Source organism: Flavobacterium quisquiliarum (assembly GCF_019308285.1).
In the GTDB taxonomy this organism is placed as follows: domain Bacteria; phylum Bacteroidota; class Bacteroidia; order Flavobacteriales; family Flavobacteriaceae; genus Flavobacterium; species Flavobacterium quisquiliarum.
Map to the genome: position 1 here is coordinate 426,835 of NZ_WWEM01000020.1, position 90,372 is coordinate 517,206.

Here is a 90,372-nt window from a genome sequence, read left to right on the forward strand (position 1 = left end):
CTAATTCCAAAGGAATGAAATTAAAAAGAATAGAAGATCGTGAACGCATAACTCAGGTTGATAATCCGTCGATATATGCTTTTTTTACTTCGAAAGAAGAAAACACCGGAGCAGCAGTTTTAATTTTTCCTCCCGGTGGTTATAAAAAACTTACTTACAATATTGCGGGATTTCAATTGGCTAAATGGTTCAACACTTTTGGCGTAAATGCCTTTGTAGTCATGTATCGGCTTCCAACTTCGCCTGATTTGGTAAATCCTGCTTTTGGGCCAATTATAGATGGTCAGAGAGCTATTAAAATGATCCGAAGCCGAGCTTCTCAATGGGGAATAGATCCTTCTAGAATTGGAGTGATGGGAGCTTCTGCAGGTGGAGGTTTAACATCCAATCTTGCCACCATTACTACTGATTATGCTCAGATTAAAGACGATTTGGATTCGGTGAGCATACAGCCGAATTTTCAAATTCTTATTTCTGGAGCTATCAGCATGAAGCAGAATGCACATAAAGGAAGTTATGAAGCTTTATTGGGAACAAATCCAGATCCCAAAAACGAACAGCTTTTTTCGGGTGAATTAAATGTTACTACCGCTACACCACCTGCATTTGTTATTTGTGCAGCGGACGATCACGTGGTAAATCCACTCAATAGCATCCAATATTATCAAGCGCTTTTAAAAGCTAATGCAAAAGCGGCGTTACATATTTTTCCGCAGGGAGATCATAACATCGCGCTTCGCAATAATCCAGGTTCTACACAATTATGGCCAGCTTTATGTGAAACTTGGTTAAACGAAATGGGCTTTCTTGCGAAACCTCAGAAATAAAACTAACTATCCGTAAGCATTTGGCTTACAAAACCAAATTAATAACTTTCCAAGACTTAAATTATGAAAAATTCCTTTTACAAATGGGCTGTTTTTATAGCCTGTATGATAATTGTACCCAACTATTTAGCAGCCCAGACTAAAGATAAAATCACAGTAGCCCTAGATGGAAGCGGTGATTATGTTAAAATTCAGGATGCTGTTAATGCAGTACCATCTGATAAAGCAACACGCACCATCATTTTTATAAAAAACGGATTATACAATACTGAAAAAATCATTGTTCCTGCTGATAAAAAGAGAATCACTTTTAAAGGAGAAAACCGTGAAAAAACAATACTGAGTTATCATATTTTTGACTGCACTGGCGGTTTAAACAATAAATGTCCAGCCGAAGATGCAGCGAAATGGGAAGGTCAGAATATTAGAACTTCAGCTTCGGTAACGATTCAGGGAGATGAGTTTAGAGCAGAGAATATAACTTTTCAAAATACCGCTGGCCCTGTTGGACAGGCTTTAGCTGTTTTTATAACCTCAGATAAAAATACTTTTATCAATTGTAATTTTTTAGGCTATCAGGATACCATGCTTCTTGGGAAGGATGGTACTCGAAGCTACTTTAAAAACTGTATGGTTTTAGGAAGAACAGACTATATCTACGGTGGTGGAATAGGTTATTTTGACAGTTGTGAAATCAGAAGTTACGGTGGTGGCTGGATTACGGCTCCAAGTACGCCAAAAGATCAAAAATATGGTTTCGTGTTCAACAAATGCAAACTGACTTTTATTGGTAACAGCCCTCGTATTAATGATGATAAACAGCCTTTTAGTCTTGGTCGACCTTGGCATAATTATCCAAAGGTAGCATGGCTGAATTGTGAAATGTCCAAAGAATTGAATCCGCTGGGATGGCCTACAACCTGGCGTATGGATTATGCTTCCACCAGTGCCGATTTGCATCTGTATGAATACAACAATAAAGGAGAAGGCGCGAATATGACTGGTCGTGCAAAATGGGAAGGTTTAAAAGTAATTTCTGCTGCTGAAGCCAAATTGTATTCGATGGAAAATGTATTAAATGGATCTGATAAATGGATGCCTTCCGTAAAATAATAGTGTATGAAAATTCTTTTAAATAAATCGGTTTTATCGTTTTTCGTCTTTTTATCTTTTCTGTTCCATTCTTATGCCCAGAAAAAATTAGTCTTATGGTATGATAAACCTTCCAAAGCATGGACAGACGCTGTTCCTCTTGGCAATGGAAGGTTAGGAGCCATGGTTTACGGTGTGCCTCAATCGGATACGATACAGATTAACGAAGATACTTTCTGGTCGGGAAGTCCTTATCAGAACATCAATTCAAATGCTAAAAAAAGCCTGAAGCAGATTCAGAATTATCTTCAGGATGAAAATTTTATCGAAGCGCAGAAACTGGCTTTGTCCGATATTATTGCAGATCGCAAAACAACTTCGCATGGACAAGTGTATCAATCCATTGGGAATTTGGTTTTATCTGTTCCAAACCACGAAAAGTATACTAATTTTTACAGAGATCTGGATTTAAAAACGGCTATTGCAACGACTAAATATACTGTAGAAGGTTTAAACTTTCAGCGCGAAGTTTTTACTTCTTTTACAGATCAGCTTATTATTATTCGACTTTCTGCAGATAAAAAAGGCGCTGTTGATTTTAATGCTTCGTTTGCAGGCCCTCTTAAAACCAATATGGTAAAAGTGACAGCTTCAGTACCTGCCAATCAGAATCAATTGCTTGTGGTCAATGGTCAATGTGCTCGTGAGAAGGAAGAAAATATAACCAACTTACTGCATTTTAATACACAGATAAAAGTTGAAGCAAAAGGTGGAACTCAATCAAAAGAAGGAGAATCCATCAATGTAAAAAATGCAGATGAAGCTTTTATTTATATATCAGTAGCTACCAATTTTAAAAACTATAAAGATATTACTGCCGATGCTGAGAAACGAGCGAAAGAGTATCTGAAAGCTTTTTCTAAATCGTATCAAAAAGCGAAAGAAGATCATATTGCCTTTTATCAAAAACAATTCAATAGAGTTCAGTTGGATTTAGGCAGTTCTCCACAGATAAATAAACCTACAGACCAACGTATTGCTGCATTTTCAAAAACAGATGATCCCGATTTGGTCTCTACTTATTTTCAGTTTGGACGTTATTTGCTTATTGCTTCTTCTCAGCCTGGAACTCAGCCAGCTAATTTACAAGGAATTTGGAATCCAAATGCCGGACAGTATCCAGCGTGGGACAGCAAATATACAACCAACATTAATGTTGAAATGAATTATTGGCCAGCCGAAGTAACCAATCTTTCAGAATGCCATGAACCTTTTATCCAATTAATTAAAGAAGTTAGTGAAACAGGAAAACAATCGGCTTCGGAAATGTATGGAGCTCGAGGCTGGACGCTGCATCATAATACCGATTTATGGCGTTCTACTGGTGCTGTTGATGCGACGGCAGGAATCTGGCCTACTTGTAATGCATGGTTTGCTTCACATTTATGGGAAAAATTTCTTTTTTCTGGAGACCAATCTTATTTAAAAGAAGTGTATCCAATACTTAAAAGTGCATCCGAATTTTATCAGGATTTCTTAATTAAAGATAAGAAAACAGGATATCTGGTAGTTTCGTCTTCTATTTCTCCTGAACATACTCCTGGTTTGCAATCCTATGAATATACAAAACAAGATGGAAGTATAGGTACAGAACGTTGTATTGTTTTTGCCGGTGTGACAATGGACAATCAAATGGTGTTTGATTTACTTTCGAATACTATTGATGCAGCTGAAATTTTGAAAGTAGACCAGCAATTTATAACAGAATTGAAAAAAATCCGTCAGCAACTACCGCCAATGCATATCGGGAAATACACACAATTGCAGGAATGGCTGGAAGATTGGGATCGTAAAAATGATGCACATCGACATGTGTCTCATTTATGGGGAGTGTTTCCGGGACGAGAAGTTTCACCTTTTAAAACTCCCGAACTTTTTGAAGCTTCCAGAAACTCGCTTATTGGAAAAGGAGATGCAAGCCGTGGCTGGTCAATGGGATGGAAAGTGTGTTTGTGGGCCAGATATTTAGATGGAAATCATGCTTATAAACTGATTACGAATCAGCTCAATTTGAAACCTGCCAACGCCACTATTAAAGATCCTGATGGTGGTACCTATACCAATATGTTTGATGCGCATCCTCCATTTCAAATAGACGGAAATTTTGGCTGTACGGCTGGTATAGCCGAAATGTTGCTGCAAAGCCACGATGGCGCTCTGAGTTTATTACCGGCTTTACCAGATGTTTGGCAGAATGGTTCAATTAAAGGATTAAAAGCTCGAGGTGGTTTTGAAATCGAAAATATGCAATGGAAAAACGGCAAATTAGTTTCTGTAACAATTAAATCGAATCTGGGCGGAAATCTTCGTATGAGAAGCTATGTTCCATTAAAAGGTTCAGGATTAAGTACAGCCAAAGGAATTAATCCGAACACTTTTTATAAATACCAGCCGGTCGAAAAACCAGTGGTTTCTTCCAGTGCCGAATTTAAAGGAACAGCAGTAGCAAAAACATTCGAATTTGATGTTAAAACAGAAAAAGGAAAAAGTTATACTTTTCAGTATGCCAATTAATTTTTGATTGTTTTCTAAAGATAAAAAGCAGCTGTGATATTCTTAAAATCACAGCTCTTTTTTTATACGGTAGCATTGGATGTTTTTTTAGGAATTGTAATGATCAAAAACAGATGTTTTTTCTGATGTAATTTCTGAAAGTGTTGAAAATAAAGGGATTCTGTGAAATGCCCCCTATCATATTGTGTTTAGACCTCCTTCAAATTAGGATTAAAATCTAGTTTTGTTTTAACAATAAATCATAAAAACAAATCCGTTTTTTCGGAATGTGTTTTTTTAATGCTGCTTATTTAAGCATTGTTTAATCATGATCTTATTTCGGCTTCAAAACTAGGCCTAAGACGAGATCATTTTTAAAATTAATATTCACTATTAACTATACTAACTAACCAATTTAAACCATTATTGTATGAAAAAGAATTTGTCAAAGAATCACTTTGGCATGGTAAAGAAAGTTAGGAATAAAGCCGCTTTGCTTTCAGCAGTAGTTTTACTCTTTGATTTTTCTGCCAATGCCAATACGAACTCAAATTCAAGCACACTAACCCGTTTCGATTTTTCCCGAAACAGTAAGAACCATAACCATTTCTCTTTTGATTTATTGCCATCTTTTCAAAATGAAATAACGGTAAAAGGGAAAGTGGTAGATGAAAAAGGACTGGGAATTCCAGGTGTGTCAATTGTATTAAAAGGCACTAAAAAAGCAACAATGACCGATATTGACGGAAGTTTTGTTTTTGAAAAAGTTCCTTCAGAGGGTACACTGACTTTCTCTTTTATTGGTATGGAAACCCAGCATATTGCTGTTGGAGGAAGAAGCAGTTTTAATGTTACAATGAAAGATTCCTCGACCAACCTTGATGAAGTAGTCGTAATTGGATATGGAACTGCGAAACGTAAAGATTTAACAGGTTCTGTTGCTTCTGTAAACATGAAGGATTTGAAAGATATTCCTGCAACTTCGGCTTTACAGGCTATCGCTGGACGTTTGGCAGGGGTAAATGTAACTATTACAGAAGGCTCTCCAGATGCACAGATTAACGTAAGAGTACGTGGAGGAAGTTCTATTACTCAGGACAATTCACCACTTTATATTGTAGACGGTTTTCAGGTCAATTCTATTAATGATATTCCGCCTGGCGATATTGAAACTATTGATGTATTAAAAGATGCTTCATCGACTGCAATCTACGGTTCTCAAGGAGCAAATGGAGTAGTATTGATTACGACAAAATCAGGAAAAAAAGGAAAGACCGAAATTACGGTAAATGCCTATACTGGCTTAAAAAAGACCTACAATCTTACCGATGTTTTATCTCCTTATGAGTATGTATACTTTCAGAAAGAACTTGATCCGGGATCTAATGTAGCGGGTACTAGTTTTTATTCTGCCTATGGTTTATGGGAAGACAGGGATATTTACAAATCTAAAAAAGGTTTTGACTGGCAGGAACAGCTTTACGGAAATACAGGCGTGCAGACGCATACTGATATGGGGTTAACAGGTGGAGATGCAAAACTGCAGTACAAAGTAAATTACACCCATGATCAGGAAGATTTTATCATGGTTAATTCTGCTTATAAAAGAGATTATGTAAGTTTTAAACTGAATAAAGAATTGAGTTCTAAATTCCGTTTTGATTTCAACTCTCGTTTTTCTAATACAATAATTACAGGGCCAAGTGTTTCCAACGGAGGAAAACTGAAAGATGGTATTAAATATGCTCCTGTAAGAAGTTTAACTTATCTGGATCCTGCATTAGCTTTAGGAGGTACGGACAATATAAGTTCAGCCGAAGCCTTGAGTAGTTTAAATGATCCTATTTACAACATTACCAACGAATACAAAGAGCAGAACAATCTTAATCTGACGATGAATGGAGGTTTGACTTGGAAACCCATAAAAGGACTTTCGATAGTTACTCAGGGGAGTTATGCAGTAAATAGAAATTATACAGATAATATCTGGCTTCGAAATACAGGAGAAGCGAGTGCAAACGGTGGACAGCCGGTAGCAAAACGTCAGGATGTGAAAGGAGCAGATTGGTCTATTCAAAATACGTTAAGTTATGATAGATCATTTAACAAAACGGTACACAAGTTTAATGTTTTGTTAGGACAGGAAGCAAGAAGCTCTCAGGTTAATGAAACATTGATACAATCTAAATTTTTCCCTTCAGATTTTGGTGCCAATGATGTTTTGGCAATGTGGAATTATGGGACGCCTCTGCCTACTTATACTACAATTGGAGAGCCAACCAGAACGTCTTCTTATTTCGGTCGTATTAATTATACGCTTCATGATAAATACATCTTCAGTTTTACTTCTCGTTTTGATGGTAAAAACGTTTTTGCTCCAGACAACCGCTGGGGATATTTCCCAGGAGCAGCATTCGCTTGGCGTATGTCTGATGAGAAATTTATGGAAAAGACCAAGAGTTGGTTATCTGATGCTAAATTTCGTTTAAGCTACGGAGAAGTAGGAAATGCTCGTGTAGGTTCCTACTGGCGTCAGGATTATAGTTTTGAAACAGCGGCTAATCGTCTTATTTATGTAAGTGAAGTGGGGCAGAGTTCTTTAAAACCTTCGAACACTTTAAAGAACGAAAATCTTACTTGGGAAACTACGGTTTCTACCAATTTAGGATTGGATCTAGGATTCTTTAATCAAAGACTGACCATTAATATTGATGCTTATAAAATTGATACTAATGACTTGATATTAGCGGTAGCATTGCCTTCCAACTCAGGTTATGTTTCACAATACCAAAATATCGGAAGTACCTCTAATAAAGGAATCGAATTTACAGTAAACGGAAATATTGTTGAAACTTCTCAATTTAGATTATCCGCTAACTTTAATATTGCCTTTAACAAAAATGTTGTAAAAAGTTTAGACGGTTCTAACGAAATGATTGCAGCATCGAACTGGGCGCCTAATGTTGGACGTGACGATTATAGAGTTCGTGTAGGACAGCCAGTTGGTTTGATGTATGGTTATGTATCTGACGGAATGTATACATTCGATGATTTTAATTTCGATACTGTACAGAAAAAATGGATTCTAAAAGATGGTGTTGCCGATGCATCAAAAGTAATTACGACTTCTGGTAATTATTTTGGGCCAGGACATATGAAACTAAAAAAACTAAGCGGTACAGGCAACGTAATTAATCCTGATGAAGACCGAAAAGTTATTGGACGTGCACAGCCTAAACATACGGGAGGTTTTGCTCTTAGCGGTGGTTTTAAAGGTTTAGATTTTTCAGCACTTTTCAACTGGTCTTATGGAAATGATATTTATAATGCCAATAAAATAGATAACTCAACTTTCAGCGGTTCTAAACGTTACAATAACGCTAATGCATTGATGAGTCTGGATAATCGTTTTACAACCATTGATCCAGTTACTGGAAATAATATCATGTTTGGTAATGATGCCAATCCGCAATTATTGCAGGAAATAAACCAAGGTGCAAGCATCTGGCATCCATTGTCTAACTCTACTATTATTACAGATTGGGCTATTGAGGACGGTTCATTTCTGCGTTTAGGAAATCTTACTATTGGTTATACACTTCCTGAAACTATTGCCAAAGGAAAATTTATTCAAAAAGTAAGATGTTATGTGTCGGGTAATAACCTAAAAGTTTGGACTCGTTACTCAGGACAAGATCCAGAAGTAAGTACAAATAGTTCTCCTTTAACACCTGGACTTGACTGGTCGGCTTATCCAAAAGCCAGAACCCTATTATTTGGTGCCAACATAACTTTTTAATTGTCTATTATCATGAAAAAATATATTTATACTGCATTTGTCCTTCTTGTCTTAGGAACCGTTTCCTGCAATGAGGACTTTTTGGAAACCACTTCGCCTTCAAAATTAAGTTCACAAACGGTTTTCAATACTACTTCAATGGCTAAAGCTGCCGTGATGGGAGTGTATGGAAAAATGACAGATACCTACATTTATGGACAGAAATTGTCTGTAAACTGGCAGGGTGTCAGTGATATTGAAACCAATTCAGGATTTACAACAACAGGATACAACTCGACAAGTTCTGATTCTGGAGCGGGTAATTTTTATGATGATCCTTATAACACTACGACCAAATGGGAGAGTTTGTTTCAGTTTGCCGAATTGGCTTCCACTGCTGTAGACGGCATTCGCAATTCTCCTATTTACGAATCCAAAGCAAACGAAATGAAACCGCTTTTAGGTGAAGCCTTAACCCTTAAAGCTCTTGCTTATTTTGAATTGGTTAGATTTTGGGGTGATATTCCTTATAAAGGCGAACCATCAAAATCGGATCTTTCTAATGTCTATATCGGAAAAACAGATAGAGATGCCGTTTATGCAGAACTGGTAAAAGATTTGACTGAAGCTGTAGGATATCTGCCATATCTTAAAACGGCACCAGAATATACTACAGCAGAACGTATTTCTAAGGCTTTCGCCAAAGGATTGTTAGCGAGAGTAGCATTATTTGCAGGAGGATGGTCGTTACACGATGGTAACCTTTTTTCAGATGAAAATGTGGAACATCATCCAACAATGCAGGCTGAAAATGGATATTATGTGGGACGTGTTAAAAACTGGCGTGATTACTATCAGATTGTAGCGCAGCAAACCGCAGAAATTTTAGGAAGTTCAGAACATCAGCATTCTTTAGATCCAAATTATGAAAATATCTGGAAAACAGTTTGTAATCTAGGACAGAATGCTTCAAATGAAAACTTATTCGAAGTGGCTTTTGGTCTAGGGAATAATGGAGACATTGGTTCATTAATGGGGTATGAAGTAGCTTCTAATACCAAATATGGTTCAAGAGGTTTTGGAGGAAGTTATGTGAGTTCACAGGCCTATTATTTTTATTCTTTTGACCCGGACGATTTACGCAGGGATACTACTTTGTCTTGGACTAGTTATGGAAGCGAAAACAAAGAGACAATGAAAACAGATGCTCTTAATGTCAGTTTTGCAAAATGGCGTCTTGACTGGATGAATCCTTCTTATTTGACTTTGCATAAAACAGCGAATTCCCGTATTGCCACTGGAGTAAACTGGATTTTAATGCGCTATTCTGATATTTATTTGATGTTTGCCGAAGCAGAAAGTCAGTTGTCAAATCCAGATAATGTTAATGCTGTGGCAAAAATGTCACCGCGTCAGGCATTAGAAACCGTAAGAGCCCGCGCTTTTGGAAGCAATTCATCAAAAGTAAAACAATATGATGCTGATTTCTTCAATGCCATTGTGAATGAGCGTGCATGGGAATTTGGCTGTGAAGCTATCCGTAAACATGATTTGGTAAGATGGGGACTTTTATACGATAAAATTGAAACCATGAAAAAAACATTGTGTTTAATGTTGGACAATAAACAAGCGGTTACCATTTTTGACAAAACGTATCAAGCATCTGACTTTCCGCAGACAATTTATTACAAGTTCAAGAATGCAGAATATATCGATAAGAGTTCAATTAATTACTATAGAAATTTAGGAGCCAGCCCTGGACCGGAATATTTATCTGCGTCTTGGTTTACAAAAAATGCACAGAAACCAACCAGCGGAACCAATAAAAATTATATCGATTGGCCGGTACGTATTTTATTGGCGGCGACAGGTATTAATAAATCGTATGATTATTCTAGCTTCTTAAGTTCCATGACTAATGGAGGAGAAATTCAATCCAATTTGGTGCAATACACTATGGGAAATAAAAGCTGTAATTACAGACATTATTTCTGTATTTATTATGAAGATTTATTTGAGTCTAAAGGTAATTTAACAAACTCCTTCGGATATTAAGTCTTAACCTCTAAAATTGGAAAAAATGAAAAAAAATATAATATTCGGATTATTTTCTATGCTTGCTTTAGTATTTGTAAGCTGTGAAAAAGATTATAACGATTGGGATGTAGAAGAAGGACACGAACGCCTTTTTAAATCTTTGATTTTTGAAGTCTCTAAAGTTGAATCTACTCAGGTAGAATTAAAATTTACAAAATCCATTGACGCTACTAAATATATATTTGAGTTTAGTAAAGACAGTTTGCAATTCAATCAAATTGTAAAAACGGTTGAATTATCAAGTGCTAGTTTGATTCCTTTTGCAACTTCTACCAATCAGACCAAAGTAGAATACCGTGAACTATTTAGTGAGCTGGATGGTGATTCTGGTTATTCGGTTCGTATGAAAAGTGTAAGTGAAGCTACCGGACTTGAATCTAAACTAAGCCAGATCTTTTTTAGAACACCTGCGGAGCAGTTATTTAAAAGTTATACTCCAGCGGCAAATAGTTTAACTGTTGACTGGATTATTTCTCCAAGGGTTACTAAAGTTGTTTTATATGACCAAGCTGGAGTAAGTATTAGAGAAATTTCTTTAACCGAACAGCAGAAAACAACGGGTTCTTTGGTTATAGATAATTTGGCTATTGGAACTAGTTATACAGTAAAAATTCTTAATGATTCAAATGTAAGAGGTTCGTTGAATGTGAGAACTACAGGTATATTCGACAGTACGATTTACAATGTACTTCCTACTGATAATGCAACTACAATTGCAACCGCTATTAGCGACCTAGTAGCTGCAGGTTCTAAAAACTTTACCATTGTTTTCGATAAAAATACAACTTATAACATTGGTGGAGATATCACTATTCCGACAGGAGTTAATGATATTGCTTTTGTGGGTGTTGCCGATTCTAATGGTGTACTGCCTAAATTACTAAATGCACGTTTTAGAGTACAAACACAGATTAATGATTTAATTATTCAATATCTAAACACCACTTCTGCTGCCGCATTTTTTATTGATTTAGGAACCAAAAATGTACACAACATTAATATTGACGGCTGCGAAATAGATAATATTAACTCTATAGTACGTTTAAGCGGTACTTCTGTAGTAAATGATGTGAATGTTGTAAATAGCAAGATTTCCAGAACAGGAGGTTATGGTGTCTTTAACGTAGCAGCTGGACAGGTTATCAATTCGATTACGGCTCAAAATTGTACTTTAACAGAAATCAGTACTCGTTTTGCGGATGTTCGTGTGGCAACAAAAATTAATTTTTCAAACATTACCTGCGTAAATATTACGACTGCAATGGGACATTTATGGCTTTTTGATAATGCAAAACCAGTACAGCTTACGCTTCAGAATATGATTATTGGAGGGCCAAACGGAGGAGCTAAAATCAATAGCACCAATGGTACTTATGCAAGTATTCAAATTTCATACACAGGTAGTTATATGACCAAAGATTTAATTGTTGATGCCAGACCATTTACAGGAATTACAGCAGTTCCGTTAGATATTTATGGTTTATTTGTAAATCCTGCTGTTGGCGATTTTCATATAAAAGAAGGTACAGGTTTCGCTGGTACAGGCGTAGCAGGAGATAAAAGATGGTTTTAATTTTTAACTGATTTGAAACAAAGGGAGTTATGACAATCATATTCCCTTTGTTGTCATTGAAATTATCAATTAGTTACAAAGTTACAAAGATGCAAAGTTTTTTAAACTGGAGACTAAAACTGAAAACTGAGACTGCAAACTGAGACCGAGACTGCAAACAGAGACTAAATAACTATACTTATCATGCATAAAAAACTAACTGGTACTGTATTAGGAATATTTTGTACTTACAGTATATTATCTTTTATACCCGCTGAAAAATGGAGTCATACTTCAGATGCTTTAAAAGATAAAATCATAAATAAAGAGCCTATAATAGAGGAAGCTTTTGCTTTTCCAGGTGCAGAAGGCGGAGGTGCTAAAGCCACAGGCGGAAGAGGGGGAAAAGTAATTAAAGTGTCTTCTTTAGAAGACACTGATACAGCGGGTACTTTACGATATGCCATCAACCAAAAAGGGCCAAGGATTGTTGTTTTTGATATCAGCGGGACGATTTATTTAAAGTCACCGCTGCATATTAGAAACAAGGATATTACAATTGCAGGTCAGACCGCGCCGGGTGACGGTATTTGTGTGGCGCACTACGATGTAAGTGTGAGCGCTGATAATGTTATCATGCGATACCTTCGTTTCCGAATGGGAGATGTAAATAAAATTGAAGCGGATGCACTTGGCGGACGTTTTCAGAAAAATGTAATTATCGATCATTGTTCTGTAAGCTGGTCCACAGATGAATGTGTTTCTTTTTATCAGAACGAAAACTTTACGCTACAGTGGTGCATTATTTCAGAAGCTTTAAAAAACTCTTTTCATGCTAAAGGATCTCATGGATATGGAGGAATTTGGGGCGGTAAAAATGCCACTTTCCATCATAATTTAGTAGCCAGTAATGACAGTCGTAATCCTCGTTTGGGCGAATATGCCAATCATGCTTTTGCACTTACCGATTTAGTTGATTTACGTAATAATGTAATTTACAATTGGGGAGGAAATAGCTGTTATGGTGGCGAAGCTATGAATGTCAATATTGTAAACTGTTATTACAAACCAGGGCCAGCAACTGTAAAAAAGGATCGTATTATTTCTATTGATAAAAATACGAAAGGGATTATTTCTCCCAATCCTGTATATAATATTTGGGGAAAATATTATATCGATGGAAATGTAATCGAAGGGTCTCCAAAAACGACAAAGGACAATTGGACCTATGGTGTTTTCAATCAATTTTCCCTAGGTTATGGTGTAGTTTCGGATGCAGATAAAAATGCAATTAAACAAAATAAACCTCATAATGCTTTGCCTGTTACGACTCATACAGCTCAAAAAGCGTATGATTTGGTATTAAAATATGCTGGAGCTTCTTTGGTTCGTGATGTAATTGATATTCGTATCATCAATGATGTGAAAAGCGGTAAAGTAACAATTACTGATGGCGGAAATGGCAGTAAAAATGGAATCATAGACAGTCAGAATGCTGTAGGCGGATGGCCAAATTTAGCCTCAGCTATTCCTTTAAAGGATACTGATAATGACGGAATGCCGGATGAATGGGAAAAAAAGAATGGTCTTGATCCTTCAAAAAATGATGCAAATGAACATCATCTTAGCAAAACCTATGATAATATCGAGGTCTACATGAATAGCATAGTAGTTAAACAGACCGAAGAGCAGTTAAAATTATAATCCTTTTTAGAATTATTCAATTCGTTTTTGTTTTTTAGTCAGTCCCGCCTGCAGAAAATAGTTTTGTTTTTTGCAGGTAAGCCGACTATTGGAAACGTGTTTTATCTTTAGTACAAAATGAAAATAGTAAAATATCAAAGAATAACTGGATTCCTTTGTTTCATAATGGCAACTGTCCAGTTAAATGCTCAGAAACTAGTGTTGCAATACGACAAACCAGCATCCAATTGGAACGAAGCGCTTCCTATTGGAAACGGGCGTTTAGGTGCCATGGTTTTTGGAAATCCTAAAAAAGAAGAATTACAGCTGAATGAAGAAACCATTTGGGCAGGGGAACCAGGAAATAATGTGCCTAAAAATACCTTTGGTAATATTGAAACTATTCGAAAACTGATTTTCGATAAAAAATATAAGGAAGCTCAAGACCTTTCTAATGAAACTTTCCTAAGACAGGCTCCAAAAGATTTAAATTATGGAATGCCCTATCAAACCGCAGGAAGTTTATGGTTTGATTTTCCTGAACACGAAAAGTTTTCTAATTATAAATGGGATTTGGATATTGAAAAAGCGGTCACTTCCGTTAGTTATAAAGTAAACGGCATATCATACAAAAGAGAAATTTTAGCTTCTTTTCCTGATGATGTCGTTATTGTAAAATTAACCGCAGACAAGAAAAAGAGTATTAGTTTTTCCATAACTTCTACAAGCCCGCAAGTATTGAATTCCGTTAGAACGGCAGAAAATAGACTAATTTTCGAAGGTACTTCTGGTAGTGTTGATAATAAAGTTGGAAAAATAAATTACGTTGGTCAGGTCGGATGTACTTTAAAAGGAGGAACATTAACCGCAAAAGAAGAGAAGCTTTTCATTGATAAAGCAGATGAGGTTGTAATCCGAATTTCATTGGCTACTAATTTTAAAAATTATAAAGAGCTTTCAGAAAATCCGTTTCAGAAATCTAAAACTATTTTAGAAAAAGCTTCTCAGAAAAGCTATGAGACAGCTTATCAAAATCATATTTCGGCTTATCAGAAATATTTTAATAGAGTTTCGTTGAATCTTGGCGATTCTCCTCAGTCAAAGAAAACAACCGATATAAGAATTAAAGAATTCAATACAAATTATGATCCACAGTTAGTGGCGCTTTATTTTCAGTTCGGAAGATATCTGCTAATTTCCAGTTCACAACCGGGGAATCAGCCAGCGAATCTGCAGGGAATTTGGAATCATAAATTAAGTCCGCCTTGGGATAGCAAATACACCGTAAATATTAATACCGAAATGAATTACTGGCCTGCTGAAACAACCAATCTGAGTGAGATGCATCAGCCTCTTTTCAGCATGTTGAAAGACTTAGCTGTTACAGGACAAGAAAGCGCAAAAGAAATGTATCATGCCAGAGGCTGGAACCTGCATCATAATACCGATTTATGGCGTATAACAGGCATAGTAGATGGCGGATTTTACGGAATGTGGCCTATGGGTGGCGCGTGGTTAACCCAGCATTTATGGCAACATTATCTTTATACAGGCGATACAGCATTTTTAAAAGAGTATTACCCAGTTATGAAAGGAGCGGCGCAGTTTTATCTTGATGTATTGCAGGAAGAACCAGAGAAAAAATGGTTAGTAGTATCTCCATCCATTTCTCCTGAAAATACGTATCAAGGCGGTGTTGGGGTTTCAGCAGGAACTACAATGGACAATCAATTGGTTTTTGATCTTTTTAATAATATTATCAATGCTTCTAAAGTGCTGGAAACGGATAAGAATTTTGCTGATTCCGTTGCTGTAGCTTTAAAACGATTACCGCCTATGCAGATAGGACAGTATTCGCAATTACAGGAATGGCTGCACGATTGGGATAAGCCAAATGATAAACACCGACATATTTCGCATTTGTACGGATTGTTTCCTTCAGGTCAGTTATCTCCTTTAAGAACGCCCGAACTGGTTGAAGCAGCAAAGAATACATTAATATCCAGAGGAGATGTTTCTACCGGCTGGTCAATGGGTTGGAAAGTAAATTGGTGGGCTCGATTGTTAGACGGTAATAAAGCTTTTAAATTGATTAAAGATCAGCTTCGTCCTGCGCCAATGGAAAGTAAAGGAGAATCAGGCGGTACGTATCCGAATCTTTTTGATGCACATCCGCCATTTCAAATCGATGGTAATTTTGGCTGTACCGCTGGCATATCTGAAATGTTACTGCAAAGTTATGATGGCGTAGTTCATTTATTACCAGCTTTGCCAGATGAATGGGAAAAAGGAAATGTTGCAGGATTGAAAGCTCAGGGTGGTTTTGAAATTGGAGAAATGAAATGGGATAAAGGAAAAATTACATCAGTAACCATAAAATCAAATCTTGGAGGAAATCTTCGCTTAAGAAGCCACTCAAAACTAAAAGGGAAAGTTTTGACAATTGCTAGAGGTGAAAATCCTAATTTCTTTTTCAAAATTCCGGACATACAAAATCCAATTATTTCAGCGGAAGCGAAACTAATTGGTATAAAAAGTCCGAAAGTTTTTGAATATGATATCAAAACAGAAAAAGGAGGTATTTATACTTTTTATGCCGAAGAATAAGTTGAAAAGGGGATATCTTTTTATAATGATTTCCGTCGTCTTTTAACTTGATATTGCTGAGAAGGCAATTTTTTGTCAAATGCCCCCTTACATTTTGCATATTGACCTCTCTTTGTTCCTTGTCAGCAAGTAGTTTTGTGATTATAAATTTTTAAATCATTCTTTCCAGAATATCGGTCATGAATGAATACTATTCGATTAATTTAAGATTGTTATGTTTAAGTTTAAAAAAGAAAAATTAAAAAGACAGATTTTGGGGCGATTGACTATTTTGGCTCTTTTATGCTGCTCAGTAATCGTATTTGGGCAGAATCAAAAAAAGCCGTTTTCAGTACAGCTAGCCGAATCTGTACTATATAATAATCCAGATGCATGGATGACCGATTTTCAGCAAAAGCCTTCATGGGGTTATGTACAAGGTTTGGTTAGTCTTTCATTACAAGAAGTCAGTAAAGAGAAAAACAATCCAAAATATTTCGATTATGTCAAAAACACTTATGCTGATGTATTGATTAACAAGCAAGGAATTATTGACGGCTATCGTTTAGAGTCTTTTAAACTCGACGATGTTAATTCGGGTAAAATATTATTTTTTTTATATGAAAAAACAAAAGACGAACGCTACCGCATAGCGATTGAAACACTTCATGAACAATTAAAAAAACAGCCCAGAATTGATCAGGGAGTATTCTGGCATAAGAAAATTTATACCAATCAGGTTTGGTTAGATGGTTTGTATATGGGACTTCCGTTTTATGCACAATATGCTGCTACATTTAATGATCCGCAGGCTTTTGATGATATTACTAGTCAATTGCTGACGGTACAGAAATATCTAAAAGATTCCAAAACAGGATTATATTATCACGGATGGGATGCCAGTAAAACAGTTTACTGGGCTGATCCTAAAACCGGACTATCCCAAAACTTTTGGGGACGTGGCGTAGGATGGCTATATATGGCATTGATAGATGTTTTAGAATATCTTCCTGCCAATCACAAAGATCGTAAAGCTTTAGAAGTAATGTTTCAAGATCTGACCAATGCGCTTATAAAAGCTCAGGATCCATCTACAGGCGTATGGTTTCAGGTGCTTAATTATCCAAACCGAGAAGGAAATTATCGTGAAGCCACTGCTTCAGCTATGTTTGTTTATGGCTTGGCCAAAGGAATTCAATTAGAAGTCTTAAATAAAAAATACCTGAAAAACCTGAAAAAAGCCTATTCAGGTTTTAGGAAAGAGTTTATAAAAACAGACGCCAATAATCAAATAGAGATTACATCTTGCTGTGCAGGTGCTGGTTTAGGTCCAGCAGACAATCTGGTTCGAAACGGCACTTATGATTATTATATTCATGAAGCGGTTAGATCTAATGATGGAAAGGCGATTGGTCCATTTATAATGGCTTGTTTAATGCTGGAAAAGCATCCTCAATGGGCGGTTCTTTAATCTTAAATCGAAATTAAATATATTCAGATGAAAATAAAATATGTAGCACTTGCTTGTTTAGTGCTGACAAAAATGGGTTGTGTTTATGCACAAAAAAATACAGAAACGCTTTCTAAGGTTTGGGTATCCGACTTAGGAAACGGAAATTATAAAAATCCAATTATCTACGCCGATTATTCCGATCCCGATGTTTGCCGTGTGGGGAAAGATTATTTTATGACTGCTTCGTCTTTTAATTGTATTCCAGGACTTCCAATTCTGCATTCCAATGATTTAGTCAATTGGAAGTTAGTGAATTATGCGTTGCCAAAACAGCCTCCTGTAGAAACCTATGATAAAATACAGCATGGAAATGGGGTCTGGGCGCCTTGCATTCGTTTTCATAACGAGGAATATTATATTTTTTATCCAGATCCCGATTTCGGAATCTATATGACCAAAACTAAAAATCCTTATGGTAAATGGTCAGAACCTGTTTTGATTAAAGCTGCCAAAGGAATTATAGATCCTGCACCATTTTGGGATGAAGATGGGAAGGCTTATCTAGGATATGCGTTGGCGGGAAGCCGTGCTGGAACTAAAAGTGTTTTAATGCTTTGTACCATAGATCCTTTAAGCTGTATGGCTAATGATGATGAGGTGCTTTTGTTTGATGGTCATAAAAATCATACGACTGTTGAAGGACCTAAGTTTTATAAACGCAATGGTTATTATTATGTTTTTGCTCCGGCAGGTGGTGTGGCAACAGGCTGGCAGTTAATCCTAAGATCAAAATCTATATATGGACCTTATGAAGAAAAGGTTGTTTTGGAGCAAGGAAAAACAGTTGTAAATGGTCCGCATCAGGGAGCCTGGGTTGATACAATAACAGGAGAAGACTGGTTTATACATTTCCAGGATCAGGGAGCTTATGGCCGTGTGGTGCATTTAAATCCGATGAGTTGGAAAAATGACTGGCCGGTTATGGGAGTAGATAATGATAAAAATGGTATTGGAGAACCTGTATTGACTTTTAAAAAACCTAACGTAAATGGACAATATCCTTTAGCAACACCTCCAGATTCAGATGAATTTAATGAACCTGTGCAAGGATTTCAGTGGCAGTGGCATGCAAATAAACAGTTGGTTTGGGGTTATCCTTCAGCTGGTATGGGCTATTTCCGTTTGAATTGTATTCCAAAGCCAGCGGATTTTAAAAGTTTATGGCAGGTGCCTAATATTCTGGCGCAAAAATTTCCTGCTGAAGAGTTTATGGCAACTTCTAAAATAACATTTACGCCCAATTTTGATAATGAACAATTTGGATTGGTTGTGATGGGAAGAAGCTATAGCAGTTTAACGGTTAAACAAATTAATGGTCAATTAAAATTAATGCAGTTATCAGCCTCTAAGGCCGATAAAGGAGCTGTAGAAACTGCAACTGAAATTGCAGCACTTTCTAATAATACTTTTTATTTCAGAGTAACGGTTCAAAAAGGAGGGAAGTGCCAGTTTTATTACAGTTTAGATGATAAAAAGTATATAAAAGCCGGTTCTGAATTTATTGCTTCTGAGGGAACCTGGATAGGTTCAAAAGTTGGTTTTGTAGCTCTAAGAGAAGGAACGATAAATAATGCCGGTTATGCCGATGTGGACTGGTTTAGAGTCTCTAAAATTGAAAAATAAGGTTTTAAGTTTAAGTTTAATTTTTTTTCGATCTGGTGGTTATGGTTTAAGTCATTAAGTATTTTTGTGGTTAATTGTAATTAGTTACTTTCATTGGCACTAGGATAAAAGAAGTCTTCGGACTTCTTTTTTTATGCGTAAAGGATTCTGTTTTTTTTTTTTATATAACCACAAATTGCACAAATTTTCGCAAATTAATTTGTGTGAATTTGTGCAATTTGTGGTTGAATTAAAATTTAGAATCCTATTTTTAGATTTTTACTGATTACGTAATCTTTTTAACTTTTACGCTTTATGCTTCTGTCGGTATTCTGTTGGAGTATCTCCGTATTTGTTTTTAAAGGATTTGGTAAAATATTTCATATCTGAAAAACCAGTCATATCGGCTATTTCTTTAATCAGTAACTGGCTGTCCGATAATAGTTGTGCAGCACGTTTTATTCTGATATCACGAATAAATTCAACAGGGGAATAGCCCGTTAAGCTTTTGATTTTATAGTATAAAGTCGTTCGATTCAAACCTACAGTACTTCCGAGAATTTCAACAGAAAATTCATTATTGTCGATATTTTCTTCGATGCAATCCATGATTTTACGCATTATTTCTTCGTCTTTATCACTTACTAAATGTGGTTTAGGTTCGTAATCTTCTTTAGGACTAGGTTCGTTTTTTAAGGTATTCTTGTCATAGTTTTCAAAAATGCTTTGTAAGCGTTTGCGCTGTTCTAGTAAATTGACAATACGGGCTCGTAAATAACTTACGCTGAAAGGTTTGGTAATATAATCATCGGCGCCATAATTCATTCCCTCCAACTGACTTTCTATTGTTGTTTTTGCGGTTAATAATACAACAGGAACGTGGCTGGTTTCTATGTTGTTTCGAATTTTCTTCAGCAAATCTACTCCGTTAAGTTTTGGCATCATAATATCGCTAATTACAAAATCGGGAGTGTTTTCGACTATTTTTTGGTATCCATCTTCGCCATCTTCGGCTTCGATTACTTCATAATCTTCTTCCAATACATTTTTTATAAAAGTGCGTAAATTCAAATCATCTTCAACAACTAATACTTTGACTTTTTCATTTGTTTTTTGTATCGTATTTTCTTCTTTTGCAATCTCAATTATTGCTGTAGGTTCTTCATTAAGAATTTCTACATCATCATTAAAATGATTATGGCCAATTTTAAAGCGTAAAGTAAAAGTGCTTCCTTCATTGGCTTTACTGCTAAAAGTAATTTCAGCATGATGCTGTTCCACCAATTCCTTAACCATAGAAAGTCCGATTCCAGTACTCGGATTATTGGCATTGGTGTTATAAGATGAAAATCGATTAAAAATACGGTTCTGAAAATCTTCTTGAATACCTAAACCAGAATCGATAACCTGCAATTGCAATTGGTTTGACGTTTTTGTAATTTTTAATGTAATCGATTTTCCGTCTGGAGTATACTTAAAAGCATTGGATAGCAAATTCATTAAAATCTTTTCTAAGGCGCTTTTATCAGCCCATAAACGAAAATCTTCTCCTTCAACTTCAAACAGATAGGTTATATTTCGTTCTTGTGCAGTCTCTAGAAAGTTGTTGAATATATCATTGGCAAATACAGTAAGATTGATTTCTGAGATTTGCAGTTTTTGATCCTGTATCTTTCTAAAATCTAGTATCTGATTAACCAATCGTTGCAGTCGGTTGGTGTTTTGAGACACATAAGTTAATTGTTTTTTTACTACTTCAGAAGTTCCGGAATCATTAATAAGATAATCAACAGGCCCCGTAATCAAAGTAAGAGGAGTTCGGAGTTCGTGTGAAATATCAATGAAAAATTTATGTTTCATTTCAAACATATCTTTCTCCATTTGCGTATTGGTTTTGAGTCTGTACATGGTCAAAACTACATGATTAATCCCCCAAATAATACCGAGTACAAGCATACTGTAAATAATATAGGCAATCCAGGTATTCCAAATCGCTGGCTGTACAGTAATATTGATCTGTCTTTCATTGGCTACCCAGTTTCCTTGACTGTTGGTCGATTTTACCTTGAAAATGTAATTTCCTTTTGGAACATTGGTATAAAAGGCAGCATGCTGATCGTTGGTATAATTCCAATTTTCATCAAAACCTTCCAATTTATAAGCATATTTGATATTTTCAGGATTGATATAATCCAATGCTGCAAATTCGATATTAAAAAAGTTCTGATTGTGTTTTAATTCTATTACAGGATTACTGTCTATCGAGTATGATAAATTAAAAGGAGCATTATTACTATTTTGATTGTAAACCTGAAAATCTGTTAAGGCTAATGTTGGAATAGTATTATTTGATTTTATCTGGTTTGGGAAAAAATGCAGTAATCCTTCGGCATAACCAAACAATAATTCGCCGCTTTGTAATTTAATCCTTGTCGCTTCGGTAAAATTATTAAAGGTCATAATTGGTTTTACTTCCGAATATACTTCGAAAAGTTCTGCTCTAGGATTAAAGCGCGTCAAGATATAATCAGTTGTGATCCATAAATTTTGATCATTGTCCTCCAATAATGATAAAATATTATTGGATGGAAGTCCCTCTTTTTGCGTATAATGTTTGAATTCTTTTGGATATCCCGATGCATCTCTGGTTGTGACTTTACTAATGCCGCCATCAGCAGTTGCGATAAATGCCTGACCACTTTTAGTCATACAGAAATCAATAATATCATTACTCTTTGGACAAGCTGTTTCCTGCTGTGTTTTTTCATAAACTTTAATAGAAGAAACTAGTTCTGGAAACCTTTTTTTACCATCTACTACTAATAGTCCAGTGGTAGAACCTATATATAGTATGCCTTGTTTGTCCTGTTTGATACAGCGAATATGCAAATGCTTCTCAAGCAGCGTGTTCTTTAATCGGCCATTTTGATTGATGAAATCTAAAGTATTTCCTCGTTTTCGAATTAAGTTTAATCCAGTTAAAGTGCCAACCCATAAACGTTTAGACTGATCTTCAAAAATGGTATAAATATTATCATTGCTTAAACTGTTCGGATTATTTTCTATATTCTTAAAGCGTTGAACTTGATAGCTATAGTGTTGATCTTTTTGAGTAAATTTAAAGAGTCCGTCTCCACGTGTACCAATCCATATTACAGATTCTTTGTCTTGAATAATGCTGTAAATTGGTTTTTTCCAAACAGCCTGAGGAACTAATTGACCATCAGGTGAAATACATCCGAGTTTTTTAAAGTTTTTGTCAAAAAGAATGAGCTGGTTTTGCTTGTTGGCTACCCAAATATTTTCGTTTTTGTCTTGAAACATGGCACGTACATCTTTAATGCCTAATTTTATTTGAGGATTTTCAATTTTTAAAGCTTTAAAATTATTTTGACTGAAAGTAACTTTTATAATTCCTGCTGTTTGTGTATTGTACCATAAATTACCTTGTCGGTCAAAGTAGGCAATATGAAATTTATTACTGAAGTTTCCTTTGGGAAAATAAGCTGTAGTTTCAAAAGGAATTAAACGATTTGTAGCAACATCATATTTTGAAAAACTGCCATTATTGGGTTGCACCCAGATTTCTCCTTTTGTATTGGTTAATACTGTCGCTTTTACTGAAAACTGAGTTAGTCCAGTTTCATCAGCGCCTGCGGGAAAATAACTTACTTTTTTAGTTTTTATATTCACAGCGTAAATTCCGGCTTCATCATTATTGGTAAACCATAATAAATCTTGTGTTAGCCTTATAACGTTTATTTTCTTTTGTTCGAGATTTGTTATATCAGAAGTTTTAAACTTACTTGTTTGTCCAGTATAAATGTTCAGTAGACAAAAATCAGCCTGCTCAGTTATGGCGATAACTGTGGAAGGGTCTACTTTTTTTAGAATAATAATCTCGCCCTTTAAACCTAATTGATGTGTTCTATAGTTTTGTGTTCCTTTTGTATATTGAAGCAAATTGCTGTCAGCGCCTCCAAACCAGATTTCGTCTTCCAGTTCCAGTGCGCAGTAAAATGTTTTAGATTGTTCATTTGCTCCTAAAAGCGATTTTGGATTGGTCTGAAGTTGATTTGCTTTTAGCTGCATAATACCACGCTCCGTTAGAATCCAGCTGTTTTTGGAATGATCTTCAAAAACAGTTATGACTTTATTGCTATTTAATCGTCTATTGTCTTTGCTGAAAATTTGATAGGAATAACTATTGTTTGTAATGGCGATACAACCATTGTTTTTTGTGATAAGCCATACCAAACCTGACTTTTGAGGAAGTATCTGAGTAATTTCTATATTGTTTTTTACTACTTCTGGTATTAGTTCGGCTCCCCAAAATTCGTTTAGAGCAGGATCAAAGCAGTAAGCTTTGTTTTTGTTGGACAAAGTGCGCATCCAAATTTTTCCATAAGCATCTTCGGTAATCCAATCGATACGGTTGTTTTTCATCAAAACTTTATCCGTAGCTTCTGTTTTGTAGTTTTTGAATCGATATCCATTATACTTGCTCAAACCATTAGTGGTAGCAAACCACATAAATCCTTTTTTATCCTGAATAATGTGATTGATAATATTGTGTGGTAGTCCATCTTCCACCAGATAATGGTTAAAACTATAGTTCTGTTGGCTGTAACTGGTTAGGTTACTAAATAGGAAAAACAGTAAGGCGTAATAATAATTTTTCTTAGAAAATTTCATCGAAGTTGTAGTCTTGGTAAGGTTTAAGTAAGTGCCACTAAAATAGGAAATTGTTTAATACGGTTTGGATTATTTGAACCTTAATTGTAATAAAGTTTACTGCTCCTTTATTTAGTTGATTGTTATCTGAATTATTCTGTAAAACTGTTAAAATGTTTAATTTAAGATAATATAGTATTGGCTTAGGATAAAATATGGTTGGATTATTTTGCTAATTGCTTCTAATTTTACAATTGTTAAAACATTCAATAAGCTAAGAATTATTGGCTATTTTTGATAAATGTGTATTTTACACGATTAAATATGTTTTGAACTCTTCTGGTTAAGTTAAAACTGAAATATTAAACTTTTTTTTTATATGAAATTATCTAGACTATTACTATTTGCAATGTTGAGTTTGGGCTCCTTTAATAAAACGACTTTATGGGCACAAGGCGGAGATCAAATTCTGGACGGTATTGGCGAAACAGAATTGATTGCTCGTTATGTGTTTGATGGCGATGCAAAGGATTGGTCTCGAAATAATCTGCATGGTATTATGTCAGAGTCCAAAATGAAATTTGAAAATGATGCTCAATTTGGAAAAGTACTTTCTTTGACAGCAGGCAGCAATGCTTATGTTACGATTCCAGGAAGTGTATTTGCAAATGAAGAATCGTTAAGTATTTCAGGATGGATTTATTTACTTTCTGATCAGCGAAATCAGCATTTTTTTGATTTCGGAAAAAACAGCAAAACTCATTTTTTTGTTGCTCCGACTGGAAATAAAGAAAAGAATAACCTGCAAACGGAAATTACTACAGTAGGAGAAAAGTATAAGACTGATGGCCCTGTTTTAGAAACTAATAAATGGGTTCATTTAGTAGTTGTAATTGATATTCCATCAAAGTCTTTAAATACTTATGTTAATGGCATTTTAACAGGAACAACTAAAATTGCAAAATTAAAACTAGATCAATTGTTTGATTCTAATACAGCTAAAAATAATGTTTTGAATATTGGGAAATCAATTTCGCCCGAAGATCCTTATTTAAAAGCCAAATTACATGATTTTAGAATCTACAGAGTTCCTTTAACAGAAAAACAGATCGGAAAAATTTACCATAATTCTTTAAAAAGTGAAGCTGAAGAAGAGGAACCAGAACAGCCGACAGGCGATCTGCCAAAATATCCTGTGAAAACTCCTCAATTGTATAATCAATATCTAACGGGCGTTTCAGATATCAAAGTACAGACTGTAGTGGGAGATCTTCCTAGATTACCCGGAACTTTAAAAGGAATATATGCTAACGGAATTGAAGGTCCCGAAGTTAAAGTAATTTGGCCTGCACCGACGGATAATAGTTCTGTGCTAAAAGCAGGACAATATACTGTGACCGGAATAGTTTCAGGTACAGAATTAAAACCTAAAGCAGTTGTTACCGTTCAATCGGCAAAAGAAGCTGCGACTCCAGAACTTAAACTAAAAGTGTTTAATTTAGATGAAGTAACATTAAGCTCAGATTCTCATGGACATGACACAAAATTTATTGAAAATAGAGAGAAGTTCATTAAAACACTTGCAGCAACAAATCCGGATTCGTTCTTATATATGTTTCGCAACGCTTTTGGACAAAAACAACCCGAAAATGCAGAAGCTTTAGGGGTTTGGGATACACAGGATACCAAACTGCGAGGTCATGCAACAGGTCATTATTTAACAGCAATCGCTCAGGCGTATGCAAGTACAGGATATGACAGTGCGTTGCACGAAGATTTCGCAAAAAAAATGAATTATCTGGTCGATACGCTTTATGATTTGGCTCAACTATCTGGAAAACCTCAAACAGCTGGAGGACTTTCAGTATCAGATCCAACAGCGGTTCCTTTCGGCCCAGGTAAAACAGCCTATGATTCTGATTTAAGTACAGAAGGAATTCGTACCGATTATTGGAATTGGGGAAAAGGTTTTATCAGCGCTTATCCACCAGATCAATTTATAATGTTGGAAAAAGGCGCTAATTACGGAGGACAGAAAACACAAATTTGGGCACCCTATTATACTTTACATAAAATTTTGGCTGGTTTATTAGATGTTTACGAAGTAAGCGGTAATGAGAAAGCGCTCGAAATATCCAAAGGAATGGGAGATTGGGTGTATGCTAGAATGAAAAAATTGCCTAATGAAACGCTAATCAGCATGTGGAACAGATATATTGCTGGAGAATTTGGAGGAATGAATGAAGTGATGGCACGCCTTTACCGAATCACCAATGAAAAACAATATCTGGAAGTTGCTCAGTTATTCGATAACATCAAAGTATTTTATGGTGATGCTAAACATTCCAACGGATTAGCAAAAAATGTAGATACTTTTCGTGGTTTACATGCCAATCAGCATATTCCACAGATTGTGGGTGCGCTTGAAATGTATCACGATTCCAAAACACCTGATTATTATCGTATTGCTGATAATTTCTGGTATAAAACCACAAATGATTATATGTACAGCATTGGAGGTGTTGCTGGGGCAAGTAATCCTGCCAATGCGGAATGTTTTATCAGTCAGCCATCAACAATTTATGAGAACGGATTTTCTGCAGGCGGACAAAACGAAACTTGTGCGACTTACAATATGCTGAAATTAACCAGCGGTTTATTCCTTTACGATCAGCGTGCGGAGTATATGGATTATTATGAAAGAGGCTTATACAATCATATTTTGGCTTCGGTAGCAGAGAATACACCAGCCAATACCTACCATGTTCCTTTGAGACCAGGTTCAATAAAACAATTTGGTAATCCAAAAATGGATGGTTTTACGTGTTGTAACGGAACAGCTTTGGAAAGCAGCACCAAATTGCAGAATTCAATTTATTTTAAAAGCATTGACAATCAGGCTTTATATGTTAATTTATATGTTCCATCAACAGTAAAATGGAAAGAAAAAAATGTAACGATAGAACAGACGACTTCTTTTCCAAATGAAGATCATACACAATTAACGATCAAAGGAGAAGGAAAATTTGATTTAAATGTACGTGTACCACATTGGGCAACGAAAGGATTTTTTGTAAAAATAAATGGAAAAGAGGTCAAAGTAAAAGCGGTTCCTGGAAGCTATCTTACTTTAAACCGTAAGTGGAAAGACGGAGATAAAATTGAATTACGTATGCCTTTTCAATTTCATTTAGATCCTGTAATGGATCAGCAGAATATTGCCAGTTTATTTTATGGGCCGGTTTTATTGGCGGCTCAGGAAACAGAACCGCTTAAAGAATGGCGAAAAATAACTTTAGATGCTAAAGATTTAAGCAAATCAATAAAAGGGGATCCGGAGAAATTAGAATTTGTTGTTGACGGAATTCAATTTAAACCATTTTACAATACATACGGACGTCATTCGGTTTATCTGGATGTTACTTTGAAATAGATTGAAATAAAAAACAAGACCAAAACCAAACAAAAAACAAACTAAACAAGCATAAACAAAGATGGGAAACAAAAAATACAGACTTGGTTTATTATTATTTTTGGGCTGTACACTAAGTATTCAGGCTCAGGATTATTGGAGTAGAATTGAACAAAAAACACCTTCTTTGGGTATTGCAGAAGTTTATCAAAAAATAAATACACCTGCTTTTCAATTAAAACTGGTAAAAGCATCGCAGACAGTTGCAGGTTTAAGACCCATTAAAAACTTAAACTTTGATTTTACGCCTAGTGATCGACTTGAAATTAGAGATAAAGACGGATTGTATCATCTTGGAGATATCAATTTAAGAATTAAAGAAGGCAATGGCGATTGGCAGAGTTATTCTACAGCCGCAAAACGCGCAGCTATTACTCCTTTGGAAACTTCATCAAAAATCTTAGCGGCAGCGGATTTAGCGAATACTTTACCAAGTAATATTCCAGTTACTGTTAAACGCTTTTACGAACTTGATGGTAATCAATTGGTAATGCGATTTGAAATTACGAATAAATCGGATAATCCTATTGAGATTGGCGCATTAGGTATTCCAATGGTTTTCAATAATATTTTAGAAGGAAAATCACTGAATGAAACCCACGCTCAAAATGTATTTTTTGATCCATATATAGGAAGGGATGCTGGTTATCTGGAAGTAAAAAGATTAAGCGGAGAAGGGCCTGCATTAGTAGTGCTTCCAAAAGAGAATATGCCTTTTGAAGCGTATCGTCCGTTATTGGATGATCCGACGCCGAGAAGTATTGTTTTTGAAGGTTTTCACGAATGGATGGTCTACAGTAAAGCTTACGCAGAAAATGAGTGGAAAAATGCACAGCAATGGAATACACCGACTTCATTAGTATTGAAACCAAAAGAGTCTAAAAACTTCTCTCTAAAGCTCGTACTTTCTGAAGGAATTGAAGATATCCAAAATACACTTGTAAAAGAAGAACTTCCTGTTGCAACCAGTATTCCGGGATATGTATTGCCTCAGGATATTAAATCGCAATTGTTTTTGAATTATAAAAGCGAGGTAAGCTCATTTGAAATTGAACCTAAAGGAGCATTGCAAATCAAAGAAGAAGGAAAAACGCCAAAAGGATTAAAAAAATATAGCGTTCATGGTGTAAAATGGGGACGTGCTGTATTGACAATCAATTATAAAAATGGTATAAAACAAACCATCAATTATAAAATTATCAAACCTGAAAATGAAGTGATTAAAGATTTTGGTCATTTCTTAACGACAGCACAATGGTTCGATCAGCCGGATCCTATTTTCAAAAGAAACCCTTCGGTAATTAGTTATGATTACGAAACTAAAAAGCAACTGACTCAGGACAGCAGGGCTTGGGTGGCTGGTTTAAGTGACGAAGGTGGAGCAGGAGGATGGTTGGCCGCAATTATGAAACAGCATATTCAGCCAGATAAAGAAGAAATCAAAAAATTAGAGCAATTTGTAGATAAAACGCTTTGGGGAAATATCCAGTACAGTGAAGGCAAGAATAAATACGGAGTTAAAAAAAGTGTTTTTTATTACGAACCAGATTCTCTGCCAAAAGGAACTTACAGTTCAGATGTAGATTATAAAACTTGGGCGGCCTGGAAACATAAAGAGGCAAACGATCCGGGAAGATCTTATAACTATCCTCATGTCGCGGCTGCTTATTGGACATTGTATCGATTAGCGAGATACAATAAAGATTTGGTGGAAACCAGAACTTGGGATTGGTATTTAAAACAAGCTTACCATACTTCAATTGCAATGACACAACTGGCACCTTATTATGCTCAGTTTGGTCAAATGGAAGGTTCTGTATTCCTGTTGATTTTGGAAGACTTGAAAAATGAAAATATGACCGAAATGGCCACTGATTTGGAAGCAAAAATGAAAGAAAGAGCCAATCATTGGAAAGCATTGGATTATCCTTTTGGAAGCGAAATGCCTTGGGATTCTACTGGTCAGGAAGAAGTATATATGTGGTCGGATTATTTTGGTTATGATGAAAAAGCTGATGTAACTTTAAACGCAATTTTAGCTTATATGCCAACAATGCCGCATTGGGCTTATAACGGTAATGCACGAAGATATTGGGATTTTTTATACGGAGGAAAATTGTCAAGAGTAGAACGCCAGATTCATCATTATGGCTCTTCTTTGAATGCGATTCCGGTATTGAGACAATACAGAAAAAAATCGGATGATTTGTATTTATTGAAAGTAGGTTATGGCGGTCTTTTAGGCGGAATTTCAAACATTACCGAAGACGGATTTGGTTCTGCCGCTTTTCACTCTTATCCAACAGAGCTAAGAATTGATTATTTGTCTGGAGATTATGGTTCTGGTTTTTATGGCTATGCGGTAAATACAGCAACTTACATTACAAAAGATGCTGATTTAGGTTGGCTGGCTTTTGGTGGTAATGTTACTGTAAAAGGCGATTTGGTAAACGTAAAATTAACTACTGCAGCAAAATCTAAAGTTTTCATTGCACCAAAACAATTGTGGTTGACATTAGACGCAGGAACTTTTGATACCATTACTTATAATACAAAAACAGAAGAAGTGGAAATTACTTTGAGCAGTCAAAACCAATTTACTCCAAACGCTTATTTAAGAAGTGATAAAGACATAAAACTTTCTTACCCAAAGGTAAGAGGAGCGTATGAAATACCGTTGACTAATAAAGCGACTAAAATTAAATTATAATATAAATGCATCTAAAATCAAAAAAACACTTTTTCAGAGGATTTTTACTGGGACTATTTGGAATAGGGATCAGTTTAAATGTTGCAGCTCAGAAATTTGACAAATTTTTCCCAAAGAAAGATTTAACCACTGTTGGAGTCTATTATTATCCAGAACATTGGGATCAAAGCCAATGGGATAGGGATTTGAAAAAGATTTCAGAAATGGGTTTTGAATTTACTCATTTTGGAGAATTTGCCTGGGCGCAGTTAGAACCTCAGGAAGGAGTTTATGATTTTAAATGGCTGGATAAAGCGGTAGAAATTGCCGCTAAGTATAAACTGAAAATTGTAATGTGTACTTCGACGGCTACACCGCCTGTGTGGCTGGTTCGAAAGCATCCAGATATATTGGCAACTTATGAAGATGGCACTAAAACAGATCATGGTTCGAGACAACATGCTTCATTTTCAAGTAATTATTACAGAAGCTATTCTTTAAAAATGATTGAAGAATTAGCGAAAAGATATGGCAATAATAAAAGCATTATAGGTTGGCAGGTAGACAATGAACCTGCACGTTTTCTGGATTATGGAGCCGATGCACAACAGCGTTATCGAAATTGGCTGAAAAACAAATACAAATCGATTGACGCCTTAAATGTGGCTTGGGGAAATAATTTTTGGAGTGGCACTTATACTGATTTTGAACAAATTAATATTCCGCTTCATAAAGAATGGGGAATGAATTTACATTCGCAATTGGATCATTATCGATTTGCTGATGAAGAAACAGCCACTTTTCTGGATTCACAGGCTATTACAATTCGAAAATATGTAAGCAAAGACCAATGGATTACTTCTAACTATAGATCCAATTACAATGAAAGTTTTGTGGGCATGAGTAAAGAGCTGGATTTTGATTGTTACACGCGTTATTTGGTTTACGGGGGAAGTTTAGGAATCGGTTCGCAAGGATATCGTTTGGGAGATTATTCCAGTATCGGAATGTCAAATGACTTTTTTCGTCCTTTAAAAGGAATGTACGGTTGTATGGAATTACAGCCGGGACAAGTCAACTGGGGAAGCATAAATCCGCAGCCAATGCCGGGAACTGTGCGTATGTGGCTGTGGCATGTTTTTGCAGGTGGCAGTAAATTTGCGTGTACGTATCGTTTTCGTGCGCCATTGTACGGTTATGAGCAATATCATTACGGGATTGTTGGCACAGACGGAGTAACACCAACTCCCGGTGGTTTAGAGTTTAATCAGTTTATTAAAGAGATAAATACGCTGCGTAAAATGTATGATGCTAAAGCAGCATTGCCAGATTACTATTTAAAACGCAAAACCGGAATTTTGTTTAATGGGGATAATGTGATGGGAATCGATTTAAACAAACAAACAAAGGAATGGAACACCATTGGACATTTTTTGAAATATTATAAAGCCACAAAATCTTTTGGAGCACCAGTTGATTTTGTGCGGGATTCGACGGATTTTTCTAAGTATCCTTTCTTGATTGTTCCTGCTTATCAGATGATTGACCAAAAAATGATTGACAAATTGACTTTGTACGCTAAAAATGGCGGAAACTTGGTATTGAGCTGCCGATCCGGAATACAAAATCGTTTGGGACATCTTTGGGAAGCTAAGTTTTATGAACCGATGTGGAGCTTAATAGGTTCTGAAATAGAATCGTATGATTTATTAATGCCACAATCTCCGGGAGTAATAAAGTTCAATAATCAGGAGTTTGCATGGACAAGCTGGGGCGATTTATTAAAACCAAATAAAGAAACGGAGGTTTGGGCAACTTATGGAAGTGAGTTTTATGCTGGAAAACCAGCTGTTATTTCTAGAAGTTTAGGTAAAGGAACGGTAACTTACATTGGCGTAGATTCTAAAAATGGAGAACTAGAAAGACAAGTATTGCGAAAACTATATCAAAAGCAGAATGTAGCAATAGAAGATTATCCTGAAGGTGTAATGGTAGAATATCGTGACGGTTTTGGCATTGCAGTCAATTATTCTGATAAAATCTACGAAATCAATTTACCAAAAAATGCCAAGACAATTTTCGGAAATAACGCTGTAAAAACTTCTGATGTATTAGTTTGGAAATATTAATATCATTTAAAAACGCTTCAACTTAATTTTATTAGCAATGTCAAACAAAAATATATTTTACAACCTTATACTCCTAGTTTTTACCTTACAAGTCATTGCTCAAAAAAAAGTTGAAGCGAGTAATTTATCAACTGGAAATCCAATATTACCTGGATATTACGCAGATCCAACTATTAAAAAATTTGGAGACATTTATTATATCTATGTCACGACCGATAATGAAATGCTGGCTTCTGGAGCTCCAACGGTTTGGTACAGTAAAGATTTAAAAAACTGGTACAATTATACTATGGAAATTCCGTCTTTTACGGCAAAACCCATTACCAATTTTTGGGCGCCGGATATTGTGGTTGGAAATGATGGTAAGTATTATTTGTATTTTGGAAACTGTGAAATTGGCTGTAATATTTACGGTTATGTTTCGGATACGCCAGTCGGGCCTTGGAAAAAACTCAATGAAAATGACGTGCCCGTTATTTCAAATGGATATCCAAGAGAAGGTTTTCCATCTTTAGATGCACAATTTTTCAGAGATACCGACGGTAAAATATACAGTTATTGGGGAACTTGGGTGCATTATAATGGCGGATATGCCGTTGGAGAATTGAACAGTGCTACGATGAAGGATATGATGAATTCTAAAAATATTCCTTTAAGTCAGACTCCTGAACCTTTTGAAGCGGCCTACATGATGAAAAAAGGAAACAAATACATTTTGATGTATTCCGGAGCTTCTTGTCATGATGAAACTTATAATGTACGTTATTCTTACTCAGATTCTCCTTACGGGCCTTTTAAGGAAGGACTTAACAATCCGATTTTGAGTACGAACGAAGATAAAACGACTCATGGCCCAGGACATCATTCTGTGTTAGAAGACGGAAATGATTATTACATTGTGTATCATAAACATGATTATCCAATGACACGCGGTGGTTTGGCAAGACAAGTCTGTATCGATAAAATGATTTTCGAAAATGATTCTACAATCAAAAAAGTAATTCCGACTTCAAATGGTATTAGAGAAATTGTGAAATCAAATGTACCTGAAAATATAGCTTTAAATGCTCGCACTACCGCATCATCTTATTATCATTTACAATCGTTAGAACACAATTACGAATATAAGCCTGATTTTGCTACAGATGATAATAATGCGACTATGTGGAAAGCTGGAAGTAATGCACTTCCACAGGATTTAACTGTAGATTTAGGAAGTGTAAAACCAATAAAAAGGGTCATGACCCAATTTGAATTTGCCAGTTATTATTATCAATACACTTTAGAATATTCGACAGATGGAAAAAATTGGCAGTTGTATGCTGATAAATCAAAAAATCGTACTTCGGGAAGCCCAATGATTGATGATAAAAATGTTACAGCACGTTTCTTGAAACTAAAAGTTTTAGGGACAGAAAAAACGGGGCTTTGTGCGGCAGTCTGGAACATAAAAGTATACAGCGAATTATTTGAACTTCCTTTACCATTAGAAAATAAAAAATCAAATACAGAACCAGCAGCTGTAAGTTCACATAAAATGTTGATCGATATTGATGTAACTAATGAAAAATACGGAAATTCATTTAAAAGTCTGCCTAATAAAGGTTCTTTAGGAGGTGTGTTTACAAAAACTGGAGATGTAAAGATTTCTTGGGATAAAGAGGATAAAATTAAGGCACTTGAGTTTGTAAATGGCGCTTTAATATTAGACAAACCCGTTCCTAAAACTCTGGCTTGGAATGGTTCGTATTCTGTGGCAGTCTGGGTAAAAAATCCAGAAGTAGCCAAAGAAGGAGAGTTTCTGGCCTCATGGTGCGATCGTTCTGAATATAATTTAGCCAATTCGTTTAATGCATTGGCTTACAATAGCGGACATTATGGTGCGGCGCCACATTTGGACGGTCATTTTGATATGAAATACAACAAAGTCCCAGAACAAAATAAATGGCATCATATTGTTTTGACTTTTGATGGAGTGGTAGAGAAAATTTATGTTGACGGAGTACTTGATAACTCTCAAAATATGATGTTGTCATCGGCTATAAAAAAGGCAAAAATTATAATTGGCGCTTCAGATATTGGGGAGAATTACTCTGGTTTTATGGCATCTTTAAAAATGTATGATTATGGTTTGACTAAAGATGAAATACTAAATCTAATGAAACAAACTGCTCCTAAAGCAACAAAAGGACCTTCAAATAAATAGTTAAAAAATACCACTCAAAATGAAAAATGGATTACTGATTTTATGCGGTTTGTTACTATCCGCTTACCAAGTTTCTGCTCAAACTTATGAGGTTAAATCTCCTGATGGGCGTATTCAGATAAAAGTGAATAATTCTAATAAAATTTCCTGGTCGGCATCATTAAATGGCAATTTGATTATTGAGAATGCAGAAGCAGGAATGGATTTTTCGTCTAAAACTAATTTTGGATTAAATCCGAAGGTTAAAAAACAAACGGTTAAAAGTGTATCTCAAAATATACATGCCATAGTACCAATTAAAGAAAGCGAAATAAAAGATGAATACACAGAACTTTCGATTACTTATCAGGGAAATTATAGACTTAATTTCCGTGCCTATAATGACGGAGTGGCTTATCAGTTTGTAGATGAGGCCAAAGAAAAACGAAATGTAGTTTCAGAGAAAGTTTCGTTATCATTTCCTAACGGTTCACGTTCTTTATTTCCGCAAGAAGAATCGATGTATTCTCATAACGAACGTTTGTATTTGGATAAATCTTTAAATGAGATTGCGTCAAAGGATTTTTGCAGTCTTCCTGTTTTGTTTACGACTCCAAAAGCCAAGGTTTTGTTTACAGAAACTGCTCTTCATGATTATCCTGGATTGTTTTTGAAAGGTAACGGAAATGCCACTTTAAATGCTATATTTCCAAAATACGTTTTAGAAGCAGTGGATAAGGATGGAAAATCAGATCGTGTACAAACCATTACAAAAGAAGCTGATTATATTGCCAAAACAAGCGGAAACAGAGCTTTTCCTTGGCGTGTATTTATTATCGGTGATGACGATCGTACTTTGGTATCAAGCAATTTGTCTTACCAGCTTGCAGCACCAAATGCACTTAAAAATACCGATTGGATCAAACCGGGAAAAGTAGCTTGGGATTGGTACAACGATAATAATATTTACGGTGTTGATTTCAAAGCAGGGTTAAATACCGAAACGTATAAATATTTTATAGATTTCGCTGCAGCGAATAAAGTAGAATATGTAATTCTTGACGAAGGCTGGACAAAATCGACTACCAACATTCTTGATTTTAATCCCGCAATGGATGTTAAAGAATTGATTCGATACGGAAAAGAAAAAGGAGTCGGGATCATTCTTTGGGTACTTTGGAAACCATTAGACCAAAATTTATTGCAAATTCTGGAAACTTACAAAAGTTGGGGTGCAAAAGGAATTAAAATTGATTATATGCAGCGTAACGACCAATATATGGTCAATTCGTATGAGCAGATTGCCAGAGAATGTGCCAAACTAGAATTGTTAGTAGATTTTCACGGAGCATTTAAACCCGCAGGTTTACACCGAATGTATCCAAATGTTTTAAATTATGAAGGAGTAAGAGGGAACGAAAACAATAAATGGAGCGAAGATATTACACCAGAACATACAGTAACGATTCCGTTTATTAGAATGGCAGCAGGCCCAATGGATTTTACACCGGGTTCAATGATTAACAAACAGCCTAAAAACTTTGCCATTAGTTTTAATAATCCAATGACAATGGGAACTCGAGGGCATCAGGTGGCGATGTATGTGGTTTATGAAGCGCCTTTGCAGATGATGTGTGAATCGCCATCAACATATTACAAAGAACAAGAAACAGTTGATTTTATCACTCAAATTCCAACAGTTTGGGATAAAACAGTTGTACTTCATGGTTCTGTTGGGAATTATATTGTGGTGGCAAGAAAAAAAGGCGATAAATGGTTTATCGGTGGAATGACAGATGCAGATGCCAGAGCATTGCCAATAGATCTTTCTTTCCTGGGAGAAGGAAATTTTTCGATGGAAGTATTTGCCGATGGAATCAATGCGGAAGCATTCGCTCAAGATTATAAAAAAGAAACTATAGCGGTTAATAAGAATACTAAAGTAACAGCTAAAATGGCTTCCGGAGGAGGCTGGTCGGCAATTATTACAAAAAAGTAATGACCAATGAATAAGGCAATCAAAATTCCTGCTTTTCTCTTTTTATCATTTGTTGGTATAATGAATGCGCAAGAAAAAGTTTTGGCTAAGGAAAGATATATTCCTGCGAAAATTTGGATGGTTCCAGAACATAATAATTATGATTTTCTTGATAGTGATTACAGTTACAGCCGAATGATAGAATCGGATAATATTGTGATGTTCTGGCATAAAGAATATGGAAATGATCCAACATTAAATGCAGATCTTAAAAAACGTTTCGATCCCAAAAAAGCAATCGAAGAATGTGAACGATTTTATCAGTTTTATGTAAATGATTTGAAATTGGTGCAAAAGGGACATTCCGTAAGTGATCAATACAAATTACTAATATTTGTTTTTGGAGGAAGTGAAAACACAGCTTTTGGAGGTGGAGAAGAGGATAAAGTGGGCATTTTATGGACTCCAGCTGTCCGAATAAATGCAGTTCCTTACGGAGCATTGGCGCACGAAATTGGGCATTCATTCCAATACATGAGTCATGCCGACAGCAAGACTGGACCATCTGGGCCTGTAATGGAAATGTCTGCTCAATATATGCTCTGGCAGGTTTATCCGGAATGGATGACTTTTGAAAACTATCATCTTAAAGATTTTTTAAAAGGAACGCATTACGCTTTTCTTCATCCTGCCAATATGTATCATTCTCCTTATGTCTTGGAATATTGGTCTGAGAAACATGGTATTGATTTTTGGGGAAGACTCAGCAGATCAACTAAAGAAGGAGAAGATGTTGTATTGACTTATAAAAGAATTAATACTATTTCTCAAGAACAGTTTAATGACGAAATATTTGATGCAAGCCGAAAGTTTATAACCTGGGATTTAAAAAGGGTTGAAGAAGCAGCAAAACCTTATCGAAATTTACATTTTTCAAAATTGAATGCAATTGAAGAAGGCTGGTATCAAATAGATTCAACAAATTGCCCTCAGGATTATGGTTATAACGGAATTAAATTAAACGTTCCGTCTGCTGGAACAAAAGTTAAATTAAAATTTAAAGGTTTAGCCGATTCTAAAGAAAATGCAGGCTGGCGTTACGGATTTGTTGCATCGTTAAAAGATGGTAAAAGAGTGTATAGCAATGCTTTTAAAGACAATGAAAAAGAAATCGAATTTAAAGTTCCCACTAACACGGAGTATTTATGGTTGGTTGTAAGCGCTGCTCCAAAAGTGCATGAAAAGCATTCTTGGGAAAATGAGAAAGAAACTTACAGAAGTTTTCCATATAAAGTACAATTCAAAAACACAAAACCACTTTAATTATATTTTTTACTCATAATCTTTTATTAGAGTAAATGCCTTTTTTGTTGCCACGAATCACACCAATTTTCACAAATCATTGAGCTTTAAAAAAACAATTTGTGGAAATTCGTGGAATTTGTGGCAAACCTTAGTGGCAACGAATTATTTTTTCCGCCACGAATTCACGAATAAATACAAATCGTTGCATTTAAAAAATTAAAAATTCGTGTAATTGGTGACAGACCTTAGCGTCAATGGTTTATTTTTTTTCCGCCACGAATTACACCAATTTTCACAAATCATTGAGTTTAAAAAAAGCAATTTGTGAAAATTTGTGAAATTTGTGGTAAAATTTATAAACAAAGTATTTAATCTTTTTTAATCTGTGCAATCAGTGGCAAAAAAAACTACATCTTCCAAACGAAAGATGTAGTCTGTAATGAGTAATGAAATGGTATTATTTTATAATAATCTTTTTAGTCTGTTTGAAATTCTGTGATTGAATCGTTACAAAATAAATTCCTTTTGATAGGTTACCTGTATAATATTGTTCTTCCAGATTGTAGTTTTTATTTTCAAAAACTAATTGTCCAGTGCTGTTGGTTATTTTTAAATTATAAGTTCCAGTATTTTCATTTGAAACTTTAATGTTAACCATAGAGGCATTATCGGTAGGATTTGGATAAATCAAAAAGTGAGAAGATGAATTGGAGAAATTGGCTACAGAAAGGTTATCACTTATCGTAGCTTTCCAGTCCCACCAATTTTTATCTACGCTGGCAGTTCTAACGGCTCCATCTTCCAGTTTAATTTTATAGTTAAACTTCTTTTTGCGAGTGTCGTTATTTTCAAAAACATAGTCAGAATTACAAATTACGGCGAATATCACACCATTGGCAGGAACGCCCTGAGAAAAAGAAATAGTACAGTCGCCTGCATAAACAGGTTGTGTGTAAACCGTTTTTCCTTCTTTGGTACGATAACACAATTGAATCGACATATTTTCTCCTAAAGGCTCAAAAAACACGGTAGCTTGATTTCCTTGTACATGAATTGGAATAAAATTAGCTCCAGACCAGCCAGGAAGTGTCTTTTCTTGCGGAATTAAATAACCGTTTTCATCTTCAGTAGTTATAGCATAAGGTGTTGCTTTCCATTTTTCTACATTGATAAGAGCGGGTTGTTCTGGGCCTAATTCACGTCCCATATTATTGCGGTACAAATTTAAAATAGGCTGTTCAAATTTTCCGAAATCAGACAATGCTAATCTGGCTCTGTATTCTTGAACCATCTTTCTTGTTTTATCTTCGCCTAAACCATTTACAGTGCCATTACCATTTGCAATACCTTCTAATACACGTCCTTCGCAATAATTCCATACCCAAGGCAAACTTTTTTCGCCTACAATTTCTCCTAAAAAGGTTGGAAATACAGAGCTGTACTGAACTCCTCCAATAATATCTCGGGTTAATCTCAACGTAACTCCTTCAGAATTTTGAACTCCAGAATCTACACCTTCAGCAGATGGCCCTCCAAATGTGCCATCCTGAAGCCATCCGCTATAACATTCAATCGGAATAAAAGGTGCAATGACAGAACCCGCACTTAGCCATCCTAGATCTACATTACTATAGTCTGTACTTCCTGTTTTTTTGATATCTAACACAGTCTGCAACCAAACATTTGAACCTTCATGAAACCAAGCCGATTTTCTACAACCCGGCAATGAAGCATAAATGGCATGAATACCTTCATGAACACAAGCTCCTGTTTGATACTGAGCGTCTGGAAAAGTGGTATTTGGGTCAAAACTCGCAACCGGATAATAGGACAGAAGAACCATTGGCCAGCTTTCTCCATCGGGAGTGCCAACGCCGCTCTGCCATCCGCCTAAATCGGTATTTGAAGCGGTATCGGTACACAAACCAGAACCAAATAAATATACTGAACTGCGATAACCTGCTCTGTATAATTTATCTGGCGGCCAGCCCATATTATCTCTTAAAAAAGTAAAATCACTGTCTAAACGTTTTAACATTAAATCGACAGCGGCATCTGTTACTAAAGAGTTAGCATTTGGCCCTTGTACAAAAGTCCATGAACCCACATTAGTCGATTTAACGCCATTACAACCGCTGTAATTGGGATAATCTTCTTCTAAGTTTTTTGTTGGTTTTGGAAAATCAGGATAGTCGCTTTTAAAATCATAATGAAGTGTTGTGCCATAACCTGCCCATGTTGTGAAATCACTGTTGTTTTCTTTTACAGTTAAATAAAATGATAAAGCACTTTCTGTCCCGCAGTCATTAATGTATAAAAAACGATACGTTCCGGAATTCTCCACTTGTAAATTCGAAAGTGTAATGTTCTGGCTGGTCGATGTGAAATTATTTGGCCCAGTCCATTTCATTTTTCCTCCAGTTGGATTATTGGCAATAGAAGCTAAAAACTGCACATTATCTGTTGGAGAAACAACGGCATAATTAAGGCTTTTTTCGGTTCCATTATTCACTTTAAGAGAAGCGGTTACTACGGTAGGATCACATTGAGTGGTTTCTACACCAAAAGCCTGAAATTCAACCACGCCGGTTGCGGTATTACTTTTAAAATAAACCCTCAGTTTTTTGGTCTTAAAATTTAAATTTCCAAGCGTATTAAATTGATTTAAAGCCAATCCTACAGAACCACCATTAATCCATTCAAGTCCATCCCAGTAGCTAATGTAAGCATCCGTAGGTTGAGAGATACCTCCAAAATCGGTAAACCAGTAAAGCGCCACAGAATTGATTTGATGAGCAAAATCCCAGTCATATTGTACCCAGTTATAGGTGTTGTAATTCGCATCGCCATCCCAGTTTCCATAAACAGGATTTGTTCTGTCATCAGAACTAATAGGCGTAAAACCATCGTTTACAGCCGCTAGACTTTCCCAAGGCGATACATGAGAAGTACTAACTTTTGTAGAACTCAGCCTGGCTAAATTCGTTTGAGCATTTAAATTTTCTGCCGCTAACACAAAAAGAGTAAGAAGAAGAAAAGATAAAAATCGGGGTAGTTTTTTTTCTTTCATAAGGTTTGTTTTGGTTGTTAATTGTCTTAAAATAAGTTTGAATGGTTAAAATGTAATCTTATTCCTTACCTACTAAATTAAACCAGTCCTTGTGAAATTATATGTACTTAATTATCTGATAATTAGTAAAAGTTAATCAGTATTTACTTTCGATAAAAAAAGCCGTCTCAGATTGTGAGACGGCTTCATTGATTTTTAGGTAATCAGCCAGGAAAAACTATTTTATAAATTTAATAGTTTCGAAGTGCTTCAATATCCTCAGCTGTTTTGGCAAGAGGCTTTCCTAACAATTTATAAGACTCTTTGGTAATTAGAAAATCTTCTTCTATACGGATACCTCCAAAATTTCTGTACGCCTGAACTTTATCATAATTAATAAATTCACTGTATTTTTTTTCGACCTGCCATTGATCGATTAATTCTGGAATAAAATAGATTCCGGGCTCAACAGTTAAAACAAAACCTTCTTCAAGTTCTTTGGCCAGACGCAGTGATTTTAATCCAAATTCGGTGCTCTTCTTTAGAGTTTCTGTGTAGCCAACATATTCTTCGCCTATATTTTCCATGTCATGAACGTCCATTCCCATCATGTGACCTAAACCACATTGAAAAAATAGGGTATGCGCACCTGCAGCTACGGCTTCATCCAAATCGCCTTTTACTAAACCAAGAGATTTCAATCCTGTTAAAATCTCCTTACACGCCGTAAGATGTGAATCTTTGAAGAAAGTTCCGGGTTTAAGAGTGGCTACAGCGGCTTCTTCAGCTTTTAAAACAATATTATAAATTTCTTTCTGCTGTGTTGTAAAGGTTTTCGAAACGGGAAAAGTTCTGGTCATATCTCCGGCATAACGCATATTGTTTTCGGCTCCACAGTCACATAAAACCAATTGTCCTTCTTTTAAGACATTACTGCCGGCATGATTGTGCAGGTATTGTCCGTTGACTGTTAGTATTGTCGGAAAAGCAAGATGACCGCCAAGACTGATTGCCGTACCTTCGACTTGTCCTGCAATTTCATATTCGGTCATTCCAGGTCTTGCACTTTGTATTGCTTTTAAGTGCATTGCTGCCGTTATATTTACCGCTTTTTCAATCTCAATCAGTTCTTCATTCGTTTTATAAGAACGTTGTGCAATTATTGCTTTACATAATGGAATGGATGATTTTTTAGCTATTTCATTAGGATGAATATCGAGCCATGAACTTAATTTTAAAGTAATAGCAGCACGGTAAGGAGGTAGAAAATGAATCGCACGTTTCTGTTGTACAGCATTTTTAAGAACAGCTTCTACAAACGATAAAGGCTGTACAGTTGTGATTCCTGTTTTTTCTGCATCACTATTTAATGAATCTTGTGGGCCAACCCAAACAGTTTGTTCGATTGTCAGGTTATCACCGAATAGAATTTCCAGATCAGCATCAATATCTATTATTAAAAATAAAGAAGGACGATCTATTCCAGCATAATATAAAAAACTACTGTCTTGTCTAAAATGATAAATATTATCCCGGTAGTTCATTCCGACTTCTTCATTTCCGGGAAGAATAATAAGGCCAGAACCCATTGCTTTTTTTAAGACTTGCCTTCTGTTTATATAAGTTTCTCTGCTAAACATATTTTTTTCAAAATGGTATTAAAAATGATATTATCTGCCTCCGCCTGGGCAGTGTTCTTTTAAGTATTGTGTGAATAATTTCGATAAATGTTCCGTAGTTCCTTCGCCTTCATTGATGCTGTGCGTACGATTTGGATAACTCATCATTTGGAATTGCTTGCCGTTTTTTACTAATTCGTTTACCAGCATTTCTGCTCCCTGATAATGCACATTATCATCGCCAGTGCCGTGAATAAGTAATAGATTTCCTTGAAGTTTATTGGCATAAGTAATAGGAGAGCCTTTTATAAAAGGTTCTTTATTTTCCTGAGGCAATCCCATATAACGTTCCTGATAAATATTATCATACAACAATTGGTTGGGTACAGCTGCAATAGCGATTCCTGTTTTATAAATTTCAGGATATTGAAATAAAAGATTCAGTGTTGTGGAACCGCCGCCACTCCATCCCCAGACTGCGATTCGGTCTTTGTCTACAAAAGACCATTTAAGGATTTCTTTAGCCGCCATTGCCTGATCTCGGGTGTTCAGAATCCCTATGTTTTGGTAGATCGATTTGCGCCATTCAGCACCTTTTGGAACTGGAGTTCCTCTTCCATCTAAGCTAATTTGAATATACCCGTCGACAGCAATATCTCCATCGTATAAAAAAGTACTGGCATAACCCGCGGCATCTTTTACAGTTGCGCCTGCAGGTTCTGTATAAACATAAAATAAAACAGGATATTTTTTAGCAGGATCAAACGGAGTTGGTTTGATCATCCAGCCGTCAAGGGTAACATTGTCAGCAGTTGTAATCTGAATCATTTCAACATTACCGCTTGCAGTCATATTACGATCAGTTTCTTTGATGGTCTTTTGAGTAGATAGATTAACCCATTCCGATATTTTTTGGTTTTTATGATTCGAAAAACGATGTTCAGCATATTTTGCATCGGGAGATAAACGATAATTATGCGTTCCGATTTCGTTAGCAGGAGATACTTTTATTAGTTTGCCTTTTCCGTTTAATGCTGTTTTATATAAATATTGCTGTGTTGCATTGTCTGGAGAAGCTAAAAAGTAAACAAAACCATTTTTTTCGTCTACGGCTTTAATGTCTATAACATCATATTTTCCATTGGTAATCAATGTTTCTGTCTTACCATTTTTACTGATTTTGTATAAATGCTTCCAGCCATCTTTCTCAGTTAACCAAAGAAACTCTTTTCCGTTGTTAATCCATTTCAAGCCTTCATTTTCGGTTGGTAATATGTCTATCCATGAAGTATTCTTTTCAGAATAAATTGGACTTGCTTCGCCATTTTTAGGATCGCATAAAAAGAGTTTGGCTTCATTTTGTTTGCGGTTTAATTGTTCAACCAATATCGAAGAACCATCAGGAATCCATTGCATTAATGGAATGTAATGTTGTTTTGAATCCCCTGGAACTTTTATCCATGTTGTTTGTTGTGAAGCGATATTGACAACTCCAATTTTACATGCCGAAGGATCTTGTCCAACTTTTGGATATTCAACCGGAACCGTATAAGAATATATCGAATCGGTGTTATTAATCATTAAGAAGTTTTTGATTTTGGTAGCATCAATCTGCCAAAATGCAATACTTTTTCCGTCAGGACTCCAGCGAAAACCGTCTCTGCAATTGAACTCTTCTTCGTAAGCCCAGTCAAAAGTTCCATTTATCAATCGATCTGTTCCATCAGTTGTTAAAGCTGTTTCTTTTCCGGAATTAAGGTCTTCAACATATAAATTATGCTTGCTTACATAAGCAATTGAATTGTTATCTGGAGCTAGTTTTGCAAACATCAAAGACGATTCTGGCCTGTTTTTTCCAATCTGTCGCAATTCATTTGTTTCGATATTAAAAAGCCAGTAATCGCCACGTGTTTCCAGCCTCCACACTTTTTTTGAATTGGTGTAAATCAAAACTAATTTTTCATTTTTACTGAATTCAAAATCTTTAACTTCTAAAGCTTTTGCGCTTCCTTTTGGTGTAAGCTGTTTGGCGTCAACAATTATGTTTCTGGTAAAGTTTGGTAATTCGTACTGTATTATTTCTCCTTTTTCTGCGGTATAATAACTACTGTTATTATTCGCCCATTTTGGTTTTTGAGCATTTGCAGTCAGGAAAAAAAGTGACAGGATAAAACAGAAAAAAAGAGAGATTGTTTTCTTCATCGTATTTTGATTAATGATTGATTTTTTATTTTATATTGGTTTCCAAAACAGGATTTATATAATACATTTTAGTAATAGAAGCTACGTCAAATAAAGACTTTTGATCTTTTGCTAAGGCAATACTCTGCCATTGATCTGATGGTACTATTTTGATTTTATCCGTATTGTTTTTTAAGGTCAGCGGTAAATTAAAACCGTTTACACAATTGCTGTAACGATAGAAAACTTTGGTCTTATCTTCATTAAAATAAAATTCAAAGTTTGGAATCTGCGTTGTGGTAAGATATTGCTCGTAAACTTTACTGTAATCAAAATTAAGCTTTTTCGATATATAATTTTCAATCTGTTTCGAATCTACCGTTTGATGATAAAACTCTTTTCCTAATCCGCGAATAATTTCTCTAAATAAGGCATCGTTATCAACTCCATGACGAATGGCATGAAGCATATTTCCTGCTTTTGGATACATATCGCCGCTTCCTTGTGCATTTACATTATAATCGGGAATAATGGGACGATCGTTTCGTATTCCTTTGCGAGTTCCGGCGTTGTATTCATCTCCGGCTTGTTTTCCAAAAATATAATCAACAAAAAGAGTTTCGCTGTAATTGGTAAATCCTTCGTGTACCCACATATCAGCCAGATCATTTGTGGTAATGTTGTTTCCAAACCATTCGTGTCCGCTTTCATGAATAATAATAAAATCCCATTTCATTCCCCAGCCCGTTCCTGAACCATCGTTTCCACGATAGCCAGGTTTATAATGATTTCCGTAGGAAACAGCACTTTGATGTTCCATTCCGGTATGTGAGGTTTCAATTAACTGATAACCATCTTCATAAAACGGATAAGGCCCCATCCAGTATTCAAATGCATTTAACATATTATGCACTTCTTTTGGCATGTATTTTTGAGCTTTTTCTAAATTATAATCCAAAACCCAATAATTCAAATCTAAATTGCCTTTTTCGCCTTTATAAGTTTCTTTAAAATTGGCATATTTTCCAATGTACGGAATGATGCAATAATTACTAATCGGATTGACAACAGCCCATTTATAAGAGGTTGTTCCGTCATTATTACTTCTCTTAAACTCTAATCTTCCGTTGGCAATTGCGGTTAAAGAATCAGGAACAGTCATCGTTAAACTTGCACCATTATTCGGTTCGTCACTTTGATGATCTTTGCACGGATACCATACAGAGGCACCAAGTCCTTGGCAGGCAACCGTCATCCACGGACGTCCTAAGGAATCTTTTGTCCAGATCCATCCTCCATCCCAAGGCGCTTTTATGGCTTCATGCACTTTTCCGCTGAAGAAAATAGCCACTTTGCTGGTAGATTTTATTTTAGATTTAGGCGTTTTAATATACCAGACACCGTTTTCCTTTGCAAAACTTAATTTCTTTCCGGATTGAATCACGCTATCAATAACCAAAGGATTCTGCAGATCAATCTGCATTTTAGTATTGCTCTTTTCTTTAAGTGTTTTATACGTTATAGTGTTGCTTCCTACTATTATTTTAGTGTCATAATCAGGTTTCACAGTAATATCATAACGTTGTACGTCCCACCACTGTCTTTCAGGAGTTAAACTGCCTCTTAAGGTGTCTGCCAGTGTATATGGTTTTGTTTTTTGGGCAAAAGAAATGAAATTAAAACACAAAAAAACAAGAGTTAAATAGTTCCTAATCATGGCATTTTAAGTTTGAAATGGTTGAAAATGTAGCTGAACTCAAAATCTTATTTCATTAAGAAAAAGAGTGTAGATTTTCAAAAGTATGCAGATTTAGTATATTGAAGCTAGACTTTTATTATCCTTATATAATAGAATATTACTTAAAAAGGAGTAAAATAGGCTAAGACTTAATAAGGGAACTTTTAAACTCAAAAGGGGTTTTCTTTTTGATTTCTTTAAATTTTCTGTTGAAATTAGAAATATTATTGAAACCACTAAGTTCCGAAATTTCGATAATCGATAATTCCTTGTTTTTGATAAGCAGTTTTGCAGCATGTTCAATTCGGATTTCAATCAAAAATTGGAAAAAAGTCTTTTTAGTTCGGGTTTTGAAATATTTGCAGAAAGCATTTTTGGTCATGTTGGCAATTTGGGCAATTTCGTCTAAAGTGATGTTTTTTTGATAATGCGTCATGACAAAATCGAAAACCATCTGCATTCGTTTCCCTTCAGCATCTGTAAAAGGTTTATTGAAAACATAATTAGAAAGATGTTTTTTATCTGATTGGCTAAAAGCTTTTAACATAGACATTAAAAGAATAAAACGATCGTATTTATCGGCTTCTTTAAACTTTTTGAACTTCCTTATAATAGATGGTTTGGCATCTCTAATTTGTATTCCGTTTTTAATAGCTGTAAAAAAAGGTTCTACTGCGTTTAATTCCGGTAAATTAAAAAAATCTTTTCCGAATCCATTTTCGGTAAAAAAGACCGTAAGCATGACCGACATTCCTCTGCTTTCAGAAATGTCGCTTTTAAAAACGTGCGGTAAATTGCTTCCTAATATAATGATGTCGCCTTTTTGATATTCAGTAATCATATCTCCGACTAAAATTTTGCCTTCTCCTTTCTTTATATAACTAATTTGAATTTCTTCGTGCTGATGGTATTTATCATAAAAAATAGTTTCGCAGTCTTCTTGATAGATAAATGCCTCTTCGCTTGACTTTGGGATTTTAAAAGGAAAAACTTTCATTACTTGGTTATTTTTTATATTTTACGGAAAGATATGAAAATTAGTAAAAGATGAATTAAAATTAATCTAGTTTTTGTTAAAATCTTACAAATGAGATAATATTGTATAGGTTTTTGATAATATTCCTAGATAAAATTTTTACCCCCCTTGATACCTTTGAAATAAATAAAAATAGATAAATTATGAATATTCAATGGAAAGGGGTAATGCCAGCTGTTACCACAAATTTTACAGCTGAAGACACTTTAGATTTTAAAATGTTTGAGAAAAACCTTAATTATCAATTAGATGCTGGAATAGAAGGCGTTATTCTGGGAGGAACTTTAGGAGAAGCAAGTACACTTTTAGAAGAAGAAAAACAAGACCTTATTCTTGAAACAGTTCGTATAGTTGATGGAAAGGTTCCTGTGATAATGAATATTGCAGAACAAACTACGCGCGGTGCTATTGAAGCAGCAAACAAAGCTGAAGCTAATGGAGCAAGAGGTTTAATGATGTTGCCTCCAATGCGTTACAAAGCTACCGACCACGAAACTGTTGAATATTTTACAGAAGTTGCAAAAAGCACTTCTTTACCTATTATGATCTACAACAATCCGGTTGATTATAAGATCGAGGTAACTTTAGACATGTTTGAAGAACTTTTAAAACTGGATAACATTCAGGCTGTTAAAGAATCTACAAGAGACATTTCTAATGTAACCAGAATCATTAATCGTTTTGGAAGCAGATTAAAAGTCCTTACAGGAGTTGATACTTTAGGATTAGAAAGTTTACTAATGGGAGCTGACGGATGGGTTGGTGGTCTTGTAGATGCTTTTCCGGAAGAAACAGTTGCTATTTATAAATTAGCGAAAGCTGGTAAAGTTCAGGAAGCGTTGACGATTTACCGTTGGTTTTTGCCTTTATTAGAATTGGATATCAATGCACAATTGGTTCAAAATATTAAATTAGCGGAAGTGGGAACAGGATTAGGAACAGAATATGTACGTGCACCAAGATTACCGCTTATAGGAGCAGAAAGAGAACGAGTTTTGGCTATTATTAATGATTCATTAAAAAATAGACCAACGCTGCCAGACTATAAAAGCCTGTAATAGAAAAGAAGTTTTTTAAAAACTTTTTTCAATTTTAGAATTACTTAACCAAATACTATAGAATACATGATTACTGGAAAAAATTACATAGGGAGTCAGTTGTCAGCCAGCGGCGATAAAACCTTCAAAACTTTTAATCCGCAGGAAAATACAGAGAATCCTTGGCAGTTTACTGAAGCAAGTAATGAAGAAATAGAATCCGCCGTAACTCTTGCAAGCAAAGCATTTTTGACATTTCAGAAATCTACGGGTAAAGAGAAAGCCTTATTTCTAAGAACAATTGCAGATGAAATAGTAGCTTTAGGAGATAATCTCTTAGAGGTTTATTGTCAGGAATCGGGTTTGCCAAGAGGAAGAGCTGAAGGCGAAAGAGGAAGAACTATCGGACAATTAAATGCTTTCGCTGATTTAGTGGAAGAAGGTTCGTGGGTTGAAGCGGCAATTGACACTGCTATTCCAGACAGAGTTCCCTTGCCAAAGGTTGATCTTCGTAAAATGAAGCGTCCTTTAGGTACTGTAGTCGTTTTTGGATCCAGTAATTTTCCATTCGCGTATTCTACTGCCGGTGGCGATACCGCATCTGCATTGGCCGCTGGATGTCCGGTTATCGTAAAAAGTCATCCCATGCATGCGGGTACAGGAGAAATGGTAGCTTCGGCAGTAATTAAAGCAGCTCAAAAAACGAATATGCCAGAAGGTGTTTTTTCTAATCTGAACAGCAGCGGCATTGAAGTTGGGGTTACATTGGTAAAGCATCCTTTGGTTAAGGCAGTTGGATTTACAGGAAGTATAAAAGGCGGTCGTTCTTTATATGATTTAGCAGGACAGCGTGAAGAACCAATTCCGGTTTTTGCAGAAATGGGAAGTATAAATCCAGTTGTATTATTACCAGAAGCATTAAAACAAAATTCTGAAAAATGGGCAGTGGCATGTGCTGGTTCTGTAACATTAGGTGCAGGACAGTTTTGCACTAATCCCGGATTGATGCTCGGAATTAAAAGTGATGCTTTAAAAACGTTTACCGAACAGCTTGCCGTTGAGATTTTAAAGATTTCACCAAGTTGTATGTTAAATCCATCGATTTATAAAAATTATCAGTCCAATAATGAACTGTTAAGTTCGCAAGACGGAATTGAAGTCGTAGCAGAATATGCTAAGACAGATAATCCTAATTACGCTTCACAAAAAATACTGACGGTTTCCGGCAAAATCTTTTTAGAAAATCCAGTTTTGCATAGAGAGGTTTTCGGCCCTTTTTCGATATTAGTGCAATGTGAAGACGAAATTGAACTGGTTGGCATCATTGAAAAACTGGAAGGACAGCTGACGGGTAGTATTTTGGCAGAAGAAAATGAAATTGAAAACTATGAAGAAGTAGTGGATGCTTTGGGTAATCGTGTCGGAAGAATAATCTTTAACGGATTACCGACAGGAGTAGAGGTATGTCCGTCGATGGTGCATGGCGGACCTTATCCTTCCTCATCAGATTCCAGATTTACAGCAGTTGGAATTGGTTCCATTAAAAGATGGGTCAGACCTTTTAGTTATCAGAATTGGCCGAATAACAAACTTCCAGAGGCACTTCAAAATGAAAACCCGCTTGGAATTTCAAGATTAGTTAATAATGTTCAAACAAGAGATTCAATTTAAATATGGCTAGAAAAACTTTTTTTTGTGTAGATGCACATACTTGCGGTAATCCGGTTAGAGTAGTTGCTGGTGGTGGGCCAAATCTAATTGGTGCCAACATGAGCGAGAAAAGACAACATTTCTTAAGCCAATACGATTGGATTCGTAAAGGATTGATGTTTGAACCTCGCGGACATGATATGATGAGCGGCAGTATTTTATTTCCGCCAACGAATCCTGATAACGATTTTGGTATTTTATTTATCGAAACTTCAGGTTGTCTGCCAATGTGTGGACACGGTACAATAGGTACGATTACCATTGCAATTGAAGAAGGATTAATCAGTCCGAAAATTCCAGGAAAAATAAATATGGAAGCTCCTGCCGGCTTAGTAAAAATTGAATACAAGCAAGTTGGTAAAAAAGTGGAATGGGTTAAATTGACGAATGTTAAATCATATTTGGCAGCCGAAAATTTAACTGTAGAATGCCCAGAATTAGGCGAGTTGACTTTTGATGTTGCCTATGGCGGAAATTATTATGCCATTGTAGATCCGCAGCAAAACTTTTCTGGAATTCAGGATTTTACCGCAAGTAAAATTGTACAATACAGTCAGGTAGTGCGATCACGAATTAACGAAAAATATCCAAATCTATTTATTCATCCTGAAAATGAAACGATTAGAGATGTGAGTCATATGTTATGGACAGGAACACCTTTAGATCCGACTTCATCAGGTAGAAATGCTGTTTTTTACGGAGACAAAGCGATAGACCGTTCACCATGCGGTACAGGTACATCAGCAAGAATGGCGCAATTACATGCAAAAGGATTGCTTAAAAAAGGAGACGAATTTATACACGAAAGTTATATCGGAAGTAAGTTCGTTGGTAGAATAGAAGAAGAAACTGCAATTGGCGATATTAAAGCCATTGTTCCCAGCATACAAGGATGGGCAAAAGTGTATGGTTACAATACCATAATTATTGATGAGGAAGATGATCCTTACGCACACGGATTTCAGGTTTTGTAATTCAATATTCCTGAATTAACCGTTCTTTATTTTTAAGTTTTTACAGCTTATTTTCAGTATCGTGAATAGGACTTTAAAACCTGCTTTTTGGCAGTTTAAAGTTCTATTGGCAAACTTATTTTTGTTTCTATAATTAAATAGGGAAGTCTCCTTGTATTTGAATAACTATGAAAAAGAATTTACTCCTTTTTGCCTTCTTCGTATCATTTCTGAACTGTAATTTATATTCGCAGCATAAAGAAATGATACCCTATCAGCCGTCCAAAACCGAGATTTTAGAACGATATAAAAAAGCTTTGTTATTGGATAAAGCAGTTAAAAATACTGTTTTCAAGACCAGTATAAAAGCACAATGGCAAAGCGACGGAAAATCTTTTTGGTATTCCAATGTTTTAAAAGACAGCATCATTGAATACATTTTGGTTGATGCCGAAAAAGGAACTAAAAATATTTTATTTGACGAACCAAAATTAAGAAATGCCCTAAGTTCAGTTATATTAATTAAAACTCCTCAAAAAAGTCTGGTTATTGATAGTTTAAATTATGATGCCAAAACAAGTTCTATAGCTTTAAAATATGATAAAAACTACTATCAGGTAAAGCTCTCCGATTATAGCATTCAAAAAATAAATTCCCTGTCTAAAGACAAAACAAAATATCCTAGTTTAAATAGGCAATGGCAAAGATGGAATTCCTTTAAGACGGACAGTATTTCTCCCAATAAAAAATGGGTGGCTTTTATAAAAGATTGTAATGTATTTATAAAGCCAATCGCTGGAGGAAATGAAATTCAATTCACAAAAGACGGCACAAAAGAAAAACCGTATGGAGCTTTAGCGTGGTCACCAGACAGCAAATACATTGTTGGTTATCAAATTACTCCCTTTACCGATTTGCCCGTTCATTATGTTTTAACGTCTGTTGCCAATACTACTCGAGGCGAATTACACTCCCAGCCTTATAAACAACCGGGAGATCCTTTCACAACTTATGAAATGTATTTGTTTCATATCGAAAATCAAAAAACAACAAAAGTAAACACTCCAATAATTGACTTTTTTGATGCGCCGGAATTGCATTGGAGAAAAGATAATGCTAATTATTTTACGTTCGAAAAAGTAGAACGAGGCCATCAAAGATTTAGAATTATAGAAGTAAATACTCAAACTGCCGAAACCCGTTCTGTAGTCGATGAAAAGACCAATACTTTTATTTACGAATCCAGATTGTTTACACATTATGGTAAAGAAAGCAATGAAATTGTAATGTCTTCTGAAAAAGACGGTTGGAGACATTTGTATTTAATTGATGCGATAACAGGTAAAGAAAAAAAGCAAATTACTAAAGGAGAATGGGTTGTTCGAAGTGTAGACAGCATTGACGAAAAGAAAAGAGAAATCTGGTTTTCGGCAAGCGGCATCAATTCAAACGAAGATCCTTACTATATTCATCATTACCGAATAGGTTTTGATGGAAAGAAACTTATTAATCTTACTCCTTCAAAAGGAAATCATCTGGTTTCTTTTTCGAAAAATAAACAATATTATATCGATTCTTACTCAGAACCGAACGTGGCTACGATTATTGAACTTCATCGTACTTCTGATGGAAAAAAAATAATGGATCTTGAAAAATCAGATGCCACAGCTTATCTCGCTACAGGAATGTCTTTGCCAGAACCTTTTCATGCAAAAGGGAGAGACGGTGTGACGGATATTTGGGGAATAATATGCCGTCCTGCAGATTTTGATCCTAATAAAAAATATCCTGTAATTGAAAGTATTTATGCAGGCCCGCAGGATGCTTTTGTGCCTAAAAATTTTATGGATCGCTACACAACCGAGATGCAGAGTCTGGCGCAGTTAGGATTTATAGTCGTACAAATTGACGGAATGGGAACTGCCAATAGATCAAAAGCTTTTCATGATGTCTGCTGGAAGAATTTAAAAGATGCCGGTTTTGAAGATCGAATTTTATGGATTAAAGCTTTGGCTAAAAAATATCCTTATGTAGACGATTCAAGAGTGGGATTATATGGTACTTCTGCCGGAGGGCAAAATGCTTTAGGCGGTTTATTATTTCATCCGGAATTCTACAAAGCAGGAGTTGCCGCCTGCGGTTGCCACGACAATCGAGTGGATAAACAATGGTGGAATGAGCAATGGATGGGATATCCGATTGGAGAGCATTATAAAGAACAATCTAATGTGACCAATGCCAGTAAACTTACAGGAAATTTATTGTTAGTCATTGGAGAAGCCGATGAAAATGTACCGCCAGAATCTACTTATCGTGTTGCCGATGCCTTAATAAAAGCAGGAAAAACTTTTGAGTTTCTGCCTCTGCCAGGTGTTGGGCATAGTGATGGTGGGCCTTACGGAAGACAGAGAAAACGTGATTTTTTTGTAAAACATTTATTAGGAGTTGATCCTCCAAGCCGAAATAATGATGAATTGAATCAATAATAAACGGAAATTATTTTAATTAAACCAAAAAACCACAAATGCTTAAAATAATAAAAAATAAAACCAGTTTTTTACCGAGATTATTGATTTTGATTGTTGTAAGTCCAGTATCTCTTTTTGGGCAGGATTTTGATTTGTATTTGCAAACCAGCGAAGTCAATAATACAATGGTGCATTATGAAGCCGATAAAGGAAGTATTATGCGGTTTTATGCCACCAACAGTAATGCCGATACTTTTGGTGTTCAGTATAATGAAAACAATTACAATACTCCAGAACGAAGAAACCGTCGTTTAAAATTAATTTCTGATTATAAAAAAACACTTGAAGGATTAAATTTCGATACCATGAACATAAATGGCAAAGTGGATTATATTTTATTTAATAGAAATTTAAACAGTGAAGAATACGAACTACTACAGCAACAAAAAGTATACGATAAGATAAGAGCCTATTTCCCTTTTGATGAAAAAATTTATGCTCTGGAAAAACCACGTAGAAGAGGAATCAAAGTAAATGGAGAACTAGTTGCAAAAGAACTGGAAGATTTACGCAAAGCGATCAAAGAACAAATTAAAAAAGTTGAAAAAATTGAAGGTTTAGATAAAACTTCTTCAGAATTTGCTGTTTTGCATGCAAAAGGATTACATGAAATTTTGAAGAATTATTTTGACTTTTATAATAGTTACGATCCCTTATTTTCCTGGTGGGTTCCCAAAACTTACAGCGAAGTTGATGTTGCTTTAGGAGAATATGCTTTGCTTTTAAAGTCAAAAAGAAAAGATGCCAGTACTCAAAAAGAAGATGGAAGCGGTATTGTTGGAAATCCAATTGGCAGAGAAGAATTAATTCGCCAGCTGCAAACGGAGTTTATACCGTATTCTCCTGAAGAATTGGTGGCTATTGCCAATAAAGAATTTGCCTTGTGTGATGCCGAATTATTAAAAGCCTCTCGCGAAATGGGCTTTGGAGACAATTGGAAAGCCGCTCAGGAGAAAGTTAAAAATTCTTTTGTGGCACCTGGAGATCAACCGCAGGCAATGCTGAATTTATACAATCAGTCGGTAGATTTTTTAAAACAAAATAATCTTTTGACGATACCTCCAATTGCTGAAGAAAGCTGGCGTATGTACATGATGTCGCCCGAAGCACAAAAAATAAATCCCTTTTTTCTAGGCGGAGAATCTCTTATTATTTCGTATCCAACAAGCACTATGACGTATAGTGAAAAGATGATGAGCATGCGTGGCAATAATCCAAATTTTTCCAGAGCGACTATTCATCACGAATTAATTGCGGGACATCATTTACAGCAATTTATGAAAGATCGATACAAAGCGTATCGTCATTTTGATACTCCGTTTTGGGTTGAAGGAAATTCATTGTACTGGGAAATACTGTTATGGGATTTGAAATTTCCTCAAACACCGCAAGATAAAATCGGCATGCTGTTTTGGAGAATGCATCGCTGTGCGCGAATTATTTTTTCGTTAAACTATCATTTAGGAAAATGGAGTCCGCAGCAATGTATTGATTTTTTAGTCGATCGAGTAGGACATGAACATGCCAATGCTGAAGGCGAAGTACGAAGATCATTTGTAGGCGGTTATAGTCCGTTATACCAAATCGCTTATATGCTGGGCGGGTTGCAGTTTACTGCCTTAAAAGAAGAATTGGTCACAAGCGGGAAAATGACATATCAGCAATATCATGATGCTATTTTGAGAGAAAATGCGATGCCAATCGAATTGTTGAGAGCATTATTGACTAATCAATCCTTGCAAAGAGATTTTAAAACCAACTGGAAATTTTACAAATTTTAATTAAGATACAAGCACATTTATGAAACAGGTAGTAGTAATAGGCGGAGGAATTATAGGATTAAGTTCGGCATTTTATTTACAACAAAGTGGTTGTAAAGTTACCGTAATAGACAAAGATAATTTTGAAAACAATTGCTCTTATGGCAATTTAGGATATGTCTGTCCGAGTCACTTTATACCATTAGCAGCACCTGGAATTGTCTGGCAGGGATTCAAATGGATGTTTAATTCTAAAAGTCCCTTTTATGTAAAGCCTTCTTTTAATAAAGCATTGCTGGACTGGGGAATTAACTTTGTTAAAAGTGCTACCGAAACAAATGTTGCCAAATCGGCTATTCCGCTTCGAGACATATCCTTATTGAGTCAGAATGAGTTTTTAGAATGGAAAAAAATCCCAGGCTTTGAATTTGCTTATGAACACAAAGGAATGCTGGAAGTTTTTCAAACCGAAGCCGTTGCGAAACACGCAGAACATACTGTTTCTAAAGGAAGAGAATTAGGTTTAGATGTAAACTTACTGGATTATGAAGCGCTGCAGGCATTAGAACCTCAAACGAAAATTAATTCAATAGGAGCGGTTCAGTTTAATTGTGATGCACATGTTTATCCAAATAAATTGATGAAAGTTTTAAAGGAGCATTTAGTAGCAAATGGTGTTCAGTTTCAATCGGGAGAAACTGTGGTTTCATTTGAAAAAGAAAATAATGTTGTTAAAAAAGTAATAACCGATAAGCAATCTTATGAAGCAGATGATGTAGTGATTGCAACAGGAGCTTGGACGAGAGAAATCGCGGCCTTAGTAAATGCTAAAGTATCACTGATGCCGGGAAGAGGTTATTCCATCACATTAGAAAATTCGAATTATAAAGTAAATCATCCCATTATTCTAGCAGAGGGAAGAGTTGCCATAGCACCTATGGACGGCAATAAAATTAGATTTGGAGGTACAATGGAAGTAGTGCCTACAACTGAAAAACCACAATATCATCGTATCAACGGAATATTAAATGCAGTTAAAGATTTCTTGCCAGAATTTGATATTCAAAAACCATCAGAAGAAGATATTTGGTATGGTTACCGACCATGTTCTGCGGATGGACTTCCGTATATCGGAAGAATAAAAAAATACAATAATGTGGTGGTTGCAACTGGACATTCTATGATGGGATTAAGTCTTGGGCCAGGGACAGGAAAATTGGTTTCAGAAATAGTGAATAGGGAAGCTACAAGTATCGATATTGATGCTTTTGAAGTAGAAAGGTTTGGATAAGTGCAGCTTCTAAAACAGATTTTCATTCAAAAACAAAAAAACAAAACAACAAGGAAATATGGAATCAACAACAGAAAAAAATAATTTCAAAAGATCATTAGGATTATTAGATGCTACCATGATCGTTGCGGGTTCTATGATTGGATCAGGAATCTTCATTGTTAGTGCAGATATAGTTCGTAATGTAGGATCAGCAGGTGCTTTATTGTTGATCTGGTTATTCACGGGTTTTCTAACTATTGCTGCGGCGTTAAGTTATGGAGAATTGAGCAGTATGTTTCCGAAGGCTGGAGGACAATATGTATATTTAAAAGAAGCTTTCAATTCACTTACCGGTTTTTTGTACGGCTGGAGTTTTTTTGCAGTGATACAAACTGGTTCTATCGCTGCGGTTGGGGTTGCTTTTAGCAAATTTGCGGCTTATGTTTTTCCTTCCCTGAGCGAAAAAAATATTATAATAGATTTTAGTTTTTTACAAATATCGGCGGCACAATTGACTTCTATAATTTTAGTTGTTTTCCTTACTTATGTAAATACGAGAGGCGTAAAAGAAGGAAAAATGATCCAGACTATTTTTACGCTGGTAAAACTAATTGCACTGTTCGGACTTATCATTTTTGGTTTTACTCTTGCAGCAAAAGCTGATATTTGGAAAGCAAACTGGAGCACAGGTTTTTCTATTCAAAAATTAGAAGGAAATACGTTGGTTCCTTACTCAGGATTTGCAGTTATGGGAGCTTTAGCGGCAAGTCTTGTCGGAAGTTTGTTCAGCAGTGATTCCTGGAATAATGTCACTTTTATTGCCGGCGAAATAAAAAATCCTTCTAAAAATATCGGAAGAAGTCTTTTCTTGGGAACTTTGATTGTAACCATCATTTATATTGCCACCAATATGATGTATTTATCGGTTCTTTCTATAAATGAAATTGCCTATGCTGAAAACGATCGTGTAGGTGTGGTAGCATCGCAGCATATTTTTGGAAATTCAGGAACTTATATCATTGCCATATTATTGATGATTTCGACTTTCGGATGTAATAACGGATTAATACTTTCTGGAGCTCGTGTGTATCATACAATGGCTAAAGACGGATTGTTTTTTAAACAATTAGGGCAATTAAATAAAAACGGTGTACCGGAAAAAGCATTATGGATTCAATGTATTTGGGCATCGGCACTTTGTTTAAGCGGCAAATACAATGAACTTTTGGAATATGTAATATTCGTCGTTTTAATATTTTACATTTTAACCATTGCTGGAATTTTTAGACTTCGTAAAACGAAACCGGATTTAGAACGTCCGTACAAAGCAATTGGTTATCCGATTCTGCCTTTTATTTATATTATTGCGGCTCTGACTATTTGCATTATGCTTTTAATTTATAAATACAATTCTTCGATACCGGGATTGGCAATTGTGCTTTTAGGAATTCCGATTTATTATTATTTCGTGAGTAAAGACAAAGCTTAGAACTGGAAAATGTTTTTTTAGCCACGAATTCACGAATTGTTTCTGCAAAACGTTGTGTGCAAAAAAATAAAAATTACTCTAATAGAAGTACAGGGATATTTAAAAATAATTTAGAAAAATAGTAATTCTTTTTAATCCTCCGATCTGTGGCAAAAAAAACAAAAATGTATAAAATATAAATAATCATATGAACTATTTATCAGCACAAAACAGAAAAGGAAACTTATTTGTTTTTCTAATTTTATCTTTCGTTTTTCTAGGAATTGCTCCATCTGCAGTTTCACAAACGAAATCTCCAGTTTTGCAGTATGTGGTTTCAATGCCTAATACTGAAAATCATTATTTTCATGTGGAATTATATTGCAGTGGCTGGCAGGAGGAAACAATTGATTTTAAAATGCCGAATTGGATGCCAGGTTATTATCAGTTAATGAATTACAGTAAAATGGTAGAAAATTTTACAGCTAAGGTTGATAATAAAAATTTAGCTGTAAAAAAGCTGAACGAAAACAGCTGGCAGATTAAGACGTCAAAGAATAAACCGTTTACTTTAAGTTATGATGTAAAAGCCGATAAACAGTTTGTAGCCAATAGTTATCTGGATGCTTCACATGCTTATATAATTCCGAATAGTTTATTCGTCTATATTAATGAACATCTTAATACGCCAGTTTCTGTAAAAATTGAAGGAATAAAAAAAGGTTTTAAAATTGCAACAGGCTTAGAACCGATTGCTGGAAAAACAAATGAATTTATAGCTCCTGATTTTGATGTTTTATACGATTGTCCACTTTTAATTGGAGATTTGGAAGAATTGCCTTCTTTTAAAGTTAACGGAATCGAACACCGTTTTATAGGTTATAAAATTGGGGATTTTGATAAAGTAAAATTTATAGACAATTTGAAAAAGGTTGTCGAATCGGCTGTAGCCATTATTGGGGATATACCGTATAAACAATATACGTTTATTGGAATTGGGCCGAGGCAAGGAGGCATCGAACATCTTAATAATACAACGGTTAGTTTTGATGGTTCTGATTTGGATAAACCGGAGGCAATGAACAGAATGATGAGTTTTTTGGCTCATGAATATTTTCATCATTACAATGTTAAAAGAATCAGACCTTTTGAATTGGGGCCTTTTGATTATGATAAAGGAAGCAAAACAAATTTATTGTGGGTAAGCGAAGGCTTATCGGTTTATTATGAATATCTAATTGTAAAGAGAGCTGGACTTGTAAATGAGCAGACTTTGTTTCAAAATTTAGAAAGTGGGATTAATGCTTTTGAGAATTCTCCAGGAAGAGCATTCCAATCTTTAACGCAAGCAAGTTTTGAAACTTGGAGCGATGGGCCTTTTGGCAAACAGGGAGAAAATGTAGATAAGTCTATTTCTTATTATGAGAAAGGGCCAGCTGTTGGTCTTGTTTTAGATTTTGCTATTCGTAAAGCAACACAAAATCAAAAATCATTAGATGATGTGATGCGTTTTTTATATTGGGAATATTATAAAAAAATGCAGCGTGGTTTTACCGATGCTGAATTTCAAGAATCCTGCGAAAAGATGGCAGGATGTTCGTTAAAGAATGTTTTCGAATATGTTTATACTACAAAACCAATTGATTATAATAATTATTTAAAATATGCAGATTTAGAATTGAAAGAGGATTTAGATCCAGTTTCCAAAAACAGAAAATTTTCTTTTCAGATTTTGCAGTCAAGTACTGATGATCAAAGGAAAGTACTACGCAGCTGGTTAGAAAAGTAGAGTAGGTATTACAATACCCAAAAGCCCGTCACAAATTAGTCTAATTAATTGTGACGGGCTTTCGATTTTTGTCGATTTTTCGATTTTTTGAATGAATCTTATTAATTGATTATTTTGAGTGTTTAATACTGATGTTTTTTTAATGAATTTTAAAAATAGATGCTTTTTATTGTGCAGAATTAACATATTTTTTTTGAATACCATTTTTTTTAATCAGTTTTTGCTGTAAAAATACAATAAGAGGATAATATAATATAGCTTTCGGATAAATTGTTGGCTTTCTTGAGTTTGGTTATCATTTAACTTTACAAGTGTTTAAAATACACAATAAAGTATTTTGTGCATTAAACAAGTATTTTTTTTAACCAAACAAAAACCAAAAAACCAAAAAAGCTATGAATTTTACTAACCATTCAGTATTGCAAAATTTTGGAAATAAACTGTTAAAGAAAAAGTTGGGATTTACCCTTTTTTTTCTCTTAATATTTTTTACTTCCGTTGCACAAACAAAGATTCAAGGTTCCATAAAAGACATTCATGGAGTTCCGATTTCAGGAGTTTCAATTATGGAAAAAAATACATCTAATAATGGTGTATTGTCAGATTTTGATGGTAATTTCCAGATGACACTTCAAAAACCAAATTCTAAGTTGGTTGTTTCCTATGTCGGATTTGCATCTCAGGAAGTTACAGTTTCAGGTAATAAAGTAGATGTAGTGCTAATCGAAAATACGGAGCAATTAGCCGATGTTGTTGTAGTTGGATACGGTACTCAAAAGAAATCGAGAGTTACAAGTGCTATTGCCAGTATTAAAGAAAAAGATTTTACAAGAGGAGCAATCAGAGATGCTTCGGATCTTATAAAAGGAAAAGTTGCAGGTTTAACCATAAGTAATGGTTCTGGAGATCCTTCTGCGGCGCCCAATATATCATTGCGCGGGGTATCTTCTTTAAAAGGGGGATCGGCTCCTTTGGTTTTAATCAACGGAGTACCTGGTGGAATTGATACTGTTTCTCCAAATGAAATTGCCTCTATAGAGGTTTTGAAAGATGCATCGGCTGCAGCTATTTATGGAACAAGGGGGGCTAATGGTGTGATTTTAATTACAACAAAGACTGTCAATAAAGAGATACAGCCAACCATGACGTATTCTGCTTTTACAACGGTGGCAAATTTTGCAAAGAAAGCTAATTTCTTAGATGCCGCAGGATTAAGAAGTTTACTGGCGCAGGGAACTAAAATGCCTTTTACAGATGAAGGCGCTACTACAGATTGGTTAGGTGAAATTTCAAGAAGCAGTTTTGCTCAAAATCATAACTTAGACCTTAAAGGAGGAACTGCAAAAACTAACTATGTAGCGAATTTAAATTATGTAGATCAAACAGGAGTTTTTAATGGTACGTTTAACAAAGAGTATAGATTTTCATTTGATGTTAATCATACGATGTTCAATGACAAATTAAAAATTAATTTGAACTTATTGAACGGAACACAAAAGATGGGAATTTCTCCAGGTACAGCAGGTTATGCCTATAGACAAGCCATGATTAGAAATCCTACTGCTCCAGTTTACAAACCTGATGGAACATATGCAGAAACCAATAGATTTCAATATTATAATCCAGTTGCAATCTTAAACGAGACAAAACAGGACAGACAAAGTACTTGGCAGAGGTTTACTGCTAACATAACTTTGGATTTATTACCAGGATGGGATGTAAGTGCGTTGCTTGCCAAAAATAAAAATACTGGATTAGATGGTTATTCTGAAACCAAAAAACACTATTCAAATACGATTAATGGAAGAAATGGAGTTGCTTCAAGAAGTACTGGCCAAACTGATAGAGATTATGTTGAACTTACCTCTAAGTACAATAAAAAATTAGATAAACACGAATTTACGTTATTGGGAGGTTACAGTTATCAATACACTGTGAATGAAGGTTTCTCAGCTTCTAACTTTGATTTCCCGACGGATGCTTTTTCATATAATAATTTAGGGGCAGGTAATGCATTGTCTGACGGAAAAGCATCTATGGCAAGTTACAAAAATGATGATAAATTGATAGGTTTCTTCGGAAGAGCGAATTACAATTTTAATAATAAATATGATCTTTTGTTTAGTATCAGAAGAGAGGGTTCTTCTAAGTTTGGAGAAAATCATAAATGGGGTAATTTCCCTGCAGCTTCAGCAGGATGGAGCATTAATAAAGAGTCTTTTCTTAACAATGTTTCAGCTATTAATAATTTAAAAATAAGAGCAGGTTATGGTGTTACGGGGGTAATTCCTGGCGAATCTTATTTGTCTCAGACTTTGTATAATTATGATGGGTATTTCTTTAATGACGGTAAATGGGTAAAAGGATTAGTTCCTGCAAGTAACCCTAATCCAGATTTACGCTGGGAAAAAACAGCAGAGGTGAATGTTGGTGTTGATTTTGGATTCTTCAATAACAGAATCAGCGGAAGCTTTGATGTTTACAGTAAAAAAACAAGCGATATGTTGTGGGATTATGCTGTTCCGACACCTCCGTATTTATATTCTAGCATTACTGCAAATGTTGGAAAAATGGAAAACAAAGGTTTTGAGATTCTCCTTAATACAATTCCGGTTAAGACCGAAAATTTTATGTGGAATTCTTCTATGACTTTTTCACACAATAAAAATAAGTTAACAAGTCTTTCAAATGATTTATATAGTATTGATAGAAACTTTATTAATACTGGAGATACTGGAGATCCAATCTCTTTTACAACACATAGATTAGAAGTTGGCCAATCTATTGGGAATTATTGGGGATTAAAATCTGTCGACATTACTACTGATGGAAAATGGATTATCGAAACGGCGGATGGAACTAGAAAAACTTTGACACCAGATTTATACAATGATGCTAACAAACAGTATTTGGGTAATGGAATACCAAATTATGTTGCTGGTTGGACGAATACCTTTACCTACAAAAAATTTGATTTAAGTATTGTAATGACTGGAGCTTTTGATTTTCAGATATTAAATTCTCAGCGTATGTTTTACGAAAATCCTACGATCAATTATAACATGTTGAGTTCCGCATTTGATAAAGTTTACGATAAAGCGGTTTTAAATTATAATCAAACATACGTTAGTTATTATCTAGAACAAGGAGATTATGCAAAACTTGATAACGTTACACTGACTTACAATTTCGATGTCAAGCCATATAAGTTTATCAGTGCAATGCGTGTTTATGCTTCAGCAAATAATTTGGCTGTAATTACAAAATATAAAGGTTTGGATCCTGAGATTGCAAGAGATAATGTTTTGTCACAAGGAATAGACAATAGAGACAAATATCCAACAACAAGAGGTTTTACTTTAGGTTTAAACGTAACTTTTTAAAAAGAATTAAAGATGAAAAATCAAAATATAGTATATAAAATCCTTATTTCTGGCTTGCTTCTTTTGGGAACTGGCTGTACCAATTTGGACGAGACAGTTTATGACAAAATAACTGCTGAAGGGACAACGCTTACTGAAGAAGATTTGACGAGTATTATTGCGCCAGCTTATACTTCATTTAGAGGAATTTTTTGGAACTGGGATGGTTTGCATGATTTGTATGAAGAATCGTCTGACTGTTTAGTAACGCCACAGCGAAATGGAATTGGCTGGGGAGATTATTATATCACCATGCACCTCCATACTTGGGGCTCTACGCTTCCTCATGCAGAAGGTAACTGGAGTTATATGTATACAGGTGTAAATAGTGTGAATAGGGCAATATATCAGATAGAACAGATTGAAGGTATTGCAAATAAAGATAAAGTAATTCAGGAACTAAAAGCATTAAGAGCAATTTATTACTATTTACTGCTAGATAATTTTAGAAATGTTCCTATTGTAACTTCTTTTATAAATCCTCCAGGCTATCTGCCAGTTCAGAATACAGGAAAAGAAGTATATGATTTTGTTGAAAGCGAATTGAAAACTGCACTGCCATTTTTAAGTGAAGAGAATAATACGGAAACTTATGGAAAAGTTACAAAGTGGGCAGTTAAGATGACTTTGGCTAAATTGTATTTAAATGCACAAGTTTATATTGGTACTCCTAAATATAATGAAGCTTTAGCAGAGGTTAATGAAATTATAGCCAGTGGAAAATTTAGTCTGGCAACTAATTACGCTGATAATTTTAAAATTAAAAATGAAGGTTCTCCAGAAGAAATATTATCAATTCCTTTTGATCAGGTAAAAACAGGAGGAAGTTACTGGCCTTTTAAATCATTAGCAGCACCAAGTCAGGCTACATTTGAAATGAGCGGTGGCCCTTGGAATGGAACTGGAGGAATTCCTCAATTTATTGATACGTACGATCCAGATGATCAAAGATTAAAAGATTGTTGGTTAGGAGGTAAACAATATACAAGCAAAGGAGAGCCGATAATGGTAGATGGTAAACAATTTGAGTATATCAATTTCATGACAAACGTAAACGGCTGTGAACCTAACGAAGGCTACAGATTAGTTAAATATGAAATTGGTACCGGAGATATAGGACAAACCAGTAATGATGTGCCTTTCTACAGATATACTGATGCTTTGATGATTAAAGCAGAATGTTTGTTAAGAAATGGAGATGCTGATGGAGCAGCTGCTATTGTTTCTCAAATCAGACAAAGAGATTTTAAAAATACAAATCCTGCTAAAGCTACTGTTACTGGAGCAAAACTTAGTGGAGGAAGTGTATATAAATATGGAACTTATGATTCTGGTGTTATTACTAAATTAGAAGGCGGTGCTGATATTCAGTATGGAGGTTTCTTAGATGAACTTGCTTGGGAATTTATTGGAGAAGCACATAGAAAACAAGATTTAATACGATTTGGAGTATTTACTAAAAAATCATGGTTTACTCATACGCCAAATGGTGATTTCAGAAGTATTTTGCCAATTCCTCAATCTGTAAGAGATACCAATAGTAATCTCCAGCAAAATCCAGGTTACAATTAAGATTACGTACAATAATAATTTGAATTTTTTAGTTTCGATAGGGAGTAAATTAAGTTTTGCTTCCTATCTTTTAGTATCATTTAAAAAGGATTTTTTCTTTGAATTATAAGCATTGTAAAATTCGTTTTTTTATCTTTAGAATTAAATAATTATCCAATAATAAATACGGTTTGATTATGGAAATTAAGGTTCATAATTTGCAAAACGGACAGGTAAGAGTTAATCGAATTCTTCCTGCCAGTGAAAATGATAACTTTCATGCATTTTCCTATACGGGAATAGCAAAACCAGTAAAATGTAAAGTCTGGCTTCCTGTATCAAGTTATTTGATAGAACATCCAAAAGGTATTGTTTTGATTGACCAAATGTGTCATGCAGAAATGCGTCAAATTAAACGTGATAAAAAAGAACTTAGTTTTTTTCAAAATCTCATCAATAAGCCATTTGTAGAACTTGAGGATATCATCAGCGAAAAGCTGGCAAAAGTCGGATACAAATCAAATGATATAGATTATTTGATACCTAGCGATCTTCCATCAGATTATTCTAGAGGATTAGATTATCTTAAGAATGCAAAAAAAATCATGATAAGCGACGTTCAATGGAATGTTGAGTCAGCAGCAAAACCATTGAGTTTACTAGATGAAAAGTGGAATGATCTAAATGTTCAAAAATATAGTTTCTCAAAAACCGGAATAGGTCCGCAAGGTTTGTCTTATGATTTGTTTGGAGATAGAACAGTCATTTTAGTAAGTACTCCAGAATATAGTTCAGGAGCAGTAACCGCAATTATAAAAAATAATTGGATCTGTTAGTAACGACTAAAACGAACTTTTAAGAACGTGGTTTAGGAAGATTTCTATCATACATAATGATAGTTCCTGCTACGGCTACATTTAAACTTTTTTCTGATTTGAATTTTACTAAATGATGGCATTTTTCCATCGATTTTTTGGACAAACCATGATCTTCTGCTCCGAGTAGATAAACACAGCGTCTAGGATGTTCGAATGTTTCTAAATCTACCGCTTTATCAGTTAGTTCGACACCAACCAATCGTGCTCCTTTTGGTAAATTTTCAAAAAATGCTTCAAAAGTATCATAATGAAAATACGGAATTGCTTTTACGGCGTCATGTGTATCGCAAGCTTGTTTAGCATATCGATTGCCTATAGTAAATATAAAAGTAGCACCTAAATTTTGAGCAGATCTCCATAAAACACCTAAGTTTTCTGGTGTTTTTCCATTTTGTATACCTATGCCGAAATACTCATTTATAAAATTATCATTCATAAATGCAAAGGTACAAACTGTAAAAACATAAATCAATTTTTTATAGGAGTGGAATGGGGTTTGGTATTAAGTTGTTGTTTGCTAGCTGTTTGTGTGTTATTTTGCGGTTTTAGTTTTGCTTTTTTCTTTTGTAAACTTGTTGTTATACTGAAGATTTTTTGAAGATATTTTAGAAATTTTACAATGTTATTTTGGGGTTAACAATTGTTAAATATGCGTAAAGACTGGTATTTATTGCATTTATTTACTTAAATTTGTTGAAAGGCACATTTGGAATTGCGAACAATATTTTAATTTCAATTGCTGATGAAACAAAATTTATCCAGGTTAAGTTCTGAGTTTTAAAACCTAAAAATGGATTTTTATCGCTCAACGTGCCAAAATAAGTTTTAATAATACCACAAAAGCCCCAAGATTATGAAAAAAATTACTTTATTGGTTTGTTTATTGCTGACAGCAGCCGGCGTAAACGCACAACAGGAAAAAGGAATTATTGGATACAACAACTGGTTGGATAACTGGACAGAGTTTAAACCTCATAAAGTTGAATCTAAGGAAGCAAATCAAATTTTAGCTGGAAACATTGCGGAGAATACAAAATTGCTGAAAAGAAATGTATATGTTCTTCAAGGAAATGTATATGTTACTAATAATGCTGTTCTTACAATTGAACCAGGTACTGTAATTATTGGAGATGCTGAAACTAAAGGTACTTTGGTAATTACAAAAGGAGCTCAAATCATGGCTATAGGTCAGGAAACTGATCCTATTATCTTTACTTCTAACAAAAGCATGAAAAAAGCTGGTGATTGGGGAGGTGTAGTTGTTCTTGGCGATGCTCCAATCAACAAATTTGGAAGTGTAGGTTCTTATAACTTAGATCTTGACCCAGCTCTTACTGTTTATGGTGGAAACAACGAAGCGAGTAATTCTGGAGTTTTAAAATTTGTGAGAATCGAATTTGCAGGTAAAAAAGTTAAAGGTCTAGATAGTTTTAATGGATTAACTGTTGCAGGAGTTGGTAACAAAACGGTTATAGAAAATATTATGGTGAGCTACTCTGGTGGTGATTCATTTGCTTTTTATGGTGGTGATGTGAATGCATCTCAATTAGTGTCATACAAATCAATCAACGATGATTTTAAATTTACGCAAGGTGTTCAAGCTCGTTTATACAATTCTTTAGCAGTTAGATCTTCTTATTTATCAAGTAATAAAGATGGATCTAGATGTTTGGAAGTAAAAGGATATGAAAAGAAAAATGAAACTGATTTTACTAAAAAGTTCACAACGGTTACTGCATCAAATGTTACATTGCTAAATGATAGCGAAAAAATTAAAGCGGATATCCAATCTGGTTTAGTAAAAGAAGCTGTTTATGTTGCTGAGAATGCTTCTTTAGAATTAAAAAGAAGCGTAATTTCTGGATTTAATCCAGCTGTATTGATAGACAGCAAAACTGAAATCAATTCAGCTAATCTTAAGAAAATTAAATTTGAAGAAATGTTTTTCAATCAATGTAATGGTAACATCTTTACAGAAAACAATAAAGATAATACAGATTTAGAAAATTGGTACGGAAACAGCATTTTTGCAAATGTTTATTCTCATACTGAGAATCAAGAAACTTTTGTTGATGTTTACAATGCAAGAAGACCAGATTTTAGACTTAAATTAGGTAATATTACTGCTTCTAGCGGAAAGTAATAAAAATAATAGAATAATGAAAAAGAAGCCGAAACTAGTTGTTTCGGCTTCTTTTTTATTTAATAAATTACCTATAAAGCATATTATGTCTGTGAATTAAGTTTAATTAACTGATATATAGTTGTTTATGTTTGTAAAAACGGAAGTGGAGGAATATAATAATGTTAAAAATAAATTAGCATTAAAATTTTAGTAGAAAAACAATTTAATTAACATATTGTGTATTAATACTTTAATTTTTAAATGGGGAATGATGCTGAAAATAGAAGGTTGCTAAATCTAAAGAACAAGGTATTAATTTTAACTATTTTGGAAATTGAAGAAAGTATAAAATATTTAAATTTGGTTTTGTAATACATGACATCAAGCAGACAAATCTTTTAAATATGGAAAAAGCTATACAATTAAAAGTGAGAAAAGATTTGGATCCCCGCCAACAACTCACAGTCATCAAATTAAAAGGAAGTCTTATCTCGAAAGGCTATACAGAAATCATACATATTCTTGATCAAGATGATGAGTTTCATCTTAATACTTTTGAAACAGCTCAAGATAGAAGAAGTGAAGTACATCAGTACATTGCTGCATTTATAAATGCTGAAAATCTCAATGATACGATTTATATCAAGTAGCTTGCTGTGTGATTTCAGTTATTAAAAATGAAAGAATAAAATAAACTAAAAGTAAATTTGAGTTTTGAAAAAAGCGCCACTTCGTCAAGAAGTGGCGCTTTTTTTATATCTAATCATTTTGAATGGAAATATTGATTTTGGTTATGCATTAAATGATTGAAAGTAATTTCGAAATACATCTTTTTTAAAAAGTTGCTTTTAAGTTTCGTATAAGTAGTTATAATTGTATAAAACACATTTTTAAACGGTTATTTTTTAAATAATGTAATTTTTTTATGATAAATACGTAGTAAAATTTATTCTCGATACTATTTTATCCCCAAAAACGTATTTTATTTCTCCTTCTAAAAATCATTATTAGTCAAATTTGCATCCCGAATTATGGTTGGATTTAACATAATCTATTCCAAACGTAATTTTCAAAAACTAACTATTTAATTAACCAAATTACCAAGCAAAATGACAAATTTTATTAGGATTAAAAGTCCTAATGGCGTATCTGGATTTAGTTTGAAAGCAAAACTGATAATTTTCTTTGTTTTGTTTTCTTTATCTCAAGTAAAAGGATATGCGATTAGTTCTAAGGGTACGACAGCACCGCAAAATGTACAACAGCAAAAGAGTATAAGCGGGCAGGTCAATGATGAAAATGGTATGCCGCTCCCAGGTGTAACCATTTTAGAAAAAGGTAGTAAAAATGCTGCCTTAACAGATTTTGATGGAAAGTTTATTTTAAAAGTAGAAAACGAAAATGCAGTATTAGTATTCTCTTTTTTAGGTTATACCAATACCGAAGTTGCCATAAAAGGCAAAACTACTGTTAATGTAAAGATGCAAAGAGCTACAGCTTCGTTAGAGGAAGTCGTTGTTGTAGGTTACGGTAAAATGAAGAAGAAGGATTTAACGGGAGCTATTGTCCAAGTTTCTCCAGATAAATTAGTAAACCAAAATCCGCAGACTGTTCAGGATATCTTAAGAGGTACTCCTGGTGTGAGAGTAGGTTATGATCCATCTGCAAAAGGCGGTGGAAGTATACAGATTCGTGGGCAGACTTCGGTGTACACAGCGAGAAATAATAACGATAATGAAAAAACGGGAGGTCCTCATAATGCACCGCTTATTATTTTAGACGGAATGCAATTTTATGGTGAGCTATCAGAAATCAATCCTGATGATATTGCACAACTTGATATTTTAAAAGATGCTTCGGCAGCATCAGTATATGGTTCAAGAGCGGCAGCTGGGGTTATTCTTATTTCGACCAAAAAAGGTAAAACGGGCAAACCTATGGTTAGTTTTACTACGAATACAACCATTAGTAATAAGAGTGCTTATCGAGGTGTATATTCTCCAGAAGGTTACTTAAAATATCGCGAAGATTGGGAAACTGCTCAAACCTATGGTGTTAATACGGCAACTGGCCAGTACGAAGCATTTATTGCAGGAACAGTAGCAAATGGCAGACCTGGATATTTTTCAAATCCAAATGATTTGTCTAAGTGGGGAATTACCGAAGCGCAGTGGCTCGCTTATCAGCCTGCTGCACAAACAGTAGGGAAAAGTGCTAAAGAAGTGTGGGGAGCACGTTTGGGACTGAATTTTGACCCTTCATTGATGGCTAACTTTTTAGCAGATAAAACACACGATTGGAGTAATAGCTCTTTCAGAACAGGAATTAATCTTGATAATAATTTGAGTATTTCAGGAGCAGGCGATAGAGTAAATTATTATATCTCTTTTGGTTATTTAACTTCAGAAGGAGCCATTGTTGGAAACGATTATAAAGCCGCTCGTTCCAACATGAAAGTGGATGCTAAAGTAACAGATTGGCTTGATCTTGGAGTAAATGTCAATTTTCAGGATCGATCAGATGGAGATGTTACTCCTTCTTTGGATACACGTTCCGGGTTTAATAATATGATGAGAACCAGTCCGTTTGGAACATTCATAGACGCAAATGGTAACTACGAGAGACAACCAATGGGGAAAAATGTCTCAGGACAGAATTATAATTATTACTACGAGCGTCAATTTATTGATAAAGAAACGGGTTATACCACATTGAATACGATTTTTAATGCGAAGGTAACTTTACCTTTAGGGATTACTTATGCATTTAATATTGCACCTCGTTATCAATTCTTTCACGATCGTTATTTCAGATCTACACAGAACCCAAACTGGCCTGCGGCTACTACAGGGGTAAACAGAAATAATTCAACAAGATTTGATTATAACTTGAATAACACTTTAACATGGGATTATAAGATTGCTCAAAAACATCATATCATTGCCACTTTTGTTCAGGAAGCTGAAGAACGTCGTTTTTGGTCAGATGGAATGGATGCTTATAATATCCAGCCTTCAGATGCTTTAGGTTTTCACCTTGTGAATACGGCAACAATGGCGAATAGCGCACTTAGATCAAACGATACACACGAAACGGCAGATGCATTGATGGCTAGACTTTTCTATTCGTTTGATAATCGTTATATGCTGACAGCGACTGTACGTCGTGATGGATATTCGGCTTTTGGAGCTTCAAATCCTTATGCCGTTTTCCCTTCTTTTGGAGTGGCATGGAACTTTAAAAATGAAAAATGGTTTAACTGGGAAGCGATGAGTACAGGTAAATTACGTTTGTCTTGGGGTAAAAATGGAAATAGAACTCTTGCAGATCCGTACATTTCTTTGGCAAATTTAGTTAATACAGGTACAATGGGGTATTTAGATGCCTCAGGAAAAGCTCTTGAAATAAAATATTTAGCACTTGATCGTATGGCAAATCCAAATTTAGAATGGGAAAAAACTACCTCTACAAATATTGGTGTTGACTTAGGTTTCTTACGTGACCGTATTACAGCCACTTTAGACCTTTATAGGGCATCTACTCACGATATGATTATGAGCCAATCGCTGCCTGGTTTTACTGGATTTTCATCAATTGCCACAAACCTTGGCGAAGTTCAAAATCAGGGTATTGAGTTGAGCCTTAATACACTTAATATGAAAAGGCCAAATTTTGAATGGCGTACTACATTTGGAATCTCTTATAACGAAAATAAAATTGTGTCATTGTATGGCAACATGGTAGATATTAAGGATACAAATGGTAATGTTATCGGAAAAAAAGAAGGAGATGATTCAGCAAATGGATGGTTTATAGGAAGACCTATTACTCAAATCTGGGATTATAGAATAACTGGAATTTGGCAGAAAGACGAATGGAAAGAAGCTCAGAAATATGGACAGCGTCCTGGAGATCCAAAAGTAGCTAACAGCTATACGGCAGATGATGTTGATGCCGTAGATGCAGACGGAAATCCTTATAAAAAAGCAGTTTACAATGAAAAAGACAAGCAGTTTTTAGGAAATTCAAATTCTCCGGTACAGTGGTCGCTTCGCAATGATTTTAAAATTTATAAAAATTGGGATTTGGGTATCAGTATGTATTCTAACATTGGAGGTAAGTCACTTGATTCTAATTATATGAATACTTTCAATGATTCTAGTTTGTATAAATTCAACTTTAATCCTTATGTAAATCCGTATTGGACACTAGATAATCCAACTAACGAGTGGGCACGTCTTGACGCTAAAGGGCCAGCAGGAACGCCAGTTGCACCAGGAAGATTATATGATCGTAGCTTTATTCGTCTAGATAATATTTCGTTAGCTTATACACTTCCTAGAGATCTTTTAGACCGAGTGCATATTAAAAGTATCAAAATTTATGCTTCTATGCAAAATGTGGCTACATGGTCGGCTTCTAAAGAATGGAAATATTATGGAGATCCTGAAACAGGAGGATTGGCAACGAGGCAGTTTAATTTAGGTTTTAATTTCCAACTTTAAAATTATTCAACAATGAAAAAATATATTAAAAATAAAATTTCAAGATTAGTGCCATTAGCTATAATAGCAGTGATGTCTAGCTCTTGTTCAAAAGATTTTCTTGAATCAGATCCGCTTTCATTTTACGAACCTGAAACTACATTTTCAACAGAAGCGGGATTACAGGCAACTTTAGCATTATGTGACAAACAGCTTCGTAATAATTACATTCATTTTGGTTATTCAGGAGTTAGTGTGCCGATTGGTACAGAGTATCTTTTCTCTGATATGGCGCAATATGGAAAAACAGACACAGGAAGTAATATTGCCGATTATGCTAATACTATTGTTCCTACTGGAGATTTTAGAAGAGATGCCGGTGGAGAACACATTTATCTTGGGTTTATGTGGACAGAAGCTTATACAGGTATTAAAAATGCCAATACTGTCTTGACTTACATTGATAAAGTAACAAGTTTATCAGAAGAAGTTAAACGTAAATATATTGGTCAGGCTTATTTTCACAGATCGTACCGCTATCTTAATTTAGTATATCAATTTGGTGATATACCTTTGATTACTAAAATTTTGGAAGTTCCAAAACAGAGTTATTATTCTACAAAAAAAGAAGCCATAATCGAAATGATTACAACTGATATGGAAAAAGCTGTAGAATGGGTGCCAGAACAAGCAAAAATAGGATATGTAGGTATGATTAGTAAAGGAGCCTGCCGTCAGTTGTTGATTAAATGTTATTTGGCATCTGGCAGATTTGCAGATGCTGAAGCACAAGCTAATATTTTGATTAATCAATCTGGTTATTCTTTAGTACAAAACACTTTAGGAATTTTTGATCCGGGTGGAAACCCAACAGCTTGGCCTATTACTAGAAATGTGATTTGGGATTTGCACAGACCAGAGAACAAGGTAATTGCAGGTAATACTGAAGCAATATTGGTAGCACCAAATAGTGGAGCACAATCCTTTTTAGCATTTTCTTCAATGAGAATTTTTGGACCAAACTGGAATGATGCCAACTTGATTACTCCCGATGGTAAAACAGCTGCCCCTCGTTTTCCTTTGAGTGATAAAACAAATTATAACGCTAAGTATGATTACCAAAGAGCAATAGGACGTGGTATTGGTACAATCAGTGGTTCTTATTATTCACAGCATCCAATGTGGGTTGTAAATGGTGTTGAGGATAAGGTAGATCTTAGACATAACAGTACTGTTGGTAACTGGGTAAATATGGAAGACCTTAAATATGCTCCTGGAGCAGGAGGAAGTGCTGTATGGGCTGGCCAGAATTTTAGAATGAAAGATGCAACAGGTAAACTATTAGCCCAAGATTCTATTCGTGACTGGTATGATTTCCCACATTATAAAATCTTTTATCATGATGTTGTGGCAGAAGCAAATCCAGCAGCAAATGATTTTCAGGGAGCTACTGCAGGAGCAAGTGCACATATGTATATCTATCGATTAGCTGAAACTTATTTATTACGTGCAGAAGCTCGTTTTTATCAAGGTAATGTTTCTGGAGCTGCTCAGGATGTGAATGTAGTAAGAACAAGAGCAAAAGCTTCTCAAATGTATACCACTGTAACTATTGGTGATATCTGTGCAGAAAGAGGAAGAGAACTTTACATGGAAGAATGGAGAAATGTAGAATTAAAACGTATTTCACACTGTCTAGCTCTCAGCGGAAAACCTGATGAATGGGGAAATACTTACAGCAAAGATACTTGGGACAAACAAGCAGGAAAAGATGCAGCGGGCGGAAGTTATTGGTGGCAGCGTATTGTACATTATACACTTTACAATAAATACCCAGCTGGTATTTCTCTAAAACCAGGAGTGAAGTTTTATTCTATGGACAAACGTAACAATTACTGGCCAATTCCTTTTAGACTTGCTATCGAGCCAAATATTAAAGGTCAGTTAAGTCAGAACTTTGGTTATGATGGCTATAATGCAGGAGTTAAAATTTGGGATAAATGGCAGGACGCAGTTGAAGATGAAAGTAAAATTTAATCTTTGATATAAGTTTGTAAATTCTATTTAATAGAAATCCATAACAAAGAGTATTGTAAAAGCTCTATTGTTATGGATTTTTTATTTTTAAAGGAAAATAATTCTGTAAATATTTTACTCCGCTACAGTCATTGTTTGCATAATAATTTTTACAATATTATTTATATTTTCGTCGAAATGTATTGTGCAACTTCTGCAAGTCGGTTGGCAAATCCCCATTCGTTATCATACCACGCTGCTACCGAAAGTAAATTGCCTTGTTTCGTTGTAAGTGGCAAATCGATAATAGAAGAATGTGGATCGCCTACAATTCTAGCAGAACTCCATTGTTCTTCCAAAACATCTAAGACGCCTTTTAAAGATCCTTCTTTAGCTGCTTTTCTAAAAACATCATTGACTTCTTCTACAGAACAATTTTTGGTTGTAACCAAATTTAGTTCGGCTATACTTCCTGTTTTCGTAGGGACTCTGTAGGCTTTTCCAGTAATTTTTAAATCACTCCAGATAAACTGTAATGCTTTTGCCGCTCCAGATGAAGACGGAATTATATTTTCTGCAGCTGCCCAGGAATCACGTCTGTCTTTCATTGGCTGATCGGTCAATGATTGTGTGTTGGTGTAGGAGTGAACCGTTGAAAATAAACCATATTCAATTCCGAAATTGTCTTGAATTACTTTCACAACTGCAGCTAAAGCATTTGTTGTACAGCTCCCCATGCTTATGATTTTATGATTCGCTGCATTAAATTCATCTAGATTAATCCCTTTTAAAAGTACAGCATCACAATCAGCTAAAGATTTACTCGGCGCACTTATCAGAACATATTTTGCACCTTTGTCAATGTGTTTCTGCGCATTTTCTCTGTTCGTTGCGCGGCCGGTACAATCTACAACTAGATCAACTCCTAAAGCTTTCCAATCTGGAATATCCAGTTTAGAATTCTTGTACGGAATTTTTCTGTCTGCAATTATAAAATTTTCATCTGCTGTTTTTACCTCTTCGTGCCATCTTCCATAGTTCGAATCGACACTAAAAAGTGCCCCGAGCAAATCTATATCTTGAATGTCAGCAATGACTTCAGGAACAAAAAGATTGTTTTTTAGGGCTATGCGGAGAAATTGTCTTCCGATTCGGCCAAATCCGTATAATGCTATTTTTGCCATGATATATTTGTTTTATGGATTACTTAGTTGCAGAAAATAATAAGCAGCAAATAGATTGTAAATTTTAAATAATAATACAAAATATTGATTGTCAATTTCTTGTATTAAAAATACTCTTTTTTACGGTTCTATTTGCTGCCTAAATGTTTTGATTAATTAATTTTAACCAAATGATCTTCAATGCTTTTTCTATGTGCTTCGTATTGAGCAGGAAGTTTTAAGTTTTTACCTAATTCTTCTAAGCTTTCGTCTACTGTAAATCCAGGATTATCGGTAGCAATTTCAAATAAAACGCCACCCGGCTCTCTGAAATACAAAGAGTGGAAATATTGTCTGTCGATTTGTGGTGTAATAGACAATCCGTAAGCTTCGATTTTTTCACGGAAGTGCATTAAAATTTCATCGTTTTTAACACGGAAAGCCACGTGATGAACAGTACCGTTGGCATTTAAACCTCTTTTTTCATCAGCCAATTCTACTAAGTCAACAATTGCTGCATTTTCTACTGCATCTGTTGCATAACGGTAGCGGTTTACTTCTTGGGCGATTAATTTGTAACCAAAAATTTCGGTCAAGATCGCAGCTGTTGGTTTGATGTCGTTTAAAGTCAAAGTGATGTTATGAAAACCTCTTGTTGCCATATCAGCTTTTACCTCGTCTGTTTCCCAAGGTTTTCTGTTATCGTCTGTTTTAGATTCGATTAATTCTAATTTCAAACCATCTGGATCTAAGAAAGTAAGATATTTTTCTCCGAATTTCTCAGCAGGTTTATTATAAATTACATTGTATTGCTCAAAACGTTTTTGCCAAAAATCAAGGCTTCCTTTTGGAACAGAGTAACCAATTTCTGTAGCCATTCCAGATCCTTTTCGTCCCTGTTGGATTCCTGCTCCCCAAGGGAAAAAAGTTAAGATTGTTCCGGCACTTCCAACCTCATCACCAAAGTAAAAGTGGTAAGTTCCTGGATCATCAAAGTTTACTGTTTTTTTGATGAAACGTAGTCCTAATATTTTGGAATAAAAATCGAAGTTTCTTTTAGCGTCCCCTGCAATTGCAGTAATATGGTGTAAGCCTAAAATTGTATTTTCCATGGTATTTGTGGTATTAAATTGTTATTGATTTCTTATACAAATTTACACCCGTTATAGCTCTGGATCGATTAACCTAGATTAAGAAATAAAAAATCTCTTTTTTATATTTATAAAGAAATAACCAAATAGTATTCCTTTGTTTTAAAGTGTTGATTTGTAGTGTTTTATTTTGTTTTTTGTTTAGACTCTTTGCGATATATCGTCGTTTTATGACAGATGGTGTTTGTATTTAGAAAATAGAATAAAGAGAATTGAATATAGATATTTTGTATTTGGATTCTGTGTTGGTTTAGAAGAATTGTAATAATAGAAAAGCCGACAAATTGCCGGCTGTATTTTATAATTTTATGAATATGGATTTTCGAAGTTTTGGTTCGATATTTTTTGTTTTATGTCCTTTTCCTGTAGTATCTTCGACTAAGAGAATAGATCCGGTTTCAAATTTTCTTTTTTCTCCTAATGAGGTTTCGATTTCTACACCGCCTTCCAGTAAAACAATATATTGACGATCTGGAGCATTATGAAAATCGTAATCGTAAGAAGGAAGGACTTCTCTGAAAACTATAGATTTTGCAGGTTCATCATTCGATAAGAATCCGATATCTCCATTGTTTTTCAACGGAACTTCAAAGTCTTCAAAATGACTTTCACCGTTTGAATCGCTGTAAACTCGGGTTATCGTAATCATTATTTTTTATTAAAAATCAATGCATTTGCACAATCGACCTCATCTTTACTAATAGTATGTCCCATATTGGGATAGATTTTTTTGGTAACATCTGCACCCATTTTTGTCAGAAGCGTTTCGGAATCATTTACTCTTTCAACCGGTACATGAAAATCTGGATCACTTGTTCCAATGAAGATTGGTGTATTTTCAAAGTTTCCATTATAATGATTTTCATAAACTTTATCGCCGATAAGTCCGCCTGTAAAAGCTACAACGCCTCCATATTTAGCTGCATTTCTAGCAGTAAATTCTAAAGCCAGACAAGCTCCCTGTGAAAATCCAAGAAAGTAAATATTCTCTTTTTCGATTCCGTTTTGCTGTATAGCAACAACAACCTGATGAATAGCTTCTAATGATTTTGAAAAAGAAGGTTCGTTTTCATCGAGTGGAGCAAGAAAAGAGTAAGGATACCAAGTCCTATTTTCTGCTTGAGGAGCCATCAATGCAAAGTCATCCACTTTAAGGTGTTTTGCAATCGAAAGTATATCATGAGCACTTGCACCACGACCGTGAATTAGGATTAGGGCTTTTTTAGCTTCGTTTAAAGGAATACCGTCTGTTAAGATTTCTGTATTCATATTATTTATTTTTAATTAAGAAGATGAAATTTCTGTTCATTTTAAATGAAAAATTATTTTTTCCAAATATCTTGATATTCGTCTGGATGTCTTTTAAATTGTGCATGAACGTAAGGACAAAGTGGTAAAACCATTAAATTGTTAGCACGTACATAGGTTACCATTTCTTCTAAGAGTTTTTTTGCATAACCTTTTCCTTCAGCTTCTGGTTCAACCCCCGTATGATAAACAGTCAATAAATCTGGTTTAAGGCTTATGGTCATTTCGCCTTGTTTTTTGCCATCTACATAAAGATTAAAAGCACCGTGTTTTTTCTCATCTAATTCTAGTTTTATCGTTTCCATATTATTTTAGGTTATAATTGATGTTGTTAAATTTCTTTTACAAATTTAGATAGGACATAGATATTCACCGATTAATCTAGATTAAGAAAAAATTTGAGGAACTTAAATTTACAATTTATTATAGATTTAATACTGAATTATATTCTGAAAAGTATAATTTCTTGATGTTTTGTGTATAAAAAAATGCGGTATACCTGAAAAAAGATATACCACATTCTTTAAAATAATATCGCGAAATAAAAAATTACTCTGCTCTTTCGTATGTAAATGCTTTTGATGAATTTGCTAGCAGTACAAATAGTTTAGTTTTGGTCAATTCTTTAATTTTATACTGTATATTTTCATTTCCTATAGTAAGTAATAAATTTGTTTCTGTTTTAGAGAAAGTTCCTTTAGAGGTACTTACATTACATTCAGAATTTCCTTTTTCATCAGCCTTTACCATTATAACTGAATTACCTTCGAAAGAGATACTTTCGAGAAGTCGGCATTCAGTTAAACCTTCTCTGCCATTATCGCCATATTGAGCTTTTAGCATCCATACTCCGTTGATGTCACCTGATGTGTCATCTGGTATTATATCACTGCTGCCTGTGCAGGATGTTAGAATTGTTAAAACGAGAGATGCTAAAAATACTTTTTTCATAGGTTGAATGTTAAATTAGATATTCAAATATAAAATAATTCTTCTATGTAATATTGTTTTCTTTAATCCTTAAAAAAGTATCGTTTCAGCTAATTTGATTAATTCATTCTGCGTTTTCATATCAGAATCATTAGAAAACAATATAATACCAGAATTTAGTTCTGGAGAAAAAACAACATAAGAACTAAAGCCTAAACTTCCGCCTGTATGCGAAATTCTTATTGGGCCATTTTGAGGTTTGGTTGCTTTCCAGTTAAGAGCTATAGCTCCCTTACTGATATCTCCAAAAGTAGGTTCATGACTCAGTTTAGCATCTGCATTTTTTTCATTTAAATGATAAGCAATATATTGTAACATATCTGATGTAGAAGAAGCAATTGATGCTGCAACCTGCATATCTTCCCAGTCTATAAAAGGCATTTTTCTTCCTTTTCCATCATAGCCAAAAGCCATAGAAATAGGTAATTTAGTATCTCCGAGTAAAACCGTATTTTTCATTTTAAGCGGACTTGTAAATTCTTTTTTGATCAGAGTTCCAAATTTTTCTCCGTAAACGGTTTCCATTATATGACCCAATAATTGAGCAGCAGTATTACAATGTCTGGCAATTGCTCCCGGAACGGTATCCAGTTTTACATTATGCAGATCTTTGTAAAATTGCTGTCTGCTGTATTTTCTGTGTACTGCATCAAGTATGTAAGCAATAGAATCAGGATTTGCTTTGGTAAAAATTTCTTTACTATCCGGCATCCAGTTAGGAAGGGCAGAAGTTAAGTTAGCAAGATTAAGTAATGTAATTGGAGTGCCTTTGAATTGAAGATTTGGATAATCTTCTTTTAAATATTTTCGAATATCATCAGTAAGTTTTACTTTTTTATTTAATACTGCTCTGGCTAGTAAAGTGGAAGAGAATGTTTTACTGTTGGAAGCAAGTTCGTAAAGTGTATTGGAGCTTGGCAGAATCTGTTTCTCTTTTTGAGTCGAACCGTAGTTGTAAATATATTGTTTTCCATTTTTAATGATTCCGATTGAAAGACCAACCCTGTAGTCTGCAGACATGAATGGAAGAGAGGATTGACTCACCAAAGAGTCTAATTTAGTCTTGAGAGGATTGTCTGTTGGGATTGTTTTTTTTGAGAATAAGCCATTACAGTACATACAAATAGGCTTAATGAGATTAGAAGTTTTTTCATTTTTAAAAAAGCTGTTTTTATGTTAGATGTAATTCAATTTGGTATTGAAACTGTGGTTGAAACTAAATAAAGGCTTATAAAAAATTCAGTTATTTTTTGGATTAAAATGCTTGGAAAAATTTTATTCAAATATAGAGAAAGTTAATTAATAATAAATTTCTCATTTTAAGTTAGATTTTATCAGTGCTCAATAGAATCTGTATCATAAAAAAACAAAAGCCTTTAACTGTGATTCAGACAGCTAAAGGCTTTTTTAAAGAAACTATTTATTTTAGTAATTACTTAACCGTTACCGTAAATGAAGATAGAGTATTAGCAGTTCCTCTGTAAAATCTCATTCTATTAAAAGTTCCCGCAGGAGTTCCCGCAGGAACTTTCAATACTATTCTATAAGAAGTAGCACTTACAATTTCTACAGGATAAGTTATTGTCGCAGCAGTACTGTTATACATGATAACAGAGGTAACAGCATTCATCATTCCGCCACGTACCTCGAAAGTTTCACCTCCCTGTTTCTGAACGGGAGAACCAACTGACTCAACAGCAAATGAAGCGGGTTCAATAACACTAATTTTAAATCTGTTTTCTACACTTGCATTCTGCAAGGTATAGATGCCATTTTTCACACGTAAATCATAAGTTCCTACAGGCATATCCTCAGGAAGAAAATAATAAATTCCATAACTGATAAAAGGTGTAGTTGTACTTGACGTTCCTAATGCTCCGCCTAGATGAACAATTTCTGCGGTATATTCCGTTTTTTGATCAGCGGCGGCTACCAGATACACTCTGGTATTTTCTTTGCTTAGCCACAAATTTTCAATTCCGTTGTTACTTCCGCCAATCGCATTGTTAATTAATTTCTGCAATGAACCTTTTGCAAATGTTTCTGGAGCGGCATATGTCCATGTGTTAGGCTCAATCTGTCTGAAATCTATTTTTAAAGTGTATTTTTTTGTTGTTCCTGCTTTTGAGGTCACAGTATAAACTGTACCATCTTTAAAAGCAACTTCTGCACCAGATGCTGGTGTAATAGAAGCTTCTGTTCCTAACACTATTTCAGGTTTAATTGTAGTAGGAAGTACGGTATTCACACTCCAGGTAACTACAATGTTTTCATCAGTAATAGCCGCGCTTATAGCATTATTTTCAGAATCTTTAAAAGTAAAAGTCTCAATCTGTGTATAGCCGGGAACTTTTATGACATCGCCGGGAATTGCATTTACTTTATCAATATATTCGGTATCGCACGAAAAAAATAGTACCGATAAAAAAAGTAATCCAATTAAAAATATATTGGTATTGTTTTTTTTACTCATGATTGTATTGGTTATGTAATTTCTAAATGATTTTATTTTATTAATTTTGCCATTATTGCTAAATGGGCTTTTATATTTTTTAAAATGCCTGTTTTCAATGCTTACGGTAATTAAAAAGCCGTTTGATAGTCATGGGGTAATGAGATGATAATCGTAATTTGCAGAGACGCCGGTCAAGCTTTACTGCAGTACTTTTAATTATTTCGTAATCCCATGTTTCTTTTTTAGATTTTTAATAATTACAATACTTTAGTCCATGTATAATTAATTGTACTGCTTGAAGAACCTGGTGTTACAGCAGTCACTTTAACTAAATAGGCTTCTGTTGCAGCTGAAGGATTTGTAATTGACTGTGAATTAAGACTAGAAGGAACTGTGTCAACTGCTTTCCAGATTACGATAGCTCTGGCTGGTGTCATAATATGAGTAGTGATGTTGTAAGAATAATACCCTAAACCATAGTTAGTTCCTGATATAGTTCCATCATATCCTAAGATATTATACTTATCTGTTGGTGCAGTACCAAGATTAGCATTTTTCACAACAATAGTACTTTTCCATTCATTCCAGAAATCACATTCTGAATCTAAATCTACAGTACCAACATACCAATGATCTGTATTGCTTACAGGACGTATTGAAGCACCATAAATCCCTTCCCATTGCACATTTACACTGCCAATAGTCGCTGCTACAGGAGTCCAGTTTGAATCTACAGATGATGGCGCCTGCCATCTGTTAACTGTTACGGATGTTGAAGTTTCTGAACAGATTTCTGCTAAAGCTGTTTTGGCAGTTTTGTTTGTAACCTGCTGTTCTTGTGCTTGTGTTGCTCCTTGTGGCGTTGCAGTTTGTTCGTCTGTACTACATGATGTAATTGAAATAGCAGCTAATGCTAAAAATGATAAGATTATTTTTTTCATAATGATATATTTAATAGATTAATTTTGGCTTCTTTCATTACTTAAGCAGAAAAGACAGGCATTTTGTTATTTTTATTTTGTAAATCTGATTGGATATTTCATTTTGGCTGTAAGATTATAGCTTTCCATCTGTATCCAGTAATCGGTATTAGCTTCCAGGGTTACATCTGCCGCTGCTGCTCCAAAAGAATATCTTCCAGAGAAACTAAAAAGATCCAGTCCGTCATTATATTGCTGAAACTGCCATTTTTTGTTTCCTTGTGCATCAACTGCATATACTTTTGTAACTTCATAAGAGGGAATAAAATTCTCTCCTTTTACAAGTAGTGTCGCAGATGTTGCCAAAGAATAAGTAGTTGTTTCGGTTGATAATTCATTTAAAACCAGTTTTGGCTGTTGAATTACAACTTTTACAGTATAAATAGCCGTAGATCCATCAGCTGCTTTTGTTGTATATAAAAACGGAGTTTTAGCAAATACCGGAACCAGCTCTGTTGCAGCAGGAGAAATAGTTGTTTTTTCAGGAAGTGCTATAGAAGCTTCCAGATATTCGTATTCATAATAAGACGGCAGATATACAGTTATAGTTCTATCTAGATTGTTTACAGCACTATAAATAGCCTGATTTTCTCCGGGATTTATTACTTTAAACGAGATGATTCTTCTGGCATCAAGATCAGTTACAATTTCAGTTATTGGATCTTCTTTTACATCAGTCCATCTTTCTTCTTCATTGTCACAGGAAGTTAAAAGACTTATTAATGCAAAAGCACTTAATAATAGAGGTGTTTTTGAATTAAAAAATTTAGTATTCATTGATTATTATTTGGATTGGTTATTTAATTTCAAATTTGGTACTTCCTTTCGGTACCATTACGTAATCAAAAGTATAGTACATGTGCGGTGTATCTTTGAACCATTCTGCTGAAGTATATACATCTTTGTAAACCGAAATCATTTTAATTTTAGCATAATTTCCGTTAGCAGTTTTAAGAATGACAGTTCGGGCAGGAATAGTACTTCCGTTTTTAATTTTAAGAGGATCTCCAAGTGCGTAAGCTACGTGTGCTTTTTGCGGATTGGTTCCGTCAGTAACTACTACACCGTCAAAATCGTATAAATACCATCCGACTCCGTTACCAAACGAGCCGGCATCGTCTGTTCCAATTACATCAATACCTGTCTTAAATTCAGTATCAGCTGGAATATCAACTACTTCATCAAAGGGTTTAGCTACAATAGTAATACCACCGACACCGCCTGCTTGATACCCATTGTTTTGAGAATTAGTCCCGTTATTTCCAGACAAAAAGCTAGCGTAAAGTCCGCCAAAAGCCAAGTCCCATTTTTTAGTTTTTTTATAAGATCCGTCCATTGCTTTATTATCTTCTAGACTGTAGTACAAAGTTGCTGCTGGAGCAGTTGGATTAGCATCAGAAGTACTTCCCTGATAGTTTTTCACATGGATCACTTTATTGAATAAAGTTGTATTAACAGGTACTTCAGTACCAGGCTCTTCACCATTTTCCTCTCCTTCGGCTGGTTTTTCATCAGAAGAACAAGCTGTTAGTGTAATGGCTATAAAGAAAAGGATTGCGAATCCTTGTGGTATTTTTTTTACAAACAATTCAATTTTTTTCATAGGATTATATTATTTGGTGTTTAAATTTTTGGTTCCGTCATTTTGAACATAATATCTAAAGGTAAAATAGGGCGCAGGCCAGTTTAAGTCGGTTACAGCTGGTGGATTTCCTTTATAAGCGTTTACAAGCTGGAGTTTGGCAAATTTTCCGTTTGGAAGTCTTATAGCATAAGTTCTGTTCGGAATAGACTGCATAATATGACTGCTTAAACTGTAGTAAAACCAACCCGCAGAACTTGCAGAAGAAGCCCATCCAATTTTGGTAATTTCACTAGTATTAAAATCGGCATCAGCAGGAGCTTGAGTTACATTTCTGTAATCTTCATTCAATAAAACTACGGCTGTATTTTGTGCAGGTCCTTCAAAACCTGGATTGTACTGGTATTTTGAATTGTTTACATAAACTTCACTGTTGTAAGGACCAGTAAAAGCAATATCCCAATCAGTAGTTTTCATATATTGTAAAGAATCTGCTTTTGTGTGCAGCCAAATTTGTTTTTTATCGCTGAAGCGGAAAAGGAAAGTATGAAAACCTCTTTGTTCTTTTCCGTCAGTATTGCCACCCATTGAAGCACCCGTATCTCCTGCTAAATCAGTAATTACAGTGCTTTTTCCATCTACAAGTGTTGCTGAATTGTCTTCTTCATTACTGCTGCAACTAGTAAGTAATACCGTAGCTAAAAGTGGAATAAGACAGCAACTTTTTTGAATCGTTCTTTTTGTTTTCATTTGGAAATATTAATGTTAGTTATTTTATAAATCTTTAAAGAAACGGTAGCTCAAGCCTCCAAGAAGAATTCTTCCTGGCTGTCCAGGCATCAGCGGATCTGTATAATTGAAAATATTATCAGCAGTGAATCGGATGCTTAAATGATCTTTCAATAGACGTTTTTCGATACTTGCATTTGTCAGCCAGTATTCTTTCACAAAAAGATCATATTTGTCAATGAACTGATTTCCGTTTCGATCTCCAAAAGGATATTTTCCTCTAAAATTTACTCTGACGCTGGCACTCATTTTCCAAGGTTCGTAGCGATAAAAGATGGCAGTATTGGCCATGTGGCGCGAGCGGTTTTCAATACCCCAGTAATCTTTTGGTCTAGGTTTGTAGGAATTTCCAGTTGCCGGATCGTGAATATTTTGACTATAGGGCCATTTTCCAGCTCTAATACTGTCTTTTACACTAAGATCCTGAGCAATTAAATATTGATATCCAGCACTTATTTCTAGATTCTTTATTGGACTTAATTTTAAACCAATTTCAAATCCCTTGTTTACAGCTTTTGGCAGGTTTTGATAGGTATAAATAATACGGTTGTTTGCTCCTGTAGCAACTTGAATACTGTTGATCTGATTGGTTATTTTATGATAAAAAATATTTCCTTCAGCTTTGAATTTCTTGGATGGTTCTAGAATTATTCCCGCATTGTATGAAGTACTTTTTTCGGCTTGAAGATTTCCTGCGGTCTGATTGAGTACATATTGTCTGATTTCGCTAATCTGACCATCATCCTGTAATTGCTGTAAAGTAGGAGCTAGAACAGCATTTCCAATTACCAGATAATTACTGCTTGAATTATAAAATACCAAATAGTTAGTTTTAAAATCAGGAGCTTTAAACCCAGTTCCAATACCTGCTTTAAAAGTTATTTTTGGTGTAATGAAATACTGTAGACCAAAACTTGGATTTAATCTTCCTCCAAAATTATTGGTATGATCGTATCGTAATCCTCCAACGGCTTTTAATTTTTGAATGGGTGTCCATTCGCCTTGTAGATAAGAGAAGAAAGTCTGAAGTGAATTAACGCCTGTAAGCGCATCATCATTCATGTTTTCGATGCTGCCTCCAATTCCTCCAACAAGTTGATACGTATTATTATGGCTAAAGGAAAACTGTTGTTCCAAACGATGCAGCGTCTGTTTGAAAACATCCTGACTTACGGAATTATTACTTTCCTGCCAGGCAACACTCATATCGGCAGTATAATGAGTTAAATAATATCTGGAAATACTTTTAAGATTGCTTTTAAATTTATGATCAAAAGAAAGAGATAGATTCAAATCCTGTTCATCCTGATTGTCTCCTGAAATATGACCGAGACCAAAATCTTTCTGCATAAAAGAACGACGAAGTCCGTAACGTCCACTAAAATTTAAGTAACTATTTTCATTAAGCTGGTAACGCGATCTTCCCTGAAGGCTGTAATTGTCATAGGGTGGAGAAGTGGTTCCCTGAATGTATTTTGAATTGGTATTAAAACCATCAGTTCTGTAATAATTGGCGGCGATATTTGCAGTTCCTTTATTATTAGAGAAAGGAGTTTCGCCTTCTAAAGTTGCATCAACTATATTTAGAGATCCATAACTTAAAGAAGCTTGCAATTGCGGATCGATTACTCCATGTCTAGTAATAATGTTAATTGTACCTCCAAGAGCTTCGCTTCCATACAAACTAGAAGAAGCACCTTTTATAATTTCAATTCGTTCGATATTTGAGACGCTGATACGAGAAAGATCAAAATTTCCGTTATTTCTTCCCATCATGGGTTGCCCATCAATTAAAACCATAATATACTCGCTTCCAAAACCCTGCATTTGAACACCAACCGATCTTGCACCTCCACTGATATTATTTACAACTGCTATTCCAGTTTGTTCTTTCAGAATTTCATCAAGTCTTCGGCTTCCCATAAGTTCGATGGTTTTGCGATCGATTATGATAACAGGCATAGCACTATACTGTGCTTTGATAAGAGTTTCGGGGTTGTTTTTTGTACTGGTTTTACTATTTACACTCACTTCATTAAGGTCAATACCAGCCTCCAAATCAATATGTAAGGATTTATTGTGATTTCCGTTTAAGACTATTTGCTGTATGTAATTTTTATAACCCATGTTAGTCACACTAATGGTATAATTTCCATTTGGCAATTCAGAAAAAGAGAAAAAACCATTAAAATCAGTGAAGATTGTTTTACCAGAAGGCTCTAGTGTTATTACTGCTTGTTTTATTGGGTTTCCAGAATGATATACATTTCCTCGAATCGTGTTGTGTTTTTGGGCTTGCAGCAGATTTATACATAATAAAACAAAACTTAAAACTATTTTGTTTTGATTTAGACCGTTGGTAATTTTATTTTTCATTGATATTTTTGGTTTGTCTTTATTTTAAGAATTTCCTTCTGTTTTTATTCTTATTTAGACTGTGTAAAAATAGTTATTTATGATATACTAATAGTATTTTTTTTACATATTGGTTTAAAAATTTTAATATTTTGTTTGGTATTTATTGAAGTATTACTTTGTTTGTTTATATTTAAATATTTGTTTTACAGTGTTTTGTTATTTAGTATAAAATATTTTGATTAGTAAAAAATTAAGAAAAATTTAACAACTAGTAATTTTGTTTTATTTGTTAAAAAAGAAATAAATTTTAACTGAATTTTACGTATTACAATTTTGATGTTTTCTAAGTAAAGCTTACTAAAAACTGAGAGAAACCGTCATGAATTTGGAATGAATTTAGCTGGATTATAGAAAGTGAATCAGAGAAATACATTTTATACGTTAGGGGATGAAAAAGGCAATTAAAAACTGTAAATCAGAAATTTTGGGTTTCTTTTCTCTTCTATATTTCTTATTTTTAGTTTATCAAACTATAAATTCGATGTAATATGAGTTTAGATACAAAACGTTTACTGCCTTTTTTGTTATTATGGTCATTTTTATTGATTAGACCAGAAATAGTAAGTGCCCAATTATTAGGTACTAGTAAAAGCACAACTGAAGAACCAGCTAAAGCTCCAGAAGATTCTTTAGGAAGAAGAACACCTCAAGGAACCGTGAATGGTTTTATTAAAGCTATAGGTGACCAGAATTACCTTCGTGCTAGTCAATATTTTGTATTAAGTAAACGTTCGTATCGCAAAACAGCAGAAAGAATTCGTATTGCAAAGACTTTTCAGCAGTTATTAGATCAAGGAGGAAATTTATCGCCATCTTCTATTATAAGCAATAAAGAAACGGGACGAACAGATGATGATTTGGCAACAGGCGTAGATCATGTTGGAAGTATATCCACAAATAAAACAGCCATTCAGCTTTATGTAGAAAACCAGTCAGATGATAGTCAGCCTGCATTATGGCTTTTTTCTGCAGAAACCGTAGAATCGATTCTATCTGCTGATGTTTCTAAGGAAAAGACTTTTCTGGATCGAATATTACCTCCAGTTTTGAAAGAAAGAAAATTAGGAAATGTACCTATTGGACATTGGACCGTTGTGGTAGTGATGACTGTTTTATCTTATTTACTTGCCAGATTACTCGTGTTTCTAATTGGCCTTCTGGTGCAGAAAACATGGAAAAAAGCAGCTACAGAACAAGGAACTGCTATTATAGAAGCGCTTACATTACCAGTCCATATGTATCTTACGGTACTTTTATTTGTTGCTTTTACCCAGCGTATGGGAATTAGCATAATTGTACGACAGCGTTTCGGCATCATCATTATCACAATAGGAATTCTTGCTTTTTTAATACTGCTTTGGAGAATGACCGATTTTGTAAGCATGTTTGCACGAAGCAGAATGAGTAGGAGAGGACGTATTTCGGCTATTTCAGCTATTTTATTTTTAAGTCGTACAACTAAAGCCGCTATTGTAGTAATAGGAATTATTGCTTTACTCGGAATTATTGGTGTTGATGTTACAGCAGGACTTGCTGCACTGGGAATCGGGGGTATCGCATTAGCATTAGGAGCACAGAAAACAATTGAAAATTTTGTTGGAAGTGTGAGCCTTATTGCAGATCAGCCTTTGCGAGTGGGAGATTATTGCCGAATAGATGATATTAAAGGAACGGTAGAATCGATTGGAATGCGTTCGACTACGCTTAGAACTTCAGCACGAACTATTGTAACTATTCCAAACGGACAACTATCAGCTAGTAAAATAGAAAATTATACCCATCGTGATCGTTTTATATTTAATCCGATATTTAATTTTAGAATGGAAACCTCTCCAGATCAAATGCGTTATTTACTGGTAGAGTTGAGATCTTTATTATATGCTCATCCAGCCATAAACAATTCAAATCCGATAGTCCGTTTTACAGGTATCACGGCTGATGCTTTAAAAGTTGAAATTACAGCTTATATTGAAGCGATAAATGTAGAAACTTCTCAAGAAGTACAGGAAGATATATTATTACGAATGATGGATATAATAGAGCAGAGTGGAACCTCTTTAGCTTATCCTTCGCAGACACTTTATATGGCTCGTCATACACCAACTTCCACAGAAAAATCAGAGGCAATTTCTGAGACCATAAAAAAATGGAAAGAAAATAACGAATTGCAATTGCCTAAATTTGATCCTAAACGTGTCGAGGAGTTAAAAGATACACTTAAATATCCTGATAAAGGAAGTTTTAGTACTGAACAAGAATAATTTATATCTTATAGTTATAAAGAGAATAGTAAAACAAAATCAATAAGCGGCATTTGTCCTTGTTAGAATAATTGGATTAATCCTTTTGTGAGGAGCTGGAATTAATTTCCTTTAAACTAACAATTATTTTTGCCGCTTATTTACCAAGCTAATAAATTTTCCTCTTTCTTAAATTGTACTGATTTTTGATTCAAGACCCAAAAGTGTATTTTATTTTTCTCTGATTTCCTTAATGATGTCAAGAATCTGTTTCACTTTTGAAGTAAGTCCGTCGAAGTCTTTCTTTTCTAATATGTCTTTTGAAATCAATTGCGATCCTAAACCAACACAAGTTGCTCCTGCATGCAGCCATGAACTCAAACTTTCCACTGTTGGATAAACACCGCCTGTCGGCATAATATTGGTCCATGGACAAGGCCCTTTTATGGCTTTGATAAATTCTGGACCATAAATATCAGCTGGAAATAATTTTACGATTTCACAGCCTAATTCTTCTGCTCTTGCAATTTCTGTTAATGTGCCGCATCCAGGAGACCACAATACTTTTCTGCGGTTGCAGGCAATTGCAATATCTTCCCTGAAAACAGGAGTTACAATAAAATTTGCGCCTAAACTCATATATAACGAAGCCGAAGCCGCATCTGTAATAGAACCCACCCCCAGAATCATTCCCGGAAGTTCTGCCAAAGCATATTTGTTCAGCGCTCCGAAAACTTCATGCGCAAAGTCGCCTCTGCTGGTAAACTCCATCAATCGCGAACCGCCGTCGTAACAGGCTTTTAATACTTTTTTACTCAATTCGATATCAGAATGAAAAAATAACGGAACCATGCCATTATCTTTCATGGTCTGAGCCACTTCAATTCTTGAATATTTTGCCATTTTATTTTAAAATTATCTTGATACTAATGCAGAACCATCACCATCAATCATATTTTCAACT

General features: G+C 34.9%; 53 protein-coding genes (1 of these 53 only partly in view). 32 read left to right on the top strand and 21 right to left on the bottom strand.

All coding sequences use genetic code 11. The features are described from left to right. From GSY47_RS09535 to GSY47_RS09580, 10 genes are all read left to right on the top strand, one after another. A protein-coding gene (locus GSY47_RS09535) for an alpha/beta hydrolase (protein ID WP_179005995.1) crosses the window boundary here: on the top strand, window positions 1-827 show its 3' portion. The gene continues 94 nt to the left of window position 1, outside the view; 827 of the gene's 921 nt are visible here — the last part of the coding sequence; the start codon falls outside the window, past its left edge; the stop codon is at window positions 825-827. 63 nt (window positions 828-890) lie between these two features. Continuing rightward, window positions 891-1,940 carry a pectinesterase family protein gene (locus GSY47_RS09540; protein ID WP_179005997.1) on the top strand — a complete coding sequence of 350 codons (1,050 nt, stop codon included), beginning with the start codon at window positions 891-893 and terminating at the stop codon, window positions 1,938-1,940. A gap of 6 nt (window positions 1,941-1,946) precedes the next feature. Further along, on the top strand, window positions 1,947-4,493 hold the full coding sequence (locus GSY47_RS09545) for a glycoside hydrolase family 95 protein (RefSeq protein WP_179005999.1): 2,547 nt from the start codon (window positions 1,947-1,949) through the stop codon (window positions 4,491-4,493). A 409-nt stretch (window positions 4,494-4,902) separates the two neighbouring features. Continuing rightward, the gene (locus GSY47_RS09550) at window positions 4,903-8,271 is read left to right on the top strand and encodes a SusC/RagA family TonB-linked outer membrane protein (protein ID WP_218651432.1); all 3,369 of its coding nucleotides are present in this window, start codon (window positions 4,903-4,905) and stop codon (window positions 8,269-8,271) included. Window positions 8,272-8,283: 12 nt separating this feature from the next. Next, window positions 8,284-10,305 carry a RagB/SusD family nutrient uptake outer membrane protein gene (locus GSY47_RS09555; protein WP_179006001.1) on the top strand — a complete coding sequence of 674 codons (2,022 nt, stop codon included), beginning with the start codon at window positions 8,284-8,286 and terminating at the stop codon, window positions 10,303-10,305. A 25-nt stretch (window positions 10,306-10,330) separates the two neighbouring features. Beyond that, on the top strand, window positions 10,331-11,920 hold the full coding sequence (locus GSY47_RS09560; protein WP_179006002.1) for a DUF5123 domain-containing protein: 1,590 nt from the start codon (window positions 10,331-10,333) through the stop codon (window positions 11,918-11,920). 183 nt (window positions 11,921-12,103) lie between these two features. Beyond that, window positions 12,104-13,603 carry a pectate lyase gene (locus tag GSY47_RS09565; protein WP_179006004.1) on the top strand — a complete coding sequence of 500 codons (1,500 nt, stop codon included), beginning with the start codon at window positions 12,104-12,106 and terminating at the stop codon, window positions 13,601-13,603. Between the two features lie 117 nt (window positions 13,604-13,720). Then, window positions 13,721-16,189, top strand: a complete 2,469-nt coding sequence (locus GSY47_RS09570; protein ID WP_179006006.1) for a glycoside hydrolase family 95 protein — start codon at window positions 13,721-13,723, stop codon at window positions 16,187-16,189. Window positions 16,190-16,403: 214 nt separating this feature from the next. After that, complete coding sequence (locus GSY47_RS09575; RefSeq protein ID WP_179006008.1) at window positions 16,404-17,639, top strand: glycoside hydrolase family 88/105 protein; 1,236 nt, start codon at window positions 16,404-16,406, stop codon at window positions 17,637-17,639. Window positions 17,640-17,666: 27 nt separating this feature from the next. Then, entirely contained in the window at window positions 17,667-19,304 is a 1,638-nt protein-coding gene (locus GSY47_RS09580; protein ID WP_218651433.1) for a glycoside hydrolase family 43 protein, read from the top strand. Between the two features lie 285 nt (window positions 19,305-19,589). Here the strand turns inward: GSY47_RS09580 and GSY47_RS09585 are convergent, their stop codons facing one another. Beyond that, window positions 19,590-23,978 (bottom strand): hybrid sensor histidine kinase/response regulator transcription factor, encoded by a 4,389-nt coding sequence (locus GSY47_RS09585; protein WP_179006010.1) that lies wholly within the window; start codon window positions 23,976-23,978, stop codon window positions 19,590-19,592. 358 nt (window positions 23,979-24,336) lie between these two features. On the opposite strand from GSY47_RS09585, the gene GSY47_RS09590 reads away from it, so the two are divergent. From GSY47_RS09590 to GSY47_RS09615, 6 genes are all read left to right on the top strand, one after another. Continuing rightward, entirely contained in the window at window positions 24,337-27,390 is a 3,054-nt protein-coding gene (locus GSY47_RS09590) for a beta-L-arabinofuranosidase domain-containing protein (RefSeq protein ID WP_179006012.1), read from the top strand. A 61-nt stretch (window positions 27,391-27,451) separates the two neighbouring features. Next, the gene (locus GSY47_RS09595) at window positions 27,452-30,139 is read left to right on the top strand and encodes a DUF5695 domain-containing protein (protein ID WP_179006014.1); all 2,688 of its coding nucleotides are present in this window, start codon (window positions 27,452-27,454) and stop codon (window positions 30,137-30,139) included. Window positions 30,140-30,144: 5 nt separating this feature from the next. Then, window positions 30,145-32,247, top strand: a complete 2,103-nt coding sequence (locus GSY47_RS09600; protein ID WP_179006016.1) for a beta-galactosidase — start codon at window positions 30,145-30,147, stop codon at window positions 32,245-32,247. Between the two features lie 37 nt (window positions 32,248-32,284). Next, a complete protein-coding gene (locus GSY47_RS09605) occupies window positions 32,285-34,453 on the top strand; it encodes a family 43 glycosylhydrolase (RefSeq protein WP_179006018.1) in 2,169 nt (722 codons plus the stop codon). A 19-nt stretch (window positions 34,454-34,472) separates the two neighbouring features. Then, on the top strand, window positions 34,473-36,431 hold the full coding sequence (locus GSY47_RS09610) for a glycoside hydrolase family 97 protein (RefSeq protein WP_179006020.1): 1,959 nt from the start codon (window positions 34,473-34,475) through the stop codon (window positions 36,429-36,431). A gap of 6 nt (window positions 36,432-36,437) precedes the next feature. Then, window positions 36,438-37,733 carry a DUF6055 domain-containing protein gene (locus GSY47_RS09615; RefSeq protein ID WP_179006022.1) on the top strand — a complete coding sequence of 432 codons (1,296 nt, stop codon included), beginning with the start codon at window positions 36,438-36,440 and terminating at the stop codon, window positions 37,731-37,733. Between the two features lie 439 nt (window positions 37,734-38,172). On the opposite strand, the gene GSY47_RS09620 is transcribed toward GSY47_RS09615, so the two are convergent. The 5 genes from GSY47_RS09620 to GSY47_RS09640 form a co-directional block, all read right to left on the bottom strand. After that, entirely contained in the window at window positions 38,173-40,785 is a 2,613-nt protein-coding gene (locus GSY47_RS09620; RefSeq protein WP_179006024.1) for a T9SS type A sorting domain-containing protein, read from the bottom strand. Between the two features lie 230 nt (window positions 40,786-41,015). Continuing rightward, window positions 41,016-42,404 carry an aminopeptidase P family protein gene (locus GSY47_RS09625; protein ID WP_179006026.1) on the bottom strand — a complete coding sequence of 463 codons (1,389 nt, stop codon included), beginning with the start codon at window positions 42,402-42,404 and terminating at the stop codon, window positions 41,016-41,018. Between the two features lie 30 nt (window positions 42,405-42,434). Continuing rightward, entirely contained in the window at window positions 42,435-44,585 is a 2,151-nt protein-coding gene (locus tag GSY47_RS09630; RefSeq protein WP_179006028.1) for a S9 family peptidase, read from the bottom strand. A gap of 25 nt (window positions 44,586-44,610) precedes the next feature. Next, complete coding sequence (locus tag GSY47_RS09635; protein ID WP_179006030.1) at window positions 44,611-46,281, bottom strand: M1 family metallopeptidase; 1,671 nt, start codon at window positions 46,279-46,281, stop codon at window positions 44,611-44,613. 163 nt (window positions 46,282-46,444) lie between these two features. After that, on the bottom strand, window positions 46,445-47,299 hold the full coding sequence (locus GSY47_RS09640; protein ID WP_109193714.1) for an AraC family transcriptional regulator: 855 nt from the start codon (window positions 47,297-47,299) through the stop codon (window positions 46,445-46,447). A 182-nt stretch (window positions 47,300-47,481) separates the two neighbouring features. Between GSY47_RS09640 and GSY47_RS09645 the strand changes: the two genes are divergently transcribed. The 11 genes from GSY47_RS09645 (at window position 47,482) to GSY47_RS09695 (ending at window position 65,665) form a co-directional block, all read left to right on the top strand. Then, window positions 47,482-48,396, top strand: a complete 915-nt coding sequence (locus tag GSY47_RS09645) for a dihydrodipicolinate synthase family protein (protein WP_179006032.1) — start codon at window positions 47,482-47,484, stop codon at window positions 48,394-48,396. 66 nt (window positions 48,397-48,462) lie between these two features. Continuing rightward, window positions 48,463-50,046, top strand: a complete 1,584-nt coding sequence (locus GSY47_RS09650) for an aldehyde dehydrogenase (NADP(+)) (RefSeq protein ID WP_179006034.1) — start codon at window positions 48,463-48,465, stop codon at window positions 50,044-50,046. Window positions 50,047-50,048: 2 nt separating this feature from the next. Then, window positions 50,049-51,059: a 4-hydroxyproline epimerase gene (locus GSY47_RS09655; protein WP_179006036.1), complete on the top strand. Its 1,011-nt coding sequence runs from the start codon at window positions 50,049-50,051 to the stop codon at window positions 51,057-51,059. Between the two features lie 167 nt (window positions 51,060-51,226). After that, window positions 51,227-53,524, top strand: coding sequence for a S9 family peptidase (locus GSY47_RS09660; RefSeq protein WP_179006038.1), 2,298 nt, complete (start codon window positions 51,227-51,229; stop codon window positions 53,522-53,524). A gap of 38 nt (window positions 53,525-53,562) precedes the next feature. Next, a complete protein-coding gene (locus tag GSY47_RS09665) occupies window positions 53,563-55,347 on the top strand; it encodes a DUF885 family protein (protein WP_219071246.1) in 1,785 nt (594 codons plus the stop codon). Between the two features lie 19 nt (window positions 55,348-55,366). Beyond that, window positions 55,367-56,617, top strand: a complete 1,251-nt coding sequence (locus GSY47_RS09670) for an NAD(P)/FAD-dependent oxidoreductase (RefSeq protein WP_179006042.1) — start codon at window positions 55,367-55,369, stop codon at window positions 56,615-56,617. Window positions 56,618-56,675: 58 nt separating this feature from the next. Then, entirely contained in the window at window positions 56,676-58,088 is a 1,413-nt protein-coding gene (locus GSY47_RS09675; RefSeq protein WP_179006044.1) for an APC family permease, read from the top strand. A 187-nt stretch (window positions 58,089-58,275) separates the two neighbouring features. Beyond that, entirely contained in the window at window positions 58,276-59,856 is a 1,581-nt protein-coding gene (locus GSY47_RS09680; RefSeq protein ID WP_179006046.1) for a M61 family metallopeptidase, read from the top strand. 395 nt (window positions 59,857-60,251) lie between these two features. Then, window positions 60,252-63,239, top strand: coding sequence for a SusC/RagA family TonB-linked outer membrane protein (locus GSY47_RS09685; protein WP_179006068.1), 2,988 nt, complete (start codon window positions 60,252-60,254; stop codon window positions 63,237-63,239). 12 nt (window positions 63,240-63,251) lie between these two features. Then, entirely contained in the window at window positions 63,252-64,850 is a 1,599-nt protein-coding gene (locus tag GSY47_RS09690; protein WP_179006078.1) for a RagB/SusD family nutrient uptake outer membrane protein, read from the top strand. Between the two features lie 176 nt (window positions 64,851-65,026). Further along, entirely contained in the window at window positions 65,027-65,665 is a 639-nt protein-coding gene (locus GSY47_RS09695; RefSeq protein WP_179006080.1) for an MBL fold metallo-hydrolase, read from the top strand. A 19-nt stretch (window positions 65,666-65,684) separates the two neighbouring features. Here the strand turns inward: GSY47_RS09695 and GSY47_RS09700 are convergent, their stop codons facing one another. Continuing rightward, window positions 65,685-66,143, bottom strand: coding sequence for an RNA methyltransferase (locus GSY47_RS09700; RefSeq protein ID WP_179006082.1), 459 nt, complete (start codon window positions 66,141-66,143; stop codon window positions 65,685-65,687). Window positions 66,144-66,560: 417 nt separating this feature from the next. On the opposite strand from GSY47_RS09700, the gene GSY47_RS09705 reads away from it, so the two are divergent. The 4 genes from GSY47_RS09705 to GSY47_RS09720 all read left to right on the top strand — a co-directional run bounded on the left by GSY47_RS09705 (window position 66,561) and on the right by GSY47_RS09720 (window position 74,353). Next, window positions 66,561-67,850, top strand: coding sequence for a hypothetical protein (locus GSY47_RS09705; RefSeq protein ID WP_179006084.1), 1,290 nt, complete (start codon window positions 66,561-66,563; stop codon window positions 67,848-67,850). A 386-nt stretch (window positions 67,851-68,236) separates the two neighbouring features. Further along, the gene (locus GSY47_RS09710) at window positions 68,237-68,482 is read left to right on the top strand and encodes a hypothetical protein (protein WP_179006086.1); all 246 of its coding nucleotides are present in this window, start codon (window positions 68,237-68,239) and stop codon (window positions 68,480-68,482) included. A 459-nt stretch (window positions 68,483-68,941) separates the two neighbouring features. Beyond that, window positions 68,942-72,337, top strand: coding sequence for a SusC/RagA family TonB-linked outer membrane protein (locus GSY47_RS09715; protein WP_179006096.1), 3,396 nt, complete (start codon window positions 68,942-68,944; stop codon window positions 72,335-72,337). A 12-nt stretch (window positions 72,338-72,349) separates the two neighbouring features. Further along, window positions 72,350-74,353 (top strand): RagB/SusD family nutrient uptake outer membrane protein, encoded by a 2,004-nt coding sequence (locus GSY47_RS09720; RefSeq protein ID WP_179006098.1) that lies wholly within the window; start codon window positions 72,350-72,352, stop codon window positions 74,351-74,353. Between the two features lie 161 nt (window positions 74,354-74,514). Here GSY47_RS09720 and GSY47_RS09725 read toward each other — a convergent pair whose 3' ends face one another. The 13 genes from GSY47_RS09725 to GSY47_RS09785 form a co-directional block, all read right to left on the bottom strand. Then, complete coding sequence (locus tag GSY47_RS09725; RefSeq protein ID WP_179006100.1) at window positions 74,515-75,516, bottom strand: type I glyceraldehyde-3-phosphate dehydrogenase; 1,002 nt, start codon at window positions 75,514-75,516, stop codon at window positions 74,515-74,517. A 152-nt stretch (window positions 75,517-75,668) separates the two neighbouring features. After that, the gene (locus GSY47_RS09730; protein ID WP_179006102.1) at window positions 75,669-76,607 is read right to left on the bottom strand and encodes a ring-cleaving dioxygenase; all 939 of its coding nucleotides are present in this window, start codon (window positions 76,605-76,607) and stop codon (window positions 75,669-75,671) included. 337 nt (window positions 76,608-76,944) lie between these two features. Beyond that, a complete protein-coding gene (locus GSY47_RS09735) occupies window positions 76,945-77,295 on the bottom strand; it encodes a cupin domain-containing protein (RefSeq protein WP_179006104.1) in 351 nt (116 codons plus the stop codon). Further along, on the bottom strand, window positions 77,295-77,915 hold the full coding sequence (locus GSY47_RS09740) for an alpha/beta hydrolase (RefSeq protein WP_179006106.1): 621 nt from the start codon (window positions 77,913-77,915) through the stop codon (window positions 77,295-77,297). Before GSY47_RS09740 ends, GSY47_RS09735 begins: the two co-directional genes overlap by 1 nt. Window positions 77,916-77,968: 53 nt before the next feature. Further along, entirely contained in the window at window positions 77,969-78,259 is a 291-nt protein-coding gene (locus GSY47_RS09745) for a GNAT family N-acetyltransferase (RefSeq protein ID WP_179006108.1), read from the bottom strand. 244 nt (window positions 78,260-78,503) lie between these two features. Further along, complete coding sequence (locus GSY47_RS09750) at window positions 78,504-78,905, bottom strand: lipocalin-like domain-containing protein (protein ID WP_179006110.1); 402 nt, start codon at window positions 78,903-78,905, stop codon at window positions 78,504-78,506. A gap of 69 nt (window positions 78,906-78,974) precedes the next feature. After that, window positions 78,975-79,964, bottom strand: a complete 990-nt coding sequence (locus tag GSY47_RS09755) for a serine hydrolase domain-containing protein (RefSeq protein ID WP_179006112.1) — start codon at window positions 79,962-79,964, stop codon at window positions 78,975-78,977. Window positions 79,965-80,376: 412 nt separating this feature from the next. After that, on the bottom strand, window positions 80,377-81,417 hold the full coding sequence (locus GSY47_RS09760; protein WP_179006114.1) for a hypothetical protein: 1,041 nt from the start codon (window positions 81,415-81,417) through the stop codon (window positions 80,377-80,379). Window positions 81,418-81,656: 239 nt separating this feature from the next. After that, window positions 81,657-82,340, bottom strand: a complete 684-nt coding sequence (locus GSY47_RS09765) for a hypothetical protein (RefSeq protein WP_179006116.1) — start codon at window positions 82,338-82,340, stop codon at window positions 81,657-81,659. A 72-nt stretch (window positions 82,341-82,412) separates the two neighbouring features. Further along, window positions 82,413-83,156 carry a hypothetical protein gene (locus GSY47_RS09770; RefSeq protein WP_179006118.1) on the bottom strand — a complete coding sequence of 248 codons (744 nt, stop codon included), beginning with the start codon at window positions 83,154-83,156 and terminating at the stop codon, window positions 82,413-82,415. Window positions 83,157-83,175: 19 nt separating this feature from the next. Continuing rightward, window positions 83,176-83,982, bottom strand: a complete 807-nt coding sequence (locus GSY47_RS09775; protein WP_179006120.1) for an HmuY family protein — start codon at window positions 83,980-83,982, stop codon at window positions 83,176-83,178. Between the two features lie 9 nt (window positions 83,983-83,991). After that, window positions 83,992-84,711 (bottom strand): HmuY family protein, encoded by a 720-nt coding sequence (locus GSY47_RS09780; protein ID WP_179006122.1) that lies wholly within the window; start codon window positions 84,709-84,711, stop codon window positions 83,992-83,994. A gap of 24 nt (window positions 84,712-84,735) precedes the next feature. Then, the gene (locus tag GSY47_RS09785; protein WP_179006124.1) at window positions 84,736-87,126 is read right to left on the bottom strand and encodes a TonB-dependent receptor; all 2,391 of its coding nucleotides are present in this window, start codon (window positions 87,124-87,126) and stop codon (window positions 84,736-84,738) included. 530 nt (window positions 87,127-87,656) lie between these two features. On the opposite strand from GSY47_RS09785, the gene GSY47_RS09790 reads away from it, so the two are divergent. After that, window positions 87,657-89,429 carry a mechanosensitive ion channel family protein gene (locus GSY47_RS09790; protein WP_179006126.1) on the top strand — a complete coding sequence of 591 codons (1,773 nt, stop codon included), beginning with the start codon at window positions 87,657-87,659 and terminating at the stop codon, window positions 89,427-89,429. Window positions 89,430-89,639: 210 nt separating this feature from the next. Here the strand turns inward: GSY47_RS09790 and GSY47_RS09795 are convergent, their stop codons facing one another. Continuing rightward, window positions 89,640-90,311, bottom strand: a complete 672-nt coding sequence (locus GSY47_RS09795) for a bifunctional 4-hydroxy-2-oxoglutarate aldolase/2-dehydro-3-deoxy-phosphogluconate aldolase (protein WP_179006128.1) — start codon at window positions 90,309-90,311, stop codon at window positions 89,640-89,642. Between the last annotated feature and the right edge of the window lie 61 nt (window positions 90,312-90,372).

What these genes read in the sequence shown, in the direction of transcription:
- GSY47_RS09540 (WP_179005997.1), top strand. Translation starts at nt 891, where the DNA reads ATGAAAAATTCCTTTTACAAATGGGCTGTTTTTATAGCCTGTATGATA.
- GSY47_RS09545 (WP_179005999.1), top strand. Translation starts at nt 1,947, where the DNA reads ATGAAAATTCTTTTAAATAAATCGGTTTTATCGTTTTTCGTCTTTTTA.
- GSY47_RS09550 (WP_218651432.1), top strand. Translation starts at nt 4,903, where the DNA reads ATGAAAAAGAATTTGTCAAAGAATCACTTTGGCATGGTAAAGAAAGTT.
- GSY47_RS09555 (WP_179006001.1), top strand. Translation starts at nt 8,284, where the DNA reads ATGAAAAAATATATTTATACTGCATTTGTCCTTCTTGTCTTAGGAACC.
- GSY47_RS09560 (WP_179006002.1), top strand. Translation starts at nt 10,331, where the DNA reads ATGAAAAAAAATATAATATTCGGATTATTTTCTATGCTTGCTTTAGTA.
- GSY47_RS09565 (WP_179006004.1), top strand. Translation starts at nt 12,104, where the DNA reads ATGCATAAAAAACTAACTGGTACTGTATTAGGAATATTTTGTACTTAC.
- GSY47_RS09570 (WP_179006006.1), top strand. Translation starts at nt 13,721, where the DNA reads ATGAAAATAGTAAAATATCAAAGAATAACTGGATTCCTTTGTTTCATA.
- GSY47_RS09575 (WP_179006008.1), top strand. Translation starts at nt 16,404, where the DNA reads ATGTTTAAGTTTAAAAAAGAAAAATTAAAAAGACAGATTTTGGGGCGA.
- GSY47_RS09580 (WP_218651433.1), top strand. Translation starts at nt 17,667, where the DNA reads ATGAAAATAAAATATGTAGCACTTGCTTGTTTAGTGCTGACAAAAATG.
- GSY47_RS09585 (WP_179006010.1), bottom strand. Translation starts at nt 23,978, where the DNA reads ATGAAATTTTCTAAGAAAAATTATTATTACGCCTTACTGTTTTTCCTA.
- GSY47_RS09590 (WP_179006012.1), top strand. Translation starts at nt 24,337, where the DNA reads ATGAAATTATCTAGACTATTACTATTTGCAATGTTGAGTTTGGGCTCC.
- GSY47_RS09595 (WP_179006014.1), top strand. Translation starts at nt 27,452, where the DNA reads ATGGGAAACAAAAAATACAGACTTGGTTTATTATTATTTTTGGGCTGT.
- GSY47_RS09600 (WP_179006016.1), top strand. Translation starts at nt 30,145, where the DNA reads ATGCATCTAAAATCAAAAAAACACTTTTTCAGAGGATTTTTACTGGGA.
- GSY47_RS09605 (WP_179006018.1), top strand. Translation starts at nt 32,285, where the DNA reads ATGTCAAACAAAAATATATTTTACAACCTTATACTCCTAGTTTTTACC.
- GSY47_RS09610 (WP_179006020.1), top strand. Translation starts at nt 34,473, where the DNA reads ATGAAAAATGGATTACTGATTTTATGCGGTTTGTTACTATCCGCTTAC.
- GSY47_RS09615 (WP_179006022.1), top strand. Translation starts at nt 36,438, where the DNA reads ATGAATAAGGCAATCAAAATTCCTGCTTTTCTCTTTTTATCATTTGTT.
- GSY47_RS09620 (WP_179006024.1), bottom strand. Translation starts at nt 40,785, where the DNA reads ATGAAAGAAAAAAAACTACCCCGATTTTTATCTTTTCTTCTTCTTACT.
- GSY47_RS09625 (WP_179006026.1), bottom strand. Translation starts at nt 42,404, where the DNA reads ATGTTTAGCAGAGAAACTTATATAAACAGAAGGCAAGTCTTAAAAAAA.
- GSY47_RS09630 (WP_179006028.1), bottom strand. Translation starts at nt 44,585, where the DNA reads ATGAAGAAAACAATCTCTCTTTTTTTCTGTTTTATCCTGTCACTTTTT.
- GSY47_RS09635 (WP_179006030.1), bottom strand. Translation starts at nt 46,281, where the DNA reads ATGATTAGGAACTATTTAACTCTTGTTTTTTTGTGTTTTAATTTCATT.
- GSY47_RS09640 (WP_109193714.1), bottom strand. Translation starts at nt 47,299, where the DNA reads ATGAAAGTTTTTCCTTTTAAAATCCCAAAGTCAAGCGAAGAGGCATTT.
- GSY47_RS09645 (WP_179006032.1), top strand. Translation starts at nt 47,482, where the DNA reads ATGAATATTCAATGGAAAGGGGTAATGCCAGCTGTTACCACAAATTTT.
- GSY47_RS09650 (WP_179006034.1), top strand. Translation starts at nt 48,463, where the DNA reads ATGATTACTGGAAAAAATTACATAGGGAGTCAGTTGTCAGCCAGCGGC.
- GSY47_RS09655 (WP_179006036.1), top strand. Translation starts at nt 50,049, where the DNA reads ATGGCTAGAAAAACTTTTTTTTGTGTAGATGCACATACTTGCGGTAAT.
- GSY47_RS09660 (WP_179006038.1), top strand. Translation starts at nt 51,227, where the DNA reads ATGAAAAAGAATTTACTCCTTTTTGCCTTCTTCGTATCATTTCTGAAC.
- GSY47_RS09665 (WP_219071246.1), top strand. Translation starts at nt 53,563, where the DNA reads ATGCTTAAAATAATAAAAAATAAAACCAGTTTTTTACCGAGATTATTG.
- GSY47_RS09670 (WP_179006042.1), top strand. Translation starts at nt 55,367, where the DNA reads ATGAAACAGGTAGTAGTAATAGGCGGAGGAATTATAGGATTAAGTTCG.
- GSY47_RS09675 (WP_179006044.1), top strand. Translation starts at nt 56,676, where the DNA reads ATGGAATCAACAACAGAAAAAAATAATTTCAAAAGATCATTAGGATTA.
- GSY47_RS09680 (WP_179006046.1), top strand. Translation starts at nt 58,276, where the DNA reads ATGAACTATTTATCAGCACAAAACAGAAAAGGAAACTTATTTGTTTTT.
- GSY47_RS09685 (WP_179006068.1), top strand. Translation starts at nt 60,252, where the DNA reads ATGAATTTTACTAACCATTCAGTATTGCAAAATTTTGGAAATAAACTG.
- GSY47_RS09690 (WP_179006078.1), top strand. Translation starts at nt 63,252, where the DNA reads ATGAAAAATCAAAATATAGTATATAAAATCCTTATTTCTGGCTTGCTT.
- GSY47_RS09695 (WP_179006080.1), top strand. Translation starts at nt 65,027, where the DNA reads ATGGAAATTAAGGTTCATAATTTGCAAAACGGACAGGTAAGAGTTAAT.
- GSY47_RS09700 (WP_179006082.1), bottom strand. Translation starts at nt 66,143, where the DNA reads ATGAATGATAATTTTATAAATGAGTATTTCGGCATAGGTATACAAAAT.
- GSY47_RS09705 (WP_179006084.1), top strand. Translation starts at nt 66,561, where the DNA reads ATGAAAAAAATTACTTTATTGGTTTGTTTATTGCTGACAGCAGCCGGC.
- GSY47_RS09710 (WP_179006086.1), top strand. Translation starts at nt 68,237, where the DNA reads ATGGAAAAAGCTATACAATTAAAAGTGAGAAAAGATTTGGATCCCCGC.
- GSY47_RS09715 (WP_179006096.1), top strand. Translation starts at nt 68,942, where the DNA reads ATGACAAATTTTATTAGGATTAAAAGTCCTAATGGCGTATCTGGATTT.
- GSY47_RS09720 (WP_179006098.1), top strand. Translation starts at nt 72,350, where the DNA reads ATGAAAAAATATATTAAAAATAAAATTTCAAGATTAGTGCCATTAGCT.
- GSY47_RS09725 (WP_179006100.1), bottom strand. Translation starts at nt 75,516, where the DNA reads ATGGCAAAAATAGCATTATACGGATTTGGCCGAATCGGAAGACAATTT.
- GSY47_RS09730 (WP_179006102.1), bottom strand. Translation starts at nt 76,607, where the DNA reads ATGGAAAATACAATTTTAGGCTTACACCATATTACTGCAATTGCAGGG.
- GSY47_RS09735 (WP_179006104.1), bottom strand. Translation starts at nt 77,295, where the DNA reads ATGATTACGATAACCCGAGTTTACAGCGATTCAAACGGTGAAAGTCAT.
- GSY47_RS09740 (WP_179006106.1), bottom strand. Translation starts at nt 77,915, where the DNA reads ATGAATACAGAAATCTTAACAGACGGTATTCCTTTAAACGAAGCTAAA.
- GSY47_RS09745 (WP_179006108.1), bottom strand. Translation starts at nt 78,259, where the DNA reads ATGGAAACGATAAAACTAGAATTAGATGAGAAAAAACACGGTGCTTTT.
- GSY47_RS09750 (WP_179006110.1), bottom strand. Translation starts at nt 78,905, where the DNA reads ATGAAAAAAGTATTTTTAGCATCTCTCGTTTTAACAATTCTAACATCC.
- GSY47_RS09755 (WP_179006112.1), bottom strand. Translation starts at nt 79,964, where the DNA reads ATGTCTGCAGACTACAGGGTTGGTCTTTCAATCGGAATCATTAAAAAT.
- GSY47_RS09760 (WP_179006114.1), bottom strand. Translation starts at nt 81,417, where the DNA reads ATGAGTAAAAAAAACAATACCAATATATTTTTAATTGGATTACTTTTT.
- GSY47_RS09765 (WP_179006116.1), bottom strand. Translation starts at nt 82,340, where the DNA reads ATGAAAAAAATAATCTTATCATTTTTAGCATTAGCTGCTATTTCAATT.
- GSY47_RS09770 (WP_179006118.1), bottom strand. Translation starts at nt 83,156, where the DNA reads ATGAATACTAAATTTTTTAATTCAAAAACACCTCTATTATTAAGTGCT.
- GSY47_RS09775 (WP_179006120.1), bottom strand. Translation starts at nt 83,982, where the DNA reads ATGAAAAAAATTGAATTGTTTGTAAAAAAAATACCACAAGGATTCGCA.
- GSY47_RS09780 (WP_179006122.1), bottom strand. Translation starts at nt 84,711, where the DNA reads ATGAAAACAAAAAGAACGATTCAAAAAAGTTGCTGTCTTATTCCACTT.
- GSY47_RS09785 (WP_179006124.1), bottom strand. Translation starts at nt 87,126, where the DNA reads ATGAAAAATAAAATTACCAACGGTCTAAATCAAAACAAAATAGTTTTA.
- GSY47_RS09790 (WP_179006126.1), top strand. Translation starts at nt 87,657, where the DNA reads ATGAGTTTAGATACAAAACGTTTACTGCCTTTTTTGTTATTATGGTCA.
- GSY47_RS09795 (WP_179006128.1), bottom strand. Translation starts at nt 90,311, where the DNA reads ATGGCAAAATATTCAAGAATTGAAGTGGCTCAGACCATGAAAGATAAT.